This is a genomic window from Caulobacter sp. 602-1 (genome assembly GCF_003931565.1).
GTDB lineage: Bacteria > Pseudomonadota > Alphaproteobacteria > Caulobacterales > Caulobacteraceae > Caulobacter.
On sequence record NZ_RRYI01000007.1, the window covers coordinates 165,361 to 271,013 of the forward strand.

98 protein-coding genes and 3 tRNA genes (1 of these 101 running past the window's edge) are annotated in these 105,653 nt (G+C 67.7%); 36 read left to right on the forward strand and 65 right to left on the reverse strand.

The features are described 5' to 3' along the window. The 3 genes from EIK80_RS19935 to EIK80_RS19945 all read left to right on the forward strand — a co-directional run. Positions 1-730, forward strand: partial view of a DUF917 domain-containing protein gene (locus tag EIK80_RS19935; RefSeq protein WP_125158763.1) — the 3' portion only. Its footprint begins 374 nt before the window's first position; the window shows 730 of its 1,104 coding nt (coding positions 375-1,104); the start codon falls outside the window, past its left edge; it ends in the stop codon at positions 728-730. Between the two features lie 128 nt (positions 731-858). Beyond that, a complete protein-coding gene (locus EIK80_RS19940) occupies positions 859-2,007 on the forward strand; it encodes a cytosine permease (RefSeq protein WP_199743555.1) in 1,149 nt (382 codons plus the stop codon). Further along, a complete protein-coding gene (locus EIK80_RS19945; RefSeq protein ID WP_199743556.1) occupies positions 2,004-2,606 on the forward strand; it encodes an FMN-binding negative transcriptional regulator in 603 nt (200 codons plus the stop codon). The genes EIK80_RS19940 and EIK80_RS19945 overlap by 4 nt, the downstream gene beginning before the upstream one ends. Before the next feature lie 164 nt (positions 2,607-2,770). Here the strand turns inward: EIK80_RS19945 and EIK80_RS26465 are convergent, their stop codons facing one another. Continuing rightward, complete coding sequence (locus EIK80_RS26465; protein WP_199743557.1) at positions 2,771-3,085, reverse strand: hypothetical protein; 315 nt, start codon at positions 3,083-3,085, stop codon at positions 2,771-2,773. Between the two features lie 156 nt (positions 3,086-3,241). Between EIK80_RS26465 and EIK80_RS19955 the strand changes: the two genes are divergently transcribed. Both EIK80_RS19955 and EIK80_RS19960 read left to right on the forward strand, forming a co-directional pair. Next, positions 3,242-3,619 carry a MarR family winged helix-turn-helix transcriptional regulator gene (locus EIK80_RS19955; RefSeq protein ID WP_233586893.1) on the forward strand — a complete coding sequence of 126 codons (378 nt, stop codon included), beginning with the start codon at positions 3,242-3,244 and terminating at the stop codon, positions 3,617-3,619. Continuing rightward, complete coding sequence (locus EIK80_RS19960) at positions 3,616-4,431, forward strand: NAD(P)-dependent oxidoreductase (protein ID WP_125158767.1); 816 nt, start codon at positions 3,616-3,618, stop codon at positions 4,429-4,431. Before EIK80_RS19955 ends, EIK80_RS19960 begins: the two co-directional genes overlap by 4 nt. A 457-nt stretch (positions 4,432-4,888) precedes the next feature. Here the strand turns inward: EIK80_RS19960 and EIK80_RS19970 are convergent, their stop codons facing one another. The 5 genes from EIK80_RS19970 to EIK80_RS19990 all read right to left on the reverse strand — a co-directional run bounded on the left by EIK80_RS19970 (position 4,889) and on the right by EIK80_RS19990 (position 10,837). Then, the gene (locus EIK80_RS19970; RefSeq protein WP_125158768.1) at positions 4,889-5,593 is read right to left on the reverse strand and encodes a LamG domain-containing protein; all 705 of its coding nucleotides are present in this window, start codon (positions 5,591-5,593) and stop codon (positions 4,889-4,891) included. Between the two features lie 203 nt (positions 5,594-5,796). Then, complete coding sequence (locus tag EIK80_RS19975; RefSeq protein WP_125158769.1) at positions 5,797-8,067, reverse strand: hypothetical protein; 2,271 nt, start codon at positions 8,065-8,067, stop codon at positions 5,797-5,799. Positions 8,068-8,101: 34 nt separating this feature from the next. Then, positions 8,102-9,235, reverse strand: coding sequence for an FMN-dependent L-lactate dehydrogenase LldD (gene lldD / locus EIK80_RS19980; protein WP_125158770.1), 1,134 nt, complete (start codon positions 9,233-9,235; stop codon positions 8,102-8,104). Positions 9,236-9,237: 2 nt separating this feature from the next. Next, positions 9,238-9,999 carry an SDR family NAD(P)-dependent oxidoreductase gene (locus EIK80_RS19985; protein ID WP_125158771.1) on the reverse strand — a complete coding sequence of 254 codons (762 nt, stop codon included), beginning with the start codon at positions 9,997-9,999 and terminating at the stop codon, positions 9,238-9,240. Positions 10,000-10,033: 34 nt separating this feature from the next. Then, positions 10,034-10,837 carry an IclR family transcriptional regulator gene (locus EIK80_RS19990; RefSeq protein ID WP_125158772.1) on the reverse strand — a complete coding sequence of 268 codons (804 nt, stop codon included), beginning with the start codon at positions 10,835-10,837 and terminating at the stop codon, positions 10,034-10,036. Positions 10,838-10,998: 161 nt separating this feature from the next. Here EIK80_RS19990 and rhmD point away from each other — a divergent pair, with 161 nt between their 5' ends. The 6 genes from rhmD (at position 10,999) to EIK80_RS20020 (ending at position 16,394) form a co-directional block, all read left to right on the forward strand. Then, positions 10,999-12,177 (forward strand): L-rhamnonate dehydratase, encoded by a 1,179-nt coding sequence (rhmD, locus tag EIK80_RS19995; RefSeq protein WP_125158773.1) that lies wholly within the window; start codon positions 10,999-11,001, stop codon positions 12,175-12,177. A gap of 21 nt (positions 12,178-12,198) precedes the next feature. After that, positions 12,199-13,062, forward strand: a complete 864-nt coding sequence (locus EIK80_RS20000; protein ID WP_125158774.1) for a fumarylacetoacetate hydrolase family protein — start codon at positions 12,199-12,201, stop codon at positions 13,060-13,062. Further along, positions 13,059-13,811 carry an SDR family NAD(P)-dependent oxidoreductase gene (locus EIK80_RS20005; RefSeq protein ID WP_125158775.1) on the forward strand — a complete coding sequence of 251 codons (753 nt, stop codon included), beginning with the start codon at positions 13,059-13,061 and terminating at the stop codon, positions 13,809-13,811. Before EIK80_RS20000 ends, EIK80_RS20005 begins: the two co-directional genes overlap by 4 nt. A gap of 45 nt (positions 13,812-13,856) precedes the next feature. Continuing rightward, positions 13,857-14,756 carry an amidohydrolase gene (locus EIK80_RS20010; protein WP_125158776.1) on the forward strand — a complete coding sequence of 300 codons (900 nt, stop codon included), beginning with the start codon at positions 13,857-13,859 and terminating at the stop codon, positions 14,754-14,756. Positions 14,757-14,790: 34 nt separating this feature from the next. Further along, positions 14,791-15,885, forward strand: coding sequence for an L-rhamnose/proton symporter RhaT (rhaT, locus tag EIK80_RS20015; RefSeq protein ID WP_125158777.1), 1,095 nt, complete (start codon positions 14,791-14,793; stop codon positions 15,883-15,885). Between the two features lie 83 nt (positions 15,886-15,968). Next, positions 15,969-16,394, forward strand: a complete 426-nt coding sequence (locus EIK80_RS20020; RefSeq protein ID WP_125158778.1) for a VOC family protein — start codon at positions 15,969-15,971, stop codon at positions 16,392-16,394. Positions 16,395-16,418: 24 nt separating this feature from the next. Here the strand turns inward: EIK80_RS20020 and EIK80_RS20025 are convergent, their stop codons facing one another. The 6 genes from EIK80_RS20025 to EIK80_RS20050 form a co-directional block, all read right to left on the reverse strand. Beyond that, a complete protein-coding gene (locus EIK80_RS20025) occupies positions 16,419-16,745 on the reverse strand; it encodes a hypothetical protein (protein ID WP_125158779.1) in 327 nt (108 codons plus the stop codon). 112 nt (positions 16,746-16,857) lie between these two features. Beyond that, positions 16,858-17,613, reverse strand: coding sequence for a FadR/GntR family transcriptional regulator (locus EIK80_RS20030; RefSeq protein WP_125158780.1), 756 nt, complete (start codon positions 17,611-17,613; stop codon positions 16,858-16,860). A gap of 31 nt (positions 17,614-17,644) precedes the next feature. Then, entirely contained in the window at positions 17,645-18,853 is a 1,209-nt protein-coding gene (locus EIK80_RS20035) for a glycoside hydrolase family 105 protein (RefSeq protein ID WP_125158781.1), read from the reverse strand. 38 nt (positions 18,854-18,891) lie between these two features. Next, positions 18,892-19,740: a 5-dehydro-4-deoxy-D-glucuronate isomerase gene (kduI, locus tag EIK80_RS20040; RefSeq protein WP_233586894.1), complete on the reverse strand. Its 849-nt coding sequence runs from the start codon at positions 19,738-19,740 to the stop codon at positions 18,892-18,894. A 413-nt stretch (positions 19,741-20,153) separates the two neighbouring features. Then, positions 20,154-20,918: a FadR/GntR family transcriptional regulator gene (locus EIK80_RS20045; protein WP_125158782.1), complete on the reverse strand. Its 765-nt coding sequence runs from the start codon at positions 20,916-20,918 to the stop codon at positions 20,154-20,156. A 345-nt stretch (positions 20,919-21,263) separates the two neighbouring features. Continuing rightward, entirely contained in the window at positions 21,264-21,992 is a 729-nt protein-coding gene (locus tag EIK80_RS20050; RefSeq protein ID WP_125158783.1) for a glutathione S-transferase family protein, read from the reverse strand. A 93-nt stretch (positions 21,993-22,085) separates the two neighbouring features. On the opposite strand from EIK80_RS20050, the gene EIK80_RS20055 reads away from it, so the two are divergent. Then, positions 22,086-22,805 (forward strand): YafY family protein, encoded by a 720-nt coding sequence (locus tag EIK80_RS20055; protein ID WP_125158784.1) that lies wholly within the window; start codon positions 22,086-22,088, stop codon positions 22,803-22,805. Here the strand turns inward: EIK80_RS20055 and EIK80_RS20060 are convergent. Genes EIK80_RS20060 through EIK80_RS20070 form a run of 3 tightly spaced genes read right to left on the reverse strand, consistent with a single transcriptional unit; the run spans position 22,802 to position 25,920 of the window. Further along, positions 22,802-23,776: an alpha/beta hydrolase gene (locus EIK80_RS20060; protein ID WP_125158785.1), complete on the reverse strand. Its 975-nt coding sequence runs from the start codon at positions 23,774-23,776 to the stop codon at positions 22,802-22,804. The genes EIK80_RS20055 and EIK80_RS20060 overlap by 4 nt on opposite strands. 59 nt (positions 23,777-23,835) lie before the next feature. After that, complete coding sequence (locus EIK80_RS20065) at positions 23,836-24,642, reverse strand: RNA methyltransferase (protein WP_125158786.1); 807 nt, start codon at positions 24,640-24,642, stop codon at positions 23,836-23,838. Between the two features lie 21 nt (positions 24,643-24,663). Beyond that, entirely contained in the window at positions 24,664-25,920 is a 1,257-nt protein-coding gene (locus EIK80_RS20070) for an MFS transporter (protein WP_125158787.1), read from the reverse strand. Positions 25,921-26,151: 231 nt separating this feature from the next. Here EIK80_RS20070 and EIK80_RS20075 point away from each other — a divergent pair, with 231 nt between their 5' ends. After that, positions 26,152-27,204, forward strand: a complete 1,053-nt coding sequence (locus EIK80_RS20075) for a LacI family DNA-binding transcriptional regulator (protein ID WP_125158788.1) — start codon at positions 26,152-26,154, stop codon at positions 27,202-27,204. Between the two features lie 3 nt (positions 27,205-27,207). Here the strand turns inward: EIK80_RS20075 and EIK80_RS20080 are convergent, their stop codons facing one another. Next, complete coding sequence (locus EIK80_RS20080; protein WP_125158789.1) at positions 27,208-28,764, reverse strand: methyl-accepting chemotaxis protein; 1,557 nt, start codon at positions 28,762-28,764, stop codon at positions 27,208-27,210. A gap of 245 nt (positions 28,765-29,009) precedes the next feature. On the opposite strand from EIK80_RS20080, the gene EIK80_RS20085 reads away from it, so the two are divergent. The 4 genes from EIK80_RS20085 to EIK80_RS20100 are packed head-to-tail and all read left to right on the forward strand — an operon-like array spanning position 29,010 to position 32,555. Further along, entirely contained in the window at positions 29,010-30,125 is a 1,116-nt protein-coding gene (locus tag EIK80_RS20085) for an ABC transporter permease (protein WP_125158790.1), read from the forward strand. Continuing rightward, on the forward strand, positions 30,122-30,970 hold the full coding sequence (locus tag EIK80_RS20090) for an ABC transporter ATP-binding protein (RefSeq protein WP_125158791.1): 849 nt from the start codon (positions 30,122-30,124) through the stop codon (positions 30,968-30,970). Before EIK80_RS20085 ends, EIK80_RS20090 begins: the two co-directional genes overlap by 4 nt. Further along, positions 30,970-31,908 (forward strand): MlaD family protein, encoded by a 939-nt coding sequence (locus tag EIK80_RS20095; RefSeq protein ID WP_125158792.1) that lies wholly within the window; start codon positions 30,970-30,972, stop codon positions 31,906-31,908. The genes EIK80_RS20090 and EIK80_RS20095 overlap by 1 nt, the downstream gene beginning before the upstream one ends. Continuing rightward, positions 31,905-32,555: an ABC-type transport auxiliary lipoprotein family protein gene (locus EIK80_RS20100; protein ID WP_370450244.1), complete on the forward strand. Its 651-nt coding sequence runs from the start codon at positions 31,905-31,907 to the stop codon at positions 32,553-32,555. The genes EIK80_RS20095 and EIK80_RS20100 overlap by 4 nt, the downstream gene beginning before the upstream one ends. A gap of 7 nt (positions 32,556-32,562) precedes the next feature. Here EIK80_RS20100 and EIK80_RS20105 read toward each other — a convergent pair whose 3' ends face one another. Together EIK80_RS20105 and spbR are read right to left on the reverse strand one after the other, a co-directional pair. Then, entirely contained in the window at positions 32,563-33,327 is a 765-nt protein-coding gene (locus EIK80_RS20105; RefSeq protein WP_125158793.1) for an NUDIX hydrolase, read from the reverse strand. Positions 33,328-33,381: 54 nt separating this feature from the next. After that, a complete protein-coding gene (gene spbR, locus EIK80_RS20110; RefSeq protein WP_125158794.1) occupies positions 33,382-34,530 on the reverse strand; it encodes a pole-localized protein SpbR in 1,149 nt (382 codons plus the stop codon). 154 nt (positions 34,531-34,684) lie between these two features. Between spbR and EIK80_RS20115 the strand changes: the two genes are divergently transcribed. The 3 genes from EIK80_RS20115 (at position 34,685) to EIK80_RS20125 (ending at position 38,395) form a co-directional block, all read left to right on the forward strand. Then, positions 34,685-36,475 (forward strand): ATP-binding protein, encoded by a 1,791-nt coding sequence (locus tag EIK80_RS20115; RefSeq protein WP_125158795.1) that lies wholly within the window; start codon positions 34,685-34,687, stop codon positions 36,473-36,475. 225 nt (positions 36,476-36,700) lie between these two features. Then, positions 36,701-37,120, forward strand: coding sequence for a nucleoside diphosphate kinase regulator (gene rnk, locus EIK80_RS20120; RefSeq protein WP_125158796.1), 420 nt, complete (start codon positions 36,701-36,703; stop codon positions 37,118-37,120). A gap of 84 nt (positions 37,121-37,204) precedes the next feature. Then, the gene (locus EIK80_RS20125; protein WP_125158797.1) at positions 37,205-38,395 is read left to right on the forward strand and encodes a CaiB/BaiF CoA-transferase family protein; all 1,191 of its coding nucleotides are present in this window, start codon (positions 37,205-37,207) and stop codon (positions 38,393-38,395) included. Here the strand turns inward: EIK80_RS20125 and EIK80_RS20130 are convergent. Beyond that, positions 38,382-39,254, reverse strand: coding sequence for a transglycosylase SLT domain-containing protein (locus EIK80_RS20130; protein WP_125158798.1), 873 nt, complete (start codon positions 39,252-39,254; stop codon positions 38,382-38,384). The genes EIK80_RS20125 and EIK80_RS20130 overlap by 14 nt on opposite strands. 193 nt (positions 39,255-39,447) lie before the next feature. Here EIK80_RS20130 and EIK80_RS20135 point away from each other — a divergent pair, with 193 nt between their 5' ends. Continuing rightward, a complete protein-coding gene (locus EIK80_RS20135; RefSeq protein WP_125158799.1) occupies positions 39,448-40,164 on the forward strand; it encodes an energy transducer TonB in 717 nt (238 codons plus the stop codon). Positions 40,165-40,285: 121 nt separating this feature from the next. On the opposite strand, the gene EIK80_RS20140 is transcribed toward EIK80_RS20135, so the two are convergent. Beyond that, entirely contained in the window at positions 40,286-41,449 is a 1,164-nt protein-coding gene (locus tag EIK80_RS20140; protein WP_125158800.1) for an acyl-CoA dehydrogenase family protein, read from the reverse strand. A 22-nt stretch (positions 41,450-41,471) separates the two neighbouring features. Continuing rightward, on the reverse strand, positions 41,472-42,482 hold the full coding sequence (locus EIK80_RS20145; RefSeq protein WP_125158801.1) for an FAD-binding oxidoreductase: 1,011 nt from the start codon (positions 42,480-42,482) through the stop codon (positions 41,472-41,474). Positions 42,483-42,699: 217 nt separating this feature from the next. Between EIK80_RS20145 and EIK80_RS20150 the strand changes: the two genes are divergently transcribed. From EIK80_RS20150 to EIK80_RS20160, 3 genes are all read left to right on the forward strand, one after another. Then, positions 42,700-43,107, forward strand: coding sequence for a helix-turn-helix domain-containing protein (locus EIK80_RS20150; RefSeq protein ID WP_125158802.1), 408 nt, complete (start codon positions 42,700-42,702; stop codon positions 43,105-43,107). Between the two features lie 127 nt (positions 43,108-43,234). After that, entirely contained in the window at positions 43,235-44,266 is a 1,032-nt protein-coding gene (locus tag EIK80_RS20155) for a DNA topoisomerase IB (protein WP_125158803.1), read from the forward strand. A gap of 120 nt (positions 44,267-44,386) precedes the next feature. Next, positions 44,387-45,238: a Ku protein gene (locus EIK80_RS20160; protein WP_125158804.1), complete on the forward strand. Its 852-nt coding sequence runs from the start codon at positions 44,387-44,389 to the stop codon at positions 45,236-45,238. Here EIK80_RS20160 and EIK80_RS20165 read toward each other — a convergent pair. The 3 genes from EIK80_RS20165 to EIK80_RS20175 form a co-directional block, all read right to left on the reverse strand. Then, positions 45,235-45,660, reverse strand: coding sequence for a nuclear transport factor 2 family protein (locus tag EIK80_RS20165; RefSeq protein ID WP_125158805.1), 426 nt, complete (start codon positions 45,658-45,660; stop codon positions 45,235-45,237). The two genes, EIK80_RS20160 and EIK80_RS20165, sit on opposite strands and share 4 nt — an antisense overlap. A gap of 80 nt (positions 45,661-45,740) precedes the next feature. After that, positions 45,741-48,401 carry a DNA ligase D gene (gene ligD / locus EIK80_RS20170; RefSeq protein WP_125158806.1) on the reverse strand — a complete coding sequence of 887 codons (2,661 nt, stop codon included), beginning with the start codon at positions 48,399-48,401 and terminating at the stop codon, positions 45,741-45,743. Between the two features lie 3 nt (positions 48,402-48,404). After that, on the reverse strand, positions 48,405-48,674 hold the full coding sequence (locus EIK80_RS20175) for a hypothetical protein (protein ID WP_125158807.1): 270 nt from the start codon (positions 48,672-48,674) through the stop codon (positions 48,405-48,407). A gap of 241 nt (positions 48,675-48,915) precedes the next feature. Here EIK80_RS20175 and EIK80_RS20180 point away from each other — a divergent pair, with 241 nt between their 5' ends. From EIK80_RS20180 to EIK80_RS20205, 6 genes are all read left to right on the forward strand, one after another. Beyond that, positions 48,916-49,338: an Ohr family peroxiredoxin gene (locus EIK80_RS20180; protein WP_125158808.1), complete on the forward strand. Its 423-nt coding sequence runs from the start codon at positions 48,916-48,918 to the stop codon at positions 49,336-49,338. 82 nt (positions 49,339-49,420) lie between these two features. Further along, on the forward strand, positions 49,421-50,344 hold the full coding sequence (locus EIK80_RS20185; protein ID WP_125158809.1) for a LysR family transcriptional regulator: 924 nt from the start codon (positions 49,421-49,423) through the stop codon (positions 50,342-50,344). A 136-nt stretch (positions 50,345-50,480) separates the two neighbouring features. Then, positions 50,481-50,912 carry a helix-turn-helix transcriptional regulator gene (locus tag EIK80_RS20190; RefSeq protein WP_125158810.1) on the forward strand — a complete coding sequence of 144 codons (432 nt, stop codon included), beginning with the start codon at positions 50,481-50,483 and terminating at the stop codon, positions 50,910-50,912. A gap of 204 nt (positions 50,913-51,116) precedes the next feature. Beyond that, on the forward strand, positions 51,117-51,398 hold the full coding sequence (locus tag EIK80_RS20195) for an HU family DNA-binding protein (RefSeq protein WP_066682603.1): 282 nt from the start codon (positions 51,117-51,119) through the stop codon (positions 51,396-51,398). A 131-nt stretch (positions 51,399-51,529) separates the two neighbouring features. Next, the gene (locus tag EIK80_RS20200) at positions 51,530-52,750 is read left to right on the forward strand and encodes a putative DNA modification/repair radical SAM protein (protein WP_370450245.1); all 1,221 of its coding nucleotides are present in this window, start codon (positions 51,530-51,532) and stop codon (positions 52,748-52,750) included. After that, positions 52,750-54,183 (forward strand): UdgX family uracil-DNA binding protein, encoded by a 1,434-nt coding sequence (locus EIK80_RS20205; protein WP_125158812.1) that lies wholly within the window; start codon positions 52,750-52,752, stop codon positions 54,181-54,183. The genes EIK80_RS20200 and EIK80_RS20205 overlap by 1 nt, the downstream gene beginning before the upstream one ends. 121 nt (positions 54,184-54,304) lie before the next feature. On the opposite strand, the gene EIK80_RS20210 is transcribed toward EIK80_RS20205, so the two are convergent. The 20 genes from EIK80_RS20210 to EIK80_RS20305 all read right to left on the reverse strand — a co-directional run bounded on the left by EIK80_RS20210 (position 54,305) and on the right by EIK80_RS20305 (position 69,241). Then, a complete protein-coding gene (locus EIK80_RS20210; protein WP_125158813.1) occupies positions 54,305-54,832 on the reverse strand; it encodes a hemerythrin domain-containing protein in 528 nt (175 codons plus the stop codon). Between the two features lie 179 nt (positions 54,833-55,011). Beyond that, positions 55,012-56,739: an ATP-binding protein gene (locus tag EIK80_RS20215; protein WP_125158814.1), complete on the reverse strand. Its 1,728-nt coding sequence runs from the start codon at positions 56,737-56,739 to the stop codon at positions 55,012-55,014. Continuing rightward, on the reverse strand, positions 56,736-57,296 hold the full coding sequence (locus tag EIK80_RS20220; RefSeq protein WP_233586895.1) for a YfiR family protein: 561 nt from the start codon (positions 57,294-57,296) through the stop codon (positions 56,736-56,738). Before EIK80_RS20220 ends, EIK80_RS20215 begins: the two co-directional genes overlap by 4 nt. A gap of 224 nt (positions 57,297-57,520) precedes the next feature. Further along, positions 57,521-57,597 (reverse strand) — tRNA-His (locus EIK80_RS20225). A 149-nt stretch (positions 57,598-57,746) separates the two neighbouring features. Further along, on the reverse strand, positions 57,747-58,478 hold the full coding sequence (locus tag EIK80_RS20230; protein WP_125158816.1) for an energy transducer TonB: 732 nt from the start codon (positions 58,476-58,478) through the stop codon (positions 57,747-57,749). A gap of 14 nt (positions 58,479-58,492) precedes the next feature. Beyond that, the gene (locus EIK80_RS20235; protein ID WP_125158817.1) at positions 58,493-58,924 is read right to left on the reverse strand and encodes a biopolymer transporter ExbD; all 432 of its coding nucleotides are present in this window, start codon (positions 58,922-58,924) and stop codon (positions 58,493-58,495) included. Positions 58,925-58,929: 5 nt separating this feature from the next. Beyond that, positions 58,930-59,835, reverse strand: a complete 906-nt coding sequence (locus tag EIK80_RS20240) for a MotA/TolQ/ExbB proton channel family protein (protein WP_125158818.1) — start codon at positions 59,833-59,835, stop codon at positions 58,930-58,932. Between the two features lie 568 nt (positions 59,836-60,403). Next, positions 60,404-60,479, reverse strand: a tRNA-Phe gene (locus EIK80_RS20245). Positions 60,480-60,577: 98 nt separating this feature from the next. Next, a complete protein-coding gene (locus EIK80_RS20250) occupies positions 60,578-60,751 on the reverse strand; it encodes a DNA gyrase inhibitor YacG (protein ID WP_125158819.1) in 174 nt (57 codons plus the stop codon). Beyond that, complete coding sequence (locus EIK80_RS20255) at positions 60,748-61,794, reverse strand: ribonuclease E/G (protein ID WP_125158820.1); 1,047 nt, start codon at positions 61,792-61,794, stop codon at positions 60,748-60,750. The genes EIK80_RS20250 and EIK80_RS20255 overlap by 4 nt, the downstream gene beginning before the upstream one ends. Next, positions 61,791-62,387 (reverse strand): Maf family nucleotide pyrophosphatase, encoded by a 597-nt coding sequence (locus EIK80_RS20260; protein ID WP_125158861.1) that lies wholly within the window; start codon positions 62,385-62,387, stop codon positions 61,791-61,793. The genes EIK80_RS20255 and EIK80_RS20260 overlap by 4 nt, the downstream gene beginning before the upstream one ends. 19 nt (positions 62,388-62,406) lie before the next feature. Continuing rightward, positions 62,407-62,625 (reverse strand): translation initiation factor IF-1, encoded by a 219-nt coding sequence (gene infA / locus EIK80_RS20265; protein ID WP_035044427.1) that lies wholly within the window; start codon positions 62,623-62,625, stop codon positions 62,407-62,409. A 97-nt stretch (positions 62,626-62,722) separates the two neighbouring features. Continuing rightward, a complete protein-coding gene (locus EIK80_RS20270; protein ID WP_125158821.1) occupies positions 62,723-63,178 on the reverse strand; it encodes a low molecular weight phosphatase family protein in 456 nt (151 codons plus the stop codon). A gap of 1 nt (position 63,179) precedes the next feature. Continuing rightward, entirely contained in the window at positions 63,180-63,659 is a 480-nt protein-coding gene (locus EIK80_RS20275; RefSeq protein ID WP_125158822.1) for a UPF0262 family protein, read from the reverse strand. A gap of 20 nt (positions 63,660-63,679) precedes the next feature. Next, positions 63,680-64,966: a histidinol dehydrogenase gene (hisD, locus tag EIK80_RS20280; protein ID WP_125158823.1), complete on the reverse strand. Its 1,287-nt coding sequence runs from the start codon at positions 64,964-64,966 to the stop codon at positions 63,680-63,682. 85 nt (positions 64,967-65,051) lie between these two features. Then, positions 65,052-66,500, reverse strand: coding sequence for an NCS1 family nucleobase:cation symporter-1 (locus EIK80_RS20285; RefSeq protein ID WP_125158824.1), 1,449 nt, complete (start codon positions 66,498-66,500; stop codon positions 65,052-65,054). Between the two features lie 60 nt (positions 66,501-66,560). Continuing rightward, on the reverse strand, positions 66,561-66,755 hold the full coding sequence (locus tag EIK80_RS20290; protein WP_125158825.1) for a hypothetical protein: 195 nt from the start codon (positions 66,753-66,755) through the stop codon (positions 66,561-66,563). 201 nt (positions 66,756-66,956) lie between these two features. Continuing rightward, positions 66,957-67,397: a DUF2948 family protein gene (locus EIK80_RS20295; RefSeq protein ID WP_125158826.1), complete on the reverse strand. Its 441-nt coding sequence runs from the start codon at positions 67,395-67,397 to the stop codon at positions 66,957-66,959. 2 nt (positions 67,398-67,399) lie between these two features. Further along, on the reverse strand, positions 67,400-68,689 hold the full coding sequence (gene murA / locus EIK80_RS20300; protein WP_125158827.1) for a UDP-N-acetylglucosamine 1-carboxyvinyltransferase: 1,290 nt from the start codon (positions 68,687-68,689) through the stop codon (positions 67,400-67,402). A gap of 99 nt (positions 68,690-68,788) precedes the next feature. Next, positions 68,789-69,241: a hypothetical protein gene (locus tag EIK80_RS20305; RefSeq protein WP_125158828.1), complete on the reverse strand. Its 453-nt coding sequence runs from the start codon at positions 69,239-69,241 to the stop codon at positions 68,789-68,791. Positions 69,242-69,330: 89 nt separating this feature from the next. On the opposite strand from EIK80_RS20305, the gene EIK80_RS20310 reads away from it, so the two are divergent. Beyond that, positions 69,331-69,405: transfer RNA gene (locus tag EIK80_RS20310), tRNA-Thr, on the forward strand. A 110-nt stretch (positions 69,406-69,515) separates the two neighbouring features. Here the strand turns inward: EIK80_RS20310 and EIK80_RS20315 are convergent. Genes EIK80_RS20315 through EIK80_RS20330 form a run of 4 tightly spaced genes read right to left on the reverse strand, consistent with a single transcriptional unit; the run spans position 69,516 to position 75,040 of the window. After that, positions 69,516-71,342, reverse strand: coding sequence for an acetyl-CoA hydrolase/transferase C-terminal domain-containing protein (locus tag EIK80_RS20315; RefSeq protein WP_125158829.1), 1,827 nt, complete (start codon positions 71,340-71,342; stop codon positions 69,516-69,518). Next, the gene (locus tag EIK80_RS20320) at positions 71,339-73,432 is read right to left on the reverse strand and encodes a 3-hydroxyacyl-CoA dehydrogenase NAD-binding domain-containing protein (protein ID WP_125158830.1); all 2,094 of its coding nucleotides are present in this window, start codon (positions 73,430-73,432) and stop codon (positions 71,339-71,341) included. Before EIK80_RS20320 ends, EIK80_RS20315 begins: the two co-directional genes overlap by 4 nt. Positions 73,433-73,442: 10 nt before the next feature. Then, complete coding sequence (locus EIK80_RS20325; RefSeq protein ID WP_125158831.1) at positions 73,443-74,756, reverse strand: acetyl-CoA C-acetyltransferase; 1,314 nt, start codon at positions 74,754-74,756, stop codon at positions 73,443-73,445. 56 nt (positions 74,757-74,812) lie between these two features. Continuing rightward, a complete protein-coding gene (locus EIK80_RS20330; RefSeq protein ID WP_125158832.1) occupies positions 74,813-75,040 on the reverse strand; it encodes a hypothetical protein in 228 nt (75 codons plus the stop codon). A gap of 349 nt (positions 75,041-75,389) precedes the next feature. Here EIK80_RS20330 and katG point away from each other — a divergent pair, with 349 nt between their 5' ends. After that, the gene (gene katG, locus EIK80_RS20335; RefSeq protein ID WP_125158833.1) at positions 75,390-77,567 is read left to right on the forward strand and encodes a catalase/peroxidase HPI; all 2,178 of its coding nucleotides are present in this window, start codon (positions 75,390-75,392) and stop codon (positions 77,565-77,567) included. Between the two features lie 65 nt (positions 77,568-77,632). Here the strand turns inward: katG and EIK80_RS20340 are convergent, their stop codons facing one another. The 3 genes from EIK80_RS20340 to EIK80_RS20350 are packed head-to-tail and all read right to left on the reverse strand — an operon-like array spanning position 77,633 to position 81,818. Next, complete coding sequence (locus tag EIK80_RS20340; RefSeq protein ID WP_125158834.1) at positions 77,633-79,189, reverse strand: DHA2 family efflux MFS transporter permease subunit; 1,557 nt, start codon at positions 79,187-79,189, stop codon at positions 77,633-77,635. 20 nt (positions 79,190-79,209) lie between these two features. Next, positions 79,210-80,346: an HlyD family efflux transporter periplasmic adaptor subunit gene (locus tag EIK80_RS20345; RefSeq protein ID WP_125158835.1), complete on the reverse strand. Its 1,137-nt coding sequence runs from the start codon at positions 80,344-80,346 to the stop codon at positions 79,210-79,212. A gap of 41 nt (positions 80,347-80,387) precedes the next feature. Continuing rightward, positions 80,388-81,818, reverse strand: coding sequence for an efflux transporter outer membrane subunit (locus tag EIK80_RS20350; RefSeq protein WP_125158836.1), 1,431 nt, complete (start codon positions 81,816-81,818; stop codon positions 80,388-80,390). A 109-nt stretch (positions 81,819-81,927) separates the two neighbouring features. Between EIK80_RS20350 and EIK80_RS20355 the strand changes: the two genes are divergently transcribed. Next, positions 81,928-82,557: a TetR/AcrR family transcriptional regulator gene (locus EIK80_RS20355; protein ID WP_125158837.1), complete on the forward strand. Its 630-nt coding sequence runs from the start codon at positions 81,928-81,930 to the stop codon at positions 82,555-82,557. A gap of 109 nt (positions 82,558-82,666) precedes the next feature. Here EIK80_RS20355 and EIK80_RS20360 read toward each other — a convergent pair whose 3' ends face one another. The 6 genes from EIK80_RS20360 to EIK80_RS20385 all read right to left on the reverse strand — a co-directional run bounded on the left by EIK80_RS20360 (position 82,667) and on the right by EIK80_RS20385 (position 91,075). Next, positions 82,667-83,839, reverse strand: a complete 1,173-nt coding sequence (locus EIK80_RS20360; RefSeq protein ID WP_125158838.1) for an acetyl-CoA C-acyltransferase — start codon at positions 83,837-83,839, stop codon at positions 82,667-82,669. Continuing rightward, positions 83,839-84,732 (reverse strand): SDR family NAD(P)-dependent oxidoreductase, encoded by an 894-nt coding sequence (locus tag EIK80_RS20365; protein ID WP_125158839.1) that lies wholly within the window; start codon positions 84,730-84,732, stop codon positions 83,839-83,841. The genes EIK80_RS20360 and EIK80_RS20365 overlap by 1 nt, the downstream gene beginning before the upstream one ends. Positions 84,733-84,845: 113 nt before the next feature. Further along, positions 84,846-85,475, reverse strand: coding sequence for a TetR/AcrR family transcriptional regulator (locus tag EIK80_RS20370; RefSeq protein ID WP_125158862.1), 630 nt, complete (start codon positions 85,473-85,475; stop codon positions 84,846-84,848). A gap of 108 nt (positions 85,476-85,583) precedes the next feature. Beyond that, entirely contained in the window at positions 85,584-87,125 is a 1,542-nt protein-coding gene (locus tag EIK80_RS20375; protein WP_125158863.1) for an AMP-binding protein, read from the reverse strand. Positions 87,126-87,151: 26 nt separating this feature from the next. Continuing rightward, positions 87,152-88,795, reverse strand: a complete 1,644-nt coding sequence (locus EIK80_RS20380) for a carboxylesterase/lipase family protein (protein ID WP_199743559.1) — start codon at positions 88,793-88,795, stop codon at positions 87,152-87,154. Between the two features lie 9 nt (positions 88,796-88,804). Beyond that, positions 88,805-91,075: a TonB-dependent receptor gene (locus EIK80_RS20385; protein WP_125158840.1), complete on the reverse strand. Its 2,271-nt coding sequence runs from the start codon at positions 91,073-91,075 to the stop codon at positions 88,805-88,807. A 238-nt stretch (positions 91,076-91,313) separates the two neighbouring features. Between EIK80_RS20385 and EIK80_RS20390 the strand changes: the two genes are divergently transcribed. After that, entirely contained in the window at positions 91,314-92,615 is a 1,302-nt protein-coding gene (locus EIK80_RS20390) for an MFS transporter (RefSeq protein ID WP_125158841.1), read from the forward strand. A gap of 16 nt (positions 92,616-92,631) precedes the next feature. Here the strand turns inward: EIK80_RS20390 and EIK80_RS20395 are convergent, their stop codons facing one another. Next, a complete protein-coding gene (locus EIK80_RS20395; RefSeq protein ID WP_125158842.1) occupies positions 92,632-93,309 on the reverse strand; it encodes a TetR/AcrR family transcriptional regulator in 678 nt (225 codons plus the stop codon). Between the two features lie 200 nt (positions 93,310-93,509). Between EIK80_RS20395 and EIK80_RS20400 the strand changes: the two genes are divergently transcribed. Then, a complete protein-coding gene (locus EIK80_RS20400) occupies positions 93,510-96,554 on the forward strand; it encodes a TonB-dependent receptor domain-containing protein (RefSeq protein WP_125158843.1) in 3,045 nt (1,014 codons plus the stop codon). Positions 96,555-96,688: 134 nt separating this feature from the next. Then, positions 96,689-98,416: a hypothetical protein gene (locus EIK80_RS20405; protein ID WP_125158844.1), complete on the forward strand. Its 1,728-nt coding sequence runs from the start codon at positions 96,689-96,691 to the stop codon at positions 98,414-98,416. Here the strand turns inward: EIK80_RS20405 and EIK80_RS20410 are convergent. The 7 genes from EIK80_RS20410 to EIK80_RS20440 all read right to left on the reverse strand — a co-directional run. After that, entirely contained in the window at positions 98,413-99,504 is a 1,092-nt protein-coding gene (locus EIK80_RS20410; protein WP_125158845.1) for a chemotaxis response regulator protein-glutamate methylesterase, read from the reverse strand. The two genes, EIK80_RS20405 and EIK80_RS20410, sit on opposite strands and share 4 nt — an antisense overlap. Before the next feature lie 4 nt (positions 99,505-99,508). Beyond that, positions 99,509-100,366: a protein-glutamate O-methyltransferase CheR gene (locus tag EIK80_RS20415; RefSeq protein ID WP_125158846.1), complete on the reverse strand. Its 858-nt coding sequence runs from the start codon at positions 100,364-100,366 to the stop codon at positions 99,509-99,511. Positions 100,367-100,378: 12 nt separating this feature from the next. After that, positions 100,379-100,864, reverse strand: coding sequence for a chemotaxis protein CheW (locus tag EIK80_RS20420; RefSeq protein WP_125158847.1), 486 nt, complete (start codon positions 100,862-100,864; stop codon positions 100,379-100,381). After that, positions 100,864-102,660, reverse strand: a complete 1,797-nt coding sequence (locus tag EIK80_RS20425; protein WP_125158848.1) for a methyl-accepting chemotaxis protein — start codon at positions 102,658-102,660, stop codon at positions 100,864-100,866. The genes EIK80_RS20420 and EIK80_RS20425 overlap by 1 nt, the downstream gene beginning before the upstream one ends. Before the next feature lie 37 nt (positions 102,661-102,697). Next, entirely contained in the window at positions 102,698-104,386 is a 1,689-nt protein-coding gene (locus tag EIK80_RS20430; protein WP_125158849.1) for a methyl-accepting chemotaxis protein, read from the reverse strand. 16 nt (positions 104,387-104,402) lie between these two features. Further along, positions 104,403-104,888 carry a chemotaxis protein CheW gene (locus tag EIK80_RS20435; protein ID WP_125158850.1) on the reverse strand — a complete coding sequence of 162 codons (486 nt, stop codon included), beginning with the start codon at positions 104,886-104,888 and terminating at the stop codon, positions 104,403-104,405. Positions 104,889-104,899: 11 nt separating this feature from the next. After that, a partial coding sequence (locus EIK80_RS20440) for a chemotaxis protein CheA (RefSeq protein ID WP_199743560.1) occupies positions 104,900-105,653 on the reverse strand: 754 nt, incomplete at its 5' end.

Genomic DNA, 105,653 nt, shown 5'->3' on the forward strand with positions numbered 1-105,653 from the left:
CGGCATGGGACGGGCCTTCCCCGAGTCCCAGATGGCGATCTTCAACATCCGGGGACTGTCGGCCTGCCCATCGGTCCTGACCGCAGCCTGCGGCGCGCTGACCGTGATCGAGACCGATGACAATCTTACCCACGAGCGGGTCGCGCGCGCGCTCTCGGTGGCCTTGGGGGGCATCGCCCACATGGTCGAATACCCCCTCACCGGTCGCCAAGCGAAGGACCACGCCATCGGCGGCAGCCTTTCGACCGCCATCGCCATCGGGGCGGCCATCCGCGAGGCCCGCGCGCGCGGAGACGACCCGTTCGTCGCCTTGTGCGCGGCGCTGCGCGGGTCAGGCCTCTATCCCCATGCTGGCGTGCTTTTCGACGGCAAGATCGTCGATCTGGAGCGCGAGACGCGCGGCGGCTTTTCGATCGGTCGACTGGCGATCGAGAGCTTCGATGGCCAAAGCCGCATGGATATTGAATTCCAGAACGAAAATCTGATCGCACGCCGCGATGGCGAGGTGGTCGCCATGGTGCCCGATCTCATCACGGTCATGGATCGCGAGACCGCCGACAGCATCACCACCGAGCGGCTGAAATACGGGCAAAGGGTGAAGGTGGTCGGCTCGGCCGCCCCGCCCATGCTGCGCGAGGCTCGCGCGCTGACCTTCGTGGGTCCCGCCGCCTTCGGATTCGCCGAAGACTACCGTCCGATCGAGCAACTCAACGCATGGGATGACCTGTGACGCCTCAGGTCAGCGACGACGCCCCCACCGCACCTGTTGCGCCTCACCTGACGATACCGGGGTGGCGCGTCGCCCTGATCGTGGCCAGCTTCTCCATCGGCCTTCCCGACTTTCTGAATGGCGCGAACATGAGTCTCGCCCTGGGGCTTAGCCAGGCCGTGGCCGCGGCGTTTCTGGCCGGTCTGATCCTGTGCTTGGGCGGTTGCATGACCGCTCTGGTCAGCGTCCGAACGCGGCTTTCCACCTATGTCCTGGTCCAGCGGTCCTTCGGCCGACACGGCGCGGCGGTGATCAACACCGTCATCGCCCTGATCCATTTCTGCTGGTTCGGGGTGAACGCCGCCTTTTTCGGCGAAGCGATGATGATGGCCGCCCAGGCCAACGGCCTGACGGGAAACTTCCCGCTGTTCGTGATCCTCGGCGGCGTGCTGATGACCGGCTCGACGATCATCGGCTTTCGCGCGCTCGACCGGCTGGCCCTGGTCTGCGTGCCGGTCCTCGCCGCGATCCTGATCGCGGTGGCGGTCCTGGCCGTGCGTCAGCACGGTTTCGTCGTGCAGCCCTCCGCCAATCCGCCTGAGCCGATGCGGTTCGGAGTCGCCGTGTCCGCCCTGATCGGGGCCTATATGCTGGCCGTGGCCACCATGCCGGATCTAGCCCGGTTCATCCGCACACGGGCCGGCGCTGTGGCCGGCATGATCTTCTCTTATCCGATCGCCACGCCGCTGATGATGGTCGCGGCGGCCCTGCCGGCGTTGGCGACCCACGAGACCAGCTTCATGAAGCTGGTCGTGGCGCTGGGCCTGGGAACACCAGTGCTGTTCCTGTTGGTTCTGCCGACCTGGACCGTGAACTCGCTCAACCTCTATTCCGCCAGCCTGTCGCTGGGCACGACCTTTCCCGCCGTCCGCCAATGGCTGCTCATCCTCGCCGGCGGCGTGATCGGGACCGTTCTTGCCTTGATGGGCATACTGGATCTCTTCGTCCCCTTTGTCCTGTTCCTCGGCCTGATCATTCCGCCGATCGCAGCGATCTACGTGATCGATGCTCTTGCGACCTTTCGCGGCGTAGATACGACGGAGTCGATCCGTGTGCTGGCGTCGGTGCGCTGGGCCGCCCTGGGGACTTGGGCGGGATCGATCCTGGTGGCGGTGCTGGCCGCCTATAAGGGCTGGACCCTGACGACCGTACCGGCGCTGGATGCGACCCTCGTCGCCAGCCTCGCCTATGGACTGATCCTATGGCTGCGGGCCAGGCGCGGTCTGTCGATCACGTGACCAGTCCCTTCGAACGGTTCGACGACGGGGACGTCCGCGCGTTGATCGCCGAATATCCCCTCGCTTGGGTCGTGGCGCGCGGCGCCGATGAGGATGACGGAGCCCTGTTGCCGCTGGTGGGCGTCCATGACGCGGCCGGGCGGCTGACCGAAGTGGTCGGGCACTTCGCGCGCTCCAACCCGTTGGGCGCGGCTCTGGCCGCCGATCCTAGCGCCACGCTGATGTTCAGAGGCCCGGAAGGCTACGTCTCGCCCGAGCATGCCGGACGGCGCGACTGGGCCCCGACCTGGAACTACGCCCAGTTGACCGTGCGCGGAGAAATCACCTTGGAGCCGGAGCGCACGGGCGAGGCGCTCGACATGTTGATCCAGGCCGTCGAGCATGACCGGGCTGCGCCCTGGCGAGCAGGCGAACTTGGTCCCCGCTACACTCGCTTGCTGGACCAGATCATCGGCTTTCGCCTGCGCGTCGACACCGTGCGCGGCAAGTTCAAGCTCGGGCAGGACGAAACCATCGAGACGCTTCGCGCCATCCTCGACAACCATCCCGATCCGGGGTTGCGGCGGTGGATGCGCAGACTCAACAGGGCGCGACTTTGAGCCTGTGAAGCCCTTGGCCGCGCCCTCTCCGCCTCCGATCAGGTGTCGCCCCGGTTATCCGGCTTTCATCGCCTCGAACCGGAGACTAGGCGATCTCGTCAGCGCCTCTCTCGGCTCGACGGCCAGGGCGACGAAGAGATCCCGAGGATCCCCGGTCTCGGTGATCAGCCCTGGACGTCCAAGACCCAGCGCCTCGCTCTTGTCACGCAGATAGCCCAAGGCCGCGAAGCCCTCGAGGCGAAGCCCACGGAATCGACGATGGTGACCTGGCCATGATCGGTGCGACCTGGCGCGACGCCGGTCAGCAGAGCCCAAAGCTCCGCCACCGGGAAGTCGGGCTCCATCTGCTGGATTTCGCCCTCGATGCGGGTCTGGGGCGCGTATTCCACGAACACCCCCCACTCCTCGGCCTGCTGCGCGCCGACGGCCGCGCCGATCGCGCGGCTGGCCTTGGAGTTAAAGCGATGGTGTCGAGGCAATCCCGCTTGGCGCACGGACAAGGCGAATGGCGTTCGGCTCTTGACATTTTGTTTGCAGGCTAACATTTTTGTTAGATGGCTAACAAAAACGAACACGCGCGATATGCCTCGGTCGGCGCATGGGCAAAGCGCTGCTATCTGACGGGGAGATCGGTGATGGATAGCGCGCTGCGGCCGCATGGCCTGGGCGCGACGCAATGGTACGTCTTGCATCAGCTCGCCGAGGTCGGCCCGACGATGCAGCGCGATCTTGTGCGTCTTCTGGAGATCGAGCGCGCGACTTTGAGCATCGTCATCGCGTCGCTGGTTCGAAAGGGCTTGGTGGAGCAGGTCGCCGATGCGGCCGATATGCGCCAGAAGCAGCTTTTTTTGACACCAGCGGGCCGAGCCCTCTGGGACGAACTGCCTGATCTGGGCTTCATCCAGGACGTCGCGTTCGACGGCCTTTCCAAGAGCGATATCGAGATCGCGGCCCGGGTGCTCCGACAGGCGACCGAGCGTCTCCAGCAGCAATTGAAGGGCGTAAAGGCATGAAGATTCTCGTTACCGGCGCGACCGGGCTCGTCGGCCAACGCCTGGCGCCGCGCCTGGTGGCGGCCGGGATGGAGTGCCATGCCCTGGTCCGCCAGGGCGGCAAGGTTCCGAGCGGCGTCGTCGCGGCGGAAGGCGATCTTTTCGATCCGGCGTCGCTGGCCAAGGCGGTCGACGGCATGGAGGCGATCGTCCATTTGGCGGCGGTGTTCCGCACCCAAGACGTCGACCTGATCTGGAAAAGCAATCTGGAGGGGACGCAAAATCTGATCGCGGCGGCGCAGGCGCATGCCGACACGGCGCGCTTCATCCTGGCGAGCACCAGCAACGTCTATGATCGCCAGGGCGCCCGCCCGGCACGCGAGGGCGACGCCGTCCAGCCCGAGCAGGCTTATCCGGCTAGCAAGGTCGCGGCTGAAGAGGCGTTGCGGCGGAGCGGGCTGAACTGGTCGATCACCCGCTTTCCCTTCGTCTATGGCGACGCCGACGGTCATCTGGAGATGCTGCCGCGTCATGTTGAGGCCTTCGGCTTCCATCCCGCGCATCGCATGAGCACGATACATCATCGCGATATCGCCACGGCGATGGAGATGGCGCTCGCCGGCGCGTTCGACGGGCGCATCGTCAACATCGCTGACGACGCGCCTCTTTCTATCTACGAGCTGGTCGGGCTCGCGGGCGGGACGATGATGCCGTCAGCCGAGCCGACCCAAGACCCCTGGTTCCTGCACGTCGATACCTCGCTCGCGCGCAGCCTTGGCTTCAAGCCGAAGATCCAGACGGTCCATCAGGCGGCGCGGGAGGCTAGGCTCTAAGAGAAACGCGCTTAGAAGCTGGCCTACGCTTGAGGCATGGCCAAGTCCGCGGCCGCGCGTCAGTCGTCCGACGCGGACAGTCCCGTAGTAGCGGTGCGTGGCCGGCGAGCCTCAGGGACATGAATTCAATGAAGAGCCGCACGCGCTTGGTATTGCGCGCCTCACCCTGGTGAGGATCCAGAGCGCGCCGTTTAGGCGTGGCTCGATCCCCGGCGCCCGCGTCAGCAAGGGGTCCGCGTCACCGACAAAGCACGGCAGTCTAGTCATCCCGATGCCTTGGCGTACTGCGGCGACCTGGGCGTCGGCGTCCGGAGCCCTGCCCATCTGCGGCGCTTCATCCTCATGGACCTCTACGCCGGAAACCCGCGCGGCGTACGCGGAGCGTGATGCGCGCGTGCGAGCGCACGCCTAGGAGTTCGGCGCGCGTCTCTAGGCCCGTGCGGCGATCGGGCGCTCGTCAGCGCGTCTTTTGCAGCGCCTCCGGCGCCAGGGCGCGGGGCGCGAAGCGGGCCTCTCGGATGGCGCCCTTGAAGTAGTCGACCTTGTTCATGCGGGCGCCGATCGAGCTGCGCCCCTGGCTTTGGGGGGCGAAGGCGATGTCGGCCTCGCCCTGCAGTTCGCCGTTGACGAACGACCGGTAGGTCTTGCCGTCATAGCTCTGGGCGACCCAGTACCAGGGGCCGATCGGATAGGTCTTGTCCAGGAACAGCAGGGTCTGCTTGTAGCCCTGCCCCGTGGCGAAGGCGTCCAGGCTCCAGGCGCCGTCCTTGACCCGGATCTCGAACAGGATGCGCGTCACCGAAGGCGGCGCGCCGGGCGTCGAATCCTCTTCATTGAGGTGGAACCAGCGCTGGGCGAAAGCCCCGCCATCGGGGCGGAACAGAGCCTCGAAGGTGAACTCGCCCATGCCGGCCAGCGGATGCTTGGCGATGACCAGGCGATCGTCGACGCCGTCGAACTGGACAGCCTTGCCATAAGGACTGTCGACCAGGATCGGATCGCCCTCGACCATGGTGTCGACGCCGCCGATGTTGGAGAGGCGGTCGAAGACCCAACGGATCGGGCCGGGCCGCCGGGTCATCGCCTTCGCGCCGCCAGCCCATAGACCGCCGGCGAGGGCGCCGCCGCCGACCAGGACTTCGCGTCGTCGCAAAACGCCCATCACTCTGCTCCTCAAACCCCATCCAGCCCGATGCCAGCTTCCGGACCGTATAGGTCCGCTGCTCGGAAAGCGAAACGACGGGCGTTTAACCCGATCGCGGAAACGGTCGCGGCGACGGACGCAGGCAGATCCGGGGCCGGCCAGCCCCCAACGCCCAGCAGACAATCCCTGAAAGCCTCGCACTGACTTGATGACAAAAGCTATTAAGGCAACGGCTTGAAGCCCTCGGCCTTGACCGTCCACTTCCCATCCTTGGGAAAGCCAGGGGTCGGTCCTTTCGAGCCGTCCCAGCCGCCCGCCATCATCGCCACGGCCGCCAGCAGCGAGCCGTTCGACGGGAAATAGGTCTCGGCCGCGCGGCGATAGCCTGGGCCGTCCGGTCCCATCGCCTCGCCCGCCGGCGCGATCTGACCGCCCGACGCCACGGTCGTGGGCACGACGACTTGAGCGTGTTCGTCCTGGTGCACGCGGGGCGTCATCCCCGAGACGCCGAACTTGTTGTTCTTGGCGTCGTAGAACAGCCAGTCGACGGCCTTGTCCGGTTCGCCCAGGCGCGCGGCGGTCATGGCCGCCATCGGATAGTCCCAGCCCCAGGTCTGCCGCAGATCCCAGTCGGTCTCCACGGCCCGCAGGGTGCGCCGCATGGTCTCCGGATCGGCCTTCCCGGGGATCAGGCCATAGGCCATCAGGAACGAGGGGTGGTCGCGGTTCATGCACTTGGGATCGACGGCGTGTTTGGAGCACGCGGCGCTCTCGGCCACGTCCCAGAAGTCGGGCGCGGACTCGGCCGGCAGGTAGAGGCCGTCCTTCGTCGCCAGCGGAGCCAAGCCCTTGATCACCGCGTCCCACTCGGGCTTGCGCTTCAGGCCGGCGCGGGTCCGCCACGCTTGAGCCGTCTCCAGCCCCCAGCGGTAATATTCCAGCTCGAACGCCGGGTTGAAGGTGGTCAGTGGGTCATAGTTCTCCTGCACCGGGATGATCGGCGGCCCCAGGATGAAGCGGCCCTTGTCGTCCTTGTGCGGGAAACTGGCCAGCAGGTCGGCGGTCTCGGAAACCAGTTGGCCGTACTTGGCCAGGGTCGCCTTGGTCGGTTTGTCGCGCCAGATCAGCTCGGACATCCAGATCGGATGCGGCTGCTGCCACATGATGAACGGCGAGACCTTGCTGGGACTGTCGACGCCGTCGGGCCCGACCATCTTCGGCCACCAGGCGCCCTTCAGGCCGTGGCTGGCCGCACGAGCCTTGGCGTCCTTCAGATGTCCAATGTACCAGGGCAGGCTGCGCTCCAGGTACTCGGGCTTGTTCCAGAGCGCGAAGTGGCCCGCGTGCCAGGCGTGCATCTCGAGGTGGAACTTGCCGTTCCAGCTATTGGAGAACAGCCCCTCCTCCTGCGGCGGAACCTCGCCGGCGCCGTTCAGCGCCATCAGGTACTGCGACAGCACCACGCGGCGCTCCAGCTCGGCCGCGCGCGGGTCGGTGCTGCCCGAGAAGTCGACGGCCGCGCCCTGCGTCCAATAGGACTTCCAGTGCGCCCGCGTGGCCTGGTCGGCGACGGTGACGGTCGGCAGTTGCTTGGGCAGCGGCGCGCGCGAGAAGGCCACCTCCAGCCCCAGCGTCCGCCCCTTGGCCTTGGGCGCGACGACAAAGGCATGCGGACCCGAGGCGGTGAAGTCGACCGCGCGATCAGCCTGCAGGGCGGCGAGATAGCGGGTCTCGTCCAGCTGGCGCGAGACGTCGAGGCGCGTCGCGCCCTCCCCGGTCACCTTGGTGGTGTGCAGTTCCGGGTGATCCCAGTCGGAGGGATCCGGATTGAGATTCCTGGAGACGCCCGGGAACTTCACCGACAGCTTCAGGCGGCCCTGCTCGACCAGCGCGGAGTCGATATCGACCACGATCATGTCGAGCCTCGGGTGGACCCGCGTGCGGACCGCCACGGCCTCGCCGTCGTAGGTGAAGCGGCTGGTCAGCACGCCGGTCCACAGGTCCAGCGTCTGCTCGGTCTGCTTCAGGTCCTCGAACTTGGCGGGCTTGCCGGCCTTGTCGCGCAGGTCGAGAGCCACGCGGCCCAGCGAGAAGCGGTGCGGGTTCTCGCGCAACCACAGCAGGGCCGGCCGCTTCTCGCCCTCGTTCCAGTCGGCCATGTAGGCATAGGGCTGCTTCGTCCCGCGCACGTCGATCGGAACGGTCCCGTCGGCATAGGTGTAGTGGTTTGGATTGGGAAAGGCGTGCCAGGCCCACTGGGCTTCGGTCAGCAGCGGCGCGATCTTGCTGTAGGCCTCGGGGAACGTCTGAAGACCGGTGATGTCGGCGGTGAAGCCGATCTGGCCGTTGCCGACCATCAGCGGCGACGACGGATCGACGGCGGTCAGCCTGACGTCATGCCGGCTGACCAGGGCGCGGCGGTCGATCGGCTGGCCGAATGCCGATGTGGAGAGGCACGCGGCCGCGAGGCCGGCCATCAGAACGCGCTTCATCGGTTACTCCCAATCGTCTCGTTGGCGCGGGCGCTCAGGCCAGGATCGAGCGGTCGATCTCGGCCACGCTGTTGACCCCCGTCAGGGCCATGGCCACGCGCATTTCCTTCTCGAAGAGGTCGAGCAGTTGCGTTACGCCGCTCTCGCCGCGAGCGGCCAGGGCGTAGACCCAGGCTCGGCCCAGCAGGACGCCCTGGGCCCCCAGGGCCAGCATCCGCACGACGTCGAGGCCCGAGCGCACGCCGCTGTCGGCCAGCACCGTCAGCCGGTCGCCCACAGCCTCGGCGATGGCCGGCAAGGCGCGGGCCGAGGACAGCACGCCGTCCAGCTGTCGCCCGCCATGGTTGGAGACCACGATGCCGTCCGCGCCGATATCGGCGGCGGCCTTGGCGTCCTCGGGATCCAGCACGCCCTTGATGACCAGCGGGCCCTTCCAGACCTCGCGGATCCACTCCAGGTCCTTCCACTGGATGGACGGATCGAAGTTCGCCCCCAGCCAGCCCATGAAGTCCTCAAGCCCGGAATTGTCGCCCAGCACCGGCGCCACATTGCCCAAGGTGTGGGGACGCCCCATGACGCCGACGTCCCAGGCCCAGTCGGGCTTGAACATCGCCTGCACCAGGCGGCGGGCGGCGGCGTTGGGACCGCTCATGCCCGAGTGGGCGTCGCGATAGCGGGCCCCGGGCACGGGCATGTCGACCGTGAACACCAGGGTCGTGGCGCCGGCTCCCGCCGCGCGGGCCAGCAGGTCACGCATGAAAGCCCGGTCGCGCAGCACATAGAGCTGGAACCAGATCGGCGCGCTGGAGGCCCTGGCGACCTCGTCGACGTCGCAGACGCCGACGGTGGACAGGCAGAACGGCACGCCCTTCTTGGCCGCAGCGCGAGCCGCCTGGCATTCGCCGCGACGGGCGTACATGCCCGTCAGGCCGACCGGCGCCAGGGCCACGGGCATGGCCTGCTCGACGCCGAACAGTGTCGCCTTGGTCGAGACCCGCGAGACATCCTTCAGCACCCGCTGGCGCAGCGACAGGTCGGCGAGGTCGGCGACGTTGCGCGCCAGGGTCCGCTCGGCATAGGCGCCGCCGTCGATATAGTCGAACAGGAACCTCGGCAGGCGACGACGCGCCGCCTCCCGGAAGTCCGTGGTCGAGGAGACGATGGTCATCGCTACTGCAGGTTCACGAAGGCGCCGCCGTCGACCAGCAGGGCCGCGCCGGTGACGTACTTGGCCAGGTCCGAGGCCAGGAACACGATCGGCCCGGCCAGGTCGTCAGGCTCGCCCAGACGGCCCAGCGGAATGCGGCCGGCCATGTAGTCGCGCTTCTTCTGGTCGGCGAGATCTTCCTTGTTGATCGCCGTCTCGATCGTACCCGGCAGCACCGCGTTGCAGCGGATGCCGTAGGGACCCAGCGCGATGGCGGTCGACTGCATCAGCGAGTTAACGCCGGCCTTGGTCGGGGTGTAGTGCGTCTGCATGCCGCCGCCGACCAGGGCGCTGATCGAGCTGACAGCTATGATCGCGCCGCCGTGGCCCTGCTTGACCATCTGGTTGGCCGCGGCCTGGACCATGTAGTAGGCGCCGTGCAGGTTGACCCGCATGGTGCGCTCCATGACCTCGGCCGGCATGTCGAGAAAGGTGTGGAAGGGGCAGATGCCCGCATTGTTGACGAAGACGTCGACCTTGCCGAACGCCTCGACCGCCGCCTGGACGAAGGCAGGTGCGGAAGCCGCCTCGGCCACGTCGCCCTTCACGGCGATCGCGCGACGACCCAGGGCCTCGATCTGAGCGATCGCGTCGGCCGCGCCCGCCTCATCCGAGTGGTAGTTGATCGCGACGTCCGCCCCGTGCTGGGCGCAGCCGATGGCCGCGGCCTTGCCGATGCCTCCAGAGGCGCCGGTGACCAGCACGACCTTGTCCTTCAACAACATGCGTTTCCTTCCCGGGCCGTCCGCCCGTCACTCGTTACTTCTTGCGCGCGGACCGCTCGCTCCAGCCCAGTTCGCGGCTGATCGCGTCGGCGGTGTTGCGGACATCGTCAGACAGCGCCTCCATCCGGGCGTCGTCCATGTACTGGGCGGCGCTGGAGAGGCTGATGGCGCCCACCGTCTTGCCGTCGACGCCCCGGATGGGCGCGGCGACGCAGCGGATCTGGTCTTCGTTCTCTTCAAGGTCGAAGGCGCGGCCGGCGGCGGCGTAGCCGCGCATGCGCTCCAGCCAGACCGGCAGGCCGAGCGCGCGCGGACCGGTCTCGGCCGTGAACAGTTGCTTCCAGCGCTCTTCGCCAAGGTCGAGGATCAGCGCCTTGCCCAGGCCGGTCGACGACAGCGGCTGGCGCTCGCCGATCCGCGAGCCGATCTCGACCCGCCGACGGCCCGGCACCTTGTCCAGATAGAGGGCCAGGTCGCCTTCCAGCACGCCGAGGTGGACGGTGTCGCTGGTCGCGTTGGACAGCTGTTCCAGGTACGGGCGCGCGACCTGCGGCAGGTGCATCTGCTCCCGAGCGGCGTAACCCAGTTCCAGCAGCTTGGGCCCCAGCGCATAGCCCTCGCGCGGACGGAAGGTCAGCATCCGACGATCGACCAGAGCGGCCGCCAGGCGGTGCGTGGTGCTGCGGGTCAGGCCCAGCGTCTCGGCCAGTTCGGTCAGGGCGATGGGACCGTTGGCGACGGCTTCGATCACGTCCAGGCCGCGCAGAAGGGTCTGGCTGCCCGACGGCTTTCCATCCCCATCCGCATCGCCGCGCTTGATTGACGCCTCTTGTTCCATTCTCTAGACATACCTCTCACATTGTGAAAGTCCACTCCTTCGGACCTTCATTTTGGACGTCAGTTTGCAGATCACGGCAACGAATAGCCAGGGTTTTCCCGAAATATGGGACTAACGTGCATTCGGGCCAGATTAGAGCCTGCCTCGGGGAGTCGACGCCGATGAGTTTTCCGAAGATCCGAGCCGTTCGGGCCTATGTCGTCAGGGGCGGCGGCGCCGACTACCACGACCAGGGTGACGGCCACTGGATCGACGATCACATCGCCACGCCGATGTCGCGCTACCCGGAATATCGCCAGAGCCGCCAGAGCTTTGGCATCAACGTGCTGGGCACGTTAGTCGTCGAGATCGAGGCCGCCGACGGCACGATCGGCTTCGCGGTGACCACCGGCGGCGAGCCGGCCGCCTATATCGTCGAGAAGCACCTGGCCCGCTTCCTTGAAGGCCGCGACCCGACCGAGGTCGAGAAGATCTGGGACCAGATGTACTTCTCCACCCAGTACTACGGCCGCAAGGGCCTGGTCGTGAACGCCCTCTCCGGCGTCGACCTGGCGCTGTGGGACTTGCTGGGCAAGCTGCGCCAGGAGCCGGTCTACCACCTGCTGGGCGGCAAGGTCCGTGACGAGCTGACCTTCTACGCCACGGGCGCACGCCCGGACCTGGCCAAGCAGATGGGCTTCATCGGCGGCAAGATGCCTCTGCACCACGGCCCGGCCGAGGGCGAGGAAGGCCTGAAGAAGAACCTCGAAGAGCTGGCGACGATGCGCGAGCGCTGCGGCGAGGACTTCTGGCTGATGTTCGACTGCTGGATGGCGCTGGACCTGAACTACGCCACCAAGCTGGCCCACAAGGCCCACGCGTATGGCCTCAAGTGGATCGAGGAAGCCCTGAGCCCCGACGACTATTGGGGCTATCGCGACCTGAAGAAGAACGCGCCCAAGGGCATGCTGGTCACGACCGGCGAGCACGAGGCCACCCGCTGGGGCTTCCGCATGCTGCTGGAGATGGAGTGCTGCGACATCATCCAGCCCGACGTGGGCTGGTGCGGCGGCATGACCGAGATCATCAAGATCTCGAACCTGGCCGACAGCCGCGGCGTGCTCTGCATCCCGCATGGCTCCAGCGTCTACAGCTACCACTTCGTCATCACGCGCCATAACAGCCCGTTCGCCGAGTTCCTGATGATGGCCCCGAAGGCCGACGAGGTGGTGCCGATGTTCCACCCGCAGCTGATCGGCGAGCCCATGCCGGTGAATGGCAAGCTCAAGCTCTCCGACGCGCCCGGCTTCGGCGTCGAACTCAATCGCGAGGTCGGCTTGCACCGTCCTTACGCCCGCTGATCCTCTCGAAAGCGTAGACCCATGAAACTGCTTCGCTACGGCCCCAAGGGCTCCGAAAAACCCGGTCTGCTCGACGCCGAGGACCAGATCCGCGACCTGTCGGGCCATGTCGCCGACATCACCGGCGCCCAGCTGTCGCCGGCCAGCCTTAAGGCCCTGGCCGCCATCGACCCGTCTTCGCTGCCGCTGGTCGAGGGCTCGCCGCGCTACGGCGTACCGGTCAACGGCGTTTCCAAGTTCATCGCCGTGGGCCTGAACTTCGCCGACCACGCCGCCGAGTCGAACCTGCCGATCCCGGAAGAGCCGGTGCTGTTCACCAAGGCCGTCAGCTGCCTGACCGGTCCGAACGATCCGGTGATGATCCCCAAGGGCTCGCTGAAGACCGACTGGGAAGTCGAGCTGGGCGTCGTGATCGGCACGCGCGCCCGCTATGTCTCGGAAGCCGAGGCCCTGGACTACGTGGCCGGCTACGTCCTGATCAACGACGTCTCCGAGCGCGCCTTCCAGATCGAGCGCGGCGGCACCTGGGACAAGGGCAAGGGTTGCGACACCTTCGGCCCGGTTGGCCCGTGGATGGTCACCTCGGACGAGGTCGGCGACCCGCAGAACCTCGGCATGTGGCTGGACGTCAACGGCCAGCGCAAGCAGGACGGCTCGTCCAAGACCATGATCTTCCCGATCAGCAAGCTCGTTTCGTACATCAGCGAGTTCATGACTCTTGAGCCTGGTGATCTCATCACCACCGGCACCCCGCCCGGCGTCGGCATGGGCCAGAAGCCCGAGCCCGTCTACCTGAAGGCCGGCGACGAGATCCGTCTCGGCATCGAGAAGCTGGGCGAGCAACGCCAGATCGTCGTGGCCTGGACCCAGGAAGGCGTGCAGTGAGCGGCATCTACGCTGATCGTTTCTCCGGCCGCCACGCGATCGTCACCGGCGGGGCGTCAGGCCTCGGCAAGGCCGTCGCCGCGCGCATCATCGCCGAGGGCGGCAAGGTCGCCCTCTGGGACCTCGACGCCGCCAACCTGGAAGCCGTCGCCCTCGAAATCGGCGCCAGCCACACCGTGGCCCTGGACGTCTCCGACCAGGCCGCCGTCGCGGCGGCCGCCAAGGCCTCGAACGCGGCCCTCGGCAAGATCGACATCCTCGTTGCCTCGGCCGGCATCACCGGCGCCACCGTTCCGGTGCACGAGTTCCCGATCGACAGCTGGAAGCGCGTGATCGACATCAACCTGAACGGCATCTTCTACTGCTGCCGCGAGACGGTGCCCTACATGCTGGCCAACGGCTACGGCCGGATCGTCAATGTGGCCTCGGTGGCCGGCAAGGAAGGCAACCCCAACGCCAGCGCCTATTCGGCGTCGAAGGCAGGGGTGATCGGCCTGACCAAGTCGCTGGGCAAGGAGCTGGCCACCAAGGGCGTCATCGCCAACAGCCTGACCCCCGCCACCTTCGAGAGCCCGATCCTGGAGCAACTGCCCAAGAGCCAGGTCGACTATATGCGCGGCAAGATCCCTATGGGCCGCCTGGGCGAAGTTCACGAGAGCGCGGCCATGGTCTGCTTCATGGCCAGCGAGGAATGCAGCTTCACCACCGCCGCCACTTTCGACACCTCAGGCGGCCGGACAACCTTCTGATCGCGGAGCGACCCGGAAAACCGGGCGCCTAGGAGAGGAATGCTCATGGGCGCCCTGCCCTTCGTCGATGCGCACATCCACCTGTGGGACCTCACGCGCATCCGCTATCCCTGGCTGACGCCGCCGTTCGACGACAACGGTCCGAACGGCAGCGTCGAGCCGATCGCGCGCACCTATCTGCTCGACGACTACCTGGCCGACGCCAAGGCCTGGAATGTCGTCGGGGCGGTGCATGTGGACGCGGGGGCGGAAGCTGCCTCTGCGCTCGACGAGACCCGCTGGCTGCAGGCGCTGTCGGACGAGCGCGGCCTGCCCACAGGCCTCGTCGCCTTCGCCGCCCTGGGCGCGCCGGACGCCGAGGCGCTGCTGGAGGCTCACGCCGCCCACCGCAGCGTTCGCGGCGTCCGCCACATCGTCAACTGGCACGCCGATCCCAAGCGCACCTACACGCCGCGCGACGTGACCGGCGATCCGGCCTGGCGCACGGGCTTTGGCCTACTGGCCAAGTACGGCCTGTCCTTCGACCTTCAGTGCTATCCGGGGCAGATGCTGGGCCTGGTCGACCTGTTCGCCGCCCATCCCGACACCCCGGTGATGATCAACCACGCCGGCATGCCCGTCGACGCCGACAAAACCGAATGGCGCGAAGGCATGAAGGCCCTGGCCGCCCTGCCCCATGTCTCGACCAAGCTGTCGGGCTTCGGTTTCGTCCACCGCCGGTGGACGGAAGAGCAGATCCAGCCCCTCATTCTCGAAGCCATCGAGATCTTCGGGACCGATCGCTGCATGTTCGCCAGCGACGTGCCGACCGACAAGCTGTTCGGCAGCCTGGACAGACACCTGACGGCGTACACTGCGATCACCGCCGGCTTCAGCGAGGACGAGCGTCGCGATCTCTTCGGACGCAACGCTAACCGTCTTTACCGCCTGGGCCTCGCCGTCTGACACGCCATAACGAAGACAAGAACGGGAGAAGACCATGACGCCCAATCCGCTGCTCGGCGTGCTGTTCCACTGGCTGGGCGGCCTGGCCTCGGCCAGCTTCTACGTGCCCTATCGCGGCGTGCGCCGCTGGTCGTGGGAGATCTTCTGGCTGACCGGGGGCGTCTTCTCCTGGTTGCTGGCCCCGTGGTTCTTCGCCGCGATCCAGACCCGGGACCTGATGGGCGTGATGAGCCAGGTGCCGGGCAATATCGCCGGCCTCTGCGTCCTGTTCGGCGTACTCTGGGGCTTCGGCGGCCTGACCTACGGCCTGACGATGCGCTATCTGGGCCTGTCGCTGGGCATGGCCGTGGTGTTGGGCCTCTGCACGGTGTTCGGCACGCTGATCCCGCCGATCGTCCAGGGCGACTTCGCCGAGAAGCTGCTGAACAACGCCTCGGGCCGGATCATCCTGCTGGGCCTCATCATCACCCTGGCCGGCATCGTCGTCGTGGCCCTGGCCGGCGCGCGCAAGGACGCCGCCCTCTCCGAGGACGCCAAGAAGGCGGTCATCGCCGAATTCGACTTCAAGAAGGGCGTCGCGGTGGCGATCTTCTCGGGGATCATGTCGGCCTGCTTCGCTTTCGGCCTCGCGGCGGGCGAACCGATCAAGGCGCTGTCGGCCGCGGCCGGCACCGGCCCGCTGTGGACCGGCCTGCCGGTGCTGTGCCTCGTCATGTTCGGCGGCCTGTTGACCAACGGGGTCTGGTGCGGCTTCCTGATCGTCCGTAACAAGAGCGCCGGCCAATGGCTGGGCGGCGCGGCGCCGTCCGAAGAGACCCCTTCTCAGGAGGCCGCAAAAGCCAAGCCGCCGCTGCTGGCCAACTACCTGCTCTGCGCCCTCGCGGGCACGGCCTGGTACTTCCAGTTCTTCTTCTACACGATGGGCGAGAGCCAGATGGGCAAGTTCGGCTTCTCCAGCTGGACGCTGCATATGGCCAGCATCATCATCTTCGGCACCGTCTGGGGCTTCGCCCTGCGCGAGTGGAAGGACGCCCGTCCGGCCGTGAAGGCCACCGTCTGGGGCGGCGTGGCCCTGCTGATCTTGGCCACCGTGGTCATCGGCTATGGCAACAAGATCGGCGCCGGCTAAGGCCGCTGTCTCCCGTCACAATCCTACGCTAGGGTCGCCCGCAACGGGCCCCTAGCGCCTGGGATCAAGCGAGGAGATCACCCATGAAGATCGTCACCAGCCTCAGCTTCAAGGGCGAATGCCGTCAGGCCTTCGACTTCTACGCCCGGGTTCTGGGCGGCAAGGTCACCGCCGCCTTTCCGTTCGGCGAAGGCCCGCCCGACACGCCGGTCGACGCGCGTTACAAGGATTGGCTGATGCACGCCTGGCTGGAGATCGGCGACCAGGCGATCATGGGCGCGGACATGCCGCCCGAATTCGCCCCCAACATCGACAAGCCCAAGAACGGCTTCGACGTCACCTATCACACCGATGACCCGGCCGAGGCGCGCCGCGTGTTCGACGCGCTCTCGGAAGGCGGCAAGGTCGGCATGGATTTCGCCGCGACCTTCTGGTCGCCGGGCTATGGCAGCTTCACCGACAAGTTCGGCATCCCGTGGATGATCAACACCATCCCGGCCCAGGCCTGAAGCGGCGATCGTCCGCCGCGCGCTCTACTCGGCCGAGATCGAGGCGCGCAGGCGGGCGGCGACGTCGCCCAGGGTGATGGCGTTGAGCGAGTCGTTGACCTCGAGAACACCCTGGCCATGCTGTTGCGACAGATTGCCGGTAAAGTCGGTGATGGCCGTGATGTGCTGAGCCAGCAGATCGACCGTGTGCAGTTCCTGCATCACCGACAGGCGGTGCTCGTTCGGAACGACTTCCAGGATTTTGCCGAGGGCGACGTCCAGATGTCCGCACGCCACCGCGGCGATCGACATCTCAGTCGAGATCGCCTTCAGCACCGTTTCAACGCTCGCAGGCGCGAGTTTTTCCGACATCAGTACCCCCTGATTCCCTTAAGGGGACGTGAGCACGCGCCGCCCGGTGACGGCAAGCCCTTGATTTGTGCGGCGAATTATCGCGGCAGAACAGCGACCGCTGGAAACAACGTCAGATGGTGGTCCGGCGCAACAATTCGTCTCGGCGCTCAGCCATCTCGCGGCGGGTGCGTTCCAGCGCGTCGCGCTCGGCCATCGACAAGAGAGTCTCGACCGTGCGGTTCAGGTGATCATGGATCACCCGGCGCGCTTCCTTGGGATCCCGCTCGCGCAGGGCCGCGACAATGCGGTGATGATCCTCGGCGAAACTCTTCGGATCGGCCAGGCGCGCGCGGCGCAGCTGGCTGGAGCAGTCGGGAAACTGCCGACGCAGCGTCCAGATCTCCTCGACCGCCGCGACGATGGCGGCGTTACGGGTGGCATGGGCCACGGCCAGGTGGAAATCGTGCTCCAGCCGTTCACCGTCCTCCGTGGCGGCCAGGTTGGCCAGGTCGCGCGCCACGCGCTCCAGCCCCGCGACCTGCTCGTCGCTGACGGCGGCGGCGGCCAGGGCGCAAGCCTCGCCCTCGAACAGGCGTCGGGCCTCGGTCAGCTCCAGGGCGCTGACCTCGGCCTCGGCGACGTCCTCCTCGGGCTTCACCCGGGCGGTGACATAGACGCCGGAGCCCTGCCGGGCCTCGACCAGCCCTTGAAACTCCAAGGCGATCATCGCGTCGCGGATCGTCGGCCGGCTGACGCCGAACGAGTCGGCCAGTCCCCGCTCGGAGGGCAGGCGGTCGCCGGAAACATAACGCCCCTCGGCGATCGAGGCCGCGATCGAGCGGGCCACCTGCTGGTAGAGCTTCTGGGGATCCGCCGCCGCGCGCATTAAACCTCGCCTTCAATGGAGCGGGCTCATCTTAGCGCGAGGTCTGACCTTTGGAAGCGGAGCCTTGCGCCAGCTTGCGAACTTCGCTGGCCGACAGCAGGAACGCGCCGACGCCATAGAGCTGAGTATCGTCGCGGCCCACCTGGTCGGGCGCGACACCGACACGCTGCACCCAGCCTAGACGGCCGTCCGGCTCGACCGCCGCGTCCAACGCCTTCCAGCCCTTGTCGATGGCCGGACCGTACTTGGCGCGAGACAGCAGGCCGTGGTTCACCCCCCAGGCCAGGCCGTAGACGAAGAAGCCCGTGCCGCTGGTCTCCGGCGTCTTCTGCGGCTCCAGCAGGGAGACGGGCCAATAGCCGTCCGCGCCCTGCAGAGTGACGATCTTGGCCGACATCTGCTTGAAGATCGCCTCGTATTTCGGCCGGCTGGGATGATGGGCCGGCAGGTCCTGCAGGATTCGCGCGATGCCCGCATAGGCCCAGCCATTGCCGCGTCCCCAGAAGATCTTCGCGCCCGCCTCGCTACGCCGTTTGATGAAGCGGCTGTCGCGGAAATACAGGTGGTCGGTCTTGTCGTAGAGATAGTCGGTGGTCGCCCAGAACTCGCGGTCGGCGTGGTCCAGGTAACGCTTGTCGCCGGTGGCCTTGGAAAGGCTGACCCAGGCCGGCGGGGCCATGAAGATGGCGTCGCTCCAGCACCAGCGAACCTGGCAGTAGGGGTCGCCCTTGGCTGGCTTCGGTTCGAAATCCAGCGACACCGTCGATGGGTCCGCCAGCACCGCGTCGAAGCGGGCGCGGATCGGCGTCAACTTGCTCTGGTCCTTGGTGCGACCAGCGGCCCAGACCCAGACCGCGCCGGTGGCGTCGGCGTCGGCGTGGCGCGGACGGTGGTCGAAGCCCCACTGCTCGGCCTCGCCGTGCTTGAGGATCGCGGTGGTCAGGTACGGATCCTGGGTCGCGTCGGCGAAGGTGTAGAGGCCGATATAGAAGGCCGCCTGGATCCAGTCGCGGGGCGCCTCCGTGTCCTTGCGGAACGAACTGACCGGCACGTAGTCGAAGTTGTCCATGTGGGCCAACTGCCAGGCCGCGACCTTGCGACCCGCCGCATCGACCGACGAGGCAGGAACACCGACAACGGCGGCCTTGGGCGTGACCATGGCCGGCGCGGCCATGGCGGGCGCGGCCACGGTCAGGATGGCGACCGCGACGGCCGTCTTCAGAAGCGTCTTGAAGGTCATTGAAGCGTTTCTTCCCGTCTTTTCTTGTTGGCCTGCGTCTAGTTTCCCAGGCCGAGGTCAGAGACCGCCAGGACGTCCATATCGTCGAACTCGAGGTTCTCCCCGCCCATCGACCAGACAAAGGTGTAGTTCGAGGTGCCGACCCCGCTGTGGATCGACCAGCTTGGCGAGAACACCGCCTCGCCCTCGTCCATGAACACCGCGCGCGGCTCCGACGGTTCGCCCATCAGGTGCATGACCCGGCCGGGGTCGGTGTCGAAGTACATGTAGATCTCGCTCCGCCGGCGATGGGTATGCGGCGGCATCGTGTTCCAGACATTGCCGTCCGCCAGTTCGGTGAAGCCCATCACCAGTTGGCAGGTCTCGACGATGCCGGGGCGGATCGACTGGCGGATCACCCGGCGGTTGGCGGTCGTCGCCTCCCCCGCCTGGATCGTTCGGGCTTCGTCGCGCCGCACCCGCTTGCTGGGGTGGTTGGCATGGGCGGGGTAGCTGACGAAGTAGAACCTTGCCGGGTTGGCGGCGTCGTCGCTCTCGAAACTGACGGCTTGCGTCCCACGCCCGATATAGAGGCTGTCGTGACGCGCCAGGTCGAAGCGCTCCCCATCCAGGATGACCACGCCTGGACCGCCGATATTGATCACGCCCACCTCGCGGCGCTCGCAGAAGAACCCCGAGGCCAGTTCCTTGTGAGTCGGCAGGTCCAGGGCCGCATCGGTCGGCGTCGCCGAGCCGACCACCGCCCGTTCGATCTCCAGATAACTGAGCGACAGCTCGCCCGGCCGGAACAGCTTGTCGATGACGAAGGTGTCGCGCAGCTCGCGCACCGTCATGCGGCTCATGCCGGCGCGGTCGGTGCTCTCACGATAGTCCATTTGAACGCTCATCGGCCGCACTGGCCTCCACTTCGGGAAGGTCGATGGCCGGTCGCCGAACTCACCGACGGTCGCTCCAAGGCGCGCATCCATGCCCCGTTTCACTGGTTGCTAAACTGACATTACCAATCTCGCCGCAACGCCGTAAAGGACGAACGCGCCTCGATTGCAAGTGGAATGCTGTCACCGCCAATGCTCGCTCGACAGTCGACGAGATTAGGCAATAAAATCAACCACCAGGTCACATACCGATCATGCGATCGCAACGGATAATGGCCTGACCTAGAGCCAGGCATTGAGCATGCCAATTATCCGGAAAACCAGGACAGACGCGTCCCGCGCGCCGACGACCTGAGCTTATAGCCTTTGGACCCCCGCCTTCGAGGCCGGATCACCCCCGCGGATCCGGTCCTCTGTGGAGAGGTCTATTTGGCGGCGCTGGCGGCGCGGAGGGCGATCTCCTCGCGCTTGGCCGCCAGGCTCTCGCGCGTGCGCTCGATGGCTTCCAGTTCGGCGGTCAGCAGCAGATTCTCGATCAGCCCGCCCAGGTGGGTCTGCATGGCCGCGCGCGCGGCCTTCGGATCGCGCGTGCGCAGCGCCTCGACGATCTCCTGATGCTCGTCCTTGAGCGGCCGCTTGCGCACATGGCGGGCCTTTTCCAGCATCTGCATGCAGAGGCGAGAACGGTAGCGCAGGTCCCAGGCGCTCTCGATGATCCGCACCACGGCGTTGTTGCGCGTCGCCTGGGCGATGGAGATGTGGAACTGGCGGTCAGCCAGCTCGGACTGCTCCTTGGTCGAGGCGTCGCTGTTCATCTCGGCGACCAGGGTCTCGAGATAGGCCAGCTCCTCGTCGGTGATCAGGGTGGCCGCCAGGGCGGCGGCCTCGCCCTCGAACAGGCGACGCGCCTCGGCCTGCTCGAACGCCCCGATATCGAGATCCTTCACGGGCGGCGGCGGCTGGTCGAGACGAACATAGACGCCCGACCCTTGGCGAGCCTCCAGCAGCCCGCGCATCTCCAGCGCGATGACGGCGCGGCGGACGGTGGGCCGCGAGACGCCGAACTCGTCGGCTAGGTCGCGCTCGGACGGCAGGCGATGGCCCGGCTGATAGACGCCGTCGGCGATCGCGCCGCTGATCGTCGCGGCGACCTGCTGATAGAGCCTGGAATCCGGCGTAGAGGTCGACATCACAAGCGGCCACGGACAAGCGCCACGATCGGCGCGTCACACAGGACTAGCGCGCGTCCAGCCTGCCCACAAGCGTCCGCGATCCGGAGGTGGCCTTACCATACCCTCCCGGCGAAGCGACCGGAGGGAGGACTCCGGCCGCCATCGTCGTCCGCCCCGGGAGGAGGTTGGCGCAAGGTACGCAGCGCCTTGGTCGACGAGCAAGCGACTGAGCAAAGGTGGAGCCCAGTTCGTCGCGCTCGCCGAACTTAACAAAACTGTCCGGCCGCGCAATCAAAAATGGCCTGACCAATTTGACATTGGCGCGCGAATTCATACGACCAATTTGGTAGCGCTATCCTGCCGTCATGCGGCCCGCTTCAGTCCCCAGGGATGGGCCGGATAGAACTGGGCCATCATCCGCCCGACATAGTCGACGAGACGCGGGTAGCTTTCCGCCTCGCAGCGCAACGGCGAGTCGAAGTGCGGCGTCATGATCCCCGCCAGCATGGCGAAGGCCGTGGCGTCGACACCGACCGGGTGGCTGTCGCGCATCAGATAGGCCTTGTCCTCAACGAGTTCGTCCAGCGAGCGCAGTGACAGGCTGCCCAGCCAAACGACCTCCTCGCGCAGATGACGGCCGACGCCAACCGCGCGGACATTGGCGGCGATCGCTTCCTGCAGGCCGCGCCTCAGGTCATCGCGCAGATGTTCCGGCGCCTGGTCGAACCACCGCGCCGCGCCCTTGGCGAAGTTGGCCGGGTCGAGGTGGCGAAAATAGGCCGACACCCACCCCAGCTGGTTCTCGATCATTCGCTCGATCGCCCAAGCCTGGGCGCGCTCCTTGCCCGACAGGCCGATGTCGAGATCGATCCCGTACTTCCGCTCGATGTGAGCGCGGATGAAGGTCGAATCGCCGATCGCCTGGGCGGCGTCCTCGATCCATGGCAACTGACCCTTGGGCGCGGTCTCGCGGCTGCCCTTGGTCTTCTTGTAGTCGAGACCAGCCATCATCAGCTGGACCTCCGTCTTGGTCACATAGGGGCTGATCTCAGGCAGCCCGAACCCGGCCCCGGCGGCGAATAGCGTGATCATCGTCCCTCTCCGTCACGAATGTCGTGGTGACGACTTGCTACCGCCAGGCTACTGCCAGCATGCTGTCAGTAGCGATCGCCGATATTCGAGCCCATGAGACGCGCCGAACGCCTTTTCCAGATCATCCAGATCCTGCGCCGCAGTCGCGCGCCGGTGACCGCAGACGCCATCGCCGCCGAGCTGGAGACATCGAAGCGCAGCGTCTATCGCGACATCGCCGCCCTGGTCGGCCAGCGCGCGCCCATCCGCGGCGAGGCCGGGATCGGCTATGTGCTGGAGGCCGGCTTCGACATGCCGCCCCTGATGCTGACCCCGGACGAGATAGAGGCGGCTGTGCTGGGCGCGCAATGGGTGGCCGGACGCGGCGATCCCGTCCTTGCCAAGGCCGCCAACGACCTGATCAGCAAGATCGCCGCGGCTGTACCTGACCGCCTGCGGCCCTATGTGCTGGAACCGGCGATCGGCGCCTCCCCAGCCTGGAAACCCGAGACCGATCGCATCGACGTCGCCCAGGTCCGCGCCTGGATCCACGCCGGTCGCAAGATCCGCCTGGACTACAGCGACGGCGCGGGGACGGTCAGCGCGCGGGTGATCTGGCCGGTCACCGTCGGCTATCGCGAGACCATCCGCATGATCATCGCCTGGTGCGAGCTGCGCGAAGCCTTCCGCACCTTCCGCACCGATCGCGTGGTCGGCGCGGAGTTTCTGGAAGAACGCCACGGCAAGCGGCCGGCCGTGCTGCGCGGCGAGTGGATCAAGTTCCGTGACGCCGAGATCGCCGCCTGGAAGCTGAAGGAAAACGCGGACTGCTAGACTCCGTGTCGCTTGGCGAAGGTCTCGAACAGGCTGGGCCAGGCCGCCACCGGCTTGCCCGGCGTGCCGCGCAGACCAAAGCCGTGGCCGCCCTCCTCGAAGATGTGCAGCTCGGTCGGCACGCCCTTGGCCTTCAGCGCCGCGAACATCACCAGGCTGTTCTCGACCGGCACGGACTTGTCGTCGGCGGCATGCAGCTGGAACACCGGCGACAGACCAGTCGACACCAGGCGCTCGGGCGAAATCGCCGCGGCCCGCTCGGACGAGGCGTCGGCGGTCAGCAGTTCCTTGCGCGAACCGGCGTGGGCGATGGCCGGGTCCATGCTGATCACCGGATAGATCAGGCCGGACAGGTTGGGCTTGGCCGAAAGATCGTCGGCGGCGTCGACCGAGGCGTAGGTCTTGTCGGCGAAGCGGGTCGTCAGGCTGGCCGCCAGATGGCCGCCGGCCGAGAAGCCCATGATGGCCACGCGGTCAGGGCTGAAGCCCATCTCGGCCGCTCGCGACCGGACCAGGCGGATGCCCCGCTGGGCGTCCTGCAGGGGCGTGTCGGCGCCCGCCGCCCAGCCGTCGCCCGGCATCCGATAGAACAAGACGAAGCAGGCGTAGCCGCGCTGGTTCAGCCAGCGGGCCATCTCGTAGCCCTCCTTGTCCAGAACCGCGCGCACATAGCCGCCGCCGGGGATCAGCATCACCGCCGCGCCATTGGGGGTCTTGGGCCGGAACACCATCAGCACCGGCTTGCGGGTATGGGCCATGGCCCGGTCGCGCACGCCGTTGGGATCGCCCCGTTCGAGGATCACTTCCTCGACCGTCACCTTCTCGGCGCCGGGCGGGCCGGCGGGCCAAAGGACGATGGACTCGGTGGGATCGGCCAGGGGCGGCGTCGGCGCAGCCTCGACACGCTTGGCCGCCAGCGAAGCGAGGAAGCCGGTGACAAAGGTCGCCAGGGCGCCGCGACGGTTCAGCATGGATCTAGCCTTCTGACGGGATGTTGTGGCGGGACCCTAGTGCCTTGGAAACCGGTTTCCTAGCCCTGCGCGAACCGAAGATGATGCAGCACGATCCCACTGGTCGTGGCGACATTCAGGGAGTCGAAACCGCCCGCCATCGGGATGCCGATGGTCCTCGCCCGCGCCATCACCTCGGCCGTCAAGCCCGGCCCCTCCGCGCCCAACAGCACCGCCGTCCGGGGTGCCGGGGTCAGCCGCGCCAGGACCTCGGTCGCCGCGGGACTCAGCGCGAGGCCTTCGAAGCCCGTCGCGGCCAACAGGCCGGCGATGTCCTCGCCACGCCCCAGCCTGGCGGTGGGGATCGAAAGCGCCGCGCCGACCGAGACGCGGATAGCCTTGCGGTACAGCGGATCGCAGCAATCGGCGTCAAGGATCACCGCGTCGGCCCCGAAGGCGGCGGCGTTGCGATAGATGCCGCCGATGTTGTCGTGATTGGCGATGCCGCACAGCACCAGCACGATCGCTCGCGCCGGCAGGCCCGCCAACAGGTCACGCGCCGGGATCGGATCGGGCTTGCGCCCGACAGCCAGCACGCCGCGATGCAGGTGAAAGCCGGCGATGGCGTCGACCACCGCCTGGTCGGCGAGGTGAACGGGGACATCCTCCGGCAGGCCCGCGAAAACGTCGGCCAGCTTGTCCTTGCGCTTCGGATCGATCAGCAGCGACACCACCCGCTGCGGCGCGTCGCGAACGAAGGCCCGCAGCACGGTCTCGCCCTCGGCGATGAACAGGCCCTCGCGCCCGACCAGATCGCGCTCCTTGATCGCCCGGAATGGGGCGACGGCGGGATCGTCGGGATCGGTGACGACGCGGAACTGGGGCAAGGCGATCTCCGAGAGCGGCGGTTAGCGCACACCCCGTATCGGCAGGATCGCCAGACCGCCAGCCAAAGCCAACCCCGCGGCCATCAGGAAGAACAGCTGGAAATTCCCGTGGGTCGGCCCCAGGCTCCATACGGCCAGGGCCGGCGCCAGGGCCTGAGGCAGGGTGTTGGCCAGGTTGATCACGCCCAGATCCTTGCCCGCATCGCGCTGCGAGGGCAGCACCTGGGTGACCAGGGCGATGTCGACGGCGCAGTAGCAGCCCGCCCCGCAGCCATAGACGACATAGGCGGCCAGCAGAACGTTCCAGTCCGAGGTCAGCGAGAACACGACCATCGACGCGGCGATGGTCAGGGCGGCGCCGAAGGCGAACAGCTTGCGCCGTTGCATCCGGTCGGACAGCACCCCGCCCACCATGGCGCAGGCGACGTTGAAGACCGTCGAGACCGTCGCCAGGATCGCCAGGCCTTCCTCCGAGCGATGACCCGGGAAGAGACGCGGATACTCCACTACGTCCTGCAGGAAGTAGAGCATGTAGCTCTGCACCAGGCTCAGGGCGACCAGCACCATGAACCGGCCGGCCCAGGCGAAGGCGAAGTCGGGATGCTCGCGCGGACTGACCCACAGGCCGGCGATGAACTCCCGCAAGTGGAACGGCGGCACATCGGCTTTCGCCAGAGGCGGGTCCTTCAGGCGCAGCACGAAGGGCGCCAAGCCCAACAGCAGCGCCGCCGATATCACCGCGTAGCGCTGCCACTCGACGACCAGCAGGCCGCCGATGATCACCGCGCCGGCGGCCGTGCCGATTGGATTTCCCAGGCTGAGGAAAGCCGCCACCATGCCCTTCTGGGTGTCGGGCACGCGGTCGGGCATGACGGCCACCAGGGCCGAGAAACACAGGTTGAAGGTCAGCTGGAACAGAATGACGCCGCCGATCAGGGCCAGCGGCGTCTTGGCGTTCATGATCGCCAGATAGGCCAGGGACGCGCCGATCGCGCCGACCACCATCCAGGGCCGCCGGCGGCCGAAGCGCGAGGTGGTGCGGTCGCTGATCGCCCCGGCCAGCAGGTTGGCGATGCTGGCGGCGATCGCGCCATAGAACGCGACCTGGCTCAGCACCACCGCCTTGGAAGCCGCGTCGATCGACTCGGCCTTCAGCGGCAGAAGGACTTGCAGAAGCGGTTGGAACGAAACAAAGGCCCCGATCTGGGCGAGCGTGTAGGCGGCGATGAAGTTCGCGCGCACCGGCTCCTTGGGCCGCGCTCCGTCGTCAGGCCGCACTCGTCACCTCCCCCCGGGACCACGGCGACCGCCACGCTCCCAAACGCTTTTGATAGAGCCCGCTTCCAACCGGCTCGTCGCGATCTTTCGCCGCGTCCAGCCCAGACAGTGGCCGCGCCTTCGTTGCGGCACAAGGGGTCCCGTGCGGTTAAGCAGGGAGTTTCCTTATCCCCCGCGTAAGCTCTAGGTTGGCCTTATGAGCATGAGTCAGAACAGCGTCGGGACGGTCTGATGGCCTCGGTGACGATCTACGACGTCGCCGCGCGGGCGGGCGTCTCGATCAAGACCGTTTCGCGGGTGATGAACAAGGAGCCGAACGTCCGGCCCGCCATGCGCGACCGTGTCCTGGAGGCGGCTGGCGAGCTGGGCTACAGCCCCAACCTGTCGGCGCGCAGCCTGGCCGGCTCGCGCTCGTTCGTGATCGCCGTGTTCGTCGACGCGGCCCTAACCATCGACCACTGGCAAAGCGAGCGCGGCGCGGACTATCTGTCTCGCATCCAGCTGGGCGCGACTCTGGTCTGTCGCGACGCGGGCTATCACCTGCTCATCGAGCTGATCGACAACGACGGCCCGAACGTCCGCCAGGACGTGGCCGCTTTCCTGGCCGCCCTGAAGCCCGACGGGGTGATCCTGACCCCGCCCTCCTCGGACAACCCAGCGGTGCTGGAGATCCTGGACAAGGCCCGCACGCCCTATGTCCGGGTCGGGCCCGAACGCGCTGAGGGTCTGGGTCCGCGCGTCCACATGGACGACGTCGCGGCCGCCCGAGAGATGACCCAGCACCTGGCCGATCTGGGCCATGAACGGATCGGCTTCATCGTCGGCGAGCCGCGCTACGGCGCCAGCCAGGCGCGACGGCAAGGCTATCTGCAGGCCATGGAGGCGCGCGACCTGCCGGTGGCCGAGGGCTGGGTGCGCCAGGGCGACTTCACCTTCCAATCGGGACTGGAGCAGGCCAAGGCGCTGCTGGCCCTGCCCGAGCGGCCGACAGCGATCTTCGCCAGCAACGACGACATGGCCCTGGGCTGCATCGCCGCGATCGCCGAGGCCGGACTGATGACGCCGGGCGATATCTCCGTGGCGGGCTTCGACGACAGCCCCAGCTCACGCTTCAGCCGCCCACAGCTGACGACCGTGCGTCAGCCGGTAGCGGAAATGTCGTCGGTGGCGGCCAAGCTGCTGATCGCTCAAGCCAAGAGCAACGATCCACCCGAACGACCGGTGGACGAGCTCATGCCGTTCGAGCTGATTCACCGCGCCTCGACGGCCCCGCCGCCGAGATAGGCCTCAGCGTCCCGGACGGGCGAAGGCGGCGACGCGGGCGCGGGCGGCGTGGACCGGGTTCTCGGCGGGCTGCTCGCGGTGAGTCGGCTGGAAGTTCCGCGGACCGCCGCCCAGGCGGAAAGCGCCCACCCGGTTCGACAGGTCGGCGGCTTCGGCGCGCAGGGCGTGGGTGGCTTCGGTCGATTGCGAGACCATGGCGGCGTTGCGCTGGGTCACCTGATCCAGTTGGTTGACGGCCGAGTTGACCTGCCCCAGGGCGGTGGCCTGCTCGCTGGCCGAGGCGGCGATGGCGTTGACCAATTCGTCGATGCCGCCGACCTTCTCATGGATGCCGCGCAGCGCCTCGCCCGTCTGGCCGACAAGGTCGACGCCCTCGCTGACCTGACGGCTCGATTCGGTGATCAGCGACTTGATCTCGCTGGCCGCCTGCGACGAGCGCTGAGCCAGGGCCCGCACCTCCTGCGCCACGACGGCGAAGCCCTTGCCGCTATCACCCGCTCGCGCGGCTTCGACGCCGGCGTTCAGGGCCAGCAGGTTGGTCTGGAAGGCGATCTCGTCGATCATGCCCAGGATCTGGTTCACCTGCGAGGATTGGGCCTCGATCTTGGTCATGGCCTCGGCCGCCCGGGTGACGATGTCGCCCGAGCGCTCTGCCTCGGTCGAGGCCTCGCTGATGCGCGAGGAGACCTCGCGGGCGCTCTTGGCCGTCTTGCCGACCGCGCCGGTCAGTTGCTCGACCGCGGCGGCGGTCTGCTCCAGCGTGGCGGCCTGCTGTTCGGTGCGCTCCGACAGATCCTCGGCGCTGCGAGCGATCTCGTCGGCGCTTGAGCGGATGCCGCCGGCAGAGTGCTCGACCGAGCGCATGGCCTCGCCCAGAGCGCCGACCGCCTGTTCGAAATCGACCTTCAGGCTGTGGAACTCGGGCGCCAGATCGCCCTCGACGCGGGCCGACAGGTCGCCGGCCGCCAGCCGCGACAGGGCCTCGCCGACCGCCTTGACGGCCTGGGCCTGTCGCTGCTCGGCGGCCTCGCGCTCGACCTCGAGGGCCTCCCGCTCTTCCTGCAGCAGCGAGAGATAGCTGGAGATGGCCAGTTCCATGTCGAGGAATACGGCCTTGGTCAGGGCCGAGAGGCCGTCGGCCAGGTCGGCGTCCGACTTGGCGGCGTTGCTGAAAAAGCCCTTGGCGCGCTTGGCGACGATGGCGCGGATCAACGCCTCGGCCACGAGAGCGTAGCCGCCGATGTACCATTGCGGCCGCAGATCGGCTTGGACGTGAGCGCGACCGATCCGCTCGACGTCGCGAACATAGGTTTCGCTGTAATCGGCCTGGACGATCCGCCGCCAATGCGCGGCCTGGGCGCGCTCGGCGCCGGCCATGTGGGCGTCGTCGCGGAACTTGGCGCGCGTTTCGGGGAAGGCCCGAACCTGGCTGTAGAACGCGCTCAGCGCGCTAGTGATCTCGGCGTCGATCACCGGCTTGAGGCCCCGCAGAGCCGACCGCGAACGCTCGTCGAAACGCATGAAAGCCATCCGCTGATCAAGCTTGGCGTGCGCGCTCATGCGTTGGTACTCCGGTCCGGCACATAGGAATTTGTTGACCATGTTCGTGACGGGAATCCATTAACCAAGACTAAAGTTCACCCCCCGGACAGCCCAGCTTCGCCACTATGTCGCGGGGCGAGAACCCGGCCTTTTTTCGAGCTCGCGAGCCTTATCCAGCAACAAGCTGCGCCTTGGCGCGTTTTGGGCTTGTCAGGTCCATAGCGGGGCTTGGATATAACCAGGAAACGAGCCCCCAGGACTTCATGGCTTTACCGGCGGACTTCACCTTGACCGATCAGGACGGCCGCACGACGGCCGTGCTGACGGGGGACTGGACCGCACGGGGGCTGCTCGACGCGGGCTTGCGCCTGGATAGCGCCCTTTCCAGCAAGCACGCGCTCGAGATGGACCTCACGGGCGTCAATCGCTGCGACACCGCCGGCGCCTACGCGATTCTGCGCGCGGGCGGCGAAAACCTCGAGCCGGAGAACGTCCAGGCCCGCCGCGAGGTCCTGCGCCTGCTGGAACTTGTCCGCGCCGCGATCCAGGTCGAGCCCGAACCGACAGTTCGCCCAGGCGGCTTCCACGCCCTGCTTGAGCGGATCGGCCGCGGCGTCTTTGGCCTGTTCCAGGACGGCTACGGCACCATGATCTTCCTGGGCCACCTGCTGGTCGCCCTGGCCCGAAGCGTCGTCGACCCGCGCCGCATCCGCTGGGCGCCAATCGTGGCCCTGTGCGAGCGCGCCGGCCTCGACGCCATGCCGATCGTGGCGGTCACCACCTTCTTCATCGGCGCTGTTGTCGCTCTGCTGGGCGCCAACATGCTCACCGACTTCGGGGCTCAGGTCTATTCGGTCGAACTGATCGGCATCTCGGTGATGCGTGAGTTCAACATCCTGATCACCGCCATCCTGCTCGCCGGCCGTTCGGCCTCCAGCTTCGCGGCCGAGATCGGCTCGATGAAGATGAACCAGGAGATCGACGCCATGCAGGTCATGGGCGTGGACCCCTACGAGGCGCTGGTCCTGCCGCGCTTCGCCGCCCTGCTCTTCACCATTCCGCTGCTGGTCTTCGTGGCGACGATCGCTGGCCTGGCCGGCGGCATGCTGGTGGTCTGGGCCGTGCTGGACCTGTCGCCGACCTTCTTCCTGCAGCGGATCATCGACTTCGTCGGCGCCACCCACTTCTGGATCGGCATGTCCAAGGCGCCGGTCATGGCCGCGGTGATCGCCGCGATCGGCTGCCGCCAGGGCATGGAAGTCGGCAACGACGTCGAGTCCCTGGGCCGACGCGTGACGGCGGCCGTCGTGCACGCCATCTTCGCCATCATCCTGATCGATGCGGTCTTCGCCCTGATCTACATGGAGCTGGACATTTGACCCGCTCCGCCCAGAACGCCCCCGAATCCGAGGACTTCATCGACACGGTCGAAGCCGAGAAGCACCCGATCGACGTGCGAGGCCTGGTTTCAGCCTTCGGCGACAACGTCATCCACGACGGGCTGGACCTCAAGGTCGAGCGCGGCGAGGTGCTCGGCGTGGTCGGCGGCTCGGGCAGCGGCAAATCCGTGCTGCTGAACACCATCATCGGCCTGAAGGCCCCCGACGGCGGCACGGTCCGGCTGTTCGGCGGCGACATGCGCACGGCCTCGCGTCGGCGATGGTCGTCGGTCGAGCGGCGCTGGGGCGTGCTGTTCCAGCAGGGCGCGCTGTTCTCGAACCTGACCGTGCGCGAGAACGTCTCCGCCCCGCTCTACGAGCACACCAAGCTGCCTCGCCGCGAGATCGAGGAAATCGCCGACCTGAAGATCGCCATGGTCGGCCTGCCCGCCCGGGCCGCGCTCCTGAAGCCGGCCGAGCTGTCGGGCGGCATGCGCAAGCGCGCCGGCCTCGCCCGGGCCCTGGCCATGGACCCTGAACTGCTGTTCCTGGACGAGCCGACCGCCGGCCTGGACCCGATCGGGGCCGAGGCCTTCGACGCCTTGATCAAGGATCTGTCGGACAGCCTGGACCTGACGGTGTTCATGATCACCCACGACCTGGACAGTCTCTACGCCATCACCGACCGTGTCGCCGTCCTGGCCGACAAAAAGGTCGTCGCGGTGGCGCCCGTTCGCGAACTCGAGCGTTCGGATCACCCCTGGATCAAGCAATACTTCCTGGGCCCCCGGGGACGCGCCGCCGCGACCGCCGAGGCTCCGGCCGAGGCAAGGACGGACGTCTGATGGAAAGAAACGCCAACTACGCCCTGGTCGGGGCCATATCCCTCGCCCTGTTCATGGGGCTGGTGATCTTCGTCGTCTGGCTGGCCAAGGTCAGCTTCAGCAAGGACTACGACCTTTACGACATCCTGTTCATCGGTCCGGTGCGCGGCCTGTCGACGGGCGGCGAAGTGCACTTCAACGGGATCAAGGTCGGTGAGGTCAGCCGCATCGAGCTGGACAAGACCGACCCCAACCGCGTCATCGCGCGCGTCCGCATGACCTCGGATGTGCCGGTCAAGGTCGACAGCTACGCCACGCTGGAGCCGCAGGGCATCACGGGCGTCAACTACGTGCAGATCACCGCCGGCTCGCCGAACAAGGAACTGCTGAAAGACACCGTCAAGAACGGCAAGGTCCCCGTCCTCCGCAGCCAGCGCAGCGCCCTCTCCGACCTGCTCGAGGGCGGCGGGACGGTTCTGACACGGACCATCGAGGCCCTGGACCGCGTCAACCGCGTACTGTCCGACAAGAATATCAAGACCTTCAGCGCCTCGCTCAGCGACGTGCAGGCGGTCACTGCGGAGCTGCGCGAGCGCAAGGAAATCATCGCCGACGCGCAGAAGGCTCTGCAGAGCATCGATGCGACGGCCCAGTCGATCACCAACCTGGCCAACAGCGCCAATGGTCTGGTCGACGGCGACGCCAAACGCACCTTGAAGGAAGCTGGCGACGCCGCCGCCGAGCTGAAGGCCGCCGCCAAGGACGCCCGCTCGATGATCTCGAAGCTGGAAGGTCCGACCAGCGACTTCGCCAGCACCGGCCTGCCCCAACTCTCGGCGGCCATCGTCACCCTGCAGTCGGCCGCCGAGTCCCTGGACCGCCTGGTCGCCGACGTCGAACAGAATCCCCGTGGCGTGGTCGGCAAGGCCCCAGCCAAGGAAGTGGAGGTCAAGCCGTGAGCCCGATGATCCGAAACGTCGCCAAGACCTTTGGACGCGTCCTGGCCGTCTCGGCCGTGGCGTTCAGCCTCTCGGCCTGCATCAGCGTCTTCCCAAAGACCAAGCCGGTGACCACCTATCGCTTCGGCGACGCCGACCTCAGCGTCGCCAAGAGTCCTCCCGGCGCGATGTTCGGCGTTCTGAAGGCTCCGTCGGCCTTCACCCGCGCCGCGGCGGGCGACCGCCTCCTGACCGTGACCAATGGCGAAGTCGCCTATATCGCCGACGCGCGGTGGGTTTCCCCGGCCTTCATCCTGTTCGAGGAAGCCACCGCCCGCGCGTTCGACAACGATCCGGGTCGCGCTCGCCTGATCGGTCGAGGCGAAGTCGCCAAGGCAGACTTGGTGCTGCGCCTCGAGGTGCGAAAGTTCGAGGCCGACTACGTCAACGGCCCCAAGGCCGCTCCCGAGATCGTGGTCCGCGTACGCGGCGTCCTGAACCGCAACAGCGACCGCGCCCTGGTCGGCGACCAGATCTTCGAAGCCAGGGTGAAAGCCGCCGACAACCGCGTCTCGGCCATCGTGCCGGCCTATGACCAGGCCGTAGCCAAGGTGCTGGGCGACGTGGTGGGCTGGGTCAACGCGGCGGGACCGGGCATCAAATCCTAGAGCGCGCTCAGAGCGCTTCCAGGGGCTCGGTCGCCGCGCCATAGCCGGCGTTCTCCTGGATCCGGAGGACCCGGCCGTCGACCCAAGGTTCGACCGTGACCAGTTCCCTGGCCTCGGCCCGCGACACGGCGTCGACAGGATCGGCGCTCTCCGCCAGCAGCTGAAGGTTCATGCGCGTGGGGAAGATCACCTTGCGCTCGCCCGAGGCCGCCAGGTCCAGCGCCAGGCTCGGGGCGATCCACTCGGCGTCGACCGCTTCGCGGCCGTCGCAGATCGCCTGCTGGGCCAGAGGTGCGTGGGCGACGTAGAACCAGGTGTCGAACCGCTTGGGCATCAGCTTGGGCGTGATCCACCGCGAGAAGACCGTCAGGGCCGACAGATCCAGCTTCAGCCCCAGGTCCTCGACCACGTCGAGAAAGGCCACCCGGTCCTCGGCCACCGCCGCGCGAACGTCCTTGGCCGCCTCGCCGGCATAGAACGCCCCGTCCCTGTCGCGGGCCAGCAGCACGCCGGCTTCCTCATAGGCCTCGCGGATGGCGGCGATGCGCAGGGCCACGCCGTCTTGCCCCACCTCGTCGAAGCCGATGGCGAGGTCGCGCCAGCGCGGATCGCTGTCGCCCTGGTGGCTCTTGCCGCCTGGGAACACCAGGGCCCCGGCGGCGAAATCGATCTGGTGATGCCGCTTGACCATCAGCACCTCGAAAGAAGGCGCATCTCGAAGCAGCAGTATGGTTGCGGCGAGTCGGATCGCGCCTTGCGAGGAGTCGGACATGCAGCAAGTCTGGCGCCGCCGCGCGAGCTTGCCCATACCTCTTTCGAACAGTTGTTAGGCCGCGCCCTGATCCTTGCGATCGGCGCGACGGCGGTGGGCGCCGCGATCCATACGCTCCATCAGATACTCGCTATCCTCGCGCGAAACCGTGTGCGACGAGGTCAGGAAGCGCTGGATCATGCGCTCCTGGAAGCGCTCGCGATCGTTCGCGCCGCCGTCGAACTCCAGGCCATGGAAAGCGTCGACGCCTGCGCGGAAGGCCGCGTAGAGGCGCGGCGGCAGGCCGGCCCGCTCGCAGATCGCCTTCAGGCCCAGGGGGCCGGCGTCGTGGATCATCAGCCAGGTGCGGTGGTGCGGAATGCCGGCCAGCTCGGCCACAGCCCACTCGAAGAAGGTCATGTGACCCTGGGCCAGGGCCCGCAGCAGCAGCGACGGCGACAGGCGGCCGACCTTGCTGAGATGCGCCACGAAGGCCTTCGGGTCGCCGGCGCGGCCGGCCTGGTCGACCAGATCGATCGTCGCCCGCTCCTTGGCGCCGACGATCAGCTCCATGGTGCGCTCGGCCGACAGGGCGTGGCTGGTCAGGATGTGATCGCGCAGCTGCTCGCCGACCATGTCGATCAGGCGCTCGCTGACCGCCAAAGGCAGGGCCGTACGATAGGCTACGGCCTGCAGCACGCTTTCCGACTTGGCGAAACGATCCAGCGCCTTCTGCAGCGCGACTTCCGAGAAGCGGGCGTTGTCGTTCGCGCAGGCCGTGGCGACCACGTCCTCATCGCCCTGCTCGACCAGCAGGGTGGTGATGCGGCTGGAGAGCTTGGGGCGCTTGGCCACCGCCTTCTGGCGCGCCGCGCCCCCGACGCGGACGATCTCGGCCAGGTCGGTGTCGGTGAACACCGGCGAGAAGCTGATGATCGGCAAGCTGACGCTTTCGACGTCGCGGGCCAGGCGGTTGGCGACGTCCGGCGGCAGGGCCATGGAATTCTTCAGCGTCACCGCCATGGCCCGACGGACGAGCTCGGCGGCGTCGGCGGCCATTACCCGCAGGATCTCGTGTGCGACCTGGCGGTCCTCCTCGTTCAGCGCGCCGCGGTCGATGGTGCGACACAGCTTGTGCGCGGCCAGCGCCCGTTCGTCCGGCGTCGCGCCCTTCACGAGCATGCGGATATCGGAATCGGTAAGAGCGGCGCGTGTGGTGGCCATGGTCGCCTGCCGAGAGTCTGGGACTTGGAGTCCCATCCTCGGCGGTTAGGCTTAATGATTGTTTGAACTTCGTACCTGTGGATTAACGATACCCCGTAACCGGGTACAAACCACGCTCCCCTAAGGTGCGTCCTCAACCACGAGGAGCGCGATCTTGCTCGCCGAGCGCCGCCCACAAGATATCTCGACGGAGGGCGCTCACCTCGCCAAGGCCCTGGACGCCCAGACGGCGCTACTGCCTTACGCGCTTGGGGTTTTCGCGGTCAGCCTGCCCCTGTTCGTGTGGATCGGGTCGTTCGCCACGAACCGCGTCTGGATGACCGCCAGCTTCGCGGTGTTCGCGATCAACTGGGGCGCCTTCTACGCGGTGGTGAACTGGTTGCGCGACGAAGCGTCGCAAGATCTTAACCGCAGGGCGAGAGTCCAGGTGATGGGCGGCGTGCTCTGGGCCCTGGCCGCAGTGCAGATCTCGGCCTTCGCCCTGGGCGCGGGACCGGCGCGAGAGCCTATGCTGATGCTGGCCACGGCCAGCGCGGTGCTATGCGCCTTTTTCGCAGCCCCGTATCTGGCGGGCCTGCTGATCGTCGCGCCGATCGCGGCGGCCGGCCCGTTGATCGCCTCCTTCTCCAGCGACCGCCAGCTGGGCGAGCTGACCTGGGGCGCCATCGCCCTGGCCATGACCCTGGCCCTGATCCTGAACCGCATGTTCCGCCGCCAGCACGACCTGGCCGTCCAGCACGAACATCTGGTCGAAGAACGTCTACGGGTGCTGGAGGCGGCCGAGCGCACCGCGCGCAGCAAGTCCGACATCGTCGCCACCCTCAGCCACGAAATCCGCAACGGCCTGACCGGCGTCACCCACGTGCTGGCCGCCGCCGCCGGCCGGGGCGGTCGCGCCGCGCCGTCGCGCGAGCAGCTGAACGCCGCGCTCGACGCGGCCCAGGATCTGATCGCGGTGCTGAACGCCACGCTCGATTCCGAGACCGCCGAGTCCGGCCGCCTCAGCGTCGAGGCCCAGCCGTTCGATCCGGTCCGCCTGGTCCATGACCTGACCCTGCTGGACAAGCCGCACGCCGCCGCCAAGGGCCTGGAGCTCACCGTCCACGTCGATCCGCTGCTGCGCATCCGCGACAAGGGCGCGACCGTCGCCGACGCCCTGCGCACCCGCCAGATCATCGCCAACCTGCTGGGCAACGCGGTCAAGTACACCGTGCGCGGCCGCATCGAGGTCCGCCTGGAACTGCGCGACGGCCAGATCGCCATCGAGATCGCCGACACCGGCCCTGGCCTGTCGGCCGAAGAGATCGAGCAGGCGTTCGAACCCTTCCGGCGCATCGAGCGCACCGGCGCCGGCGTCAACGGGGCGGGCCTGGGCCTGTCGCTATCGCGCCAGCTGGCCCGCCTGATGGGCGGCGCCCTGGAGGCGCGCAGCGCCGTGGGCGTCGGCAGTTGCTTCACCCTCACCCTGCCCTTCGATCCGGACGCCCATCACGCGTTCGACGCCGAAGAGATGGAGGCCGCGGCCGCCGACACCTCGGGCGCGCCGCGCGCCCTGCGCATCCTGATCGCCGAGGACGACGCCCTGAACGCGGCGATGCTGCGCGCCATCCTGGAGCAACTGGGCCACCAGGTGGTCCACGCCCAGAATGGACGCCGCGCCGCCGACCTGGCCAGGATCGCCGAGTTCGATCTTCTGATGCTCGACCACCACATGCCGGTGATGGATGGCCCCGCCGCCGCCGCCAGCCTGCGGGAGAGTGAAGGCCCCAACCGCCACGCTCCGATCGTCGCCATGATCGACGGCGACGGCGAGGAGGCCACCGGCTTCCTGGAAGCCGGCGCCGACATTATGCTGCGCAAACCGGTCAGCGTGGCGGGTGTCGCCCGCGCCCTGGCAGACGCGGCGGCGCTCGACCGTCGCGGCGCCCGGCCGGAAGCCGCCTGAACCCGGGTTTGACAAGCCAGGCCGGGGGTGGAGAATGGCGCATGTTCTCGCGCCCGACCTTTCGGCGTTTTCGCAATCACGGCGGTAGCCTGCTCGCAGGCTTCTAGCCCCGAACCGTTCGCGCGTCCGCCGCGAGCGTTCGGGGCGAACATCAATCCGACTCTCATCCGACGGCGCGCGCCGCGCGCGCCTTAGCGCCTTCACATCCAATGCCTGGAGCTTTCCATGCCCTCGCAAGAGGACGCCATCGCGCGTCCATGCATCATCATGGCCGAGACCGAGGTCGAACGCCTATCCACCCTGGCCCTGCAGATGGAGGCGGTCGCGCCGCTGGCGGCCGGCATGTTGCTGCGGGAGATCGACCGCGCCGAAGTCCGCGCCGATAGCGATATGCCCGACGACGTCGTCCGCATGCGCTCGACCGTCCGGTTCGAGGACGACGCCCATGGCGCGGCCCGCTCGGTGCTGCTGGTCTATCCGAAGGAGGCCGACATCGCCGCCGGCAAGATCTCGGTCCTGTCCCTGGTCGGCGCCGGTTTGATCGGGCTCTCCGTCGGCCAGTCGATCCAGTGGCCCGATCGCGACGGCCACGAGCGCTCGCTGCGCATCCTCAAGGTCGAGCCGCCCGGCTGCATCATATTCTGAAGGGAGGGCTTGCCGCTGGGTAAGCCTTTCCAATCCCCGCGCCGGTCCGCACACTCTTCGACAACGAGAAAAAGGGAGAGAGCGATGCTGGAAGGACTGCGGGTCATCGAGCTGGCGACCTATATCGCCGCCCCGGGCGCGGCCGGCGTCATGGCCGACTGGGGCGCCGAGGTGATCAAGGTCGAGTCGCCCGAGGGCGATCCGATGCGGCGGTTCTTCGACACCATCGGCTCGGACCAGGACGCCAACCCGATCTTCGAGCTCGACAACCGCGGCAAGCGGGCCGTGGTGCTGGACATCCGGTCCGACCTTGGGCGCGACGCCCTGAAGGCCCTGGTGGCGACCGCCGACATCTTCCTGACCAATGTCCGTCCCGCCGCCCTGGCCCGCGCCGGTCTCGACCACGAGACCCTGAAGGCGATCAATCCGCGCCTGATCTATTGCAGCCTGACGGGCTACGGCCTGACCGGCCCGGATCGCGACAAGCCGGGCATGGACGTCGCCGCCTTCTGGTCCCGCGCGGGTGTCGGCTCGATCACCGCGCCGAAGGGGACCGAGCCCTTCCCGATCCGCACCGGCATGGGCGATCACGTCACCTCGCTGGCCACGGTGTCGGCGATCCTGGCGGCGGTCCACGAAAGACAGCGCACGGGCGTTGGCCGATTGGTCGAGACCTCGCTGCTCCGTGCGGGCGTCTACGCGATCGGCTCGGACATGGCGATCCAGCTGCGGTTCGGGAAACTGGCCTCGACGCGGGGGCGGCGCGAGGCGGTCCAGCCGCTGGCCAACTTCTACAAGACCGCCGACGGTCGCTGGATCTGCCTGTTGCCCCGCCAGGGCTCTGTCGACTGGCCGCGTATCGCCGCCGCCGCCGGCCGGCCGGAGCTGGTCCAGGATCCCCGCTTCGCAAACGCCAAGACCCGCCGCGAGAACGGCCAGGCGCTGGTCGATATCCTCGACGAGGCCTTCGGCGCCATGACCTATGATGCCGCCGCCGAGGCCCTGGACGCGGGCGACATCACCTGGGCGCCCTACCAGACGCCGCGAGAACTGGTCGAAGACGCCCAGGCCGAAGCCGCCGGCTGCTTCGTCCACACCCCCGATGGCGCGGGCGGCGCGTTCAAGGCCCCCGCCGCTCCGGCCCGCTTTCCGGGCGCGGAGGACGGTCCACGCGGCCCGGCGCCGAAGTTGGGCGCGGACACGGCTGCGGTGTTCAGAGAGTTGGGCTGGTCCGAGGATCAGGTATCGGCGCTAACCAAGCTCAGCGCTGCTTGACCTTGTCGTTGGCGTCGGCCAGCACGCGCAGCATCTCGGCCGAGAACATAGAGCTGGCCAGGCGCTGACCGCCGCCCATGCTCGAGGCGCCCGAGCCGCCGAACGGGTTGGCGGCGTCCTGCGAGCCGCGCAGGATCAGGTCGACCATCGCCTCCTGCTGGCGGATGCGCTCCAGACGGCGACCGCCGGCATATTGCATGAAGCCCTGGTCGCCCTCGGGCAGCTTGACGGTGTCCGGCTGCTCGGTGACTCGCGTCGCGCCGCCGGTCCTGGTCAGGTTGGCATAGACCTCGCCCACCGTGGCGGCGCGGCCGTCCTTGTAGAAGATCGACCTGTTGGCCTGGGCCGCGTCCGGGAACATCGCCGCGGCGCTGGCGCCTGGCGAGGCGGTGGCGGCCTGGATCAGGCGCGCCGAACCTGCGGGCCCCAGGAAGTGGGCGGCGTAGAGCTCGCCGGCGGTCGGGTTGCGCCCCACCCGGCCCCGCAGATACGAGGCATGGTCGGAGGCCAGCTCACCAGCCATGAGCGAGGCGGCGTGCGGGTCGGCCTTGAGGCCCAGCACGGCCTTGCGGGCCTCGTCGCCATCGACCCGATAACGGCCGTCGGCGCCTTGCGAGATCAGATCGGCATAGCGGGCGTACCCATACTTGGAGCCGTGCTTCTTCAGCGTCGACAACCAGGTCTGGTCGACGAACTGGAAGAGCCCCGAAGCCGAAGAGGTCCGGGCCCTGGCGGCCGGGTTGAATCCGCTCTCGCGTTTGGCCGTGCCCATCAGGAACGTGAAGTCGACCCCGGTCGCGCTGGAGGCGCGCTGGATCGCCGACTCGACGACGCTGCGGATGGAACTGACGGCGGGCATGGGCCTCAGGAGTCGGCGACTATGGTTAATTCGCGATTAACCACACTGACCAACCGGCCCCGGATGACGACATGCCGCACCCGCTCTTACAAGCGTAAGACAAATCGTCACGCAGATTACGATTGTCAATTTACAGTGTGACGGGTTCGTGTTGAACTTATCCTACAATTGTAATTCAGCGTAGGAGATCGACATGAACCTGGCTCTCCATCCCAACGGCTCCGGCATCCCCGGCCTGGATGACACGCCGCGCAAGCCGTCGAAGGCGCTGGTCATCGGCATCGCCGTGTCGGCCGCCGCGCACCTGGCCCTGATCGGCTACCTAGCCTACACCAAGTACGTCACGCCGCTGCCGATGGCGCAGGAGGATCCGGGCTTCAGGCTGGAGTTGCCCTACGCGCCGCCGAAGCCGCCCCCGCCTCCCCCGCCGACGACCCAGCCGCCGCCTCGGAACCAGATCCGGTTACACACGCCAATTCCAACGCCCATCCCCGCACCCGATCCCCTCCCCATCAAGCCCGTGGAGATTCCTCCCGGTCCGACCGTCACCGGCCCGCCGGTGATGCCGACGATCCCGGCCGCGCCGGCGCAGCCCCCCGCGCCCCAGCCCAAGGTGATCACCCGCGCCAACTGGCTGCGCACGCCCTCGGCGGACGAAGTCTCGCGCTACTATCCGGAAAGCGCCCAGCGGCGCGGCGTGTCCGGCTCGGCGACGTTGAGTTGCACGGTCGCCCTCAACGGCGCGGTCCGCGATTGCACGGTGGCCACCGAGACGCCTCCCGACGAGGGCTTCGGCGGCGCGGCGCTGAAGATTTCGCGCTTCTTCAAGATGAAGCCGCAGATGGAGAACGGCCAAGCCGTGGACGGCGCCACAGTCCGCATCCCGATCCGGTTCAGCGCGGGCGCCTGAAGCCCTCCTCCGACGCTGAAACGGCGGCCGGGTCGCCAGCCTTCCGCGACCCGGCCTTTTCTTTGCTTGTCGCGCGTCCGGGCGGCGAACCGCGCACACTTCGCCTGACGCGCTCGCGATCTCAATAGCTTTTCGGCAGTCCCAGCACCCGCTCGGCGATGAAGTTCAGGATCATCTCGCGGCTGACCGGCGCGATGCGCGCGATCATCGCCTCGCGGAAGTAGCGCTCGACGTCATATTCCTTGGCGTAGCCCATGCCGCCATGGGCGAGAACCGCGTTCTCGCAGGCGTGGAAGCCAGCCTCGGCGCCCAGGTATTTGGCGGCGTTGGCCTCGGCCCCGCAGTCCTTGCCCTGGTCGTAGAGGGCGGCGGCCTTGAAGGCCAGAAGGTTGGCGGCCTCCAGTTCGGCCCAGGACTTGGCCAGAGGATGAGCCACGCCTTGGTTCTTTCCGATCGGCCGGCCGAACACGATCCGCTCGTTGGCGTAGGTAGTCGCCTTGGCCAGAGCCGCCCGCCCCAGGCCGATGGCCTCGACGGCGAACAGCACCCGCTCGGGATTGAGGCCGTGCAGCAGGTAGGCGAAGCCCTTGCCCTCCTCCCCGACCAGATCCTCGGCCGGGACGAACAGGTCCTCGATGAAGAGCATGTTACACTCGACAGCCTTGCGACCCATCTTCGGGATCGGCTTGGCCTCGATCTTCTCGGCGTCTGTGTAGAACAGCGACAGGCCTTGGTGCGGCTTGGCGCACTGGTCCTTGGGCGTGGTGCGGGCGATGATCAGGATCTTGTTGGCGCGCTGAGCGCCGGTGGTCCAGATCTTCCGCCCGTTCAGACGATAGCCGCCGTCGACCTTCTCGGCGCGGGTCTCCAGGCTGGAGGTGTCCAGGCCCGAGTTCGGCTCGGTCACGGCGAAGCACATCTTGTCCTCGCCCGAGATGATCCGGGGCAGCAGGCGATCGCGCTGCTCGTCCGAGCCGAACTTCACCAGCGGCATCGGGCCGAAGATGTTGAGATGGATGGCCGAGGCCCCCGAGAAACCCGCGCCCGACTGGGCCACGGTCTGCATCATCACCGCAGCCTCTGTCAGGCCCAGGCCCGCCCCGCCGACGCTTTCCGGCATGGCCACGCCCAGCCAGCCGCCCTCGGCGATGGCGGCCACGAATTCCTCGGGGAAGATTCCGGTCTCGTCCGTGCGGCGCCAGTATTCATCGTCGAAGGCGGCGCACACCTTGGCCACGCCCTCGCGGATGGCTTCCTGCTCTTCGGTCAACCAGAATCCGGACATCCGGCCCCACTCCCCTGCGTTGTCAGCTCTCGGACTTCTCGAAACGGCGCGCGTCCATGACAACGGCGTCCGGGCCCGGGTTATCGCCATTCAGATACGCCGCGACCATGTCAGCCACAAGCGGCGCGAACAGCCAACCGTTTCGCCGCGCGCCCACGGCCAGCAGGACCCCGGGCGCCCGGCTCCAGCCCACCAGCGGCAGACCGTCGGGCGTGGTGACGCGGACGCCGACCTCGACCTTGGCCGCGTCGAGATCCAGTTCCGGCCGCAAGGCCCAGGCCGCGGCCCGCAACCCTTGGGTCGCCGAGGCGTCCGGCGCGAGGTCGTCGCGGCCAGTCTCCATGGTCGCGCCGATGGCCAGACCCTCGCCCGGCGCCAGATAGACGCCCTCGCCCCGCACGACCATGTCGCCGGTCTCGGCGGAGACCCGCAGGATCTGGCCCTTGATCGGCGCGAGAGCCTGGGTCTCCGGCGCCAGGCGGCCGGCTCGCGCGCCAGGGCCGGTGGCCAGCACCAGGGCGTCGAACGCTTCGACGCGGCCGTCCGCTAGGGTCAGGACACCGGGGGCGAAGGCCTCGACCGTTCCGGCCTCGAACCGCGCCCCGGCGGCTTGCGCCGCCGCGCGCATCGACGCCAGCGCGGGACGCGCCTCGATACGCCAGTCCTCGGCGGTCGCGTCCGCGTCGGGTAGGCCGAGGGCCGCAAGTCGCTCGCCGACTTGGCCGCGCCAGGCATCGGAGCCCTCGAACCGCACGCCGGCGCGAGCCAGGGTGATTCCAAGGTCATCCGCGAAGGCCGGCCACAGGTCGCGGGCGCGACGCATGATGGAGAGGTGCCCGCGCGAGGCGGGATCGAACAGCGCCTCGCTGACCGGCGCCAGCATGCCGGCGGCCACGCCCGAAGCATTGTCGCCCGGCGCGGCCGGATCGAACACGGTGAGCTTGAACCCGGCTCGCGCCAGGCGCAGCGCCAGGGCGGATCCGAATGCGCCGGCGCCAGCCACGGCGATACGCGCGCCTGAATGAAGTTTCATGGCGCGCAAACACCTTTCAGGCGCACGAACGTCAAGTCCGGACCGACCATGTTCGTTACTCGATCTATTCATCATTAACGATAGTAAATCGAGCGCGACACTTTGGCGCGAAGACCCGTTCCGTGCACGTCCGTACGTGACGATGCAGCCAAGCTGTGTCTATACCCGTTAACATTGGCATGAAGGCCGCCAAGCGGCGCAGATGGAATAGAGGCGGATGAACGATCGACCCGCAGTCGAACCAGCCCACCCCGTTGATCTCTATGTGGGCGCCCGGCTGAGAATTCGCCGCAAGATGATGGGACTTTCCCAAACCCAGGTCGCCGACGCTCTGGGCATCACCTTTCAGCAGATCCAGAAGTACGAGCGTGGCGCCAACCGCATCAGCGCCAGCAAGCTCTATGATGCCGCCAAGTTGCTGCAAGCGCCTGTCTCCTACTTCTTCGAGGGCCTCGAGAATACCGACGGCGGCATCGACGATGGTTTCGCCCAGCGTATGACCGAGTTCGTCTCCACGCCCGAGGGCCTGGAGCTGGCTAGCCTGTTCCCGCGCCTGTCGGATCGCCGCCTGCGCCGCCGGGTCGTCGACCTGGTCCGCGCCATGGTGGACGACGAAGCGCCCTAAACGGCTTCCACTCAGTACCGCTTTCGAAGGGCCCGCGATGCGTGAATCGCGGGCCTTTTCGCATCCGGAACCGCCCCTCCCCGCTCGCCGTTGATCCGACGACGGAGCGGCGACGAGGGCCAACGACATGCCACGCGACACGGTCGATCTTCAGCCGGTCTCGCCCGGCCTTCTCTATGTCAATGACGACGATCCCGGCTTGCGGCGGATCAAGAGCGGCGCGGGTTTCGACTATCGCGATTCCGACGGCGATCCCGTCGATGACGCCGGAACGCTCGAGCGCATCCGCGCCCTGGCCATTCCGCCGGCCTGGACCGATGTTTGGATCTGCCCCTCTCCGCACGGTCATATCCAGGCCACCGGCCGCGACCAGAGGGGCCGCAAGCAGTACCGCTATCACGACGGCTGGCGGCGCGACCGCGACGGGCTGAAGTTCGGTCGCATGATCGCCTTCGGCCGCGCCTTGCCCAAGCTGCGCGTGCAGGTCGAAAAGGACCTCGCCCGCCGCGGCCTGCCCCGCGACAAGGTCGTCGCCGCCGTCGCGCGGCTGATGGAGCTGACCCTGATCCGCGTGGGCAACGAGGCCTACGCCAAGGAGAACAAGAGTTTCGGCCTGACCACCCTGCGCGACCGCCACGCCAGGCTGTCCAGCGTCGGCGGCACGTTTCAGTTCAAGGGCAAGAGCGGCGTGGTCCACACGACCGGCTTCCGCGATCGTCGTCTGGCCCGCATCGTCAAGGCCTGCCAGGACATCCCCGGCCAGCGGCTGTTCCAGTATCTCGACGAGGACGGCCAGCGCCGCACCGTCGAGAGCGCCGACGTCAACGCCTATATCCGCGCGGCGATGGGCCAGGACTTCTCGGCCAAGGACTTCCGCACCTGGGCCGGCACCCTGGCTGCGGCGCGCGCCCTGTGCCTGATCCCCAAGGCGACCAGCGCTACGGAAGCCAAGCGCAACGTCAACACCTGCGTGAAGGCGGTGGCCGGACTGCTCGGCAACACCGCCGCCGTCTGCCGAGGTTCGTATATCCATCCGCTGGTGCTGGAATCCTATCAGCAGGGCGTGCTGCCGCTGAAGCCCGGCCGCTCGGAGCGCGCCTTCGAACTGGCCACCATCCGCTTCCTGGAAGCGGCGCAGGCCTCGTGCGCCGAAGCCTAGAGCCTGTCTCAAACACTTGGAGTGTGGCAGCCGAAACCGCTCACACTTTCGGCTGCCACGCTCCAGCGGAACGCCCGCGCGCCGAGCGTCGTTGAGTCGGCTCGAACGGAGAAAACGCCCATGGCCGCCGGCCGCCCCACCTGGCAGGGCCACCTGCGCCTGTCGCTCGTGACCTGCCCCGTCGCGATGTACACCGCCACCGACGCCGGCGGCGACGTGCGCTTCAACATGCTGCACAAGAAGACCCACAACCGGATCCGGATGATCCCGACCGATCCGGACCTGGGCCCCATCGAGCGCTCCGACATCGTCAAGGGCTACGAGTACGAGAAGGGCGAGTACGTCGTCATCACCCAGGACGAAATCGACGACGTGCGCCTGGAAAGCACCCGCACCATCGATATCGAGACCTTCGTACCGGCGGCCGACATCGACCGGCTCTATTGGGACAATCCGTATTTCCTGGTTCCCGACGGCAAGCTGGCCGCCGAGGCCTATGGCGTGATCCGCGAGGCGATGAGCAAGGAAGGCCAGGTCGCCCTGGGCCGCGTGGTCATGCACCAGCGTGAGCGCCTGCTGGCCATCGAGCCGCGCGACAACGGCATGGTCGCCTGGTCCCTCCGCAATCGTCGCGAGGTGCGCGACGCCGCGACCTATTTCGACGCCATCCCCGACAAGAAGCCCGACGCGGCGATGATCCAGATCGCCCAGAAGATCATCGAGCAGAAGGAAGGCCCCTTCGATCCCGAGCAGTTCAACGACCGGTATGAAGACGCGTTACGGGCGCTGATCAAGGAGAAGCAGAAGGGTAAGGGCCGAAAGGTCTCCGCGCCGGAACCGCCCGAGGACACCAATGTGGTGGACCTGATGGAGGCGCTGCGGAGCAGCCTGGGCAAGGCTCCGGCGAAGGCTGGAGCTGCCCCAAAAAAGACGAACACGCACAAGGCAGCGCCGAAGAAAAAGGCGGGTTAGGCGGGCTTGCTCAGCAGTTCTTTCAGGCGCGGGCCGGCCTTGGCGGCCATGGCCTCGCCCACGGCCGCGGCGGCGTTGGCCGGGCGGATCATCACCTCGAATTCCTTGATCCTGCCGGCGTCGTCGAAAGAGATGATGTCGATGCCCTTGAGCTTCTTGTCGCCGACGCGCGCGCTGAACTCCAGCACCACCGCCTCATGGCCCTCGGACCAGAATTCTCGATGATAGGCGAAGTCCTCGAAGATGGTGTTGACCGTGGCGATGATGTGCACGAGCGGTTCCACGCCCGGATACGGCGTGAAGAACGCCGGAGAGCGGAACACCACCGTTTCGGCGGCGAGGGGCCTTAGGCGATCAAACTCGCGTTTTTCCAGCAGGTCGTGCCAAGTTTCCAGCGTTTGCAGCGCCTGTTCGCGGGCCATGCCTTACCTCCCTATGATCCTGGCGGTAGACGGCGCCGGATAGCGGTACTGTAAAATCCGCGAGACCGCCGTCAACGCCGCTAGCCGCGCGCCAGCTTCCTGATCGCCGCCCCCAGGTCCCGCTCGCTCTCCGCATAGGCGTCCCAGGCGTCGAGATCTTTCACCATCCCCGGCGCGGTCCGGATGTTGAACCGCGACGGGTCCAACCCCTTGCGAACCTGCGTCCACGCCACCGGCCAGGACACGGGCGCCCCGGGCCGCCCGCGCGGCGACAGCGGCGCCACCGCCGTGCTCATCCGGTCATTGCGCAGATAGTCGAGAAAGATCTTCCCGCCCCGGTCCTTCTTGGCCATCGAGATCAGGTACTGGTCGGGACTGTCGGCGGCCATCCGGGCGCAAACCTCGCGGGCGAAGGCCTTGGCGGCGTCCCAATCGACCTTGGTCCCTTTCAGCGGCGTGACCACGTGCAACCCCTTGCCGCCGGTCGTCTTGCAGAATGGGACCAGGCCCAGGGCCTCAAGTCGGTCGCGGATCTCGCGCGCGCCCTCGACAACGACGTCGAACGAGACGTCCGGCGCCGGGTCGAGGTCGAAGACCAGCCGTCCCGGGGTCTCCGGCGCGCCCTCCCGGCAGTTCCAGGGATGCAGCTCGGTCGCGCCCCATTGCGCGGCGGCGACCAGGCTCTCGACGGTATTGAAAACAAGGTAGGGCTTCCGATCGCCACTGACCGTCACCTCGTCGATCAAGGCCGAGACGCCCTTGCCCGAATGGCGCTGGAAGAACGTCTCGCCGCCGATGCCGTCCGGCATGCGGATCACCGAGCAGGGCCGTCCCTTGACGTGTTCCAGCATCCACGGACCGACGGCTTCGAAATATTCGGCCAGATCCAGCTTGGTCCCCGGCGCGCCATCGCCGGCGTCCGGCCAAAGCGGCTTGTCGGGATTGGAAATCGCCACGCCCAGCACCGAGGCCTTGCCGCCGGCGCGCTTCGCGGATCCCGCCTTGGGCTGAGCCAGCGCGATGTCTTCGACCGGCGCAGGGGCCTCGGCCTCGACCGCCCTCGCCGGCTTGTCCTCGCGCAATCCCTTGAACGACGCCTGTCGCACCGAGCCGTCTCCCGTGAAGCCCGCGAACTCTATCTCGGCGACCAGCTCCGGCTCCACCCAGTGAATATCCGCCCCGCCGCGCGGCGCGCCCTTGCCGCCGAAGGGCGAGGTCTTCCGCGCCAGCGCCTTCAGGGCCGGCAGCAGCTTGGCCACCTTGTCGCGGCCAAAGCCCGTCCCGACCCGGCCGACATGGGCCAGCTCCCCCTCGTCGTTGTAGATGCCGACGATCAGCGAGCGGAACGCGTCGCCGGTCGTGGTCCAGCCGCCGATCACCACCTCATGGCCGGCGCGGCACTTGGCCTTGGTCCAGGTCGCGCCCTTGCCCGAGCGATAGGGCGCGTCGAGCTTCTTGGAGACCACGCCCTCAAGCGACATCCGGCAGGCCGACTGAAGCACCGCCTCGCCGCCGCTGGCGAAATGCTCGACATAGCGGATGCGCTCACCGTCAGCGGGTAGCAAGGTCTTCAGCCGGACCTTGCGATCCGAAAGCGGCAGATCGGTCAAATCCAGCCCGTCGGCATAGAGCAGGTCGAAGGCGAAGAAGATCAGATCATCGGTCTTCTCCTCCGACAGCGCCGCCTGCAGCCCGGCGAAGCTGGGCGAACCGGCCTCGTCCAGGGCCACGACCTCGCCGTCGATCAGGGCGTCGGGCAGGTCCTTGGCGTCCTCGATCAGCTGCGGGAAGCGCTGGCTCCAGTCGAGGCCGGTCCGGGTGCGCAAGGTCGCCTTGCCGCCCTCGACACGAAGCTGCATCCGGTAGCCGTCGAACTTGATCTCGTGCACCCAGTCGCCGCCGCCGGGCGGGCGATCGACCAGCTTGCACAGCTGCGGCGGGACGAAGTCCGGCATGGCGGTCTTGGGCGCCGTCTTCTTGACCGCCTTGGCGACCGGCTTGGTCTTGGCCGCCTTGCCCTTCGGCGCGCCAGCGTCCTCGGCGGCCTTTTCGGCGCTGGCCTCGGGCGAGTTCGTGCTGCTCCAGACTGCGTCCGGCGTCGGACCAGCCTTGGTCATGAAAGGCGTCGGCGCCTTGCCCTTGCCGGCCGCGATGTCTTCCATCGTCCGGCCCGAAGCGATCGAGAAGGATGTGTCCTCCAGAAAATCGAGATCGCCCTCGATAGCGAACGCGTCGCGATGCTTGATCAGCAGCCAGTTCTCGCGCTTGCCGCCCTTGCCCCCCTTGGCGAACTTGTCGTTGTTGATCCGGACGAGGACCCAACCGCCCTTCATCCGCTCGCCGGCGAAGACCAGCTTGATCTCGCCCTTCTTGAGCCCCTTCTCCAGGTCGAAGCCCGGCTCCGGCGCCCACCAGCCGCGGTCCCACAGCATCACCGTGCCGCCGCCGTACTGGCCCTCGGGGATCGTGCCCTCGAAATCGCCATAGGCCAGCGGGTGATCCTCGACATGGACCGCCAGACGCTTGTCGTGCGGATCGCGAGACGGGCCGCGGGTCACCGCCCACGAGAGAAAGACGCCCTCGTGCTCCAGCCGCAGGTCGTAGTGCAGCCGGGTGGCGTCGTGCTTCTGGATGACGAAGCGCGCCCGCGCCGAAGCCGCGACATCGGCCTCGCCGGAAGGCTCGGCCGTGATCTTGAAGTCGCGCTTGGCCTCGTAGGCCGACAGCTTCGGCGCGGTCATCGTCTATTCGCCGTCGAAGACTTGCGGTCGCGCGTCATCCTCGTCGACGCCATCGCCGGCGTCGGCCTCTTCCTCGAGGTCGACGATCTCATCGTCGTCCAGCTCCTCGCCAATCAGCGCGTCGTCGTCGTCCTCGTCGCCCTCGGCCTGGGTGACGTCCAGCACGTCGGGCAGTTCCTCGAAGGTGCGGAACTCGCCGTCCTTGCCGATCACGTCGTCGTCCATCGCCTCGGCGCCGTCCTGCTCGTCCCATCCATTGTCGACATCGGTCATGGCTGTCTCTCCTTTGCCTAGAGCAGGAATGGCTGGAGTCCGGCCGGCGTTCCGGTCCCTTCACGGCCCAAGTCATCCCGCGATGGCGCCGCGATCCAAATCCGAGGGCGTCCCCTCTCATCCGACGGGACTATCGCCAAATTCGCACCAATGATGTGCCCCTCCGCCGGATAATCCTGGCGCTCCCCGCGTCCTAGATTTCCCCTGCCGCGAACTGTCCTCGCGGCGCGGAGCGAGGTCCATGAATATCCTCTATTCCACCCAGGTCACCGCCGTTGGCGGACGCGACGGCTGGGTCGGCAGCATCGACGGCGCATTGAAGGTCAATCTGTCGACGCCCAAGGCCCTGGGCGGTCGCGGCGGCGCGGGCAGCAATCCTGAGCAGCTGTTCGCGGCGGCCTATGCCGCCTGCTTCCTGGACGCGCTGCGCGCCGCCGCCGTAGAATTGAAGATCGCCGTCGCCGAGGACGCCAATGTCACCGCAGCCGTCGCCATCGTCCAGTCGCGGGAAGATCCGAAACTGGCCCTGCGCGTCGGCCTCTCGGTCGATCTGGCCGGTCTCGATCCGGATGAGGCCAGGGCTCTGGTCGCCCACGCCGACGTCCTCAGTCCCTACTCCCGCGCCCTGCGCGAGGTCGTCGAGGTCAGGATCCAGTTGACGTAGCGTCGTTTTGCTTGAGCTGGGCGGCGCGTCGCGCTTCGATCGCCCCTGCTCGCCTTTCGGCGACTCGCTGGGGAACTGTCTCATGCCGCATCTGCCGGACTTCGAGGCCTGGGCGATCTTCGCCAAGGTGGCCGAGCGCGGCTCGTTCTCGGCGGCCGCCGAGGAGCTGGGCTTGGCCAAGACTACTGTCTCCAAGGCTGTGACCCGGCTGGAGGAGCGGATGCGCACCACCCTGCTCCACCGCACGACCCGCCAGCTGTCCCTGACCGAGAGCGGCCGGGCCTCGCTGGACCGGGCGCTGCGCATCCTCAACGATGGCGAGGCGGTCGAGGCCGAGATCCTCGAGGAAGCGGCCATCCCGCGCGGCCTCATTCGCCTGGCCTGCACCGGCGCGTTCGGGGTGCGGACCCTGGCGCCGCTGATCCCGGAGTTCCTCAAGCGTTACCCGGAGATCGAGCTCGACCTGCAGATCACCGACACCAAGATCGACCTGATCGCGGACGGCTTCGACGGGGTCATCAAGGTGGGCCAGTTGGCAGACTCCTCGATGCGCGCCAGCCGGCTGTTTTCCCACCGCCTGCCACTGGTCGGCGCGCCAGCCCTGTTCGACAGATATGGCCGTCCCGAACAGCCCGAAGACATCCTGAAGATGCCGATCATGGTCTACACCCATGTGCGCGAGGCTCAGGAGTGGCGGTTCTTCCATCCCGTGCACGGCGAGCGCCTGGTCATGGTGCAGGGTTCGATCCGGATGAACAACGGCCTGGCGGCGGTGCCCGTACTGCTGGAGGGCCTGGCGATCACGCTTCAGCCCGAGGTCTACATCTGGAACGAACTGCAGGAGGGACGCCTGGAAGAGGTGCTGAAGGAATGGACCCTGGTTCCGGTTCCCGTGCATCTGGTCACGCCACCGGGACGCGCCCGACCAGCGCGCCTGCGGGTGCTGCTGGAATTCCTGCGCGAGAACTTCTCCAAGCAGCCCTGGGCGCACGGGATCGAGCACTGATCGACCGCACGTCGCGCTCAACGAACGGCGATTAGTGCGGTTTTGGAAACACTGAAGAACCGAAACACCGGATTATCGGCCGATCACCGCCAGCCTATCCCTTTGCTCAAGGAAACACACACCCCGGAGCAAGACGATGGACGGCAGCAAGATCCAGGTCCGCAGCGAAACCCAGGACCGCGACCTCGACGCTCCCGACATCGCGCGCGGCGGTCTGGCGCCCTGGCAGGCGCGGATGGTCGAGGCCCACATCGACGGCAATCTCGACCGCAACATCACGGTCGAGGAACTGGCCGGTCTGGTCCGTCTGTCGATCAGCCATTTTGGTCGCGCTTTCAAGCAGAGCTTCGGCGTCGCTCCGCACGCCTACATCACGGGCGAGCGCATGGCGCTGGCTCGCGACCTGATGCTGACCACCAGCGAGCCCCTCTCGCAGATCGCCCTGACGGTCGGCCTGGCCGACCAGAGCCACCTGTCGCGCCTCTTCCGTCAGCATGTCGGCCAGAGCCCGCTGGCCTGGCGACGGGCCCGCTGGACCCCGACTCAGGCCGGAATCGCCCTGCAGTGAGTCGCGGGAAAGTCTGCTTTCGGGACGGTCGTTAACGCTTTTTCGCCCAGCTTGACCGTTCCGCGGGCGGCGAATCCTTGAAAATCCCCGGCTCACGGGCGTTTTGTCCCCGTGAATCGGCTTTTTAACCTTCCCTAACGGGTGACAAACGCGATCCGTCTCGTCAGGCTCACATTTCCCTGATTCACAGGAATGAGCTTAGAGATGACGAACGTTTCCGATCTGGTCGACGCCGCTGTCGCCGCTGACGACAAGCTGACCAAGACCCAAGCCAAGGCCATCATCGACGGCGTTTTCAAGTCGATCTCCGACGCCGCCGTGAAGGGTGAAGAAGTCTCGATCCCGGGCTTCGGCAAGTTCAAGGTCCAGGCCAAGCCGGCCCGCACCGGCCGCAACCCGGCCACGGGCGCGACCATCGAAATCGCCGCCAGCAAGAAGGTCGCCTTCACGCCGGCCAAGCAACTGAAGGACGCCGTCAACGGCTAACTTCAGCGAGGAAGCGGACACCCTAAAGTGTCCGCTTCCCGACGCTTCCCTTCACGCGCGACGTTGAGCCTCATGCCCTCGTCGCGCGTGAAGACTATCTAGAACAAAATAAGAACTATAACGTGCCGCGCATGGCCGTTCTCGATCTCAGGCGCAAGCTCGCCATCCTCTCCGACGCCGCCAAGTACGATGCGTCCTGCGCCTCGTCCGGAGCCGAAAAGCGCAGCTCCGTGGATGGCAAGGGCGTGGGGTCGACTGAGGGCATGGGCATCTGCCACGCCTACGCTCCCGACGGTCGCTGCATCAGCCTGCTGAAGATCCTGCTGACCAACTTCTGCATCTACGACTGCGCCTATTGCATCAATCGGGTGTCGTCGAACACGCCCCGCGCGCGGTTCACGGTGAAGGAGGTCGTCGACCTCACCCTGAACTTCTACAAGCGCAACTATATCGAGGGACTGTTCCTGTCGTCGGGCGTCATCCGCACGGGCGACTACACGATGGAAGAGATGGTGCGGGTGGCGAAATCGCTGCGGCTGGACCACGACTTTCGGGGCTATATCCACCTGAAGCTGATCCCGGAAGCCTCGCCCGAACTGGCGGCCGAGGCGGGCCTCTATGCCGATCGGGTGTCGATCAATATCGAGCTGCCGCGCGACGACAGCCTGGCCGATCTCGCGCCGGAGAAAAGTCCGACCGACATCAAGCGCGCCATGGGCCGCATGCGCCAGGCCATCGACGATCATGCCGAACCCGCCAGGAAAGCCGGCCGGCGATCGTTCGCGCGCAGCCAGTCCACCCAGCTGATCGTCGGCGCCGACGACGCCAGGGACGGCGACATCCTGGCCCGCAGCGCCAACCTGTACGGCGCCTATCGCCTGGGGCGAGTCTACTACTCGGCCTTCAGCCCGATCCCCGACGCCAGCCACCGTCTGCCCCTGGCGCGGCCGCCGCTGCTGCGCGAGCATCGCCTCTATCAGGCCGACTGGCTGATGCGGTTCTACGGCTTCGAACGACCCGAGATCGTCGCCGAGGGCGAGGACCTGGATCTTACCGTCGATCCCAAGACCAGCTGGGCGCTGCGCAACCGGGCCAGCTTCCCCGTCCACGTCCAGACCGCCGACAAGGAGACGCTGCTGCGCGTGCCGGGCCTGGGCGCCAAGGCCGTGGAGCGCATCCTGGCGGCCCGGAAGGTCACGCGCCTGACCCTGGACGACCTCAAGCGCGTCGGGGCCGTCCTGAAGCGCGCCAGGGCCTTCGTGGTCACCGCCGACTGGACCCCGGGCGCCCTGGCCGACCGCGACAGCCTGAAGGCCGCCTTGGTCCCCCCACAGCAGCTGAGCCTCTTCTGATGCGAGTGGCGCGGCTGGCGTCCGAAATCGACTTCGCCGGCTGGCGCGCGGCCGCGCGGGCGCTGCGCGCGGAAGGCGTGGCGCCCGAAGCCGTCGTGTGGACGGTGGAGCGGGAGCTGTTCGATCTCGAAACCCCGCTCGCGCCGTCGGGGGCGTCCGCGAACTTCACCGTCCCCGCCGCCTTCGTCGAACTGGCCGAGCAGGTGGTCCAGAACCGCGCGTCGGATCGCTTCGCCCTGCTCTACCGGATCCTCTGGCGGCTGGAGCGCGAGCCCAGGCTGATCGACAATCCGGCCGATCCCGACATGACCCGGGCCCGCGACATGGCCAAGGCCGTCAGCCGCGCGGCTCACAAGATGAAAGCCTTCCTCCGGTTCCGGCTGGTGGAAGGCGCGGCGACGGAGACCTACGCCGCCTGGTTCGAGCCGGCCCACCGGGTCACCGAAGCCACCGCGCCGTTCTTCGTGCGCCGCTTCACGAACATGGACTGGACCATCCTGACGCCCGACGCCTGCGTGGCCTGGGACCGCCAACGGCTGACGGTGTCCGAGGGCGCCGATCCCGCCGACGCGCCGTCCGAGGACGCCCAGGAGGAGCTATGGCGCACCTACTACGCCTCGATCTTCAACCCGGCCCGCCTGAACCCCAGGCAGATGCGCCAGGAGATGCCCAAGCGCTACTGGCGGAACCTGCCCGAGGCGGCGCTCATTCCGGAGCTGATCGAAACCGCCCAGGAGCGCGCCGCCGCCATGGTCGCCGCCGGTCCGTCCAAGCCGCCAGAACGCAAGCTGAAGGCCGCCCTGCGCCACGCCCGCGACGCCTCCTACGACGGTTCGCTGCCGGGATCGCTAGACGACATAGCCACCGGGGTGGAGGTCTGTCGCCGCTGCGACCTCTGGCGCGACGCCACGCAAGGCGTACCGGGTGAAGGCGCGGCGCGCGCGCCCTTGATGTTCGTCGGCGAACAACCCGGCGATCAGGAGGACTTGGCCGGCCGCCCCTTCGTTGGGCCGGCGGGTCAGGTGTTCGAAAAGGCTCTGGCGGAGGCCGGCGTGGCGCGCGACCGGACCTATGTCACCAACGCCGTGAAGCACTTCAAGCACGCGCTACGCGGAAAGCGGCGCATTCACAAAACGCCGGATCGCGGCGAGGTCACCGCGTGTCGCTGGTGGCTGGACGCCGAGCGCCGGCTGGTCAAGCCCAGGGTGATCGTCATGCTGGGCGCGACGGCGGCGCTGGGCGTGATCGGCAAGCCCACGCCGATCGGCGCCAATCGCGGCAAGGCGCTGGCGTTGCCCGATAAGACCCAGGGCCTTGTCACCTATCACCCGTCGTTCCTGCTGCGCCTCCCGGACGCTGAGGCCAAGGCGCGAGCGTATGCGGAATTCGTGGAGGACCTGCGGCTGGCGGGGGAACTCGCCCAGCTGATCTAAGAACTTGTCATCCCGGCCTTGGCGAAGCGTAACGCCGGGTCCCAGGGCGAGCGCACTGAGCTCGGCCCTGGGTCCCCAGACAGCCCGCGCGGCTTTCGGGATGACAAGCTGTCGGTATGGACTAGTGAGCGGCCTTACCGCCGTATTGCGCCATCAGCTCTTCCTTGCGGGCCTTCAGGCGTTCGCCCATGGCGTCGAGATCCTCTTCGCCCTTCTTGGCCTGCGAGAACAGGCCGCCGGGCTGTTCCTCCTCCTTGACGTGGTGCTTGATGTACTCGCTCAGCACCTTCACCTTGGCGTCGTAGTAGTCGTCGCTGGGCTTCATGGCCTCGATCTCGGCGATCAGCTTCTTGGCCCCGTCATGCTCGACATAGGCCTCGTCCAGCATGTCATCGTCGACCTCGCCGCGTTCCTCCGGATAGAGGATCTCTTCCTCGATCTGGGTGTGGACCTTCAGGGCCAGGGCGATCTTGCCGAACAGGGACAGCTTCTCGGCGTCTTTCTCGAGCTGTTCGTACTCGTCGAACATCTGCTCCACCTCGCGGTGGTCCTTCTTCAGCAGGATGATCGCCAGCGGATCGCGGCGGGCGGTGCGACGCGTGCGGCGCGGCTTAGCGGACTTGGCGGTGGTCTTGGCGGCGGCGGCCATGGAAAGTCTCCTAGGATGTCCCCCGACCGCCAACCAACTCGCACGCCTCGGCTCGCGTTCCTTCTGCGATAAACTCTTAATTAAAAAGCCCTTTTAGCGCCTCGACAGTGTCAGGCGCCCGACATTCAACCGCTTCCGGCGACCGGGATCCGCGATCCCGGTCGCCGGAAGAGAGGCTCCTAAGCCCTGGCTCGCCCATTGGCGCCCGAGAACACCGCGTCCAGCTCCGTGGCCAGCCGTTCGATCCGATAGGGCTTGATCAGCACCCGCCGCCCCTCGTTGGCGGCCGCAGCCGCCGCGGCGCTGTAGCCCGTGGTCAGGATCACCGGCAAATCAGGCCGCAGCCGCGCGATGTCGCGCGCCAGGTCCAGCCCGCCGATGTCTCCCGGCATGACCATGTCGCTGAACACCAGGTCGAAGGCGACGTCCTGGCGCAGGATTTCCAGCGCCGAGAGGGCGTCGCCGGCCCGCACCACGTCGTAGCCCAGTTCGCGCAGCATCTCCTCGACCAGCTGGGCGACGCTGTCGTCGTCCTCGACCATCAGGATGCGCCGCTCCTCCGAGCTCCTCCTGCGCGGCGCGACGGGCGCGGTCTCCTGGGCCATGGCCTTGGTCGAGCGCGGGATGCGCATCCAGACCGTCGTACCCTCGCCCAGGACGCTCTCGATCCCCGCCTCGCCGTCCGACGAGCGCGCGAAACCATAGACCTGCGAAAGCCCAAGGCCAGTGCCCTTGCCGACCGGCTTGGTGGTGAAGAACGGCTCGAACAGGCGGCTCAGCACCTCGGGCTCCACGCCGACCCCGGTGTCGCGGATCGACAGTCGCACCATGTCGCCCCGGCCGTCGGGCCTGCCGGATGGCTCGTTGCGTCCCTCTATGATGATCGCGCCGCCCTCGGGCATGGCGTCACGGGCGTTGATGGCGATGTTCAGCACGGCCACCTCAAGCTGCGACGCGTCGACCTCGACCCGCCACAGGTCCGGGGCCAGCCGGATCTCGACCGTCACGTCCTCGCGCAGGGAGCGGTCCAGCAAGGTGTGCATGCCGCTCAGCCGCTTTTCGATATCGACAACCTCGGGCTTCAGTGGCGCGCGGCGCGAGAAGGCCAGGAGCTGCTGGGTCAGGCTGGCGCCGCGGTCTATGGCTTGGCGGATACCCGCGCGCAGCCGCTCGCGCCGGGTCGGATCGGTGGTCCGCTCCAGTAGGTCCATGCCGCTGGAGGCCACCATCAGCAGGTTATTGAAGTCATGGGCCACGCCACCGGTCAGTTGCCCCATGGCCTCCATCTTCTGCGACTGGCGCAGGGCCTCCTCGGCCTTCTCGCGTTCGCGGGTCTCGCGCCTCAGGCGGCGATAGGCCTCCGCCTCGCGGGCGTTGGCCGCGCCCAGCACGCCGATCAACAGGGCGGCCATGACGATGAGCAGCGCGAAACCCGCATAGCGCATGGCGCGGCGGCCGGGTGATTCCAGCACCGTGCGCAGATACACCGAGCCCAACACCGTCTCACCCTCGGTGACCCGCGAGGTCAGGATCAGCCGCGCGCCATCGTTGCGCGGCGGCCCCAGGACATTGCGCGCCGGCGGCGGCGGCTCCCCGGCCCTCACGTAGCTGGCGGCCAATTGCCCCTGCATGTCGTAGGCGGCGACCGCCTCGACATCGGGGTTGGAGCTCTGGGCCCCGACATATTCTCGCGCCGCGGAACGATCGTCGAAGGCGAGCGGCGCGGCCATGCTGCCGGCCAGGATTCGCAATTGCACCTCGGCTTGGCGGAAGCGCTCCTGCTGACCCAGATGCTCGTTATAGGCGGCCAGGGCGAACGCGGCCGCGACGATGGCGATCGCCAAACCGATCGCCATGGAGACGGTCAGGGCGGGGCGCCAAGACAGGCGACCGGTTGATGACGTCATCGGCCGGTCTCCCTGGGCTGCGCCGCCAGCGCCAACAGCTTGGAGCTGACAGTCAGGCCCGCGGCCTGGGCTGCGTCCGCGCGGATCGCGAAGCGGATGCGGCTATCGACCGTGACGAACTGGACCATCGCGCCCGGCGCGTCGAGCCCCTCGTCGGCGACCGTGAGCATCGGCTGCCCCGCGATCATGGCCAACATCTCCCGCGGTGTCTGGGTGTGAGCGGCGGCCAGGAACAACATGTGGCAGGGCGGGCTCTTGGCCACGGCGGGCATGCGCACGACGACGATCGGATGTTCGTCGACCCGCGCGCCGCGTACGGCGTGATCGACCATCTCGCCGAACGGGTCTCGGCCGGCGACGCACAGGCGAAACGGGCTGGAAGGCTTATCGAAGGCGAAGGCTGGCCACCCGACGAAAGCGGTGAGCTTGTAGAGATAGGCGGCCTTGACGGCGTAGGTCGGATGGCGGGCTTCGGGCTGAGCTACAGAGGGAGGTTCGCTGGCCTGGGCGACGCCGGTCATGGCGCACAGCACGCACAGCGCCGCGATGACGCGCAACGACGAAGCGCGCCATCCAGGGGTTTGCCCCGGGGCGCTCGGCGGGAAGCCCAAGACCATACGCCAGTCCCCCTTAGCGATCGTAACGCGAAGCACGACCGTTTCGATCCCATCCCCGTGACATTTTGGAGGCAGGGCCTGGAGAAGGGGAAGAGCATATCGGCGCGGCGGCGCGAACAAGCAAAAAGCCCGAGGCGAACCCCGGGCTTTTCAAAGGCTTGCGATGGTACCACCTCTCGGGCTCGAACCGAGGACCTCTAGATCCACAATCTAGCGCTCTAACCAACTGAGCTAAGGCGGCGTATCGCGAGGCGCTGTCTTTAGTCGGATCGGCCCCCAGGATCAAGCGCCGAACCGGACGATTTTCACATGAAAACGCCCCTCCAACAAGAAAACGCCCCGGAGTCGAAACTCCGGGGCGCTTCTTTGTCGTTTGCTTGCGTCCAGCCCCTATTGCGGGACTTGGAACACCAGCGGGACGGTCACCTGGCCACCGTCGACGGGCGCGCCGTCGAGGGTCTTCGGCTTCATCCGGAACAGGCGCGACAGCTTGATAGCCGCATCGCCAAAGCCCATGTCGGCGGGCGATTCCGAGACGATCGAACAGCCTTCCAGCGTACCGCGAGCCGTCACGGTGCACGAGATCGTCGCACGACCGCTGACTTCCATCCGTTGAGCACGGTCCGGGTAGTACCGGGCCATGTCATCGCCGGAGGGCTTGCGGGCCCAGTCCGGACGCGTGATGACCGACGCGCGAGCCGGCGGAGCCGTCGGCACCGGCGGGACCGCCGAGATCACCGGCGGAGCCGTGGTCTCGACCCGCTTTTCAACGGGCGGGATCGGCAGCGGCGGCGGCGGCGTCACATCCGGAGGCGGAGCCACCGGGGGACGCGGCTGGACCACTGCCGGAGGCGGCGGCGGCTCGTTAGTCGGCGGCGGCGGCGGAGGAGGCGGCGGAGGCGGCGGCGGAGGCGGAGGCAACTCCACATCCACGGCTTCGTCCGAGTACTCCTGGAACACCGCTTCGAACTTCTGCTTCGCCAGATAGGCGAAGAGCAATCCGTGCAGACCGCAGACCACGATCAGGGCGACGCCGAATGGCCCCATGCCCTTCTTGCGACGCGGGCCGTCCGAGGTGAGCGGATCGTAGTGGCGATGCTCGGGCGTATTTTGTTCAGCCATGCAGCACCCCTACCCTAGCTATCATCCCGGCCAACGAGAGCCACGCTGTAGAAGCCGTTATCCTGGAGGGTGTTCATCACCTCCATGAAAGCCCCGTAGCGAACCTTTTCGTCGGCCCGGATGAAGATGCGCTCCTTGGACGGATCACGTCGGCCAATGTTCTTGGCGATGTCCTGTCCCATCTCGTCCACGGTGGTCGGGAAATCCCCAATGAAGATCTGCCCGGACTGTTTGATCGAGATGTAAACCGGCTTCGGCGGGTTTGGAGATGCTTTCGCCACCGCCGGCGGCAGGTTCACTTCGACCGACACGGAGGCCAGCGGAGCGGCCACCATGAAGATGATCAGAAGCACCAGCATAACGTCCACGAAGGGCGTAACGTTGATGTCGCTGTTCTGTTCGACGTTGAACCTGTCGCCCCCACCGCCTGAAAGTTTGGCGGCCATGGGTGTTACGCCCCCTTGTCGAGCTGACGCGAGATGGCGTTCATCAGTTCAGCAACGAAACCTTCCGAGCGGGTGCCGTAACCCGAGATGCGGGTCTGGAAGTAGTTGTAGAAGATAACGGCCGGGATAGCGGCGAACAGACCGATACCGGTGGCGAGCAGCGCTTCAGCGATACCCGGCGCCACGACGGCGAGGTTGGTCGTGTTGGTGTTCGCGATGCCGATGAACGACGTCATGATGCCGTACACCGTACCGAACAGACCGATGAACGGACCAGCCGAACCGACCGAGGCCAGGAACACCATGCCGCCCGACAGGCGCTTGGCCAGCGAGGCTTGCACCGCGTTGATGGCGTAGGTGGCGCGAGCCAGCGTCGAGTCACGGTGTTCGCCAGCGACGGCCAGACCAGCTTGACGCGACAGCTCAACTTCCTGCGAAGCGGCGGCGGCCATGTCGGCCATCGGGTTGCCTTCGAATTCTTCCGACGAGCTGATGCGCGCGATGTCGGCGATCGAGCGAGCGCCGCGGAAGGCTTCCAGGAACTTGTCCGATTGCTTGTTCAGGCCAGCGAACTCGAAAATCTTGGTGAGCAGCAGCACCCACGAGAAGACCGAGGCCAGCAGCAGGCCGATCATGACGACCTTAACGACGGCGCCAGCGGCGAGGAACATGCCGACGGGCGTCAGCGAGTGGCCGCCCTTCTTTTCGCCTTCAGCTTCGGCGGTGTCAGCCGGCGGAGCTTCCGGAGCCGGGGTCGCGGCCGGAGCGGCGGCGGCGTCGGCGGGAGCGGCTTGCGTGGAGGAGGCGGCGGCGGGAGCCGAGGCGTCCTGGGCAAAAGCCGGGGCGCTCGCCATCAGCGCCATGGCGCCGACGAGAGCGATGAGGGGGGTCTTCCGTTTAATGTCGAGCATCTGTCGCCAGTTCCTGATTGGTCTAGCACGTTTGGACCGAGGGTCGTCGCGCGAGAGCGTCTCCACCCTAACTCTGAATAGCCCACCTGGCGGTCGATTGCTCTTCCAACCTGGCGGACCCGCTTCGCTGCGCTCGACCCGTTACGCCCCTCGCGAGGACCAAGGCCTCCAGAAGGATCGTTTCGAAGCGCGGGCAACCGACGCCCCGTTGGGGCTCCGGTCTTACCGCAATGTTAGAATTGCGGCTGTGGTCCTTTGGCAACCCCTTTTCGCACCGTCAAGGGGATCATTTGGGCACAAATGCATCGTCGACGGCCGCCCCCCCCCGGCCTCACCGCAGCGCACAAAAGGGTTTTCCGGAAAAAGGGGCGGTTTTTCCCTAGCAACGAGAAAAACCATGCTGCATCGCAGCATAGCAATAAAACGCCGGTCGATGAAGAAAGGCGCCTGCCCTCTCAGCAGGTGGTGCGCCCCGGCGGTGGGTCAACCGCCATCATGACAGGAAAACGACAACGCGACCGGCCTGGTTCCAGGGCGGTCCGAGAAGGAATCCGGCTTACAAAGAAAGTGGTGCCTGGGACCGGAATCGAACCAGTGACACGCGGATTTTCAATCCGCTGCTCTACCAACTGAGCTACCCAGGCATCTAGCGTTCGGCGGTCGAAACCGCCTCGGCGACCTCGCTCTGCAGCGAGGAGCCGGGTCTATAAGTGAGGCCGGATGGGATGTCCAGCGCCCTTTTTCATTCTCTGTGGATGTCTTCGGACAGAGGATTTTCGTCGTCGCCCTCGCCGCCCGGGACGACATAGCGGTCGCTCAGCCAGCGCTGCAGGTCGACGTCCGCGCAACGCTTGGAACAGAAGGGACGGAAAGCCGGATCGACCGGCTTGCCGCAGGTGGGGCACCCCGTGCTCATGTGACGGACACCTCAAGACGGTCGACCGGCCAGTCCGATCGGGATTCGATGACGAAACGACGACCCAGGCGCTCGGCGACGCCGGCGTCCAGCTCGCGCGTGAAAGCCTCTGCCACGACGGGCGCGCAACGGCCCGTTAGACGGCCGCCGGGGTCCGCCCTGCCCTCGCGCTCCAGCGCTCGCGCCAGGCGTCGGGCGACATGGCGGGGATTCGCCGCCCCGCTCGGCGTCAGCAGGCGGTCGAGAATCGGCGGCGCGCGGCGCGGGATGATCATCTCCAGCGTGCCGAACTTGCTGATCGCCCCGATTCCCACACCAGGGTTATCCGGGGAGAAGGCGTTGCGGGCGGCCGTCGTCAGGGCCTGACCATCATGTCCTCGGCCGACGAGGTCGAAGACGACGATGCCGCCCAGCCCTTTCAGCCGCAACACGCGGGCCCCGACGCCGAGCGCGGCCATGTTGGCCTGGCGGGCGGCGCGCTTCGAATCGCCGGCCTCGCGGCCGCCCAGATCGACGTCGATCGCCGTCAGGGCCCGCGTCGGCTCCACGGCGATGTCGCCCCCGCCCGGCAGGGCGAAAACCACCGCCAAAGCGTCGGCCTCGGCCTCCTCGACGGCCAGGAGCGCCTTGTCGCCGGTCGTGGGCGACCCAGCCTTCACGGCCTGGCGCAGGCGTTCCTCGACCGACGACGCGGCCTCCAGCACGCGCGGCTCGCCCTCCCCTTCGGCGACAAAGCGGGCCACAGCGGCCTTGTCGGCGCGCGAGGCGGTCTTGATCTCGATCTCGACCAATCCGCCCTCGACAAGCCTGGGCATGTCGGGCCGCAGCGGCAGGATCACGTCCTGGCCGCCCGGCAGGGCCACAAAGGCCGCGTTGAAGGCTTTCTCGATCGACTTGATACGGGCCACCCCCCGCACGCCCTCGGCGTCCAGCGGATCGTCGGTAGGCCAGGCCACAAACAGGCGCTCGGGGCGGCCATCCAGGGTCACAACGCCGACCGTCTCGCCGACGCCCTTGTGAAGATAGGCTCTGCGCTCGCTCACGTCGGCTCGCCCTTGGCGTGATACCCCAGGCCTTCCAGCAGGTTCAGGGTCTCGTATAGCGGCAGACCCACGACGCTGGGATAGGAGCCTTGCAGGTCGGTGATGAAGCCGCCGGCCATGCCCTGGACGCCATAGCCGCCCGCCTTGCCCTTCCACTGGCCGCCTTCGACATAGGCGTCGCGCTCGGCGTCGGTCAGGCGCTTGAAGCCGACCTTGGTCTCGACCAGGCGCGAGCCCATGCGGCCGTCGGGCGCGATCAGGGCCACCCCGGTCAACACCTTGTGGTTCCGACCGGACAGCAGTTTCAGGCAATAGAGGACGTCGGCCTCGGTCTCGGCCTTGGGCAGGATGCGGCGGCCGACGGCCACCACCGTATCGGCGGCCAGGACGAAGTCGCCAGGCGCGCGCGCGGCGACGGCGCGCGCCTTCTCTTGCGCCAGACGCAGGGCGTGGCGGCGCGGGGTCTCGTCGCGCAGCGGACTTTCGTCGATGTCGGCGGGATCGACCCGGTCGGGCGTAACGCCGACCTGGGCCAGCAGGTCGAGGCGCCGCGGGCTCGCGCTGGCCAGGACCAGCGATGGCCGGGCGGCCATCTCGGGAGCCACGGGCGTCCTACTTGAAGCGGTAGGTGATACGGCCCTTGGTCAGGTCGTAGGGGGTCATCTCGACCAGGACCTTGTCGCCGGCCAGCACGCGGATGCGGTTCTTGCGCATCTTGCCGGCGGTGTGGGCGATGATCTCGTGCGCGTTCTCAAGCGTCACCCGGAAGGTGGCGTTCGGCAGCAGTTCGCTGACCGTACCGGGAAACTCGAGCAGTTCTTCCTTAGCCATCAGGCCTCTCAAATGGAGCGAATCAAATAGCCACGAGGGCGCGCTGACGAGCGAGTCAGCACGCGACCTTTCGCGGCGAGGCGCCTCTATAACGCATTCACCCCCCAAACGTCGATGGCGCCCCGAAACGTCGTTTAATTTGCTCGGCCAGGCTGTCCCGAACCAGGCGATAGGCCTCCAGCCGGGCCTCGCGCGAACCGTCCGTCAACGTCGGATCATGGGTGGGCCAATATTCGATCTCGACCGCGCGATCGCGCGACAGCTCGACGGCCCGGTGCTGGGCTTCCGGCGTCAGGGAAACGACGACGTCGAAGCTGTCGTCCTCCAGCTCGGCGAAGGTCTTGGGCTTGTGGCGCGAGACGTCCAGGCCCAGTTCGTCCATCACCACCACGACGAAGGGGTCGATCCCCTCCCCGGCCGGATCCGACTTGAGCCCGCAGGAGTCGACGAACGCCCTGGTCCCGTAGAAGCGTTTGAACAGCCCCTCGGCCATCGGCGAGCGCACGCGGTTGTAGTTGCAGGTGAAGAGGACGGCGTCCGGGAGCTCCGCCACCCTAACCCCGCCAGTGCAGCGCGCAGATTAAGGTGAACAGGCGTCGGGCTGTGTCGAGGTCGGTCTTGACCTTGCCCTCCAGGCGTTCGCGCAGCAGGTTCGAGCCCTCGTTGTGGAGGCCGCGCCGGCCCATGTCCAAGGCCTCGATCTGCTGCGGCGTCGAACTGCGGATCGCCGAATAGTAGCTGTCGCAGATCATGAAGTAGTCCTTGATCACCCCCCGGAAGGGCGACAGGGACAGCAGGTGGCGCTTGGCGTAGTCGGGCCCGACGATGTCGAAGGCCAGGCGGTTCTCGACCAGCGACAGCTTGATGTCGTAGGGGCCGCCGGACGCCTCGGCCGGTTCGAAATAGTTGCCGTCCAGAAGGTCGAAGATCGCGACCTGGCGTTCCTGTTCCTGGTCGCGCGAGGCGGCCGCGAGGCTGTCCTCGTCGATCTCGATCGACTTGATCCTGTGGCTGGCGGAGTCGGCGGTGCTCATCTATCGCGGACGTTCGCGCGTCAGTCGCCCGAAGGCAACCGTATGGACGCCGACAAGGCGTGGGCCGGCAATCCCTCGGCCTTGGCCAGCGCGACGGTGTGCGGCCCCAGGACGCCGAACGAGGCCGCGTCGCACTTCACGATCGAGGTGCGCTTGATGAAGTCGTAGATCGACAGGCCCGACTGGAAGCGCGCCGCGCGACTGGTCGGCAGCACGTGGTTGGAGCCGGCCACATAGTCGCCGATGGCTTCCGGCGTCAGGCGGCCCAGGAAGATCGCGCCGGCGTGGCGCACACGGTCGGCCAGGCGCTCCGGGTTCTCCATCGCGAACTCGACGTGCTCGGGCGCGATGGCGTCGACCAGAGCGGGGCTCTCGTCCAGCGGGGCGATGATCACCGCGCCGTGGTCGCGCCACGAGGCGGCGGCGTCCTCGCCGGTGGCCAGGGTCTTGAGGCGTTCGATCACGGCGGCCTCGACGGCGCCGGCGAAGCCCGGATCGTCGGTGATCAGGATCGACTGGGCGGCCGGATCGTGCTCGGCCTGGCTCAGCAGGTCCGCGGCGATCCAGTCGGGGTTGTTCTGGTTGTCCGCCACCACGACGATCTCGGACGGGCCCGCCAGGGCGTCGATCCCGACCACACCGTACAGACGACGCTTGGCGGCGGTGACATAGGCGTTGCCGGGACCGACGATCTTGTCGACCGGCTGGATGGGACCCGCGCCGTAGGCGAGCGCGGCGACAGCCTGGGCTCCGCCCACTCGCCAGATCTCGGTGACGCCGGCCTCCTTGGCGGCGGCCAGCACCGCCGGCTGCAGCTTGCCGGGCGGGGTGACCATGGCGATGCGGTCGACGCCGGCCACCTGGGCGGGCACGGCGTTCATCAGCACGGTCGAGGGATAGGCCGCGCGGCCGCCGGGGACATAGACGCCCACGGCCTCCAGCGCCGTCCAGCGCCAGCCCAGCTCGACGCCGGCCTCGTCGGTCCAGGCCTGGTCGGCCGGACGCTGGCGGCTGTGATAGGCGCGGATACGGGCGGCGGCGAAGGCGATGGCCTCGCGCACGTCGGCGGGAGTGTCGGCCGCGCCCTGCTCGATCTCTTCAGGAGTCACGCGGATCGTCTCGGCGGTCAGCTCGACCTTGTCGAACCGGCGGCCGTAGTCGAGCAGCGCCTCGAGCCCACGGGACTTCACCGCCTCCAGCACCTCGGCGGCGGCGGCGTCGACATCAGCCGGCGAGCCGCGGCGTTCGTCGAGAAAGGCCTTGAAGGCGGCGGCGAAACCGGGGTCGGTAAAGGAGAAACGGCGCATGGGGTCTAAATGCGGCTTTTGTGGCGGTAGGCAAGGCCTTTCGACGCCCTCCTCCCCGTCGATGAGGAAAGGAAAGCGATCGCGATTAAACCGCCCTGCCCCGCATCATCAGTCCGTAGATCAGGGCCGCGATCGCCAGGCCCACGAACCAGGCGTAGGTGTAGAGCCCGGTCCAGAACCCGCCCACGCCGCCAAACAGGTGCGGCGCGGCGGCCGCGAGGAACCCCGGCAGGTTCGGCAGCACGCCCAGCACCAGGGCGATGATCGCCGCCGGGTTCCAGCCACCTCGGTAGGCATAGGCGCCGTCGCGGACATAGAGGTCATCCACCGCCAACTGAGCCTTCCGCACGATCCAGTAGTCGACGATCAGGATTCCGGCGATCGGCCCCAGAAGCGCGCCATAGCCGACCAGCCATGTGAAAATGTAGCCCTGGGTGGTCTCCAAGAGCTTCCAAGGCATGATCAGCACGCCGATGCCGGCCGTGATCCAGCCGCCGGTGCGATAGCTGATCTTGCTGGGCCACAGGGCCGAGAAGTCATAGGCCGGTCCGACAAGATTGGCGGCGATGTTGCAGCAGACGGTGTCCAGGCTGATGATCAACAGGCCCACGACCACGGCGATCCCGCCGATGTCGCCCGCCAGCTGCACCGGGTCCCACACCGCCTTGCCGAACACGAGGACGGTGGCCGAGGTCGTCACCACGCTGACCAGGGCCAGCAGGCCCATCGGCGCGGGCAGACCCAGCGCCTGACCGATGATCTGGTCGGACTGGGTCCGGGCGAAGCGGGTGAAGTCGGGGATGTTCAGGGCCAGAGTGGCCCAGAAGCCGACCATGGCCGTCAGGGCCGGGGCGAAGACGCTCAAGAACTGGCCGGCCTTGGCCCCGCCTTCGACGAAGGCCGAGGGCTGGTGGAAGATCGGGCCTAGGCCGCCGGCCTTGCTGACCGCCCACCAGACCATCAAGCCGCAGATCAGCACCTTGATCGGCGCGGTCCAGGTCTCCAGCTTGCGCACCGCAGTCAGGCCCTTGGTGACGAACAGCAGCTGGACGGCCCAGAAGGCGAAGAAGGCCAGAAGTTGGCCCAGGCCGATGCCTAAGAGCGGCAGCGGCGCGCCTTCCAGCTTCTTGCCGACGATGACGCCCAACAGGGTCAGCAGCGCCCCGCCCCCGATCCAGGTCTGGATGCCGTACCAGCCGCAGGCGACGATGGCCCGCGCCACGGCCGGGATCCGCGCGCCCTTCCAGCCGAACGACGCCCGCGCCAAAACCGCGTAGGGCACGCCCCAGCGCGCGCCGGCATGGCCGATCAGCAGCATGGGGATCAGTACGACGAGGTTGCCCAGCAGCACGGTCAGCACCGCCTGCCCCGCCGACATGCCCTGCTCGATCAGACCCGAGGCCAGCATGTAGGCCGGCACGCAGATGACCATGCCCAGCCACAGCGCCGCGAAGTGCCGCCAGCGCCAGGTGCGTTGAGCCTGGCTGGTCGGCGCCAGGTCTTCGTTCCACAGGTCGCTATCGGGCGTGCTCATGCGGCGAAGCTTAGGCGCGCTTGCTGGCCCGAGGCAATCGAAGGAACGGCGTTCTTCAGATCAGCCCAGCGCCGCGTAGGCCAGGGTCGCCAGACCGCCCAGGAACACCACGCACAGCGCCACCAGGGTCGCGCGGCCCCAGTCGAGGCAGGGACCGCCGTGGCGCAGCACCGGCGGTTCGGGTTTGGTGATGTCGCACGCACGGAAGAAAACCGACTGGGTTTCCCCAGTCGAATAGACTGTCCTTCTGGCCATCGCGGCCTCCCTGACGAACCGCGCCTCTGACGGGCGCGTGACGTTAACCTAGCATCGCTCGCCCGCCAGGCGAATTGGCCGGCCGATCACTACGGCGTGGGACGAATCCCAGGCGCGCGCCCTGCCCGCCAAAAGACCAGAAAAAAGGCGCCGCTCAGGGATTGAGCAGGCGCCTGATTCAGGAGCTCTGGTCGCTGTTATCTAGTCCGCATGACCCGGCGTCCGAGGCGTGACCCAGGGATCGGAGACGTCGGCCAGGGCCACGTCCAGGCAGTCCACCGAGACCCGCATGTCACCGCCGCCCGCGAAGGTCAGGGTGACGATGCCCGCCGGAGCTTCCTCGCCCGGCGTGAAGCCGATGGACAGCAGCTCGACCACCGCCCCCTTGGCGTCGCGACGCAGGTTGCGCCCCTGCACGCCGGTGACGTCACCGAACTGGAGAGCCGAACGCACGCGCTCGCCCTGCTTGGCCTTGGCCGCCTCCCAGCGGAAGCGGTTGCAGGCGATGGTCAGGGTGCGCCCCTGGGCGTCCCAGCGGATGTCGCCGATCTTGGCCACCGCGTCCTGCAGGGCGGCCGACAGCACGCCGAGATCGTCGGCGTCGTGGGCCAGCAGGCGCAGCGGCTTTGCGGTTTCGGTCATCCTCAGAGCTCCGGCTCGCCGTCGCCCTTGATGCGACGGACCTGGGCCCCGCAGGCGCCCAACTTCTCTTCCAGGCGCTCGAAGCCGCGATCCAGGTGATAGATGCGGCTGACCGTGGTCTCGCCGCGCGCGACCAGGCCGGCGATCACCAGACTGACCGAGGCGCGCAGGTCGGTGGCCATCACTTCGGCGCCTTCCAGTTGCTCGACGCCGCGCACGCGGGCCTCGCCGCCCGAGACCGAGATATCGGCGCCCAGGCGCATCAGCTCGGGAGCGTGCATGAAGCGGTTCTCGAAGATGGTCTCGCGGATGCGGCTCTCGCCGTTCGCGGTCGTCATCAGGGCCATGAACTGCGCCTGCAGGTCGGTGGCGAAACCCGGGAACGGCGCGGTCTCGATGTCGACGGCGTTCAGGCGCTGGCCGTTGCGGCGGATGATGCAGCCGTCATTGGTGTGCTCGACGCCGGCGCCAGCCTCTTCCAGCTTGACGAGCAGGCTGTCGATCAGGCCGGGACGGGCGTTAGTCAGGCGCACTTCGCCCCCGGCCATGGCCGCGGCGACGGCGTAGGTGCCCATCTCGATGCGGTCGGGGATCACGGCGTGGGTCGCGCCCTTCAGGCGGGCGACACCGGTGATGGTGATGGTCGGCGTGCCCGCGCCTTCGACCTTGGCGCCCATGGCGTTGAGGCACTCCTGCAGGTCGACCAGCTCCGGCTCGCAGGCGGCGTTGCGGATTACGGTCGTCCCGTCGGCCAGCACGGCGGCCAGCATGGCGTGCTCGGTGGCGCCCACCGAGACCATCGGGAAGACGATCTCCGCGCCCTTCAGGCCACGCGGGGCCTGGGCGTAGACATAGCCCTCATGCAGGTCGATCTTGGCGCCCAGCGCCTCCAGCGCCTGCAGGTGCAGGTCCACGGGACGCGCGCCGATGGTGCAGCCGCCCGGCAGCGAAACCTTGGCCTGGCCCGAGCGGGCGACGAGCGGGCCCAGCACGTTGAACGAAGCGCGCATCTGGCGCACCAGGTCATAGGGCGCGAAGCCGCTGGTGATCTCGGCCGCGTGCAGCACGGTTTCCTGGCCGTCGGCGCCGTCGCGCTCGGTAACCTCGACGCCCAGGCGCGCCAGCAGCTTGCCCAGGAAACGCGTATCCGCCAGGCGCGGCATGTTCGTCAGGCGCAGCGGCTCGTCGGTGAGCAGGCTGGCCGCCATCAGCTTGATGGCCGAGTTCTTGGCGCCGCTGACCGGGATCGATCCGTTCAGCCGCGCGCCGCCGGTGATGGCGATGCGATCCATTCAGGTCCCTCGAACGCGCGGGGGTGGGGGTCGCCGCGCGGTTCAACATGTGAGGGGCGGGTTCTATCCGTTGCAAGGGGGCTTGCAAGGGCTACGCCTCTAAATTGGAGCCGAAAGATCGTAGGGACGCTCGTCGTCCGGCCAGCGCAGGTCATGGGTCGTGCTGGCGAGGTCGAGGGCCACCTGGGCCAGCTCGATCGCCTGGCGCGTCGCCGCCAGTGCATCGCGCCCGAAGGCGGCCTTGCCGACTTCGGTGTCGAACTGTCCGCCGTCGCCCGTCAGCCGCACCGCGACCGCCCAGCCCGGACCGTCGGGATTCGGAAACGGCGCGGAGAGCTCGATCGCCAGCTCGATCCGCTCATCGCCGCGATGAGTTATCCCCAGCAGTTTGCGAACGACGTTATAGGGCCTCGGCGCGGCCTCAGCCGCCGTGATCGCGGGGTCGGATTCGTCCAAACGCCCGCGGGCGGCGGCTTTCCGCTTGCGGAGGTTCGTACGGAGCGCCTCGGCCAGCTTGGCCTCGCGGGTGGATTTGTCGTCGCTGATCGCCATGCGCCGGGGGTGCGGCGACAAAGATCTTCGGTCAAGACGATTTTGGGCTTGGCGTTCGCGATTCACCTCGCTATACGCCCCTCCTCTTCGCCGCGGTAGCTCAGTGGTAGAGCGCATCCTTGGTAAGGCTGAGGTCCAGGGTTCGAGTCCCTGTCGTGGCACCATGGGGATCCAAGCATAGCTTGGATCCCCACCATTCCCTGAAAATCCAAACCGTTTGAAGCCGACGCGTAAAGCGCATGACGGCTGGACGAAGTTCGGCGCCCGGCATGCCCTAACGACGCAGGGCGCCGCGCACGGCCAGAGCGGTCAGGCGCTGTCGGAGGCCTCGCGGTCGATCAAGGCCAAGGCGCGTCAACGCCGCTTCATCGCCAGTCTTGGCTCGCAGGCCTTCCAGAACCAAGCCGAGCAGCGCCTTCGGCTCGGCCTGCGCCGCCTTCAGCCTTCCGAGTGTCGGCAACAGGCTCTCTTCCAGCGGATCGAAGTCCGAGCCGAACGGCAGCAACGGGGCCAGACCCGCGGCCTTGGCCGGCGCCAGCGCCTCGGCGATGCGCTCGGGGGTGTTGTCGCGAACCTCGGCCGGCAGGGCGTAGCCGCGCTCCAGCTTGCCGGCGGCCTTGGCCTGCTCCAGCAGCGCCGGCTGGAAGCGGCTGTCAGCCACCCTTAGCAGGGCCACGATCACGTCACGGTCGGTGCGGCCGCGCAGGTCGGCGACGCCGTACTCGGTGATGACGATGTCGCGCAGGTGGCGCGGAATGGTGCCGTGGCCGTAGGACCACAGCACGTTCGAACTGGCCTTCTTCCCCGCTCCGCGCACGGCGTCCAAGGTGATCACCGACCGCGCGTTCTCCAGCGCGAAGGCCTGGGCCACGAAGTTGTACTGTCCGCCCACGCCGCTGACCACGCGGCCGTCCTCCAGGCCATCGGAGACCACCGCGCCCAGCAGGGTGACCATCATGGCGGTGTTGATGAAGCGCGCGTCGACGCGAGCGACACGCTTGACCGCCTCGTCGCCGTAGAGTTCGTTGATGCCGGAGATCGCCTGCATCTGGAACTTGGCGCGGTCCTCCGCGGGCATCTTGCGCAGGGCCTCGTAGAAGGCGCGCGGACCCAGGAAGAAGCCGCCGTGCAGCACCGCCCCGTCGACCTCGCGCTTGAGCACGCCGGCCTTCCAGAGGTCGAGCAGGCAGTCGACGAACATTTCGGTCGCCGCGTAGAGCCCCTTCTGGAACGGCTCGGCATGTCTGGGCGCCCCCACGGCGGGCGACAGGCGGTTCAGGGTGTCGAGGAAGCCAGCCGGGTCGCGATGGCGGACGATCAGGCCTTGCGTCACCGCATCGCTGATCGAGCCGATGCCCATCTGGATCGTGCCGCCGTCCGGGACAAGGCCGGCCGCTTGGAAGCCGATCGCGTAGTGGGCGTCCGAGATCGGCTCCTTGGGCGGGGCGAACAGCGGAAACTGGACGGACGGCCCCTCCAGCAGATGGCTGAACGCCGAAGCCGGCAGATCGCCGTCGCCCGGCATGAACGGCAGCTCGTCATTGACCTGACCGACCAGCAGGAAGTCGGCCTTGCCGGCCTGGCGAGCGGCCAGCAGGTCCAGGGTAATGTCAGTGTTGCAGGAAAGGCTGTAGCGGTCGCCTTCTCTGGCCACCAGTTGTGCCACGACATTGACGCCGCGATCCAGCAGGTAGCCGGCCGCGTGGGTGTAGTTGGCCGAGATGTAGCTGCGCTGAGCGCTCTCGACGGAGAGGCGCGTGCCGGCCTGGAAGAAGAACTCGTCGACCTGGATGTTGTCCGGCAGGGCGTCGCGGCGCTGGACGTCGGCATAGGCCAGGGCCGGATAGCCGCCCAGGGCGCGCGCGATCACCGGCCCGAGAAAGGCGGCCTCCAGCTCCGACTTGGGGCGGGGCGGCTCCAGGGTCAGGGCGGTAAAGATGTGCAGGTGCAGCGACCGATCGGCCATGGCCCGCGCGAACAGGGCGTTGGCGACATGGTTGGCCTTGCCCAGGCCCAGTGGCAGACCCAGAACGATGCGGCGGCCGACCTTGGCGATGATTGCGTCTGCCAGGACTTCGGAGTCGGTGAAGCGGTCCGTCATGCCTCCAGCTTGGACCAGCCTTCCGCCGGCCGGAAGCGTTCGCCGTACTTACGGGCCAGATCCTCCAGCCTGGCCTTCACCTCGGCGACGCCGCGCTGGCGCGCGTAACGCAGCGGACCGCCTCGGAACGGCGCGAAGCCGGCCCCGAAGATCATCGCCGCGTCGATGACGTCCGGATGCTCCGAGACGCCGTCGCCCAGCAAGGCCGCGCAGGTGTTGACGAGCGGCAGGACCAGCCGGTCGGCCATGTCCGGGTCGGGCTCGGCCGCATTGGGGGCCTTGTTGGGATGGCCGCCCCTCCAGACGTAGAGGCCTTCGCCAGTCTTCTTTCCCAACTGCCTGTGCTCGACCTTGTCGCGTAGCCATTGCGGGGCGTCGGGCATGTCCCACTTGAGTTCGCGCTTGAGCATGTCGGCCACGGCCAGGCAGATGTCCAAGCCGACCTGGTCGGCCAGCTCGATCGGCCCCATCGGCATGCCGAACCGCTCGGCGGCCTTGTCGATGGTCTCCTTGGCGACGCCCTCGTCCAGCATGGCCATGGCCTCGACCAGATACGGCGTCAGGGCCCGGTTGACGATAAAGCCCGGCGCGCTTCGGGCCGGCGCCGGCAGGCGCTCGATGGCCCCGACGAAGGCGCGGGCGGCCTTTTCAACCTCGGGATCCAGGCCGTCGTGGCGCACCACCTCGACCAGCTGCATCCGCGAGACCGGATTGAAGAAGTGCAGGCCGACCAGCCGCTCGGGTCGGCGCAGACCTTCGCGCAGGGTCTCCAGGGGGATCGACGAGGTGTTGGTCGCCAGGATCGCGCCCGGCTTCATCAGCGGCTCGATCCTGGCGTAGAGACCCCGCTTCAAATCCACCTTCTCCGGCGCGGCCTCGATGACCAGATCGGCCGACCGCGCGCCCTCGCCCCTCAGGTCCGGGACAAGGCGGTCCAACGCGTCGCGAACCTTCAGAGCATCGTCGTGGCTGATCTTGCCATACAGCTCGGCGGCGCGCTTGATCGCCCCGCCGATCGGCTCGGCTTTCACGTCGGTCAGGGTGACGGTCAGGCCGCTCCAGGCGCACCAGGCGGCGATGTCGCCGCCCATGGCGCCCGCCCCGATCACGTGGACACGGCGAATGTCATCGCCCTCCCCCGCCAGCCCCTTCAGCGTCTCGCGCAAGAAGAAGACGCGGATCAGGTTCTGGGCCGTCTCAGACACCATCAGCCGCGCGAAGGACCCAATCTCCGCCGCTTTCATCGCCTCGAAGTCGCCGCCATGGCGCTCCCACAGGTCGATCAGCGCGCCGGGCGCCGGATAGTGCTCGGGCGGGGCCGGCTTCCTGGCCTCGTCGCGCATGCGTCCGGCGGCCAGGCGGCGGGCCGGGGCGCTGTCCTTGATCCGGTCGATCAGACTTTGGCCCTCGCCACGCAGGTCGCCGCGAATGGCCGCGTTCACGGCGGCGCGGACGTGGCGCTCGGGCAGGACGGCGTCGACCAGGCCCAGGTCCTTGGCCTTCTTCGCCGCGATCGTCTTGCCGGTCAGCATGAAGCTCATGGCCTGCAGCGGATCGATCAGCCGCGTGAACCGCGCCGTGCCGCCCAGGCCCGGATGCAGGCCGAGCTGGATCTCCGGAAAGCCGAACCTGGCGCCATGGATGGCGATGCGGACCTTGCAGGCCAGCGCCACCTCCAGTCCGCCGCCCAGGGCGTAGCCATGGACCACCGCGATGGTCTGGTAGGGCTGGCTCTCCAGGCGGTCGACGATGGCGTGAGCGCGGGCCATGCGCTGCTCAATCTCACCGACGTCGTTCGCGCCGCGGAACTGGCCGACATCGGCGCCAGCGATAAAGCCCGACGGCTTGGCCGAACGGATCACCAGGGCGACCGGCCGGTCGGCCTGCATCAGGTCCAGGATCTGATCCAGTTCGCCAAGCACCGCGTCGTCCAGGGTGTTGGCGCTGGCGTCGGCCTTGTCGAGCACCGCCCAGGCGACGCCGTCCGGACCTCGGGTCAGCCGCCAGTGCGCCAGGCCATAGTCGTTCATCGGCGGCGGCCCCAGGTCGAGGTCGCGCGGCTTCAGCAGGGTCAGGGCGCGGTCTTGCATGGCCATCTCCTTACACCCGCTCGATCAGCATGGCGCCGCCCTGGCCGCCGCCGATGCATTCGGTGGCGATGCCGCGCCTCAGGTCGAGGCGCTCCAGGGCGTTGACCAGATGCAGCACGATGCGGTTGCCGCTGGCCCCGACCGGATGACCCAGGCTGACCGCGCCGCCATCGACGTTCAGCCGGTCGCGATCGATGACGCCGGCGGCGCCAGGCAGGCCCAGCACCTCGCGGCAGAAGCCCTCGTCCTCCCAGGCCGCCAGACAGGCCAGCACCTGGGCGGCGAAGGCCTCGTTCAGCTCCCAGAGCTCGATGTCCCGCAGGCTCAGGCCCGCGCGCTGCAAAAGGGGCGTCGAGGCCAGAACGGGCCCCAGCCCCATGATCGACGGATCCAGGGCCGCCCATTCGCTGTCGAGGATCACGGCGCGCGGCTTCAGCCCGTGCTTCCGCACCGCCTCCTCGGACGCCAGGATCACCCAGGAGGCGCCGTCGGTGATCTGCGAGCTGTTGCCGGGCGTGACCTTGCCGAACGGCCGCTCGAAGGCCGGCTTCAGGGTCGCAAGCTTCTCGGCGCTGCTGTCGGGACGCACGCCATCGTCGTGGTCGTAGACGGTTCCATCACGAGCGAAAGCGGGCTCGACCTCGCCGGACAGCCAGCCAGACTTCTGCGCTCTGGCCAGGCGGTGGTGGCTCTCGACGGCGTAAGCGTCGGCGGCCTCGCGGCTGATGCCGAAATAGTGAGCCAGCACCTCGGCGGTCTGGCCCATGCCGAGGTCGGTGATCGGGTCGGTCAGGCCGCGCTCCAGGCCGATGACCGGCTGCAGCATGTCAGGTCGGAAGCCGGCCATGGCCTTGACCTTGTCGATCGGAGCCTTGGCGCCTTGCAGGCTCGACAGCCATTCGACCGCGGTCTGTTTCAGCACCAGCGGCGCATGACTCAGCGCCTCGGCGCCGCCGGCCAGGATCAGCTCGGACGAACCCTCGCGGATGTAGCGGTAGGCGGTGTCGATCGACTGCATGCCCGAGCCGCAGTTGATGGCCACGGTAAAGGCGGTCATCTCGGGGCCGCAGCCCAGGCGCAGCGCGGCCACGCGGGCGGGGTTCTGCTCGTCGGCGATGACGTTGACGCAGCCGAGGATCACCTGGTCGAAGGCGTCCGGCGCGAAGGGCTGCCGCAACAACAAGGGTCGTCCGCACTGGACGGCGAGGTCGACGGGGGTGAACGGCCCCGGCCCGCCTCGGGCCTTCAGGAACGGCGTCCGCGCGCCGTCGATCACGTAGACAGGTCGGCCGGAAACGACTGGGCTTGGGCTTTGGGCGGTCATCACGCTCCCCTGACTATACGGCTTTCAAACGCCGGACGGTCAAGGTCGCTCCACCGCTACTCCGCCTTTCCGGCTTCGGTGCAGGCCGCGCTGAACACGACGACCGCGGCATCCGCCTTTTCCGGCCATTCCTGGGCGATGACTTGAGGCGCTTCCCTCACCACGTAGATCTTTCCACCATGAACGAGCTCGCCGCTAGGCTCAGCCAAGCGGAAGATGTCGCCGGCCTCAAGTTGCGAGAGAACAGCATCCTTCCAATGGTTCTGGCCGATGAGCACTTGCACCCATCGAGTCTTACCCAGCGCTATCATGAACTACTTGTAATGTTACTGCTCGCCCAGCCGAGTCAGACACATTTTTGACAAGCATTGTCGCGCGATGCCAGAGGACTCACCGGAGATTGCGCGATCCTGTCCAATCTTTAATGCAACGCTGGACGGTTGGGAGAACCGAGCCAAGCCCGTCGAACACGCGCGCGCCAGCCGAGCCGCGTTGATCCGCGCACGCCGCAACGAAGACTTTCTCTATCGCGGCGATAGGAACAATCAATTTTACCAATGGCCGAAAACGGCGGCTCCCTAGGACGCGGTCGGGGGACGACAGCCAGGCGCGAGCAGCGCGGAGGAAACGACGATGGACGCTAAGGTGGACGACAGCGTGCAAGGTCAGTGCCCGATGGGGCATGGCAAAGGCGGCCGAAGCAACCGGGACTGGTGGCCCGAAAATCTCCGCCTGGAAAGTCTCAATCAGCACTCGCCGCGTTCGAACCCGATGGGCGAGGCGTTCAACTACGCCGAGGAATTCAAGACCCTAGACCTGAACGCGGTCATCAATGACCTGCACGCCCTGATGACGGATTCTCAGGACTGGTGGCCCGCCGACTTCGGTCACTATGGCGGCCTCTTCATTCGCCTAGCCTGGCACAGCGCCGGCACCTATCGCACCTCGGACGGGCGCGGCGGCGCCGGTGGCGGACAGCAGCGCTTCGCACCGCTGAACAGCTGGCCGGACAACGCCAACCTGGACAAGGCGCGCCGTCTGCTGTGGCCGATCAAGCAGAAGTACGGCCGCAAGATCTCGTGGGCCGATCTCTATGTGCTGGTCGGCAACGTCGCCCTGGAGTCGATGGGCTTCAAGACGTTCGGCTTCGCTGGCGGCCGCGCCGACCAGTGGGAGCCCGAGGAGCTCTACTGGGGGCCGGAAGGCTCATGGCTGGGCGACGAACGCTACAGCGGCGAGCGTCAGCTGCATCCGGCCCTCGGCGCGGTGCAGATGGGCCTGATCTATGTCAATCCCGAGGGCCCGAACGGCAATCCTGATCCCGTGGCCTCGGCGCGCGACATCCGCGCCACCTTCGCCCGCATGGCCATGAACGACGAGGAGACCGTCGCCCTGATCGCTGGCGGTCACACCTTCGGCAAGACCCACGGCGCGGGCGATCCCTCGTTCGTCGGCCCAGAGCCGGAAGGCGGCCAGATCGAGGATGGCGGCCTGGGCTGGCGCAGCAAGCACGGCACGGGCCTCGGCGCCGACGCGATAACGTCCGGCCTGGAAGTCACCTGGAGCCAGACTCCGACCAGGTGGAGCAACCACTTCTTCGACAATCTCTTCAAGTTCGAATGGGAGCTGACCAAGAGCCCCGGCGGCGCCCATCAGTGGGAAGCCAAGGACGCCCCGGCCGACATCCCGGACGCCTACGACGCGTCTAAGACGCGACGCCCGAGGATGCTGACGTCGGACCTGGCCCTGCGCTTCGACCCGGAATACGAAAAGATCTCGCGCCGGTTCTATGAGAACCCCGACCAGTTCGCCGACGCCTTCGCCCGGGCGTGGTTCAAGCTGACCCACCGCGACATGGGGCCGATCCAGCGCTATCTCGGCCCGCTCGTGCCCAAGGAAACCCTGATCTGGCAGGACCCGATCCCGGCCGTCGACCACCCGCTGATCGACGCCGCCGACGCCAAGGCGCTGAAGGACAAGATCCTGGCCTCGGGCCTGTCGGTCGCCGAGTTGGTGTCGACCGCCTGGGCCTCGGCCTCGACCTACCGCAAGTCGGATAAGCGCGGCGGCGCCAACGGCGCGCGAGTCCGCCTCGCTCCGCAGAAGGACTGGGAGGTCAATGACCCGCCCATCCTGGCCAAGGTGCTATCGACTCTGGAAGGCATCCAGCAGGGCTTCAACGGGACCGGGGGCAAGAAGGTCTCCCTGGCCGACCTGATCGTGCTGGCGGGCAACGCCGCCGTCGAGAAGGCCGCCCGGGACGCCGGTACGTCCATCGAGGTCCCGTTCGCGCCGGGCCGCATGGACGCCTCGGCCGAGCAGACCGACGCGGCGTCGTTCGAGCCGTTGGAGCCGCTGTCGGACGGCTTCCGCAACTATCGCAAGAGCGGCCCGCAGTTCATGTCCCCGGAAGAGGCCCTGGTCGACCGGGCCCATCTGCTGGGCCTGTCGGCGCCGGAAATGACGGTGCTCGTCGGTGGTCTGCGGGTGCTGGGCGCCAACGCCGGCGGAAGCAAGGACGGGGTGTTCACCCACCGCGTCGGCGCGCTCACCAACGACTTCTTCGTCAACTTGCTGAGCATGGGCACGACCTGGGCCCCGACGGCGGTCAACGCCTTCGCCGGCCACGACCGCAAGAGCAGCGAGCCGCGCTGGACCGCCAGCCGCGTCGACCTGATCTTCGGCTCGCACGCCGAACTGCGGGCCTTCGCCGAGGTCTATGCCTGTGCGGACTCGCAGGAGAAGTTCGTGAAGGACTTCGTGGCGGCCTGGACCAAGGTCATGAACGCCGACCGCCTCGACCTGAACTGAAGACAGCGGCTCCCGCCGGAGGTGAAAAAAGGGGCGCTGGCCGGCTTGGCTAGCGCCCCTCGCTTTTAGTCGGCGGCCGCGTGGGCCGCGCCGCTGGCCTTGGCTTTCTTGGTCAGCCAGATCAGCGGGATCAGGATCACGCACAGCCACGCCGAGACGCGGAAGAAGTCCAGGGCCGCCAGCAGATAGGCCTGGTTGACCACCTGGTTGGTGATCGCCCCGACCGCCTGCAGGTGGGTCATGCCCGTCGCCTGCAGCTTGCTCACGGCGTCGAGCCAGGCCGGGCTGCCGGAGCTCATGGTCTCGGCCAGACGGGTCTGGTGCACGGACTCGCCCCGATCCCAGATCGTCGTGGCCAGGGAGGCGGCGAAGCTGCCCGCGGTGATCCGCGAGAAGTTCGACAGCCCCGAGGCCTGCGGCGTCTGCTGGGGCGGGATGCCGTTCAGCGAGATGGTCACCATCGAGATGAAGAACGTGCTCATCGCCACGCCCTGGACCAGCATCGGCATGACCAGCGCCCAGAAATTGGCGTCGGGCGTGTAGCCCGAGCGCATGAAGAAGGACAGGCCGAAGGCGGCCAGCGACAGAGTCGCCATCCAGCGGGCGTCGACCTTGTTCATCAGCCGGGCCATGAACGGCGTCAGCATCACGGCGACCACGCCGCTCGGCGCGGCCACCAGGCCGGCCCAGGTCGCGATGTAGCCCATCCGGGTCTGCAGCCACAGCGGCAGCAGGAGGTTGTTGCCAAAGAACACCGCGTAGCCCAGGCAGAAGGCGATGGTGCCGATCACGAAGTTGCTGGACTTGAACAGCGACAGGTCGACGATCGGGTGCTTCTCGTTCAGCTCCCAGATCACCCAGGCGATGAAGCCGATAATGGCGATCCACATCTCGACGACGATGGCGGGCGAGGAGAACCAGTCGGCCTCCTTGCCGGTGTCCAGCATCACCTGCAGCGCGCCGACCCAGACCAGCAGCAGCATGAAGCCAGTGCGGTCGATCGGCAGCTTGCGGGTCGGGGTCTCGCGGCTGGCCATGTTCCGCCAGCAGACGACGGCGCAGAGGATGCCCACGGGCACGTTGATCAGGAAGATCCACGGCCAGGAGATATTATCGGAGATGTAGCCGCCCAGGATCGGACCGCAGATCGGGGCCACCAGGGTGGTCATCGACCAGATCGCCAATGCCGTGCCCCGCTTGTTGGGCGGGAAGATCATGATCAGCAGGGCCTGGGAGCCGGGGATCATCGGGCCGGACACCGCGCCTTGCAGGATGCGGAACAGGATCAGAGATTCGAGATTCCAGGAGAGGCCGCACAGCAACGAGGCGATCGTGAACAGGATCACCGAGACCACGAAGGTCTTCACGACGCCGTAGCGGCCCATCAGCCAGCCGGTCAGCGGCACCGAGACGCCGTTGGCCACGGCGAAGGCGGTGATCACCCAGGTGCCCTGGCTGGAGCTGACGCCGAGATTGCCGGCGATGGTCGGGATCGAGACGTTGGCGATGGTGCTGTCCAGCACCTGCATGAAGGTGCCCAGGGCCAGGGCGATCGAGGTGACGGCCAGGAGCATCCCGGTCATCGGCGCCGGACCAGCGCCTTGTGATTGTTCGGACGCCATGGGCGGCTCCTAGTAACGGACTACTTCGCGCCTTCGGCGACGTCGATCTTGGCCTTCATGGACAGCCCAACCCGCAGCGGATGCTTGGCCAGTTCGGCGGGGTCCAGGGTGATGCGGACCGGGACGCGCTGGACCACCTTGATCCAGTTGCCCGAGGCGTTCTGAGCCGGGATCAGCGAGAAGGCCGAACCGGTGCCGCCGGCCAGGCCACGGACCTTGCCGTGGAACTTCACGCCGCCGCCATAAAGGTCGGACGTCAGCACCACCGGCTGGCCGGGGACCACCTTGTCCAGTTGCACTTCCTTGAAGTTGGCGTCGACATAGGCCTGGGCGGTCGGCACCACGGCCATCATCGGCGTGCCCATGGCGACCTGCTGGCCAACTTGCACCGACTTGCGGGCGACGACACCGTCGGTCGGGGCGCGGACCACGGTGCGGGCCAGGGCCAGGCGCGCGGCGTCGAGCCGGGCCTGGGCGGCCTTGACCTCGGGGTTCTCGGTGACCGAAACGCCCGAGATCAGCACGGTGTTGACCTCACGCGTGCCGATGGCCGCGTCGCGGCTGGCCAGGGCCTGGGCGCGGCCGGCCTGAGCGGCGTTCAGCGCGGCCTGGGCGTTGGCGAGACGGTTCTGGGCGGTCGTCAGCTCGTCGCCCGAAACGGCGCCCTCGCCCACCAGGGCCTGGCGGCGCGAGAGATCCACGCGGGCGCGATCGACGTCGGCCTTGGCGGCGACGATCTGAGCGTCGGCGCGGGCGACGTCGGCCTGGCGAGCCTCGAACTGGCCGGCCAAGGCGGTGTCGCTGGCGAAGTAACCCTTCACCTTGCGCTCGGCCTGGCCAAGGGCGGCCTCGGCCTGGGCGACGGCGATGCGGGCGTCGGCGTCGTCGATGATGACCAACGGGTCGCCGGCCTTCACGGCCTGGGTCTCGACCACGAAGATCTTGGCCACCGGGCCCGGCGACAAGGCGGTCACCTGGGCGGTTTCGGCCCCGACATAGGCGTCGTCGGTCTCGACATAATGGCTGTCGAAGGCCAGCCACCAGGCGCCGTAGCCCAGCAGGCCGACGGCGACGGCGCCGCCGAGCAGGGTCAGTTGGCGGCGACGCTTGTTGTTGGCGGCGCCATGGCCGCCATTGGCGGGTTGTTGATCGGACATTCGGTGCAAGTCCTAGCGAGCGGATGCTTTGGGGATTGGTTTCAGGCGCCGGTGAAGCCGCCGCCGAGGGCGCGGACCAGGGCGATGTCGAGGGCGAAGGCGCGGCTTTCCAGGTCGGCGACGACCCGGCGCTGGGTCAGGACCGACTGCTCGGCCAGCAGCACCGACTGGTAGGTCGACAACTGCCCCTCGTAGCGCAGACGGGCGATGCGGTAGGCGTTCTCGTTAGCGGCCAGGGCCAAGCGGGCGTCGGCAAGGCGGCTATTGAGCGCCTTCTCGCTGGCGGTGACGTCGGCCACCTCGCGCAGGGCCTGGGTCAGGGCGCCGTCATAGCTGGCCACAGCGGCGTCACGGTCGGCCTCGGCGCCGCGCAGGCCGGCCCGCAGGCGGCCGCCCTCGAAGATCGGCAGGCTCAGGGCCGGACCGACCTGGCCGATGTCCGAGCCGCTGGAGAACAGCTTGTCGAGATAAAGCGACTGGGCGCCGACGAAGCCCGACAGGTTGATGTCCGGATAGAAGGCGGCCTTGGCCTGCTTCGTGCGCGAGGTCGCGGCCTCGGCCCGCCATTTGGCGGCGACCACGTCAGGGCGGCGACCGATCAGGCTGGCGGGCAGGTTTTCCGGCAGGCCGAACGGCTTGATCGACACATTGGCCGGACGGGTGATGGCGAGACCGCGATCGGGACCCGCGCCGACCAGGGCCGCCAGGGCGTTGCGGGTCAGGGCGATCTGCTCGTCGATGGCCGACAGCTCGGCCTTCGAGGCCGGAGGTCCGGCCGCGGCTTGCTCGCTCTCGGCCTTGGTGTCGAGACCATTGGCGACGCGCCTGGAGACGAGGTCCGAGGTCTGCTGGCGCAAGCGCACGGCCTGGTCGGCGACGTCGCGTTGGGCGTAGAGGCGCGACAGCTCCGCATAGGTGGAGGCGATCGCGGTCGACAGGGTCAGGCGGGCCTGGGCGGCGTCGGCCTGGGCGGCCTTGGCCTCGGACGTGGCCGCGGCGACCGCCGCGCGGTTCTTGCCCCAGAAGTCCAGTTCCCAGCTGAAGTCGAGGGCCAGGCGGCCGATATCGTTATAGCCTTGCGGTACGAAGGCGGGCGGGATGCCGGCGTTGTAGCTCTGTTTGCTCTCGGCGGCCGAGGCGCCCAGCGAGACCCGGGGCAGGTCGGCGGACTTGGCCTGGGCGACCAGCGACTGGGCGCGGCGCAGGCGGGCCTCGGCGGCGGCCAGGGTCGGGGAGCCCTTCAGAGCCTCGTCTTCCAGGGCGTTCAGCTGAGCGTCGCCGTAGGCGGTCCACCAAGCGTCGGCCGGCCAGTCGGCGGTCGGGGCAGCCAGGGTCTGGGCGGTCTCATAGGCTTGAGGGGCTTTCGCCACGCGGGCGGGCTGCGCCGGGGGCAGGCTTGCACAGGCGGCCAGCACCAGGGCGCTCGCGGCGGCGAAGAAAGGAACGCTTCGGCGGGGAGAGAAGCTCGGCATGACAGGCGCCTTGATGTGACCGTACGGTATAGTCATATGGTGTGGTGCAAGTAGGCCCCGCTTGCGCCACAGTCAAGGCGACCGTACGGTACGGTCGGAAAAAAGAATTATGCTGCCCGAGACGAAACCCCGCCTGGACCGTGACGCCCGCCGCGAAGCGATCCTCGACATCGCCGCCGAGGTGTTCCTGGCGGAGGGCTACGACGCCGCTTCGATGTCGACCATCGCGGCCAAGGTCGGCGGCTCCAAGAGCACGCTCTACAACTACTTCAAGAGCAAGGAAGAGATCTTCCAGGCCCATATCGAGCGCTATTGCGACTGGCAGCGCGAGGCGATGTTCAGCCTGCTGGATGACGGGGGTGACCTGAAAACCGCCCTCACCCATGTCGGCCGCCGCTACCTGACCAACGTGCTTTCCGAGCGCAACATGCGCCACTTCCGGCTGATCACGGCCGCCGCCGAGCGCACGCCGGACCTTGGCCGCGCCTTCTACGAGGCTGGACCCAGGCGCGGCGCGCAGATCCTCGGCGACTACCTGGCGCGCGCCAAGGCCGACGGCCGCATCCACGCCGAGGATCCGCTGGCCGCGGCGCACCAGTTCATCGGCCTCTGCCAGAACCGCCTGCTGAAGGCCCGGCTGGTCAACTATGTCGGCGAACCCTCCCTCGCCGAAGTGGACGCCGAGGTTCGGGCCGCCGTGGCGACTTTCCTGGCGGCTTTCGGGACGAAGGCGGCTTAGGAACTCGAACGAGCGATCCATTCCTTGTCATCCCGGCCGCGGCGAAGCGGGGAGCCGGGATGACAAGACTAGGGAGCGTAGGCTTCCCAGAATGGGTTGAACGAACCCGTCAAAGAACCTCGAACAACCCCGCCGCGCCCATGCCGCCGCCGACGCACATGGTCACCACGACGTGCTTGGCGCCCCGGCGCTTGCCCTCGATCAGGGCGTGGCCGGTCAGGCGCGCGCCCGACATGCCGTAGGGATGGCCCATGGCGATGGCGCCGCCGTCGACGTTCAGCAGCTCGTCGGGAATGCCCAGGCGGTCGCGGCAATAGACGACCTGACAGGCGAAGGCCTCGTTCAGCTCCCACAGGCCGATGTCGTCGATCTTGAGGTCGAACCGTTCCAAGAGAAGCGGGATGGCGAAGACCGGGCCGATGCCCATCTCGTCTGGCTTGGTCCCCGCCACGGCCATGCCGACATAGCGGCCCAGCGGTTGCAGGCCGCGCTTTTCGGCCAGCCCCGCCTCCATGACCACGCAGGCCGAGGCGCCGTCCGACAGCTGGCTGGCGTTGCCGGCCGTGGCCGTGCCGCCTGGGCGCACGACCTTCAGGGCGGCCAGGCCTTCGAGCGTGGTCTCCGGACGCACGCCCTCGTCGCGCCCCAGGGTCACCTCGCGATGCGAGACCTCGCCAGTCTCCTTATCGGCGACCCTCATGCGAGCGGTCATCGGGACGAGTTCGGCGTCGAAGCGACCCGCCTCCTGGGCCGCTGCGGCGCGATGCTGCGAGGACAGGGCGTACAGGTCGCAGACCTCGCGGGTGACGCCGTAGCGCGCCGCGACCGTCTCGGCGGTGTCCAGCATCGGCATGTAGGCGTCGGGGTGCAAGGCCACGAGCTCGGGATCCTGGTCGACCCGCAGCTGCGGCGTCTGAACCAGGGAGATCGACTCGACGCCGCCGGCGACGATGACGTCCATGCGGTCGACGATGATCTGCTTGGCGGCCGTGGCGATGGTCATCAGGCCCGACGAGCACTGGCGGTCCATGGTCATGCCCGGGACCTCGACCGGCAGGCCGGCCCGCAGCGCCGCCATGCGGCCGATCGTGGCCTGGAAGCCCTGCGGCAACGAACAACCGAGGATGCAGTCCTCGACCTCGTCCGGAGCCACGCGGGCGCGCTGGACCGCGTGAGTCAGGGCGTGGGCGGCCAGGGTCGGCGACGGAGTGTCGTTGAAGGCCCCGCGATAGGCGCGGCCGATCGGCGTACGCGCCGTGGAGACGATGACGGCCTGGCGCATCACGCGCGGCCTCCGACGGCCTTGGCGATCAGACCCGCGCTGGCGACTTCGCGCTCGGCCTGGGTGAAGCCGTAGGCCGGGACGATTTCGCCCGCGCGATCGCTGACGCCGTTCCACTGGCGGATCAGTTGCTCGCCCGCGTCCGCGCCGCCGCCGATATAGCGGCCATCGGTCAGGGTGATGTTGGCGGTGGCGAAGTGGCCTGCGCCGGCGCACAGGATCGTGCGCGTCGGGGCGTCATCCTGGACCAGGGCCAGCAGGCCCGGGCTGACGAAGGCGGGGTCGAGCAAGGCCAGGCTTTCGGCCGATAGCACGCCTTCGGTCATGCCCGTGGCCGCCGTCGGGGCTAGGCAGTTGACCCGCACATTGTATTTTTCGCCCTCGATGGCGAGGGTCTGCATCAGTCCGACCAGCGCCAACTTAGCCGCCCCGTAGTTGGCCTGCCCGAAGTTGCCGTAGAGGCCCGAGGACGAGGTCGTCATGACGATCCGGCCATGGCCCTGCTCGCGCATCAGCGTCCACACGGCCTTGGCGCAGATCGCCGCGCCCATCAGGTGGACGTCGACCACCAGGCGGAAGTCGTCGAGGCTCATCTTGGCGAAGGTCTTGTCGCGCAGGATGCCGGCGTTGCAGATCAGGATGTCGACCCGGCCCCAACGGGCCACGACCTGCTCGACCATGGCGTTGACGGCCGCCTCGTCGGTGACCGAGGCCGCGGCGCCGAAGGCCTCGCCGCCCTGGGCGACGATCTCGGCGGCGACGCGGTCGGCGGCCTCCTGGCCCAGGTCGTTGACCACCACCTTGGCGCCCTGCCCGGCCAGGTACAGCGCGTGGGCGCGGCCGAGGCCACCGCCGGCGCCCGTGACGATCGCGACTCGTCCTTGCAGCATCATGAAACTCTTCCTTTCCTCGCCCCAAAACCGAACGAGCCTGAGGCTCGTCACAAAAGTCACTATCTCGTTAGTGAATATCTTTGACAGAACTGTCCCGCCTAGGGCAAGCCGCTTTAGACCTGAGTCTTGCGCCGCTCGCAGGCCGCAATGAAGCCGGCGGCCATGAAAGCGGCCATCCGCTCCTTCACGGCGTGGAAGTCGTCTGACTTGCAGACCCCGCCCGACAGCTTGTCGATCCGGCCGGTGCGCGCCAGGGTGAGCATCAGGGCGCCCGTCACGAAGTGGTAGCCCCAGAAGATATCGGCCTCCGGGCAATCCGGCAGAGCCTGCTTGAGCAGTCCGATCAGCTTCAGCACCACCGGATCGAAATGCTCGTCCATCAGGGACGCGCCCCACTCCGGCGTGTTGGCGACCTGGGCGCCGAGGGCGGCGTAGTTCTTCCAGCCCTCCCCGCCCTCGATATAGAGGTCGAGATCGGTGTCGAGGAAGGCGCGCAAGGCGCCCTCCACCGTCGGCTTGCCGGCCGAGGCCGCTTCATAGGCCTCCAGCGCCCGCATCCGCCGCTCGCTGGTCACCACCGCCCGGCGCGCGAAGACCGCGTCGAAGAGGGCTTTCTTGTCGTCGAAATAGTAGTTCATCAGCGTGTGGTGCACGCCAACCTGCTTGGCCACGTCCTTCAGGGTGACGCCGTAGAGCCCGTGCTTCGAGAACAGCGCCTCGGCCGCGTCGAGGATCTGCTCCATCTTCTCGGCGCGCTGCTCGGCCTTGGTGGTGGGTCGACGGATCGGGGCGGCTTCGGACACTGAGCGGGACTTCCTGGAGTTGGGCGAGCGGCTTGGACGGACGAAGCGTCAACCGCCGCCGTATTCCGCTCGCAGCCTTATCTTGTCGATCTTGCCGGTCGACGCCAGGGGCATGCGCGGCAGGCGGTAGACGGCGTCGGGGATCCACCAGGTGGCCACTCGGCCCTGCAGCGAAGCCAGCAAGGCCTCGTCGGTGACCTCGCCCTGCGTCTCGACCAGCAGGATCGGCCGCTCGCCCCACTTGGGATCGGACCGGCCGATCACGGCGGCCAGCGACACCTCGGGCAGGGATGCGACCACCGCCTCGATCTCGGCGGGATTGATCCACTCGCCGCCGGACTTGATCAGGTCCTTGGCGCGGCCGGTGATCATCAGGTTGCCCGCCGCGTCAATGCGAGCCAGATCGCCGGTCGGGAACCAGCCATCGGCGTCGGTGGCCGAGGTCTCTTGGCCGAAATAGCGTTCGACCACCGCCGCGCCGCGCACCCGCAGGTGACCTTCGGCGTCGCGTTGCCGGGGTAAGGCTACGCCGTCGGCGTCGGTCAGCAGCAGGTCGACGCCGACGGCCGGACGGCCCGACAACGCGGCCTGCGACGGCGCGTGCAGCGGCGCGACGGTGCCGGAGGGCGACAGCTCGGTCATGCCCCAGCTGGTCTGGACGGTGACGCCCAGGCCCTGCTCGATCCGCTCCATCAGGGCCGGGGGCATCGGCGCGCCGCCGACCATGATGCGCTTCAGCGACGGCAGGCGTTCGCCTGTGGTTTCCAGATGCTCGACCAGACCCAGCCAGACGGTCGGCACTCCGACCCCGACCGTGACGCCCTCCGCGGCGATCAGGCGGCTCAGGCTGGCGCCATCGGCGTTGCGGCCGGGGAGGACGAGCTTGGCGCCCACCGCCGGGGCCGCGAACGGCAAGCCCCAGGCATTGGCGTGGAACATCGGCACCACCGCCAAGACGGCGTCGGCGCTCGAGATCGCCATCACGTCCACCTGCAAAGCCCGCAGGGTGTGGAGATAGCTGGAGCGGTGGGTGTAGGTCACGCCCTTGGGCGCGCCCGTGGTGCCCGAGGTGAAGCACAGGCCGCTAGGCGCGGTCTCCTCGAACTGGCCCCAGATCGCGTCCGGGCTGGCGGCGGCGATCAGTGGCTCCAGGGCTTGGCCTTCCGACGCCTCGCCGTCGATGACCAGCAGGCGTTCGACGCCCGGCGCGGCGTCCATGATCTTGCGGGCCAGGGGCGCGAGGTCGGCCGAGGCGATCAGCAATTGGGCCTGAGACTGGACGATCATCGCCGCCAGTTGCTCGGCGGTCAGGCGCGGGTTCAGCGTGTGGCACACCGCGCCCATGCCCATGATCGCGTACCAGACCTCGACATGGTCCTGGGTGTTCCACGCCAGGGTGGCGACGCGGTCGCCCTTGCGGACGCCTAGCCCCGCCAGGACAGAAGAGACCCGAAGGCTACGATCGCGGAGATCCGCGTAGCCGACGCGGTCGATCCGTCCGCCCTCGCGCGCGGTCACCACCTGGCCGTCGGGCTGCCACTTGGCGGCGTGGTCCAGGAACTTGTCGAGCGTCAGGGCGAAGGCCTGCATCTCGCCGTCAATCGTCGGCGCACTACTTATCGGCACTGAGTCACTCCAGAGGGAAGCGGCGGCGCGACGACGCCGACGTTCCAGTTCCAGGGCGTATCGCCCCGGGCGCGTCGGCGGCACATCACCGCCTCGTTCAGTTCGTACATGCCAGGGCGCAGATGCACGCCCGGCTGGGGCGCCGCGACGAAGGCCATGTAGGCGCGCTCGGCGCCGTAGGGCCTCCAGGCCGGCTGACCGGCGGCCTTGGGCGCGCCGTCCTTGGCGAACGAGGCCCAATAGTCGCCCATGGCCGCCGTCAGCCTGGCCTCCTCGGGGGTGTCCGGGTTCTTCGGCCAGGCCGGCGGCGCGCTCTTTGCCGAGCCGAAGACGTAGGGCAACTCGCTGGCGTGAAAGCCATGCAGGCCGGCCGCGTCGGCGGCCGGATAGCCATGGTCGAACAGGTAGAAATAGCCCGCCTGGCCGACGGCGGTCTGCTTGGCCACGAGACGCTCGGCGGTCCAGCCATAGAGCGCGTCACGGGTGGTCAGCAGCACGCTCTCGGGCACGTCGCTGGACGGATAGAGCTTGAGGAAGTTGTCCGCGAGATCGCCGTAGCGCGCCCGGATTTCCTTCTCGTAGGCCGCGGCGTCGGCCGGCGGCGGGGGAGCTAGGAAGCGCAACGAGCGGATCTCGCCGCTGTTGAAGCCGGCCAGGATCGGCACATGGGCCTGCTCGCCGGCGTCGAACGTGTCGACCAGCTGCTTGGGCAGCACCTTGCCGTCGACCGCGCCGAAGGTCTGAAAGCCGGCCAGAAGGGCGTTGGTCGTCAGGGTCTCGGCGTCCATGGCCCGAAGGTCGGCCAGGGACTTTGCGCCCAGCTTGGCGGCGGTGGCCGCGCCCATGGTCTCGGCCGGGACGTGGCCGAACCTCGGCTCACGCAGCTCCGGCGTCGAGACCATGTAGGCGCTCTGGGCGATGGCCTTGCTGAACAGCCCCCGGGCCGGCGGCGAGGCCATCAGGTACATGACGCTCAAGCCCCCCGCGGACTCGCCGGCGATCGTGACCTTGGCCGGGTCGCCCCCGAAGGCGGCGATGTTCTTCTGGACCCACTTCAGCGCCGCGATCTGATCGAGCAGGCCGTAGTTGCCCGAGACGTGATCGGGCGACTCCGCGCTGAGCTCGGGATGGGCCATATAGCCCAGCACGCCGAGGCGGTAGTTGATCGAGACGACCACGACACCGCGCCTGGCCAACGCCGCGCCATCGTAAAGACCCTCGGCGCTGGAGCCGCCGATCAGCGACCCGCCGTGGATCCAGACCAGCACCGGGGCTTTCGCGGCCTTGGCTGGCGTCCACACGTTCAGCGACAGGCAGTCCTCGCTAAACGCCTTCAACGGCGAGGCGTAGATGCTGCCCGGACGCGGCTTGGGCTGCAGGCAGGACGGGCCGAAGTCCAGAGCGTCGCGGACGCCGCTCCAGCTGGCCGCGGCGGCGGGCGGCTTCCAGCGCAGCGTTCCGACGGGCGGCGCGGCGTAGGGAATCCCCTTGAAGATCTCGAGGCCGTCCTGGGCCACGCCGCGCACCGCGCCGGCCGGAGCCTTGACCACGGGAGCCTCGGCGCGGGCGGCGGCCGGCGCGAGCGCCAGGGCCGCCAGGGCCGGGACGAGTAGACGTTTACACAAGCTGCTCACCGCCGCCTCCTAGAACGCATAGCCCAACCGCACCCCGGCCGTGCGCGGCCGCATGGTCGCGAACCGGCTGGCGATGAAGGCCTCGGGGTGGACGTAGGTGACCGAGTGGTCGTCGAAGAGATTCTCGACATAGGCTCCGACCGTCGTGTCGCCCATGGCCACGGCGAAGGTGGCGTTCACGTTCTGATACGAGTCCGTGAAGCCGTAGGTCGCGCTGGTCACTGTGGGCTGGCCCGGCACGTGCGGGAACGAGCCGGGATAAGAGCCCACATGCTGCAGCACGACCGACAGGTTGGCCTTGGCCTTCGGCGTCAGGTCCCAGCCGTAGTTGACGAACAGCGAGCCCTGCACCTTCGGCGAGGCCAGGCGCGCGCCGACCACCGCGCCGGAGATCGCCGCCTCGGCCGGGGTCAGCTCGGTGACCTTGGCCTCGTTCAGCGAGCCGTTCAGGCCGATGGTCAGGCCCTTGGCGGGGAAGGCCAACAGCTCCAGCTCGATCCCCTTGCTGCGCGCCGCGCCGATGTTGGTGGCGAACTGAACGCTATCGGAGACGCGGTTGGCCTGGACCTGGATGTTGCTCCAGTCGATCAGGTAGACAGCGAGATTGGCCGAGACCAGACCGTTCAGGAAACGGCCCTTGGCCCCGACCTCGTAGTTGGTCAGGTCGTCGGACGAGGCGCCGTTCGGGATGATCAGGTCGCTGGGATTGACCAGGCTGGCCCGGCCGGCGAAGGCGTTGACCACCGGCGTGCGGAAGCCGGTCGACACCGTGGCGTAGGTCGTCAGGGTCGACGACGGCTTGTAGGACAGGCTGACCTTGAACGAGGGCTTGCTGCCCGTCGCCTTGACGCCGCTGGCCGCCGTGAACGGCGTCAGGGTCAGCGGCCCGCGGATGCCGAACAGGGCGTTGGTCAGATAGGCGCTGCTATAGCCGCCGGCCTCGGTGAAGCCCTGGGCCTCGACCCGGCCGTAACGCATGCCGCCGGTCAGCCAGACCTTGTCGCTGAAGTGATAGGTCAGCTGGCCGAAGGCGGCCTTTTCCTGCGAATTTATGTGCGTGTACTGGCGCTGATAGTACTCGTCCGGCAGGCCGGTGATGCCGTGCGAGGTCAGGAAGGCCGGGTTGGAGCGGTAGAAGTAGTCCACGTCCAGGCGGCGATCGAGGTAGAAGCCGCCGACCACCCAGTCGAGCTTGCCGCCCGGATCGGACGCCAGACGCGCCTCCTCGACAAAGGTCTTCTGGAAGCCCCCGGCGTCGAGGGCGAAGGCGATGGCGCCGCCGAACGTGCCGGCCAGGTCGACATAGAACTTCTGATCGAACTTCGAATAGGTCGACGAGCTGGTGAAATGCGCGCCGTCGAACTGGTAGTCGACCGTGACGTTGTGGCTGCGCAGCTTGCCCACGAACAGATCCGGCCGATCCGAGACCCGCTTGTTCCGCCCCAGGGCCGGATTGACCATCGACGAGTCCTTCGGGTTGCTGTCCTCGTACGAGAACAGCGCCTTCACCGACAGGCGGTCGGTGGGTTTCCACAGCAACGTCGCGCGGCCGCCCCAGTCGACCAGGGTGTTGGAGTTATGGACGCCTGTCCCGAGGTTATCGAGATAGCCTTCCTCGTGCCGGTAGAAGCCGACCAGGCGCAGGGCCAGCTTGTCCTGGATGATCGGCATGTTGAGCATGCCGTTGTAGCGCTGGCGCAGGGAGTCCGAACCGGTCAGGCCGAAGTCGACCAGGGCCGCGCCCTCGCGGCTCGACAGGTTCGGCGCCTTGGTCAGGATGCGCAGCGCGCCCGACAGCGAGCCCGAGCCGAACAGCGTACCCTGCGGGCCACGCAGGAACTCCACCCGCTCGACGTCGAACAGATTCGGATCCAGCACCGTGGTGTTGCCGATCGTCGAGATCGGCAGCTCGTCGATATAGACGGCCACCGTGCTCTGCAGGTTGGCGCCGTAGCCGTTGGTCGCGATGCCCCGGGCGGTGAAGTTGTTGAAGTTGGCGGTGGCGCGGTTCAACACCACGCCGGGCGTCTGACGGGCCAGGCCCTCGAAGCCGACGATGCCCTTGGCGGTCAGCTCCTTCTGATCGAAGGCGGTGACGCTGAGCGGCACGTCCTGCAGCTTCTCGGGACGGCGGGTCGAGGTGACGATGACTTCTCCCACCAGATCAGCGTCCTTGCGGTCGCCCCTCCCCTGATCGTCGCTGGCCGACTGGGCCGCGACCTGTGTGGCGAATGATACGAGCGCGACGGCGCAAGCCGACGCCAGCTGGCCAGCCTTCATGTCGTTCCTCCCCGAACGAGCGTCGATCGTCTTCACGTCGACTTTTATGGGGGCACGGTGAGCGTGATCTTCGCGCCTGTCAACACTCACTCACTCGCGTGTGAATATTGACGAAGCCTCGAACTTGGGCGCATGCTCCGAAACAGGCCAAGCTCAAGAATGGCCGCTGGGAGGATGCCTTGAAGATCACGCGCGCAATAACGCCGCGGCCCCGTCCGCACGCCCGGATGGCCGCTCGATGAACGCTCATTCTTCTGTCCGCGGACCCATCTCCGACAAGGAGGCCTCCCAACCCGTCGGCGGTCGCGCCTGGCTGGTGCTGGCCATGCTGTGGTTCGTCTATGTGCTGAACTTCCTGGACCGGCAGCTGATGTCGATCCTGGCCAAGCCGATCCAGGACACCCTGCACGTCTCCGACAGCCAGCTAGGCCTCATCGGCGGGCTCTATTTCGCGATGTTCTACTGCTTTATCGCCATTCCGGTGGGCTGGCTGGCCGACCGCACCAACCGCGTGGCGGTGCTGTCCCTGGCCTGTGGGATCTGGAGCGCGGCGACCGTGGCCTGCGGCCTGTCGCGCGGCTATGGCGAGTTCGCCTTCGCCCGGATGACCGTCGGCTTCGGCGAGGCCGGCGGGGTGCCGCCCTCCTATGCGATCATCTCCGACTACTTCCCGGCCGGCCGGCGGGGGACGGCGTTGGGCATCTATAACCTGGGGCCGCCCGTGGGCGCGGCGCTGGGCATCGCGTTCGGCGCGGCGATCGCCGCGGCGTTCAATTGGCGCTACGCCTTCGTGATCCTGGGCGTCGTCGGCCTGGTCGCCGCCGTGATCCTGCCGCTGATCGTCAAGGAACCGCCTCGGGGCGGCCTGGACGGGGCCGAGATCAAGGTCGCCAAGGCCGGCTTCTGGTCGACCCTGAAGATGTTCTTCTCACGCCCCACCCTGGTGCTGGCCGCGCTGGGCAGCGGCGCGACCCAGTTCGTCACCTATGGCCTGGGCAACTTCACCACCCTGTTCCTGATGCGCGAGAAGGGCATGGCGCTCAACGAGGTCGCCGTCTGGTACGCCCTTGTCGTAGGCGTCGGCATGAGCGCTGGCATCTTCGTCTCGGGCCGGGTGATCGACCGCTTCCGCAAGAAGTCCAAGGTCGTCTACGCCATGGCGCCGGTCATCTCACTGACCCTCGCGATCCCGTTCTATGTCGGCTTCGTCTGGGCGCCGACCTGGCCACTGGCCCTGGCCCTGCTGATCGGCCCGACCTTCCTGAACTACTTCTACCTGTCGTCGTCTGTGGCGCTGGTCCAGGAGGAAGTGCGGCCCGACCAGCGGGTGATGTCCGGCGCCCTGCTGCTGCTGGTCATGAACTTCATCGGCCTGGGCCTGGGCCCCACCTATGTCGGCGCGGCCAGCGATTTCTTCAAAGCCAGCCACCCGCACAACTCGCTGCAGATGGCGCTCTACACCCTGATCCCGTTCTACGTCATCGCGATCGGATTGTTCCTGTGGCTGGCTCGGATCTTCCGCCGGGCTGAGCAGAGCTAGAGACCGCGCGCGGGCTTCATTCCTTCAGGGCGATGAAGCCCGCCGCCATGAACCGCGCGATCCGCTTCTTGATCGCCGGAAAGTCGTCGGAGTGGCAAAGGCCGCTGGACAGCCGGTCGATCCGGCCCGTCCGCGCCAGGGTGTTCATCAGGGCGCCCGACACGAAATGATAGCCCCAGAAGATCTCCTCGTCGGCATAGTCCGGCAGGGCCCGCTTGAGGATGCCGACCAGCTTCAGGACCACGGGGTCGAAATGCTCGTCCATCAGCGCCGCACCCTCGGGCGTGTTGCTGACCCGGGCGCAGAACGCCCCGTAGTTCATCCAGTGCTCGCCGCCCTCGTAATAGAGGTCGAGGTCGGTATCGAGAAAGGCGTGCAGCGCGCCCTCGACGGTCGGCCTGTCGCCCACCGCCTGCTCGTATTGCTCCAGGGCGATCATCCGCCGACCGGACGTGACCCCCGCCCGCCGAGCGAACACGGCCTCGAACAGGTTGGTCTTGTCCTTGAAATAGTAGTTGAGCAGCGTGGTGTGGATGCCCACCCGCACGGCCACGTCGCGCAGCGTCACGCCATGGAGACCGTTCTGCGAGAACAGGTACTCGGCCGCGTCCAGAATCTGCTCGAGGCTCTGGGCGCGCTGCTCGGCCTTGGTGCGCGGGCGCTCCTTGGCCTCCTCCGCGGTGGCTCCTGCCAAACCGTCCTCCTGGTCCTAAAGTCCGCCGCGTAGTCGGCCCGGCGCGCCCCTGTCAATCGTTCCCATAACGGCAATCGCAGTGTCGAAGGCGTGCTCCGAGGTCGCCGAACAATGATCATTGACGCCATCGCGGCGAGGCTACAATACTCACTCTTGTGAGAATGAGCGTTAGAGACTCGTTCAACGGGAGGGTTCGCCACATGAGAATTGGGCTTACGAGCGCGTCGGGCGTCGCGCTGCTGATCGGGATCGCGGGCCTGTGCGCCCCAGCCTGGGGTCAGGAAAAAACGGCCAACGATCCCTCGACCCAGGTCGAGGAAATCGTCGTCACCGGTTCCAACATCCGGGGCTCGGCGCTGGACGCCGCCCTCCCCGTGGAGGTCTATTCGCAGGAACAGCTTGAAAAGCAGGGTTCGCCGACGGCGCTGGAGTTCGCCAAGAGCCTGACCATCTCGGGACCGACGACCGGCGAGAGCTACTATTTCGGCGGTCCGACCCTGGTCGGCTCCGTGAACTACAATCTGCGCGGCCTGGGGGCCGACAAGACGCTGGTGCTGCTGAACGGTCGGCGGATGAACCAGAACACCGCCAACGTCCCCTCGATCGCTCTTGCCCGCACCGAGATCCTCAAGGACGGCGCGGCGGTGATCTACGGCGCTGACGCCACCGGCGGCGTCGTCAACTTCATCACCCGCGACAAGTTCGTCGGGTTGGAGGCCCAGGCCCAGTACAAGCACATCAAGGGCTCGAAGGGCGACTATTCCGTCGGCGTGATGGGCGGCATCGGCGAGGACCGCGTCAATCTTCTGGTCTCGGCCGAGTACGAGCACCGCTCGCGCCTGAACACGCTGGAGCGCGATTTCACCAAGGCCTCGCTCACCCCGGGGGCCGGCTATAATCCCGCCCCCTGGTCGACCCTGACCAACCTGACGGGTTGGCAGCCGCGCGGTCCCCTGCCCGCCGCGCCCACCGCCACGGACACCGGCGAGTGGGGCGCGAACCTGGGCGGTATCGTCTCCGACTTCACGCCTGCCAGCTGCGCCGCCGTCGGCGGCCGCATGGATAACGCCTACACCTGCGCCTACAACTACATCCCGTACTACCGGCTGGTGGAAAACCAGGACATCTACAGGCTCTACGCCCAGCTGAAGGCGCAGATCACCGACAGCATGAAGTTCCACGCCGACGCCTCCTACGGCAAGGTGGACCTGCCGCAGGTGATGGGTTCGCCGGCCCAGCCTGTGTCGCGCGGTCCGGCCCTGACGACGGGCGCGGTCAACCAGTTCTACGTGCCGATCAGCAACCCGTTCGCGGCTGAATTCGCCACCGCCCACGGCATCGTCGGCGCCTCGGGCTTCACGCCGATCACCTACCGGCTGTTCGGCCACGGCGGTAATCCCTACTATTCCGGCGGCGACGGCTTCGGCGTGGCTGACAAGATCACCAACAAGGTCTGGCGCGTCTCGGCGGGGATAAATGGCGACCTGGGCGACCTCGCGCCGTTCGCCAAGGCGGTCGGCTACGACTTCGCCCTGACCTATAACGACGCCTACAACTACAACACCCACGCCGACACCATCGGCTACCGCGTGCAGGAGGCCCTCAACGGCTTCGGCGGACCCAACTGCCACGCCACCGACCTGGATCCGACCCGCTTCGGCACCCAGAACGCGGCGGCCGCCGGCAAAAACGGCTGCCAGTACTGGAACCCCTTCTCCAGTTCATTCAAGGGCCAGCCGGTGCGCGGCCTGGCCAACCCGAACTACATCGCCGGCCACGAGAACCCCGAGGATCTCTCCCTCTGGATGTTCGACCCGCGCGCCGTGGAGACCAAGAGCAACAACTTCACCGCCGACCTGGTGTTCAACGGCCTGTCGGGCCTGAAGCTGCCCGGCGGCGAGGTGGGCTGGGCGCTCGGCGCCCAGTACCGCTCGTTCGAGAGCCGCCAGATCGTCTCCAGCCCGTTCAACAACGGGACGGTGCAGTGCGAATGGCCCGCCGGCACGACCAGCGCCAACGGACCGGGCTCGCCGAACCTGCCGGCCAATCCGCTGCCGACCAACGATCCGAACTTCCGGGGCTGCACGCCCGACGCGCCGGGCCCGTTCGTCCTGTTCGCGCCGACGCTGCCGGTCCAGGCCGACCAGAGCCAGTACTCGCTGTTCGGCGAATTGCAGGTGCCGCTGTTCTCGACCGTCGACATCCAGCTGGCCGCTCGCAAGGAGAAGTTCTCCAACGACCTCGGCGCCACCGTCTACAAGGTGTCGGGCAAGTGGAACGTCTGGGGCCCGCTGACCCTGCGCGGCTCATACGGCACCAACTACCAGACCCCGCCGCTGGGCGTGACGCCGGGCGCCATCACGGTAGCCGCGCGAACCTATACGGTGGCGGCCAGCAACTGGCTGGCGGCGCAATTCATCACCGACGCCGACCTCAAGCCGGAGACCGCCAAGACGGCCAATATCGGCGCGATCTGGCAGAGCCGGGGCTTCAGCGATGACCACAAGTTCCGCCTGATCGTCGACCACTTCGACATCCGGACCAAGGACCAGATCGGCCAGGTCGCCGACCCGAACCAGATCGCCAGCCTGGTGTTCAACGGCGCCGGCGGCACGATCACCACCTGCGACGTCGCCAAGCAGCCCCTGCTGGCCCGCATCACCTTCAACAGCGGCTGCGCGGTGGGGATGAGCGGCGTGGGGACTTTCTCGGCCGTCTCGACGCGCTACGGCAACGGGCCGGGTCAGACGACCAAGGGCTTCGACATTCAAGCGACCTACGGTCTCCCCGTCGGCCCCGGCGATCTGGACGTCAACCTCACCGCCACCCGGATCACCGAGCTGAAGACCGGTCCCACGACCCTGGACGGCGTGACCATCTCGACGGGCGACGATCGGTTGGGCACGCTGAACTTCGCCACCTTCGCCCAGGCCGCTCCGAAGCTGCGCGCCAACCTCGGCGTCAACTATGCCCTCGGCCGCCAGAACTTCCGCCTCGGCGTCAACTATGTCTCGGCGGTCAAGGACGAGCGGGCCGGCGTGCAGTATGGCGAGGACGGCAAGGCCTGGGTCACCACCGACTTCACCTATCGCCTGCGGCTGGGCGACGACATGGCCGTGACCGCGACGGTCGCGAACATCTTCGATCGCGCCCCGCCGCCGGCCCAGGAAGAGTTCGGCTACGACCCATGGACCGGCAATCCGCTGGGCCGGACCTTCGAGCTGGGCGTCAAAAAGGCTTTCTAGGTAAGGCGTTCCCTGTTCCTACCTCGCGCGGCGGGCGGCCCTGTGTCGTCCGCCGTCCTTCTTTTGGGGACGCCGCCAACCCCATCTTGGCGGGCCTTTACGCCAAATTCGCACATTCTGGTTGATCGTGGGTCATGGCCCATTCGTCCCTTGCACTTTCGGCTTCCCACGCGGGTGACGGCGACGTCCAGACGCGCCTCGAGGTCGCGCGCGGCGCCATCGAAGGCCGCTTCCTGGAAGTTGGCGAGGTGCTCTCGCACGTCGTCGACGGGACCAGCGCCCTGATCACCGCCCTGGACCTGATGCGCGAAGGCCTCGAAGGTCAGGAGGTCGCCGCCGCGACCCGCCAGCTGAGCCAGGCGTCCGAGCAGTTGCGCGAACTGCCCGCCGCCCTGCACGCGCGCCGCGACCGCCTGGGCTGTCTGGTCAGCGCAGGGGACGCCCTGACTGTCTGCATCGAGGACATGCGCCAGCACCTGGCCTACCTCCGGGTCTTCGGCGTCAACATCAAGATCACCTCGGGCGGCATCGCCGCCGCCGGCCCGGAGTTCGCGATCTTCGCCCAGGAAATCTGCGACTGCATCGAGCTGGGCCGCACTCAGCTGGACACCTTCCGCAACGACCTCTCCAGCATGGACGGCGCCCTGCGCGCGGCCCTGGGCCACGAGGACGAGCTGCGCCGCCGCTGCGACGGCCTCCTGCCGGCCGTGCCCGACGCCCTGGTCGGGCAGACCGCGGCCATCGCCGATCACCAGGCCAAGATCGCCCAGATCACCGCCCGCGTCGGCGAGTTGGTCCGCGACGTCCGCAAGAAGATCGGTTCGGCCCTGGCCGCTCTGCAAATCGGCGACATCACCCGCCAGCGTATCGAGCACGTTCAGCATGGCTTGGCCCTGCTGCGAGACTCGGCCCCGGCCAACGCCCTCCCGGCCGAGGCGCGCGCGCGGCTGGACGCCTTCGTGCACCGCCTGCTGGCCGCCCAGCTCCACGCCACGATCGACGACTTCCACCGCGACGTCTCGCGTATCGGTCAGAGCGTCGGCGCCATCGCCGGCGACGCCAGCGAGATCCTGCGTCTCCGCGACCACGCCCAGGGCGGCTCGTCGAACGGCGAAGCCAGCTTTCTGCGCGGCCTGGAGACCAGCGTCGGCGAGGCCTTCGCGCTCGTGGACGACATCGAGGCCGGCGCCCGTCAGGCCGCGGATGTGAGCCGCTCAGCCGCCAATTCCGCTCGCGACCTCGCCGCCCAAATCGAAGCCATCCAGAACATGCGCGCCGACGTGCAGATGATGGCCCTGAACACCACGCTGAAGTGCTCGCGCATCGGCGAGACGGGCAAACCGCTGGGCGTCATCGCCGTCGAGCTGCGCGCCCATGCCGGCCACCTGGAAACCTCGGCCGCACGCACCCTGACGGCGCTGCAGTCGCTTTCGGCCTCGGCCGACGCCGAGCCGCAAGCCGACGGCCAGGATGGCGCGACCAGCGCCGCCCTCGCCTTGCGCGACGCCGTGGGCCGCATCCGCAAGACCGGCGACGCCGTCGAAGGCGGCCTCGTCGACGCCGCCCGACAAGGCGACGAAGTTGTCGATATGCTCCGCCGCGCGGCCGCCCGATTCGACTTTCAGCGCCAGGTCGGCGACCATCTCGACCAGGCCGCAGCCGAACTGGAGAGTCTGTCCGGCGACGTCCGGGTCGACGATCTGATGGGCGCCCTCTCGCCCCTGCTGGCGGATCTGGCCCGCAGCTACACCATGGCCCAGGAGCGCGAAGTCCACGCGGCGCTGACCGCGGGGTTGGATGTGGCGGCGATCGAAGCGCCCGCGGAAGCCGAGACCGTCGAGGACGACGACCTGCTGTTCTAGCGGCTGGACGCCTTCAGGATTTCCTTGGCCAGCGCCTGCAAGGGCGCGATGCGATCGACACAGCCCAGCGCGATGGCTTCCTTGGGCATGCCGAACACCACCGAGGTCGCCTCGTCCTGGGCGATCGTATAGGCGCCGGCTTGTTTCATCTCGTTCATGCCGCGCGCGCCATCGTCACCCATGCCGGTCATGATCACGCCGACCGCGTTGGACCCCGCCGAGCGCGCCGCAGAGCGGAAGAGCACGTCAACCGAGGGCCGGTGGCGGGTGACCAGCGGGCCGTCCTTGACCGAGACGTAGTAGCGGGCGCCGCTGCGCTCCAGGATCGTGTGCTTGTTGCCGGGCGCGATCAGCACTCGGCCGCGAAGCACGGTGTCACCGTCCTCGGCTTCCTTGACGGAGACCGCGCACAGGCCATCCAGTCGCTTGGCGAACGAGGCCGTGAACTTTTCGGGCATGTGCTGGACGATGACGATACCCGGCGAATCCGGCGGCAGGTCTTCCAGCACCGCGCGCAGGGCTTCGGTGCCACCGGTCGAGGCGCCGATGCAGACGATGGCTTCGGTGGTCTTGGCCATGGCCCTTCCCGACGGCGGCGGCAGCATGGCGTCGGCGGTGAGTTTCCTCTCGGGTTCGTGGATCGGGCGCGGCACTGCGACCGGCGGACGTCGAGCGCCGGCGACACGGGCGCTGGCGGCGGCCTTCACCGCGTCGCAGATGCGGATCCGCGACTCCATCAGGGCGTCGGCGACGCCGATCTTCGGCTTCAGCACGATGTCGACCGCGCCGGCCTCAAGGGCCTGCAGCAGGGTCTCGGATCCGGCCTCGATCAACGAGGAGCACATCACCACCGGAATCGGGTGCTGGGCCATCAGCTTGCGCAGGAAGGTGATCCCGTCCATGCGCGGCATCTCGACGTCCAGCGTGATGACGTCGGGGATTTCGTCGCGGATCCGCTTGGCGGCCACGAACGGGTCGGAGGCGACGCCGATCACCTCGATCTGCGGGTCGGACTCCAGCACGGCCGACAAGGTCTGCCGGACGGTGGCGGAGTCGTCAATGATCAGGACACGGATCTTTCCGGGCAAGGGCCTAGCCCTTCTGGAAGACGGTGTTGGCGATCTGCCGCAGCGGCAGATCGATCCCCACGATGGACTCCGAGTGGCCCAGGAACAGGTAGCCGTCGGGCGCTAGGTGGCGGCACAGGCGCTCCAGCACCTTGGCCTGGGTAGACTTGTCGAAATAGATCAGGATGTTGCGGCAGAAGATGATGTCCATCGTGGTTTCGACCGGATAGCGCTCGTCCATCAGGTTGAGACGGCCATAAGCGACCTTGCTGCGCAGTTCGGGAACGATCCGCACCTCGCCGCGCGAGGGGTCCTTGGCGCGCAGCACGTAGCGCTGGCGGCGAGGCATCGAGACCGGTTGGATCATCGATTCCACGAAGCGGCCAGCGATCGCCTGCTGAAGCACCTCGGTGCAGATGTCAGTGCCCAGGATCGAGTAGTCCAGGCCGCGGCGCGCGGAACAGAATTCGTCCAGCACCATCGCCAAGGTATAGGGCTCCGCACCGGTCGAGGCGGCCGCGCTCCAGACGTTGATATGGCGACGCGTCTTGGCCAGCTGCGGCAGGACCGTCTTTTCCATGAAGTCGAAGTGCACCGGCTCTCGAAAGAACTCGGTCTTGTTGGTCGTCACCGCGTCGATCAGGTGGATCGTCTCGGTTTCCAGACCGCCCTCGTCGAAGATGAAGCGGCAATATTCGTTGACGTTGTCGAAGCGATTGACCCGCATTCGGCGGCGTAGACGCCCCTCCAGCATGGTCTTCTTGTTCGACGGCATCTTGATGCCGCTGTAGCCGTGGATGAACTCGGCCAGTCGCGTGAAGTTGCGGGCGCTGAGCGGTTCGCCGGCCGAGGCCGGCTGCAGGGCGAGTGCGGCTTGCGACACTATGGGATCCGATCAGGCGGCTTGAGCGATGTAGGCGGCGTCCTGGCTGGTCAGCAGGCGCGCGAGATCGAAGATGACCACGAAGCCCCCCTTCCCCGAGGCGGCGTCGCGGCGCACGACGCCGCGGATGTAGTCCGAACGCCACGGCACGCCGATGTCGGGCGAGGCTTCGATCTGACCTTCGGCGAACGAGATCACCTCGATCACGCGGTCGGCGACGAGGCCCAGCGACAGGGTGCGGTCCTCTACCGGCACGTCGACCACCAGGATCCGCGTCGCGCCGTCGGGCGGCACGGCGGGGAGACCCAGCTTCAGGCGCAGGTCCAGGGTCGGCGCGCCGCGACCGCGTACGTCGGTCAGGCCCAGCAGATAGGACGGTCCGTCGGGGATGCCGGAAGGCTTGGCGTAGTCGAGGATCTCGCGGACATAGGCCACGGGAACCGCGAAGACCTCGGCGCCGAGCCCCAGGGTGACGAATTGTTCGGTCGCCCCGCTCATCAGGCATATTCCTTGAAATCAGCGTCGCCGTCGTCCGGGCCACCGTTGGTCAGGTCCAGCGCGAAGCCGGCGACGCGGGCCTGCTGGCTCGCCACGGCGTTTCGCGCGGGCTTGCGCGCGGCCGGGGCGGCCGAGCGCTTGGCGGCGACGGGACGCGGCGCGGGCCGACGCGGCGCCGAGCGGTCGGCGGTTTCCGTGCGGAAATAAGAGATCGAGGCCTGCAGTTCCTCGGCCTGGGCGGCGAGCTCCTCCGAGGTGGCCGACATCTCTTCCGAGGCGCTGGCGTTCTGCTGCGTGACCTTGTCTAGTTGCTGGATCGCCTCGTTGATCTGCGAGGAGCCGATATCCTGTTCGCGGCAGGCGGCGCTGATCTCGGCGACCAGTTCGGCGGTCTTGCGGATGTTCGGCACCAAGCTGGTCAGCATCTCGCCGGCCGATTGGGCGGCCTTGACGGTGTCGGACGACACGGCGCTGATCTCCGAGGCGGCGGTCTGCGAGCGCTCGGCCAGCTTGCGCACTTCCGAGGCGACGACCGCGAAGCCACGGCCGTGCTCGCCGGCCCGGGCGGCTTCGACAGCCGCGTTCAGGGCCAGCAGGTCGGTCTGACGGGCGATCTCCTGCACGATGGTGATCTTCTCGGCGATCGTCTGCATGGCGTCGACGGCCTTGTTGACCGCCAGGCCCGAGGTCTCGGCGTCGACGGCCGACTGTCGGGCGATCTTCTCGGTCTGGGCGGCGTTGTCGGCGTTCTGCTTGATGTTGGCCGACATCTCTTCCATCGAGGCCGAGGCCTGCTCGGCGGCCGTGGCCTGCTCGGTGGCGCCCTGGCTCATCTGCTCCGAGGTCGCCGAAAGCTCCTGGCTGCCGGCCGAGACGTTGTCGGAAGCGGCGATGGCGTCGGCGACCACGCCGCGCAGGCGCTCGACCATGCGCTCCAGCGCCAGGCCGAGGGTGTCCTTGTCCGAAAGAGGCTTGGGGCGCACGGTGAGATCGCCGTCGGCGACCTTGTCGGCCAGCGACGCGGTCTCCCGCAGGTTCGCCGTCATTTGGTTGACCGAGTTCACCAGGTCCTTGATCTCGTCATCGGTGTTGACCGCGACGTCCTGGTTCAGGTCGCCGATCGCCACCGCGTCGACGGCCGTGGCGATCTTCTTCAAGCCTGCGCTGATGATCATCGAGATCCAGAACGCACCGGCCACCGCGATCGACACCGCCAAACCAGAGACCACGAGCAGGGTTGTCCGGGCCGCCTCATACGTCTGGTTCGTCGCCTCATCGGCCTCTTTCATCTGAGCGGCCTGCAGTTCGACAAGCTGATTGATCGTCGCCGTCACCTCATCGGCGGCGAGGCGCGCCTTGCCCAGTGAAATCTCAGCCGCCTCCGCATTGCGGTTGGCCAGAGCGAACTGACGGAGCTGATCACTGACCGGCTTGTAAGCCTCCCACTGTCTTTGCAGCTGCGCCCACATGGGCTTGCCTTGTTCGCTGGCCTTGGCGTTGCCCTCGGCGATCATCGCCTCGATCTTGGCGCGGCTGGCCAACGCATCGGCGTCGAACTTCTTGGTCGAGGCCTCGTCGGTGGTCAGCGCCATGTTCTTTTCCCACCGAAGATTGCGCCCCATCTCCCCGTCGATTGCTTGGGCCAGGCTAAGGCGCTTGGCGGGGCCGCTGATCACGTCGCTTATGGCCGTGTTCAACGAACCCATGCGGCTGACACCGACAAAAACAACGGCGGCCATCATGGCTATGAGCACTGCGAACGTCGCAGCCAACTTCAACTTGATTGTCAGTCGCATGGTAGGCCTCGGGATTGTTGCGTTCTGCTTGTGAGGATCAAGCGTATTGCTTGAAATCGGCGTCGTCGGCGTCAGGTCCGCCGTTGGTCAGGTCCAGCGCGAAGCCGGCCACGCGGGCCTGCTGGGCGGCGACCGGACGGGTGGCCGGCTTGGCGGGCGCCTTGCGGACCGCGCTGGTCTGTGCCGGACGCTTGACCGGGGCGGCCTTGCGGACCGGCGCCCGCTGGCCGCCGTGCGCGTCCGTGCGGAAATAAGAGATCGAGGCCTGCAGTTCCTCGGCCTGGGCGGCGAGCTCCTCCGAGGTGGCCGACATCTCTTCCGAGGCGCTGGCGTTCTGCTGCGTGACCTTGTCCAGTTGCTGGATGGCCTCGTTGATCTGCGAGGAGCCGATGTCCTGTTCGCGGCAGGCGGCGCTGATCTCGGCGACCAGTTCGGCGGTCTTGCGGATGTTCGGCACCAGGCTGGTCAGCATCTCGCCGGCCGATTGGGCGGCCTTGACGGTGTCGGACGACACCGCGCTGATCTCCGAGGCGGCGGTCTGCGAGCGCTCGGCCAGCTTGCGCACTTCCGAGGCGACGACCGCGAAGCCACGGCCATGTTCGCCGGCCCGGGCGGCTTCGACAGCCGCGTTCAGGGCCAGCAGGTCGGTCTGACGGGCGATCTCCTGCACGATGGTGATCTTCTCGGCGATCGTCTGCATGGCGTCGACGGCCTTGCTGACGGCTTGGCCCGAGCTTTCCGCGTCGACGGCCGACTGGCGGGCGATCTTCTCGGTCTGGGCGGCGTTGTCGGCGTTCTGCTTGATGTTGGCGGCCATCTCTTCCATCGAGGCCGAAGCCTGTTCGGCGGCGGACGCCTGCTCGGTGGCGCCCTGGCTCATCTGCTCCGAGGTCGCCGAAAGCTCCTGGCTGCCAGCCGAGACATTCTCCGAAGCCGAGATCGCGTCGGCGACCACGCCGCGCAGGCGCTCGATCATGACGTTCACATGGCCCAGCAGGTCGCCGATCTCGTCGCGGGTAGTGACGTCGACCGACTTGGTCAGGTCGCCGTCGGCCACCATCTTCACGGCGTCCGAGGCGCGATTCAGGCCCTTGCTGACGGCCATCGAGATGTAGAGCGCCGCGCCGGCGGCGCCGAGCAGCGAGAGGACCGACAGGCCGATCAGCAGGTTACGTGTGCTGGCGAAATCGCTATCGGCCTTGGCGGTCGCGCTCTCCAGCTGAGCCTTCGACAGCTCGACCAGTTCCTCCACGCGAGCGCCGGCCTCGATCACGGCCTTGCGGCCTTCCCCCATCGACAGGGCGGAGGCCTCGACGTCCCGGTCGGCGGTCGTGAACGCCAGCACGCGGGCGTGGACATCCATCATCTGGTTGAAGGAGTCGCCCAAGGCTTTCCACCTCGGCTTGCCTTCGGCCGTCGCCAGCCCTTCGGCCTTGGTCAGCAGGGCGTCGAACGCCTGACGCTCCTTCTCGATCGAGGCTTCGAGTTTGTTCACTTCCTCGGGCGAGCCGACGAGGATCATGTTCTTCTCGGCGCGCACGACGTTCAACAGGTGGATGTTGAGCTGCTGGGCCGCTTCGAGGCGCGTGGCCGGGCCGTCAACCACGTCGTTGAGAGCCTTGTTCGTCTTGGCCAGATTGGTGATGCCGAAGACGTTGCCGATGAGCAGCAAGGCGATCACGAACCCGAAGGCCAGGCCGAGCTGAAGCTTGATGGTCAGTCGCATGGGAAACTCCGGGCGATCAGCGTTGAGCGGTGTGAAGGGCGGTGACGGGCGCCGACTGTCCTCGGGCGGCGAAGATCTGGCCGAGGTCTGGCAGGACGATCACGTCGCTGTTGCGACGCACCAGGCGGCGGATGAAGTCGGCCCGCCAGCGCATGCCGACGCGCGGAACCTCTTCGGTGGTGTCGGCGACGATCGAGGTCACCTCGTGAACCTTGTCGGCGCGCAGGCCGATCAGGGTCGGCTCGCCGTCCAACGGGTGTTCGATGACGACGATGCGGTTGTCGATCGTGGTCTCGCCAACGGTCATGCCGAAGGCCAGGCGCAGATCGACGAGCGGGATCACCCGGCCGCGGAAGTTGATCACCGCGCCGACGAACGGCGGCGCGCCGGGAACCGGCGTCTCGGGCAGCAGGTCCAGGACCTCGCGCACATAGCCGGCCTCAAGGGCGAAGGTCTCGCCCTGCAGGTCGAAGGTCAGGGCCTCGATGGTGTCTTGTGTCATCGTCTTTCCCCTCACCCCGCCGCGCGCATTTGCGCGTCGTGGCGTTGGCCCAGGCTGACCAGGGCGGCGATGTCCAGGATGAGGGCGACGCCGCCGTCGCCCATGATGGTCGCGCCCGAGAAGGCGCCGACATCGGCGTGGAAGCTGGACAGCGGCTTGATGACCGTCTGGTGGTCGCCGAGGATCTGGTCGACGACCAGGCCCACCCGGTCCTGGCCGGTGGCGACGACGACGATCTTCTGGTGTGGATCGGGCGGGGTTCCCGTCGCGAACTGCTCGCGCAGGCGGATGAACGGCACCAGTTCGTCGCGAAGCGTGATCAGGCTGCGCCCCGTGGAGCGCAGGTCCTGGGTCGGGGTCAGCTCGACGCATTCCTCGACCGTGGCCAGCGGAATGACGTAGCGGCCCGAGCCGACGCGGACCAGCAGGCCGTCGATGATCGCCAGGGTCAGCGGGATGCGCAGCGACACAACCGAACCCTCGCCGGGCGTGCTGGCGATCTCGATCGAGCCGCGCAGGCCCTCGATGGTCTTCTTGACCACGTCCATGCCGACGCCGCGACCCGACAGGTTGGTGATCGCCGCGGCGGTCGAGAAGCCGGGGGCGAAGATCAGCTGCAGCAGCTCGTTGTCGCTCAGCGTCTGACCGGGCTGGATCAGGCCGTTCTCCTCGGCCTTGGCGCGGACGCGGGCGCGGTCGACGCCGCGGCCGTCGTCGGTGATGGTGATCACCACCTCGGCGCCGGACTGGCGGGCGGCCAGCATG

Coding starts and splice junctions, on each gene's coding strand:
- EIK80_RS20135 (WP_125158799.1), top strand. CDS start 39,448: ATGAACCTGGCTCTCCATCCCAACGGCTCCGGCATCCCCGGCCTGGAT.
- EIK80_RS20215 (WP_125158814.1), bottom strand. CDS start 56,739: ATGACGTCATCAACCGGTCGCCTGTCTTGGCGCCCCGCCCTGACCGTC.
- spbR (WP_125158794.1), bottom strand. CDS start 34,530: ATGGCCACCACACGCGCCGCTCTTACCGATTCCGATATCCGCATGCTC.
- EIK80_RS20295 (WP_125158826.1), bottom strand. CDS start 67,397: ATGACCGAAACCGCAAAGCCGCTGCGCCTGCTGGCCCACGACGCCGAC.
- EIK80_RS20390 (WP_125158841.1), top strand. CDS start 91,314: ATGAACGCTCATTCTTCTGTCCGCGGACCCATCTCCGACAAGGAGGCC.
- EIK80_RS20155 (WP_125158803.1), top strand. CDS start 43,235: ATGCCACGCGACACGGTCGATCTTCAGCCGGTCTCGCCCGGCCTTCTC.
- EIK80_RS20045 (WP_125158782.1), bottom strand. CDS start 20,918: ATGTCGACCTCTACGCCGGATTCCAGGCTCTATCAGCAGGTCGCCGCG.
- EIK80_RS20125 (WP_125158797.1), top strand. CDS start 37,205: ATGCTGGAAGGACTGCGGGTCATCGAGCTGGCGACCTATATCGCCGCC.
- EIK80_RS20315 (WP_125158829.1), bottom strand. CDS start 71,342: ATGACGGACCGCTTCACCGACTCCGAAGTCCTGGCAGACGCAATCATC.
- EIK80_RS20080 (WP_125158789.1), bottom strand. CDS start 28,764: ATGAGCGCGCACGCCAAGCTTGATCAGCGGATGGCTTTCATGCGTTTC.
- EIK80_RS20095 (WP_125158792.1), top strand. CDS start 30,970: ATGGAAAGAAACGCCAACTACGCCCTGGTCGGGGCCATATCCCTCGCC.
- rhmD (WP_125158773.1), top strand. CDS start 10,999: ATGAGTTTTCCGAAGATCCGAGCCGTTCGGGCCTATGTCGTCAGGGGC.
- EIK80_RS20085 (WP_125158790.1), top strand. CDS start 29,010: ATGGCTTTACCGGCGGACTTCACCTTGACCGATCAGGACGGCCGCACG.
- murA (WP_125158827.1), bottom strand. CDS start 68,689: ATGGATCGCATCGCCATCACCGGCGGCGCGCGGCTGAACGGATCGATC.
- EIK80_RS20035 (WP_125158781.1), bottom strand. CDS start 18,853: ATGACCTTCAAGACGCTTCTGAAGACGGCCGTCGCGGTCGCCATCCTG.
- EIK80_RS19970 (WP_125158768.1), bottom strand. CDS start 5,593: ATGGGCGTTTTGCGACGACGCGAAGTCCTGGTCGGCGGCGGCGCCCTC.
- EIK80_RS20200 (WP_370450245.1), top strand. CDS start 51,530: ATGGCCGTTCTCGATCTCAGGCGCAAGCTCGCCATCCTCTCCGACGCC.
- EIK80_RS20205 (WP_125158812.1), top strand. CDS start 52,750: ATGCGAGTGGCGCGGCTGGCGTCCGAAATCGACTTCGCCGGCTGGCGC.
- EIK80_RS20175 (WP_125158807.1), bottom strand. CDS start 48,674: ATGACCGATGTCGACAATGGATGGGACGAGCAGGACGGCGCCGAGGCG.
- EIK80_RS20400 (WP_125158843.1), top strand. CDS start 93,510: ATGAGAATTGGGCTTACGAGCGCGTCGGGCGTCGCGCTGCTGATCGGG.
- EIK80_RS20075 (WP_125158788.1), top strand. CDS start 26,152: ATGGCCTCGGTGACGATCTACGACGTCGCCGCGCGGGCGGGCGTCTCG.
- EIK80_RS20145 (WP_125158801.1), bottom strand. CDS start 42,482: ATGAAACTTCATTCAGGCGCGCGTATCGCCGTGGCTGGCGCCGGCGCA.
- EIK80_RS20105 (WP_125158793.1), bottom strand. CDS start 33,327: ATGTCCGACTCCTCGCAAGGCGCGATCCGACTCGCCGCAACCATACTG.
- EIK80_RS20405 (WP_125158844.1), top strand. CDS start 96,689: ATGGCCCATTCGTCCCTTGCACTTTCGGCTTCCCACGCGGGTGACGGC.
- EIK80_RS20250 (WP_125158819.1), bottom strand. CDS start 60,751: ATGAGCACGGGGTGCCCCACCTGCGGCAAGCCGGTCGATCCGGCTTTC.
- EIK80_RS20000 (WP_125158774.1), top strand. CDS start 12,199: ATGAAACTGCTTCGCTACGGCCCCAAGGGCTCCGAAAAACCCGGTCTG.
- rhaT (WP_125158777.1), top strand. CDS start 14,791: ATGACGCCCAATCCGCTGCTCGGCGTGCTGTTCCACTGGCTGGGCGGC.
- EIK80_RS20365 (WP_125158839.1), bottom strand. CDS start 84,732: ATGATGCTGCAAGGACGAGTCGCGATCGTCACGGGCGCCGGCGGTGGC.
- EIK80_RS20355 (WP_125158837.1), top strand. CDS start 81,928: ATGCTGCCCGAGACGAAACCCCGCCTGGACCGTGACGCCCGCCGCGAA.
- EIK80_RS20350 (WP_125158836.1), bottom strand. CDS start 81,818: ATGCCGAGCTTCTCTCCCCGCCGAAGCGTTCCTTTCTTCGCCGCCGCG.
- EIK80_RS19960 (WP_125158767.1), top strand. CDS start 3,616: ATGAAGATTCTCGTTACCGGCGCGACCGGGCTCGTCGGCCAACGCCTG.
- EIK80_RS20020 (WP_125158778.1), top strand. CDS start 15,969: ATGAAGATCGTCACCAGCCTCAGCTTCAAGGGCGAATGCCGTCAGGCC.
- EIK80_RS20030 (WP_125158780.1), bottom strand. CDS start 17,613: ATGCGCGCGGCGGCGGATCCCCAGAAGCTCTACCAGCAGGTGGCCCGC.
- kduI (WP_233586894.1), bottom strand. CDS start 19,740: ATGAGCGTTCAAATGGACTATCGTGAGAGCACCGACCGCGCCGGCATG.
- EIK80_RS19940 (WP_199743555.1), top strand. CDS start 859: ATGAGTCTCGCCCTGGGGCTTAGCCAGGCCGTGGCCGCGGCGTTTCTG.
- EIK80_RS20165 (WP_125158805.1), bottom strand. CDS start 45,660: ATGGCCCGCGAACAGGCGCTGCAAACGCTGGAAACTTGGCACGACCTG.
- EIK80_RS20375 (WP_125158863.1), bottom strand. CDS start 87,125: ATGCAGGCCTTCGCCCTGACGCTCGACAAGTTCCTGGACCACGCCGCC.
- EIK80_RS20240 (WP_125158818.1), bottom strand. CDS start 59,835: ATGCTCGACATTAAACGGAAGACCCCCCTCATCGCTCTCGTCGGCGCC.
- EIK80_RS20370 (WP_125158862.1), bottom strand. CDS start 85,475: ATGGAGCAGATCCTCGACGCGGCCGAGGCGCTGTTCTCGAAGCACGGG.
- EIK80_RS20340 (WP_125158834.1), bottom strand. CDS start 79,189: ATGGCGTCCGAACAATCACAAGGCGCTGGTCCGGCGCCGATGACCGGG.
- EIK80_RS19990 (WP_125158772.1), bottom strand. CDS start 10,837: ATGGAACAAGAGGCGTCAATCAAGCGCGGCGATGCGGATGGGGATGGA.
- lldD (WP_125158770.1), bottom strand. CDS start 9,235: ATGACCATCGTCTCCTCGACCACGGACTTCCGGGAGGCGGCGCGTCGT.
- EIK80_RS20160 (WP_125158804.1), top strand. CDS start 44,387: ATGGCCGCCGGCCGCCCCACCTGGCAGGGCCACCTGCGCCTGTCGCTC.
- ligD (WP_125158806.1), bottom strand. CDS start 48,401: ATGACCGCGCCGAAGCTGTCGGCCTACGAGGCCAAGCGCGACTTCAAG.
- EIK80_RS20150 (WP_125158802.1), top strand. CDS start 42,700: ATGAACGATCGACCCGCAGTCGAACCAGCCCACCCCGTTGATCTCTAT.
- EIK80_RS20290 (WP_125158825.1), bottom strand. CDS start 66,755: ATGGCCAGAAGGACAGTCTATTCGACTGGGGAAACCCAGTCGGTTTTC.
- EIK80_RS20285 (WP_125158824.1), bottom strand. CDS start 66,500: ATGAGCACGCCCGATAGCGACCTGTGGAACGAAGACCTGGCGCCGACC.
- EIK80_RS20180 (WP_125158808.1), top strand. CDS start 48,916: ATGAATATCCTCTATTCCACCCAGGTCACCGCCGTTGGCGGACGCGAC.
- EIK80_RS20060 (WP_125158785.1), bottom strand. CDS start 23,776: ATGCTGAACCGTCGCGGCGCCCTGGCGACCTTTGTCACCGGCTTCCTC.
- EIK80_RS20235 (WP_125158817.1), bottom strand. CDS start 58,924: ATGGCCGCCAAACTTTCAGGCGGTGGGGGCGACAGGTTCAACGTCGAA.
- EIK80_RS20195 (WP_066682603.1), top strand. CDS start 51,117: ATGACGAACGTTTCCGATCTGGTCGACGCCGCTGTCGCCGCTGACGAC.
- EIK80_RS20360 (WP_125158838.1), bottom strand. CDS start 83,839: ATGCGCCAGGCCGTCATCGTCTCCACGGCGCGTACGCCGATCGGCCGC.
- EIK80_RS20425 (WP_125158848.1), bottom strand. CDS start 102,660: ATGCGACTGACAATCAAGTTGAAGTTGGCTGCGACGTTCGCAGTGCTC.
- EIK80_RS20305 (WP_125158828.1), bottom strand. CDS start 69,241: ATGGCGATCAGCGACGACAAATCCACCCGCGAGGCCAAGCTGGCCGAG.
- EIK80_RS20230 (WP_125158816.1), bottom strand. CDS start 58,478: ATGGCTGAACAAAATACGCCCGAGCATCGCCACTACGATCCGCTCACC.
- EIK80_RS20320 (WP_125158830.1), bottom strand. CDS start 73,432: ATGCAAGACCGCGCCCTGACCCTGCTGAAGCCGCGCGACCTCGACCTG.
- EIK80_RS20345 (WP_125158835.1), bottom strand. CDS start 80,346: ATGTCCGATCAACAACCCGCCAATGGCGGCCATGGCGCCGCCAACAAC.
- hisD (WP_125158823.1), bottom strand. CDS start 64,966: ATGCGCCGTTTCTCCTTTACCGACCCCGGTTTCGCCGCCGCCTTCAAG.
- EIK80_RS20010 (WP_125158776.1), top strand. CDS start 13,857: ATGGGCGCCCTGCCCTTCGTCGATGCGCACATCCACCTGTGGGACCTC.
- infA (WP_035044427.1), bottom strand. CDS start 62,625: ATGGCTAAGGAAGAACTGCTCGAGTTTCCCGGTACGGTCAGCGAACTG.
- katG (WP_125158833.1), top strand. CDS start 75,390: ATGGACGCTAAGGTGGACGACAGCGTGCAAGGTCAGTGCCCGATGGGG.
- EIK80_RS20140 (WP_125158800.1), bottom strand. CDS start 41,449: ATGTCCGGATTCTGGTTGACCGAAGAGCAGGAAGCCATCCGCGAGGGC.
- EIK80_RS19975 (WP_125158769.1), bottom strand. CDS start 8,067: ATGAAGCGCGTTCTGATGGCCGGCCTCGCGGCCGCGTGCCTCTCCACA.
- EIK80_RS20210 (WP_125158813.1), bottom strand. CDS start 54,832: ATGGCCGCCGCCGCCAAGACCACCGCCAAGTCCGCTAAGCCGCGCCGC.
- EIK80_RS20130 (WP_125158798.1), bottom strand. CDS start 39,254: ATGCCCGCCGTCAGTTCCATCCGCAGCGTCGTCGAGTCGGCGATCCAG.
- EIK80_RS19985 (WP_125158771.1), bottom strand. CDS start 9,999: ATGTTGTTGAAGGACAAGGTCGTGCTGGTCACCGGCGCCTCTGGAGGC.
- EIK80_RS20420 (WP_125158847.1), bottom strand. CDS start 100,864: ATGAGCGGGGCGACCGAACAATTCGTCACCCTGGGGCTCGGCGCCGAG.
- EIK80_RS20050 (WP_125158783.1), bottom strand. CDS start 21,992: ATGATCACGCTATTCGCCGCCGGGGCCGGGTTCGGGCTGCCTGAGATC.
- EIK80_RS20275 (WP_125158822.1), bottom strand. CDS start 63,659: ATGAGCACCGCCGACTCCGCCAGCCACAGGATCAAGTCGATCGAGATC.
- EIK80_RS20430 (WP_125158849.1), bottom strand. CDS start 104,386: ATGCGACTGACCATCAAGCTTCAGCTCGGCCTGGCCTTCGGGTTCGTG.
- EIK80_RS20325 (WP_125158831.1), bottom strand. CDS start 74,756: ATGACCGCCCAAAGCCCAAGCCCAGTCGTTTCCGGCCGACCTGTCTAC.
- EIK80_RS20185 (WP_125158809.1), top strand. CDS start 49,421: ATGCCGCATCTGCCGGACTTCGAGGCCTGGGCGATCTTCGCCAAGGTG.
- EIK80_RS20385 (WP_125158840.1), bottom strand. CDS start 91,075: ATGAAGGCTGGCCAGCTGGCGTCGGCTTGCGCCGTCGCGCTCGTATCA.
- EIK80_RS20055 (WP_125158784.1), top strand. CDS start 22,086: ATGAGACGCGCCGAACGCCTTTTCCAGATCATCCAGATCCTGCGCCGC.
- EIK80_RS20260 (WP_125158861.1), bottom strand. CDS start 62,387: ATGGCCGCCCGGCCATCGCTGGTCCTGGCCAGCGCGAGCCCGCGGCGC.
- EIK80_RS19955 (WP_233586893.1), top strand. CDS start 3,242: ATGGATAGCGCGCTGCGGCCGCATGGCCTGGGCGCGACGCAATGGTAC.
- EIK80_RS20025 (WP_125158779.1), bottom strand. CDS start 16,745: ATGTCGGAAAAACTCGCGCCTGCGAGCGTTGAAACGGTGCTGAAGGCG.
- EIK80_RS20190 (WP_125158810.1), top strand. CDS start 50,481: ATGGACGGCAGCAAGATCCAGGTCCGCAGCGAAACCCAGGACCGCGAC.
- rnk (WP_125158796.1), top strand. CDS start 36,701: ATGCCCTCGCAAGAGGACGCCATCGCGCGTCCATGCATCATCATGGCC.
- EIK80_RS20435 (WP_125158850.1), bottom strand. CDS start 104,888: ATGACACAAGACACCATCGAGGCCCTGACCTTCGACCTGCAGGGCGAG.